Genomic DNA, 113708 nt, shown 5'->3' on the forward strand with positions numbered 1-113708 from the left:
ATGCAAAACGGAGGCGCTGCCTGCCTTGATCTGCATCAACACGAGTGAGGCAATTCTGTGACACTCATCAGTCTTGCGGGCGACTACAGCCCGTGAGACCCAAGACATGCCAATACTCAAGAGGTCCAAATGGCTTACAAATCTCTGCTCACCGTGCTGACCGATCCCAAGATCGCCGATGCCGCGTTGCGGCAGGTCATCGCCCTGGCGGAAGCGCAGGATGCCCATGCGGATGCCTTGTGCCTCGGCGTGGATCGGACCCAGACGGGCTACTACTACGCCGGCGCCAACGCGATGATCCTGCAGGAGACCCTGACCCGCGCGAATGCCGAGGCGGCCGAAATCCTGGCCCATGCCAATGACGTTCTGGGAAAATCCGGCATCCGGTTTTCGGCTGAAGACGGAGTCGCGCAGATTGCGGATCTCGGTCGTCATGTCGCGCATCACGCGCGCTTCACCGACTTGGTCATCATGCCACGCCCCTATGGCGAGGATCGCGGTGCCGAGGTGGAAGCCGTGGTCGAATCCGCCCTGTTCGAGGGCCGCGCACCGGTGCTGGTCGTCCCCGACAGGGGCGAGCCGCTCAAACATCCCAAGACCATCCTCGTCGCCTGGAACGAAAGCGTCGAAGCAATGGCCGCGATCCGGCGTGCCCTGCCCTTCCTCAAGGCGGCAGACCTCGTGCGGATCGTTGTCATCGATCCGCCCGCACACGGGCCGGAACGATCCGATCCCGGCGGGATGCTGTCGCAGTTGCTGGCGCGTCATGGCGTGAATTGCGAAATCGACGTTCTCAGCAAGACGATGAACCGCGTATCGGATGTACTGAACCGCCACGCCACGGACACCGAGGCCGACCTGATGGTCATGGGCGCCTACGGTCACTCGCGGTTCCGCGAGGCGATCCTTGGCGGGGCCACGCGCAACATGCTCGAGAAATCGGCGATCCCGGTTCTGATGGCGCACTGAGCGCCGGAACCCTGACCCGGCGCGTCGCGCGCCGGGTCAACTTCGATTGACGAGCCCGATCAGGAACAACAGGATCACAGCACCTATGGTTGCGTGAAAGATCGACGCGAGCGTTCCGCCACCCACGGTGAAGCCAAGCGCGGGGAATATCAGGCCCGCCAGGAACGCGCCCACGATCCCCACGATGATGTTGCCGAAGATGCCGAAGCCCCGGCCCTTCATCAGCTTGCCCGCAATCCAACCCGCGATCGCGCCAATCAGCACCATCGCCAGAACACTGTTGAATTCCATCTCGCGCCTCTTTCGTGATGTCGGCGTTCATGCTGGCACCAGCCCCGCTGTTGCGCAAGCCCCGGTTTCAGCCGCGGATGTAGTGCAGCCCCTGAAACTGCGCGCGCAACGCGCGTGTGCGCTGCGCGACCGCGTCAGGATCGTTGCCACGCAGCCCCTCCGCTATCAGCGCGGCGAGACTCGGAGCGTCATCGGGCGTCACGCCCCGACGGACCAGTTCCGGCGTCCCGATCCGCAGCCCGTTCATGTCTCCGTCGACCGGATCGATCGGCAGACCGATCCCGCAGGCGAGAAACCCGGCCCGTCGCAGCGTTTTCGAAGCCGCCTGGCCGCCCCCGAGAAGGCCGGCTTTCAGCGCGAACTGGTGCGAGAGCGTCGCGCCCTGTGCCGTCTTGAAAACCGGCAAACCCCGCTGTTCGAGCTCGGACGCAAGCGCCTGCGCCAGGTCGATCATTGCCTGCGCGTAGGCGGGTCCGTATTCGACCCAGTCCAACAGCGAGAAGGCCAGCGCCGCTGATTTCGCCGCATCGAAATTTGCCGTCATGCCCGGAAAGGCAATGGAGTCGAGCCGCTCGGCGATCTGAGCATCATTGGTAAGGATGAGACCGGATGCGGGTCCACCGAGGCTCTTGTAGGTGCTCATCGTCATCAGGTGCGCCCCCTCCTCCAACGGATTGGGCCAGACCCCGCCGGCGATCATCCCGCATTGATGGGCCGCGTCGAACAGCACCTTGGCACCCACCTCATCGGCGATCGCGCGGATCTCGCGCACCGGATGGGGCAAAAGGTTCAGGCTGCCGCCGATGGTGATGAGCACGGGCCGCACCCGCAACGCGAGGTCGCGCAACGCATCGAGATCGACGGAATAACCGTCGGAGTCGACCGGGGCGGGATGGGTCTTCAACCCGTAGAGACCGGCGCACCCGTCATGATGATGCGTGACATGCCCGCCGACGGCGGGCGGCGGCGCGATGATGACATCTCCGGGCCGCGCAAGGGCCATGAAGCCATACAGGTTGGCCATGACGCCCGATGCCACCCTGATTTCGGCATAATCGGCACAAAACACTCTGGCGGCGAGTTCGGCGGCCACGACCTCGATTTCCTCGATCGCCTCAAGGCCCATCTCGTACTTGTCACCGGGATAGCCGAGCGACGGCCGGCTGCCGAGCCCGACCGCGAGTGCGGCCTCGGCGCGCGGGTTCATGACGTTTGTCGCCGGGTTCAGGTTGAAGCACTCGTCATCGTGAATCGCCTTGTTCAGCGCGATCAGGTCATCGAGCCTGTGTTCGATTGCTCCGATTTCCAGCCCCGCGATCGAGCTGGCGATATCCTGGACCCGTGTTTCGCATGGTTCGGGAACCCAGGGGCGTGGGACAAGGTGAGGCATGGGACAACTCCGTTCTGGACAGCCGCACTGGAACAGGGATTTCGCTTTTGCGCAAACCGGTCTTTCGGGACAAACTCACGAGAACCGTGCTGCAGTTTCCTGCAATGCGTTCCCAACGGCCCCGGGGCAGCGAGGCGCAGAGAGACTGAAGCCAGCCGACCAAGCCTCAGGCGAAGACGCCACCGTCGCTGTCGTCGCCCGCCTCTTCCATCAACCGTCCCATGTCGGGCACGGTGACATGGCGCTTGCCCTCGAGATGGATCACACCGTCTTTCTTGAGCGCCGAAATCTGCCGACTCACTGTTTCCAGCGTCAGACCGAGGTAATCTGCCATGGCTTCGCGCGTCAGCGGCAGGTCAAAGACCATCGGACGCACACCGCCGTCACCGGTCAGCGATGCGTCCCGACGCGCGATGATGCTGAGCAGGCTGGCGATCTTCTCGCGTGCTGTCTTGCGGCCAAGGACCAGCATCCACTCGCGCGCGGCGTCGAGCTCGTCGAGGGTCATTTCAAGCAGGCGATGAGCGATGTGCGGCGTTTCGCTCATCAGCTTCTCGAAGGGCTTCTTGCGGAAGCAGCACATCAGGATATCCGTCGTCGCGACAACGTCATAAGCGGCCCCTTCGCGCCCGGGGCGACCGACGAAATCCGACGGCAGAAGAAGGCCGACCATCTGCGTGCGCCCGTCCTCCATCGTCTGGGTCAGCGTCGCGATGCCGGACACAACCGAGCCAACGAAATCCATCTTGTCGCCGGACCAGATGATCGTCTGGCCCGCCTCGAAGCTGCGGTAATACTTGATTTCCTCCAGCCGCTCGAGTTCGTCCATCTCGCATCGCGCGCACACCGCCCGATGCCGGATCGGGCAGTCGGAACAACTGGGGGAAATCGTCTGGATTGTCGCCGTCATTTCCATCTCACTTGATCTGGGTCAAGGATTTTTCCCACGCCCGAGCCTTAAGCGTATACCCATGATAACGGAATCTCAATTGGCCAAGCTGGGACTCTTTGACGCCAAAGTGCCCCGGTACACGAGCTACCCGACCGCGCCCCATTTCAGCAACGATGTGGGGCCTGATCTTTTTGCCGATTGGATTTCGCAAATCCCGGCAGGTGGGACCATCTCTCTCTATGTCCATGTCCCGTTCTGCCGCCGGCTGTGCTGGTTCTGTGCCTGTCGCACGCAGGGCACACAGAGCGATGCACCTGTCCGCGCCTATCTTGAAACCCTGAAAGCCGAACTCGCCCTTTTGGCCGCGCGTCTACCCGAGGGCGTGACCCTGTCGCGCCTGCACTGGGGGGGCGGCACCCCGACTCTGCTTGCGCCCGACATGATGACCGAGTTGAGCGAGGCGATCTACGCAGTCGCACCCTTGGGCGAGGATGCGGAATTTTCGGTCGAGATCGATCCGAACGAGATTGACGCTGCCCGACTCGATGCGCTGGCTGCCGCCGGGATGAACCGCGCCTCGATCGGCGTTCAGGACTTCGATGACGAGATCCAGAAGACGATCGGTCGTATCCAGGGCTACGACATCACGCGCGAGGCGGTCGACATGATCCGGGCGCGCGGGATCCGCAGCCTGAATGCCGACATCCTCTTCGGACTGCCGCACCAGACCCAGGAGCGGATGACAGAAAGCGTCCAGAAACTCCTGTCTCTCAACCCGGACCGCGTGGCGCTCTATGGATATGCCCACGTGCCGTGGATGGCCAAGCGCCAGCAATTGATCCCGTCCGACGCATTGCCCACGCCGCAGGAGCGGCTGCGCCTGTTCGAAACCGCCCGCAAGCTGTTTCTCTGGGACAACTATGCCGAGATCGGCATCGATCATTTCGCCACACGCGACGACGGCCTGACCCGCGCGCTGGTGTCAGGCAAGCTCCGGCGGAACTTCCAAGGATACACCGACGACACTTCCGATGTCCTGATCGGTGTCGGCGCGTCTTCGATCTCGCGTTTTCCGAAAGGGTTCGCCCAAAATGCCTCTGGCACGTCGGCACATACTGCCGCAGTGCGCGATGGCCGGTTCTCAACTGCCCGGGGCCACCAGTTCCGCGGGGAGGACAAGCTGCGCTCGCGTCTGATCGAAGCCCTGATGTGCGACTTCCGTATCGATGCAGAGGAAATCACGTCGCGGTTCGCGATCAGCCGGGCCGCGCTCAACGATATGTTCGCAGAAGCCGACCGCGCCTTCCCGGGCGTGCTGACCCTGACGTCCGACGGGCTGTTCATCCCGCCCGAGGCACGCCCCCTGACCCGCATCATCGCGCGCAGCTTTGACGCCTACGATCTCAGCAAAGCCGGTCACAGCTCGGCAATCTGAGCCCGCGCCCGATCAGCCGGCGGCGGCGATCAGGGTTCGCGTATAGTCGGTTTTCGGGTCCTCGAAGACCTGCTCGACCGGCCCGTATTCCACCACGTCGCCCTGTTTCATCACCATCACCTTGTGGCTCATGGCGCGTACCACCTTCAGATCGTGCGAGATGAACAGGTAGGCGAGGCCATACTTTCGCTGCAGGTTGCGCAAGAGATCGACGATCTGCACCTGCACCGTCATGTCCAGCGCGCTTGTGGGTTCGTCCAGAAGCAGCAACTTGGGCCGCAGCACCATCGCGCGCGCGATCGCGATACGCTGGCGCTGACCACCGGAAAACTCGTGCGGATAGCGGTCCATCGTCGCCGGGTTCAGACCGGTTTCCTCCATCGCCTCGGCCACGAGTTCGCGCTTGTCGCGTGTCGGGTCGACCTTGTGGATTGCCAGTCCCTCGCTGATGATCTGCTGACACGTCATGCGCGGGCTGAGACTGCCGAACGGATCCTGGAACACGATCTGCATGTCCGCCCGCAGGCGGCGCAGTTCGCGTGTCGACCAGCCGCGCACATCTTGGCCGCGAAACGTCAGCCCGCCCTCCGAGGCGATCAGGCGCATCAGCGCCAGCGCCAGCGTGGTCTTGCCCGATCCCGATTCACCCACGATCCCGACGGTCTCGCCTGCGCGTACCGACAGGCTGGCGTCGTTCACGGCCTTCACATATCCGACCGTGCGCTTGAAGAACCCCCGTTGGATCGGGAACCACACCTTCAGATGCTCGGTGCTCGCGATGGTGTCGGCGTCTTCCGGCACCGGATCCGGTTCGCCGGAAGGTTCGGCGGCAAGCAGCTTTTGTGTATAGGGATGTTGCGGCGCGTCGAAGATGCGCGCGGTCGGCCCGCTTTCAACGATCTCGCCATCCTTCATCACACAGACCTTGTCGGCGACGCGGCGCACGATGCCCAGGTCATGCGTGATGAACAGCAAACCCATGTTCTCGTCGCGCTTGAGATCGGCCAACAGGTCGAGGATCTGCGCCTGGATCGTCACATCGAGCGCCGTGGTCGGCTCATCCGCGATCAGGATGTCGGGTTTGTTTGCCAGGGCCATGGCGATCATCACGCGTTGCCGCTGCCCGCCCGACAACTGGTGCGGATAGGCATCGAGACGCGTTTCGGGATCGCGAATACCGACCTTGGTCAACAGTTCGATGATCCGCGCCCGGGCCGCGTCGCCGGTCAGCCCCTGGTGCAGAGCCAGCGACTCGGTGAGCTGTTTTTCGATCGTGTGCAGCGGGTTGAGCGAGGTCATCGGCTCCTGGAAGATGAAACTGATGTCATTGCCCCGCACGTCGCGCAACAGCTTGTCCGAGGCTCCGATCATCTGCTGCCCGGCATAAGTCACCGACCCTTCGACCCTCGCGCTGTCGCCCAGCAACGACACGGTCGACAGGGCTGTCACAGACTTGCCAGAACCCGATTCCCCGACAAGAGCCAGGGTCTCGCCCCGGTCCAGCGTAAAGGAAACGCCCCTGACGGCGAGGGTGGTTACCCCGTCCTGCCGGAACGACACCTTGAGGTCGCGCACATCGAGCAGGCTCATGAAAAGGTCTTTCTGGGGTCGAAGGCATCACGCACGCCTTCGAAGATGAAGACGAGCAGCGACAGCATGATGGCGAAGGTGAAGAACGCGGTGAAGGCCAGCCACGGCGCCTGAAGGTTCTGCTTGGCCTGCAGGGTCAGCTCGCCCAACGACGGGGCCGAGGACGGCAGACCGAAACCGAGGAAGTCGAGCGAGGCCAGCGCGGCGATCGTACCGGTCACGATGAACGGCAGCATCGTCAGCGTCGCCACCATCGCGTTGGGCAGCATGTGGCGGAACATAATCGTCATGTTGCCCACGCCCAATGCCTTGGCCGCGCGCACGTATTCCAGGTTGCGGGCGCGCAGGAACTCGGCCCGCACCACGCCGACGAGGCCGGTCCAACTGAACAGCACCATGAGAAATACGAGAAGCCAGAAACTTCGCCCGAGAATGGCAAACATGATGATGATGACGTAAAGCGACGGGGTGGCCGACCAGATTTCGATGATTCGCTGGAAAATCAGGTCGAGCCAGCCCCCGAAATAGCCCTGCACGGCGCCTGCCGCGATGCCGATCAGGCTGGCCGCGCCAGTGACCATCAGCGTGAAGAGGATCGACAGGCGGAACCCGTAGATGACCCGGGCCAGAACGTCGCGCTTTGTATCGTCCGTGCCCAGAAGGTTCTCGCCGTTGGGCGGCAGCGGAGCCGCGCCGGGTCGATCCACGGTGGTGTCGAACGAGTAGGGGATCGGGGGCCAGATCGCCCAGCCCTGTTCGATCGGCTCGCCCGCGACCATGCCGGTCTCGGCCTCTTCCATAACGCCTTCGGGATCGTCGAAACAGACGTCGAGTCCCCCCGACTTGATCAGGCATTGCACCTCGGGATCGCGATAGATGGCCTCGGTCTGGAAGTCGCCGCCAAAGGCGGTCTCGGGATAGAAGTTGAAGATCGGTGTGTAGTAAGCGCCGCGATATTGCACGAGGATCGGCTTGTCGTTCGCGATGAACTCGGCAAAAAGCGACAGCCCGAACAGCACGGCGAAGATCCAGAGCGACCAGTAGGCGCGCCCATTGCGACGGAAATTGCGCCAGCGTCGCGCGTTCAGCGGAGACAGACGACCACGCGGCGAGACAGGGGCATCGCTTGGCGTGCCCGTCGGGGCTGGGCGCTGGTCGGGGGCGAGCGGGGGGGCGGGATCGGTCATTGCGTTACCCCTCCCGCTTCTCGAAGTCGATCCGGGGATCGACGAGCACGTACATGATATCGCTCAGGATGCCGACCACGAGGCTCATCAGACCGAAGATGAACAGGGTTCCGAAAATCACCGGATAATCCCGCGCGACCGCCGCTTCAAAGCCCAGCCGGCCCAGCCCGTCGAGCGAAAAGATCGTTTCGATAATCAGGCTGCCGGAGAAGAACACCCCGATGAACACCGCCGGAAAGCCCGCGATCACGATCAGCATCGCGTTGCGGAACACATGCCCATAGAGCACCTTGCTCTCGCTCAGCCCCTTGGCGCGCGCGGTCATCACATATTGTTTCTTGATCTCGTCCAGAAAGCTGTTCTTGGTCAGCAAGGTCAGGGTGGCAAAGGCCGATATGGTGCTGGCGATGACCGGCAGGGCGATGTGCCAGAAATAGTCGGCGATCTTGCCCGGCAGGGACAGGTCGCTCCAGTTGTCGCTGGTCAGGCCGCGCAGCGGGAAGATCTGCCAGTAGGAACCGCCGGCGAACAGCACCAGCAGCAGGATCGCGAACAGGAAGCCGGGAATCGCGTAGGCGACGATAATCGCGCCACTGGTCCAGGTGTCGAATGTGCTGCCGTCCTTCACCGCCTTGCGGATACCCAGCGGGATCGACACGAGGTACGCGATCAGCGTTGACCAAAGCCCCAGCGAAATCGACACGGGCATCTTTTCCAGAACAAGGTCGATCACGCTGATCGACCGGAAGTAGCTTTCGCCGAAATCGAGCCGCATGTAGTTCCAGAGCATGTTCAGGAAGCGTTCCAATGGCGGCTTGTCGAAACCGAATTCGCGTTCCAGCTCGGCAATGAACTCGGGCGGCAGGCCTCGCGCGCCGACATAGCGGTCGCTCGCCCCGGTGGCCTGCATTTCGACATCCGCGCCACCGCCCGAAAACGCCTCGAACACGTCGCCGCCGCCTTCCATCTGCGCGATGATCTGTTCGACGGGGCCGCCGGGCACGAATTGCACCAAGGTGAAGTTGATTATCATGATGCCCAGCAGCGTCGGGATCACCAACAGCAGACGTCTTGCGATATAGGCGCCCATGTTATCGCAGAGCGCCCGATGCCTTCAGCTCGGCAGCTTTCTCGGCATTGATCCACCACAGATCCTCGACACCCAATGCATAGGGGGGCAGGTTCTTGGGGTACTCGTACATGTTCCAGAAAGCCACCCAATGCTTGCCCAGATACCAGGTCGGCACCATGAAGCGCTTGGAGCGCAGCACCCGGTCAAGTGCCCGCGTGTTCGCCTCGAGCTCTTCGGCTTCGGTCGCGGCGACGATATTGTCGATCAGTGCCTCGATGTCCGGGCCGCTGATTCCGGCCGGATTGAACACCGAGAAGGCCGCCGCTTCCTGCCCGTATTGCTGGTAGAGCCCGGTCGATGGCTGGAGTGAAGTGCGATAGGCGCCCGAGATGATATCGAAGTCGCGTTCGCGACGGCGCAGGGTGAACTGGGCGTTGTCGATCCGATTGTAAATCGCGTCGATTCCCATGGTCTTGAGGTTGTCGACGAACGGCACCGCGATCCTGTCGAGCACGGGATCATCGGACAGGAATTCGACCTTGAGCGTCTGACCCTCCGCATTGCGGCGCACCCCGTCGCTGCCCACGCTCCAGCCGGCTTCGTCCAGGAGCTTCATCGCCGCGCGCAGATTGCGGCGATCGTTCTGCCGATCCGCCTGGCTGCTGTGCGCGCGGATCGGCTCCGAGGTCAGGAGCGCCGGGTCAAGGTCATCGCCAAGCGCCTGCAGCACTTCGAGTTCGCGCCCCTCGGGCAAGCCCTTCGCCTCCAGATGCGTGCCCTCCCAGAAGGAATGGCGCTGCTGGAACAGGCCATATTGCAGGCTTTCATTGGTCCATTCGAAATTGAACGCCAATTGCACGGCTTCGCGCACGCGGATGTCTGCGAATTGAGGCCGGTCCATGTTCATGACAAACCCGGCCGCGGTGGGCACGTTGCCGTCCTCGAGTTCCTGCTTCACCACATCCCCCGCGCTCAGGGCCGGGAAATCATAGGACGTGGCCCAGCTCTTGGAGTTGTTCTCCTGCCGGAAGGTGAATTCACCAGCTTTGAACGCCTCCATGGCGGCGATCGAGTCGCTGAAGTACTCGATCCGGATCGTGTCGTAGTTGTTGCGCCCGACATTCACGTTGATCTCGTCGCCCCAATAGTCCGGGTTGCGCTTGTAGACGATCCGGCGATTGACGTCGAAACTCTCCATCACGTAGGGGGCCGATCCGATGCCGGGCACCATCCGCGGCTGGTCCAGCCTTCGGTTTTCCGGGTCGGCCTCGAACCAGGCCTTGGAAAAGATCGGCGTGCCACCGACCTGCGTGATTAGCGCCCGGCGCGGAATGTCCGGCGCGAAATGGAATTTCACGCGATGCGGCCCCAGAACCTCTGCCTTGGGAATACGCTTGCGCACCGCCTCGGCATAGGATTGCAGACCCTGGTCCAGCAACAGGTTATGCGAGAACACCACGTCCTCGGCCGTCACCGGCGTACCGTCCGAAAACCGCGCGTCGGGCCGCATGTTGAAGATCACCCAATCCTGGCTTTCCGGATATTCAAGGCTCTCGGCCACCAGACCGTAGTAGGAGGCCGGTTCGTCATACGAAGGGTATAGCAGCGACTCGTACTGGTCCGCCGACCGGGCCGCGGCCCGACCCTGCCGCGTGAACGGGTTGAGACTGTCGAAAGTCCCCTGGGCGGCATAGCTCAACTCTCCACCCTTCGGCGCATCCGGATTCACATAGTCGAAATGCGCAAAGCCTTCGGGGTACTTCAAATCGCCGAACTCGGCGAACCCGTGGCTCTTGATGATCTTCTCTTCCGCTGATCCGGGCGAGAACGGGACGATCAGCATTGTCAAACCAGCCACGAAGGCGGCCACCGGCACGCGCCAGTTTCCCTTCGCACGCAAGGTCGAAATCTGGATCATCGGCTCTTCCTCCGTCGGCATGGCGTTCAGGCGCCGCGTCTGTTGTCGATGTAGGCTAATTGCCTAAGGGGCCAATGTTCAAGTTGCGAATATGTAACCTTTCGGTCATCTCGTTTCCACCTGAACCTGCGCATCTATTTTCGCGCCTTATTACAGTCGGACTTAGCCACAAGAAAGGGCCGCTGCATTCGGCAGCGGCCCTCGTCAACGTTCTCCTGCCGGACGACGATCAGTCGTCGAGACTGTCCAGATAGGCGATCAGATTGACCCGGTCCTCGATCTTCTTCAGGCCCGAGAAGCTCATCGTGGTTCCGGGCGCGAAATCGCTCGGCTTCTCAAGGAAGCTGCTGAGGGTCTCGGGGGTCCATTCGCCTCCGTGGCCTGCCAGCGCGTCGGAATAGCCAAAGCCCTGGGCTGCGCCGATCTCACGCCCGACAACGCCATACAGATAGGGGCCGGTGCTGTTCTCGCCCGCTTCCAGCTTGTGGCAGGCCGAACACTTCCTGAAGACGCTGGCGCCCTTGTCGATATCGGCGGCAGCCATCTGCTCCTCGAAGCTCACCTCGACGACCTCTTCTTCGGGCTCGTCGCTTTCCATCTCGATCACATAGGATTGCTCGCCATGAGTTCCCGTATGATACAGCACCTCCGCCGCCCAGAGGCCCAGCAGATATACCAGGAAAGCGCCGAGCACGCCAGCCGCTGCTTTTGTAAAGGTCATCGTGTCCATTGGTTGCGTGTCCATTTGATCTGTTTGCGCGGGTGTCTAAGCCTTCCCCTCGGCTGTGGCAAGGTATAGACACCGCGACCAAACGCCCTTCCGAACAGAGTTGCAGGGAAAATGCGCCCATGACGAAACGAATTGCCTTCCAGGGAGAACCCGGCGCGTACAGTCACGAAGCCTGCCGAAACGCGCGCCCCGACATGGAAGCGCTTCCCTGCCGCACCTTCGAGGACACGATCGAGGCGGTCCGCAACGGCGAGGCCGAACTGGCCATGCTGCCGGTCGAAAACTCGACCTACGGCCGGGTGGCGGACATTCACACGCTGCTGCCGCAATCGGGGCTTCACATCATCGAGGAGGCCTTCGTCCGGGTGCATATCAACCTGCTCGGAGTGCCCGGCGCAAACCTGTCGGACGTGACCCGCGCAATGAGCCACACAGTGCTGCTGGGACAGTGCAAGGGCTTCCTTCAGGAGCACGGCATCCACCGCGTCACCGGCGCCGATACCGCCGGGTCGGCCCGCCACGTGTCTGAAAAGGCAGATCCGTCGCTTGCCGCACTCGCCAGTCCGCTGGCGGGCGAAATTTATGGCCTCGACCTGCTCGCCTCGCATATCGAGGACAATTCGAACAACACCACGCGGTTCCTCATCATGTCGCGCGAGGCGGATACACGGCCGCGCGGCAAGCACGGCATGATCACCAGTTTCGTCTTCCAGGTCCGCAACATCCCCGCGGCGCTCTACAAGGCGATGGGCGGCTTCGCGACCAACGGGGTCAACATGACCAAGCTGGAAAGCTACATGGTCGACGGATCTTTCACGGCGACGCAATTCTACGCCGATATCGAGGGCCATCCCGAGGATTCCAACGTCGCGCTGGCGCTGGACGAATTGAACTACTTCACCACTAATATCGAGATTCTCGGGGTGTACCCCGCCGATCCGGGACGCCACTGACCCGCGACTTCAGGCACTGTCGCGATAGCGCCGTTCCAGCGTGCGGGCAAACTCCGCGATTCGCAGCTTGTAGCGTTTCGTCAGGGTCGTCTTGGCCAGCTTCAGAGACTGCAGGAACAGCCGCGCCGCGATCGACTTTGGCGCCATGTTGACCACCAATGCCATCCGGGTGCGATGCGGCGACAGGGCGATCAGGTCGAGCGTGAGCCGACCATCGATTCCCTGCGACACGCCCGAAAACGTCATCGCGTTCGGCGGCTCGCAATCGATTACAACGACTTCGAGGTTGCGGTGCTTGCCACGCATCGGGAATCTGACCCGCCATGTGGAGCCGATGGTGGGCGCGCCCTCGCCGCGCGTGCGCGCCACGTCCGCACCGCGGCGGATCGCGGATCGTTCGAACCGTCGCGCGTCGGACACCATGGCGAACACGGCATCGATCGGGGCGTCGATATCCTCTCGGGTCGAAAACTGCATGTCCGGCCTACCTGAACGTTGCGAACGATTGTCCGGTCAATCCAGCGTATCCGCAAGCCAGTTCCGAAGCAGAAAATGCGCGATCGCGCCCTTGCGCGCGGGCTTCAAAACGGGGTGATCGCCGGCGAAGGCCGTCATCATGTCGTCGCGGCTGACCCACATGGCGTCCTCGATCTCGGTCGGGTCGATGGTGATGTCGCGGGTCAGCGCAACGCCCGCGCAACCGAACATCAGCGAGGCGGGAAACGGCCAAGGCTGGCTGGCAAGATAACTGACCTGCCCAACGGTGATACCGGCCTCTTCCAGAACCTCACGCCGCACGGCCGCTTCGAGCGTTTCCCCCGGTTCGACGAAACCGGCCAACAGCGAAAACATCCCTTCGGGCCACCCCGGGGAACGCCCCATGAGCACCGAGTTTCCATGCGTGATCAGCATGATCACCACGGGATCCGTACGGGGAAAGTGGTGTGCCCGGCAGGCCGGGCAGATCCGCTGCCATCCCGACTGTGCGACGTCGCTGCGTTGCCCACAGCGGGCGCAAAAGCGATGCGTTTCGTGCCAGCCCACGATGGCCTTGGCCGTCGCCGCAAGCTCTGCATCGCGCGGTGTGAGCCGGGTCATTATCCGGCGCAGCTCGGCAAAGACGGTGCCACCGGGCAGATCGGGATGCGCCTGCTCCGATGGATCGAGAAACAGGCCGAGCGCCGCACTGTCGAGGTGTTCAGGCTCCCAGCCCGATATGTCACACGCGAAGACGGGTTTTTCGCCTTGGTCCACCCCCAAGAACACCGGGCTCTCGATTGCGGCGGCGAGACCGGCCTGCAATACCGGATGGGACAGCGAAACCAGTTCCAGGCGATCCTGCGGGCCGATCAGGGGCTTGCCGCGCCACAAGACCACGGCAGAACTGTCGGGATGGGCCAGCGCCGCCGCGCGTTGCGCGTCGTCCAGCCGGACATGCCCGGCACGGTTCAGACCGGACCCGCCGAAAGTTACCTGTTCCGCCAGTTTCATCGCCTACTCCGCCAATTCGATCCCGATTCAGCTACTTCATCCGGCGGGAAGGGGCCAGTACTTGCGCAAACCCGCTTCGAACCTGACGCCAACCAGCGCCAGATTTGACACAAACTCCTTTTTTCCAACGGTTTTTCATCTCCGGGACTCATGCTTTCATGGCAGGGACGCATGATTTGTGCATGTCATGGGAAAGGCTTCTTTCGCGTGCTGATCTCACCGGACACGACCGAAGGCACGTTGGCAGGCACCCGGTGCCTGCCATCCGATGCACGCATCCGCATCCGGATTCTCGCGACGACAGACCTGCACATGAACCTGACCAGCCACAACTATTTCTCGGACCGTCCGGATCCGACTGTCGGATTGACGCGCACCGCGACCCTGATCCGGCAGGCCCGCGTCGAGGCCGAGAAAGATGGTGCCCTTGTGCTGCTGTTCGACAACGGGGACGCCCTGCAAGGCACACCGCTCGGCGACATGGTGGCTGAACAACCCGAACGGCTTCACCCTCTGATGCGGGCCTTTTCGCACCTGCGCTATGACGCCATCGGGCTTGGCAACCACGATTTCAACTTCGGCCTGAAATCGCTCGACACCGCGTTGAGACAGGCGCCCTGCCCTGTGCTCTGCTCCAATCTGAAACGGGTCGGACAGGGTCCGCCGTTCGGTTTCGAGCCTTTCGCGATCCTCGACCGGATGGTGCGGTGCGGCGGCAACGAATGGCCGATCCGGATCGGCGTACTGTCCTTTCTGCCGCCGCAGACGGTGACCTGGGATGCGGGCTTGCTGAAAGGCGAGGTCGAGGCGCGCGCGATCGTCGCCTCGGCGCGGGACTGGCTGCCGGACCTGCGCGCTGCCGGCTGTGACCTGGTCATTGCACTGGCCCATAGCGGTCTTGGCGAGGCCGACGACCATGCCGATCTGGAGAACGCGGTCCTGCCGCTGGCGGCTCTCGATGGAATCGACGCCGTCGTATCCGGTCACACGCATCAGCATTTCCCCGGCCCCGATCATTCGGGGCTGGCCCATGTCGATGCCACGAAAGGAACGGTACACGGCAAGCCCACGGTGATGGCGGGAAACTCGGGATCGCATCTGGGCGTGATAGACCTCGACCTGGTTGCCCGGGACGGCAACCGCTGGACAGCTGACAGGTTCGACTGCGGTCTGCGCCCGATCATCCGTCACGACAAGGACGGCAAGCCGCGCGAACTCGCGGAGGAAGACCCCGAGATGGTGCAGCTTCTGTCCGAGGATCACAGCCAGACGCGTGCTTTGATGGATCAGCCGCTGGGCCACAGCGAGGTGTCGCTGCACAGCTATTTCTCGTTCATCGCACCGGACCGCGCGCTCGCCGTCGTCGCCGCAGCCCAGGCCGAGGCTCTGCGGACGCATATTGCCGGCTCCGAAGCCGCCGGCCTGCCGATCCTGTCCGCAACCGCTCCGGCGAAATTCGGGGCGCGTGCCGGGCCGGGGGCCTACACCGACGTGCCAGCGGGCCCTCTGTCGTTGCGCCACGTGGCCGATCTGCACGTGTTTCCGAACCAACTGCGCGGACTCGTGGTGACCGGCGCCCAGTTGCTCGACTGGCTCGAGATGTCGGCCAGCCGCTTCCACCACATCGAACCCGGCGGCGCAGACCAAGCCCTGGTCGATACCGCGATCCCAGGGCATGATTTCGACGTGATGCACGGGATCAGCTATGAAATCGACTTGTCGTTACCGCGCCGCTTTCTACCAAACGGCAGGCTGGCCGACGCCACCGCACGGCGCGTGCTGCGGGCCACCCATGACGGCACGCAGATCCAGCCAGAGCAGCGGTTCGCTGTGGCGTTGAACAGCTTTCGCGCCAATGGGGGCGGTCCCTTCCCGATGCTCCGGGACTGCCCCGAGATCGCCTTGCCCAAGATCACGCTGCGCGAGGCGATCACGCGATATGTGGCCAGCGGAACAAGCCCCGCGCAGCGGCCGGAATGGTCTGCCCCTTGGCGGTTCAGCCCCCTGCCCGGAACGGTGGTCAGTGTCGAAACCGGGCCCGGTGCCCTCGCCCACATGGAGGAACTGTCCCATCGCGGGATCACCGCCGCCGGGATGACCTCCGAGGGGTTCCTGCGCCTGTCCGTCCCGCTCTGAGCGCGCGAAGTCCGGTTGCAATCCGTGTTGCCGGCGCCTATATCACGCCTCGAGAGGTTGGCGCGGGCAAGCGCCTCGCCAACCTGGTCAGGTCCGGAAGGAAGCAGCCACAACGAGCCACGCTTGGGTCGATGTCCAGCCTCTCACCACACTCCCGCGCCCAGAGCGCGGGAGGGCCAATCCCACAGAAGAGCTAGAGCCGAGTGGCGCCGAACGTGTCGCAGGCTTCGATCCGGCCGGTATCGAACCCCTTCTGGAACCAGCCCGAGCGTTGCTCCGACGTGCCGTGCGTGAATGTGTGCGGGCGCGGGATTCGACCCGCCTGACGCTGCAACCTGTCATCCCCGATCATCCGGGCGGCATTAAGCGCCTCGGCCAAGTCACCGCGATCCATCAGGCCTTGAACGTTGCGGGCCCAGACCCCCGACAAGCAATCGGCCTGCAATTCCAGCCGCACCGTCAGTGCATTCGCCTCGACCTGAGTCGCTTCACGGCGAAGGGTGTCCACCTGCCCCAGTATGCCGACCTCGTTCTGCACGTGATGGGCCACCTCGTGCGCGATCACGTAGGCGGCGGCGAAATCGCCCTGTGCGCCAAGCTCGCGCGACAAGGTCGCGAAGAAAGAGAGATCGAGATAGGCCTTTCGATCCAGCGGGCAGTAGAACGGCCCAGTTGCGCCTGACGCGCCGCCGCAGGGACTCTGCGTCACACCGGAAAACAGCACCAGAACGGGCGGCGTATAGGTCGCGTTGAACTGGTCACGGAAGACTTGGGTCCAGGTTTCCTCGGTCGTCGCGAGAACGCGCGATGCGAATTCCGCCGCACGCTCCTCCTCGGCGGTAGGCGTGTAGGATCGGCTTTGCGTCGCGGGCTGCTGGGTCAGAAGGGGCGTCACGTCGATGCCCACGAAATACCCGATGGCCAGAACCACCAGCAATCCGAAGCCTCCTATGCCGCCGATGCTTCCGGCGCGCCGCATCCCGCGGCGGTCCTCGACATTCCGGCTGCTTCGCACCCCTCGCAAACGCATGGCAGTTTTCCTTGTTTGGCACCTGACCCCATCACGATACCACTCCGCACATCCCGTGCCAAAGGTTTGCCGGGGGGAACAGGCTTTGGACCGGCATGGCCTGTGGACGCCACCGGCCCGGCGTTCTACGCTCGGCCGAGCTTCGAATCCGATTGGACCGCGCATGACCGAGACCACCGCCCCCGCCTACCAGGTTCTGGCCCGCAAGTACCGGCCCGAGACCTTCGCCGACCTGGTCGGGCAAGAGGCCATGGTGCGCACGCTGAAGAACGCGTTCGAAGCCGACCGTATCGCGCAGGCCTTCATCATGACGGGGATTCGCGGCACCGGAAAGACGACGACGGCCCGCATCATCGCCAAGGGCATGAACTGCATCGGCCCCGACGGCACCGGCGGCCCGACAACCGATCCCTGCGGACAATGCGAACACTGCATCGCCATCATGGAAGGCCGCCATGTCGACGTGATGGAGATGGACGCGGCCAGCCGTACCGGCGTGGGCGACATTCGCGAGATCATCGACTCGGTCCGGTATCGCGCCGCCAGCGCGCGCTACAAGATCTACATCATCGACGAAGTCCACATGCTGAGCACCAACGCATTCAACGCGCTGCTCAAGACCCTCGAGGAACCTCCGGCGCATGTGAAATTCATCTTCGCCACGACAGAGATCCGCAAGGTGCCCGTGACGGTCTTGTCGCGCTGCCAGCGGTTCGACCTGCGCCGCATCGAACCCGAGGACATGATCGCGATGTTGCGCAGGATCGCAGAGGCCGAAAGCGCGCAGATCAGCGACGACGCGTTGGCGCTGATCACCCGCGCGGCCGAAGGCTCTGCCCGCGACGCGACCTCGCTGTTGGACCAGGCGATCAGCCACGGCGCCGGAAAAACCACGGCAGAGCAGGTGCGCGCCATGCTGGGTCTGGCCGATCGTGGCCGCGTACTCGACCTCATGGACATGATCCTGAAAGGGGACGCTGCCGGGGCACTGACCGAACTGGGCGCGCAATATGCAGAGGGCGCCGACCCTCTGGCGGTGCTGCGCGACCTCGCCGAGATCACACATTGGGTCTCGGTGGTCAGCATCACGCCGGATGCCGCCGACGATCCGACGATCTCGCCAGACGAGCGCGCGCGCGGCACCGCGATGGCCGAGGCGCTGCCGATGCGGGTGCTGACCCGCATGTGGCAGATGCTGCTCAAGGCGCTCGAAGAGGTTGCGGCGGCGCCGAACGCGATGATGGCCGCCGAGATGGCGGTGATCCGCCTGACCCATGTCGCCGATTTGCCGAGCCCCGAGGAACTGATCCGCAAGCTGCAGGATGGGCCACCTGACTCCGCCTCCGGCTCGACCGCGCCGTCGCAAGGCGGCGGTGGCTTCTCGGCCCGGGCGTCATTGCACAACGCATCCATGACGCACGCACCCTCTGAAGTTTCGACGGTGCGCAGCGGCAACCGGTCGGGCGCGCAATCCGCGCCGGCCCCCGCGCAAATGGATGCCCTGGCCCGGTTCCCGACCTTCGAGCACGCGGTCGAACTCATCCGGGCCAATCGCGACGTGAAACTGCTGGTCGAGGTCGAACACGGCGTGCAACTGGTCAGCTACCAGCCCGGGCGGATCGAGTTCGTGCCCGCCGAGTCCGCCCCCGCCGACCTTGCCCAGCGGCTTGGCGCGCGGCTGCAAACCTGGACCGGCCAGCGGTGGGCGATCAGCGTGGTGTCCGAAGGTGGCGCGCCCTCGATCGCGGCCCGACGCGACGCCGAGGAGAACGCTCTGAAATCCAGTGCCGAGGCGCATCCGCTGGTGCAGGCGGTGATGACCCGTTTCCCCAAGGCGACGATCAGCGGCATCCGCACGCCCGAACAGATCGCCGCCGAGGCGGTGGCCGAAGCGCTGCCCGAGGTCGAAGACGAATGGGATCCGTTCGAGGACGGTTGACGGGGCTCATGTCCGGCCTGCCTCTTGTGGCGCATTGCCGCCATGCGTATCTGTTGCAGCAAGCAAAACAGGAGACTCCACATGCTCAAGGGACTTGGCGGCCTCGGCGACATGGCCAAGATGATGAAGGCCGCGCAGGAAATGCAGACCAAGATGGCGCAGTTGCAGGACGACATGCACAACATGATGGTCACCGGCGAATCCGGCGCGGGCTTGGTCAAGGCAACCTGCACCTGCAAGGGTGAACTGAAGTCGCTGGATATCGACCCGTCGATCTTCAACGGCGACGACAAGGAGGTCGTGGAGGATCTGATCCTGGCCGCCATCAAGGATGCCCAGCAGAAGGCCAGCGACAAGGCGCAGGAAGAGATGTCCAAGCTGACCGAAGGCATGGGCCTGCCCAAGGACATGAAGCTGCCATTCTGAGGCCCGCACACGGCGCTTCAACCACGGGACATGGCGGGTTTTCCAACGCCTGTCCGCGATCCGTCCCGCACCTGATCCCTTGAGTCCCGCCGCCGCATGTCCAGCACCTCTGACATCGACAAGCTGATCGAGCTGATGGCCAAACTGCCGGGCCTCGGCCCGCGGTCGGCGCGGCGTGCGGTTCTGCACATGATCCGCAAGAGGGCGCTTTTGCTTGCACCTCTGGCCGAAAGCATGCGCATCGTTGCCGAAACCGCACGGGAATGCCTGAACTGCGGCAATGTCGGCACCACGGATGTCTGCGACATCTGCACGTCCGAGAAACGCGCGAACGGTGAGATCTGTGTCGTCGAAGACGTCGCCGACCTCTGGGCGATGGAGCGCTCGGGCGTGTTCAAGGGGCGCTATCACGTACTTGGGGGCACACTGTCGGCGCTCGACTCGGTCGGGCCAGAGGATCTGCGGATTCCCCGGTTGCGGGACCGTGTGGAGACCGAGCACATCACAGAGATCATTCTCGCCCTGAATGCGACCGTCGATGGCCAGACCACGGCGCATTACATCGCCGACCAGCTCGAGGGGCGGGTGCGCCTGACCTCACTTGCGCAGGGCGTGCCGATCGGCGGTGAGCTCGACTATCTCGACGACGGCACGATCAGCGCGGCGATGCGCGCCCGCAAGAACATCTAAGCCCACTCGAAACGGAAAACGCTCGCCGAACGGGACGTCAGGCGAGCGTTGCGTTGGTCCGATCAGGACGGCTCAGACGCGAGGCTGGTCGTCCTCGTCATCCTCATCGTCGGAGTCGCCGGGAAGGTTGAAGAAGCTGTCCGCATCGACCAGCTCGCCATCATCCTTGTCATCTTCATCGTCCACGACATCCATCGAGCCGCCGAGCGTGAAGGTCTCGAGCCCTTCGATCGCGGTCGGCATCTTGGGTTCCGTGTCCATGCTGAGCGACTGCTCGGTGCTGACCAGCTTGCGACGTTCGTCATCGCTCATCACTGCCCCCTCGGCAGCCTTCTTGGCAGCGGCTTTCTGAACGGCGGCGTCCAATTCCGACTGTTTGCAGAGGCCCAGGGCCACCGGATCGATCGGCTGGATATTCGAGATGTTCCAGTGCGTGCGCTCGCGAATCGCTTGGATCGTCGGCTTCGTGGTTCCGACCAGCTTGCCGATCTGCCCGTCGCTCAGCTCCGGGTGGAACTTGACCAGCCACAGGATCGAGGCCGGACGGTCCTGGCGCTTGGACAAGGGCGTATAACGAGGGCCACGGCGCTTTTCCTCGCCAACCGCGGCGGCGTTGAACTTGAGCTTCAGCTTGTGCAGCGGATTCGCCTGCGCGGCGTCGATCTCTTCTTGCGTCAGCTGGTTGTTCGCGACGGGGTCGAACCCCTTGACACCTGCGGCCACGTCGCCATCGGCGATGCCCTGCACTTCCAGTTCGTGCATGCCGACGAAATCCGCGATCTGCTTGAAACTGATCGTCGTGTTGTCAACCAGCCAGACGGCGGTCGCCTTGGCCATGATCGGTTTTGCCATGAGCTTGTCTCCTGTTTTCGAACCGACACATGTCTTTCCCGTCGCCTGGCGAAGCAGGCTGCCTTGGGGTCCAAGGCCGGTTACCGTTGTCGGGGAACTTGACGTGTATATAGTCAGGCCGGTCCGATAAGGAAAGACCCGAATGCGCACCTGCCTGATCCTGCTGCTTGGACTGTTTTCCGCCTTGCCCGCGCTGGCCGAGGGACAGAAGGCAGGCAACTTCGACTACTATGTGCTCAGCCTCAGCTGGTCACCGAACTGGTGCACGCTGACCGGCGATGCGCGACGATCGGATCAATGCGACGCGCGGCACGACCATGGCTGGATCCTGCACGGGCTATGGCCACAGTATCATCGCGGATATCCCGAAAGCTGCCAGACGGCACAACGCCCGCCCTCCCGTGCGCTGACCGCAAGCATGGCCGACATCATGGGAACGCAAGGTCTGGCCTGGTATCAATGGAAGAAACACGGCACCTGTTCCGGCCTGTCGGCGCAGGCCTATTTCGACCTCTCGCGCCGGGCCTACCAACAGGTGAATCGCCCCGAGGTCTTTCGCCGGCTCAAGCAGACCGTGCGCCTGCCTGCCGCGGTGATCGAGGAGGCGTTCATGGAGGCCAATCCGGGGCTTGGGCCCGACATGATCACCATCACCTGCAAGGACAGTCACATCCAGGAGGTCCGGCTGTGCCTGTCGCGCGAACTTGCCGCCGTGCCCTGCGGGCAGGACGTCCTGCGCGACTGCAAGCTGACGGACGCCGTGTTCACGCCGATCCGATAGGCTTAGCCCTGCGCGGCCTGACACTTGCGCGCATAGTCCAACGCTTTTGCCGAGCCCTTCAGATCGATGGCCATGACCCGCTGACCCTCGGCGTTGTAGACGGTCAGGCCCTTGCGGGCCGCGATGGCGTGGATGAATTCGCGATCTTCGAAGAACACGCCCGCCCCCGGCACCCGGTCGAGGTAGAAGCCGGTGGCCTTCGCGTTGAACTGCTCTCCGTCCAGATCGAACCGGATGTCATAGGTCTGACCTTCCTTCAGATCGCCCCATGCCTTGTTGAAAACGACGAAGTAGCCTCGGTTGTTCAACGCGTCATACCCGATCCGCACGACCGAGCGGTCCTGGTAGATCGTCTGGATAAGGCAACCATTGCCGAACGCCGGATCGACCATGACATTCCAGCCCGAGACGAAACCCTTGTCGATGAGCGCCTGCGCAGTGGCGGCAGCGCTGCCGAGAACGGTGCCTGCGACGAGGATCAGGGCAAAAAGCGGTTTCATGTCTGCGTTCCTTTACAGCGTGAGGTTTCGGAAAGACCGTTTCGGCGCGCGTCGTCTCAGAGTTCCAGCACGGTCGACCCGGTTGTCTGGCGCGCTTCGAGCGCGCGATGCGCATCGGCGACCTGTTCCAGCGGAAAACGCTGGTCGATCCTGATTTCGACCGCACCCTTGACGACCTTGTCAAACAGGTGGCCTGCCATGGCCTGGCAGGCGTCATGATCCGCGATATGCGTGAACAAGGTCGGCCGCGTCACCTTGAGCGACCCCTTCTGCCCCAGGATCCCGATATTGAACGGCGGCACCGGACCAGACGCGTTCCCGAACGAGATCAGCATCCCGAGCGGCTTCAAGCTGTCGAGAGACCCTTCGAATGTGTCCGCTCCGACCGCGTCCATGACCACATCGACACCCTTGCCGCCAGTCAGCTCGCGCACCTTGGCGACCCAGCCGGCGTCGCGATAGTTGATGCAATGACTTGCCCCATGATCCAGCGCCAACCGGCATTTCTCATCGGTTCCGGCAGTTCCGATCAGGGTGATGCCCTCGCTTCGCGCCCATTGACAGGCGATCAGGCCGACCCCACCGGCGGCGGCGTGAAACAGCACGGTATCTCCAGCCGTCAGCGGCGTAGTGCGGTGAAACAGGTACTCCACCGTCATCCCCTTGAGCATCATCGCAGCCGCCTGGTCAAAGGCGATCTCGTCGGGCAGCGGGCAGACCTGCGCGGCGGGCATCACCCGGGCCTCGGCATAGGCGCCCGGCGGGTTGGCGGCATAGGCCGCGCGATCGCCCGGCTTCAGATGTGTGACCCCATCGCCCACCGCCTCGACAACACCCGCGGCCTCCATGCCCAGCGGATGCGGCAACTGCATCGGGTACAGCCCGGTACGCTGATAGATATCGATGAAGTTCAGTCCGCAGGCGCGATGCGCAATCCGCACCTCGCCGGGGCCGGGCTCGCCCACCGGACGATCCACCACTTCGAGGTTCTCGGGACCGCCGGCTGCGGAGAGGATCACTGTTCTTGCCATGTCATTCCCTTTCGCGGCGCCACAGGTCCGCAGCGCAAATTGTGAGTTTCCACTGTTTCGTGTATCCTGCTCTTATTCAAATAGTTTATTGGAGCCGAATACATGCTCGACACTTTCTCTTTTTCTCGCCGGCTTCCAAGCCCTGCAGTGCTGGTGATGCTGGCAGCACTGCTGCTGGGCGCCTGCGACCCGCTGATCGGAGCGTACTCCGCCGAGGCCTACCGGAACGCCACCTCGCTCAAGGCGCGGTCGCTGGCGATGATCGACCGGTCGGTGCAAAGCTATTCCAGCAATGCCAGCGACGCCACGAACCTGATGACCGATATCAGCGCTGCTTACGAGTATTCCAAAGGGCTTGAAAACAACCGGTTGAGCGCTGCGCAATGGGACGAGATGCGCGACCCCGAAAAGGGTCTGATGGGCGGCTTCGTCGCCGGCTGGAAACGCAACGGCACAACCGGCGCCTTCTTCCGCAGCGAGAAGAAGGCCCAGATCAGCCGCGCCTATGACTACATCATCTGCCTTGAGGTCAACAAACAGCGGGCGACCTCCTGCGCAGACCTGCAAGCAGCCGAGGAGTAGGATCATGGATTTCGATGCAAGATGGGAGCTGTTCCTTGTCGAATTTCGCAACGGGCTCGCGGTTCTGGCGAGGAACACGCTGGACGACCTCTCCGAACAGGCCAAGGGCGATGGCGAGGCCTTCATCGACTCGATGAAGGACGACCTGCCGCGCTGGACCAAGGCGTTGCACGAAGGGCTTCTGACGAAAGACGAGTTCGAACAACTTCTGGAGGGGCAGAAGAGCCTGCTGAAGCTGCACATGCTGACCGCGGTGGGCTTATCCAAGGCAAGGCTCGAACAGTTCCGCCAAGCGCTTATCAGCCTCGCCACAACGTCGGTTTACAGCGCCTTCGGGGTCTGAGACCGCCCACGTTCCAACGGCTCTCGATACCGTGAGAACGCGTGCGTCGGTTTCGTGGTAAGAGTTGGAGGGTAACGTCCGCCGGCCCGGCCTGCGGACACCGCATCCCGGGCCCTGTCACCGCGGCGCCTCTCGCGCCGCAAGAGGAGGGAACGTCATGCCGAATACCATCGGAAACCCACTGTCCTGGACGGCCCGCCAACTGGGCCGCACGGGCGAACATCTGTCGGCCTCCACCAGCGAAGTCGGAGGCAAGACAGGCACCGAACCGGTCGTCTCTGCCCTGACGCTAGGCGATCTGCGCGCTTCGCTGCGTGCGGGCTGGGATGATTTCCTCGCCTGCCGCACCGATGCCATACTCGCGGTTTTGATCTATCCACTGGTCGGACTCGCCCTGATTTCCTACGGATTCCGGATGGAGCACCTGCCCAAGCTGTTCCCGCTACTCGCAGGGTTCGCACTGCTCGGACCGGTCGCCGCGGTCGGGCTCTACGAGATGAGCCGCCGCCGCGAACTGGGCGAGACCGTCACCTGGACGACCGCCTTCAGCGTCGTGCGTGCGCCGTCGTTCGGGGCGATCGTGGTGCTCGGCTTCTATCTGTTGGCGCTGTTCCTGATCTGGATGCTGACCGCGCTCACGCTTTACAACTGGACTCTCGGCCCCGAAGCCCCCGCCTCGGCCAGCGCGTTCCTATCGGAGGTGTTCACCACCGGGGCCGGCTGGACGATGTTGATCCTCGGGATCGTCATTGGTTTCCTGTTCGCGCTGTGCGCGCTGGCGATCAGCGTGGTGTCATTTCCGCTGCTGCTGGAGCGCCATGTCGGCGTGCCTGTGGCCATCGTCACCTCGGTGCGGGTGCTGCGGGCCAGCCCGGTCGTCACCGTGACCTGGGGGGCGATCGTGGCGCTCGGGCTGATCCTCGGATCGTTGCCGTTCCTCGCCGGGTTGATCGTGGTGATCCCGGTTCTGGGTCACGCGACCTGGCACATCTATCGGCGCGCGGTGGCCTGACGGATCAGCCGCCGACGCGCAGCACGATCTTGCCGATGTGGCCGCTGCTTTCCATCCGCGCATGGGCCGCCGACGCGTCAGCCAGATCGAATTCGCTGTCCATCACCGGGGCGAACCGGCCCGACTCGATCAGCGGCCACACCATATCCTGCACATTCCTTGCGATCCGCGCCTTGGCGAGATCGCTTTGCGGGCGCAGGGTGCTGCCCGTCAGCGTGAGGCGCTTGACCATCATGAGAGCAAAGTTCAGCTTGACCTCGGGCCCCTGCAGGAACGCGATCTGCACCAGTCGACCATCGAGATCGAGCGCCTGGACATTGCGCGGTATGTAGTCGCCTCCGACCATGTCGAGGATCAGGTCGGCACCACCGTCAGCCTGCAGAATCGCGACGAAATCCTCGGTCTTGTAGTTGATCGCCCGCTCTGCTCCGAGGTCGCGACACGCCTCGCATTTCTCCTCTGATCCGGCGGTCGCGAAAACCCGCGCGCCGAGCGCCGAGGCCAGCTGAATGGCGGTCGTGCCGATCCCGCTCGAACCGCCATGCACGAGGAATTTCTCCCCGGCCTGCAACCCGCCGCGGGTAAAGACGTTGGAATGGACGGTGAAGCAGGTTTCGGGCAGACAGGCCGCCTGTTTCATGCTCATTCCCTTCGGCACCGGCAGGCAATGCGCTGCGGGCGTGGCGACATAGTCCGCGTATCCGCCGCCCGGCAGCAAGGCGCAAACTTGGTCGCCGATCGCCAAGTCGGTGACCCCGGCGCCCAGAGCGACAACCTCCCCCGATGCCTCCAGTCCCGGCAGATCACTGGCGCCGGGGGGCGGATCATAGGCTCCGGCCCGTTGCAAGGCGTCGGGACGGTTGACCCCGGCATAGGCCACCTTGAGAACCACCTGCCCATGGGCCGGTTCGGGGCGGGGACGTTCAGTGATCTGCAGGACGTCGGGCCCGCCGGGTTTGGTGATTTCGACGGCGCGCATGGTCTGTGTCATGATGTGATCCGCTCCTGTTTTTCGGGCCAACGTATCCGGATCGCGCCCCGGATTGGAACCCCGAAAGCCGTGCCCCGTCAGCGACGGTTCATCATTCCCGGAAGGTCGACATCCGGCATCCGTGTCGGAGCCTTGACCCGTCCAAGCAACCAGTTCGGACCCGCCATGAAGGGCTTGAGCAGCGGGTTGTTGTTCACATGCGCCTTGAGCTTTTCGATCTGCATGACGTTGTCGATACGGCGGTCGAGAAAGGACCAGGTGGACTGATGGCCGGGGCTGTTGTCGCCGAGCCAATAGAGCAGCGTTGAGGAATAGACGCCCGAGAGCGTCGCGCGCTTGGTATACCAGTTTACGTCGTCGGACGTGTCGCCCAGCGTGGTCCAAATCCGGTCGCAGGTCTGCCAGACGGCCTTGGCGCCGTCGGCAGCGTGATTGGGCAGCGCGAACAGTGTCGCGCCGCGGCGGACCAGTTCCTTGTCCTCGACTGCCTCAAGGCGGAACCTGACTGCGGCGGCGATCTTTTCGCGGAACTTCAGCGCGCTGAGATCTTCGGACCTGAGCCGTTCGATCATCGCGCGGTCGCCGCGATCGTGAAAGGCGAGCGCCAGATCGACCGCACCGCGCGGAAACATCGCCCGCGCTGCGGCGAGGTCAACCCCGGCATCGGCGGCAGCGGCCGCGAGCGTCGCGTCTGACCAGCCGTCGAAAGGTACGTGCATCACCGCCGCGTCGAGGATCTTGTCGCGGGTTTCGTCAAAGGGCATGGTCATCGTCGTCTCCGTGGCTGCATGGGACATACTAGACAAGCTAGGTCGGCTTTGCTATACGGCCAACTCCTGCAAATCCTTGCAACCCAACTTAGAAAGGTGGTGAAAACCACATGCAGGTTAGTGTTCGCGACAACAATGTCGATCAGGCGCTTCGTGCCCTGAAGAAAAAGCTGCAGCGTGAAGGCGTCTTCCGCGAAATGAAGCTCAAGCAACATTTCGAGAAGCCGTCCGAGAAGAAAGCGCGCGAGAAGGCCGAAGCGATTCGGCGTGCCCGCAAGCTGGCTCGGAAAAAGGCTCAGCGCGAAGGGATGATGTAAGCCAGCCCCGGCTTGTTCAGACACTGAACGGATGACCCCCGCAGCCTGGCTTCGGGGGTTTCTCTTTTCCCGGTTTTCCCGACTGTGCGGGCCCGGCAACGGGGATCTGCGATGCCCCGCCTTCTCGTGCGTTTACGCGGCAACATGTCGGGTCGGATCAGTTCGGTCGCGGGAAGGTCTGATCGAGCGGGCCACCGCAGGCGCAGGAGATCATGGCCGTCACCCTGACCCGGGTCTTCAACCGGATCAGCCCGTCCGCCTCCGCTTCGTCCTGCGTCTCACCGACGCGCGCGGTCACGTTCGAAAAGCGCGGCTGGCAGGTGCCGTCCGAACAGCGCCCGATGCCGCACCATTCCTTGCCATCCTGCAACAAACGCCCCATCGCCGAGTCTATGGCCGCCTCGGCCGATATCTCGGGCCGGGTGCCGCCTTCGCGATAGGCGCCGGTCAGCACGTCGTAGAAGGTGGACAGCGGAGTGCCGTCCTGACACGGCGGCGGCGTCGGCGGGGCGGGCTTGCAGGTAGTGGCCTCGGCACTGTGAAGCGTGCTCCATTCGGCAAAGACGTGAAACGGCGCGCCGAACCAGAAAGGTGCAATCCACGGGAAGATGATGCGCCAGTCGAAATCGAAAACGTCGTAGACTGTCCAGTCGATACTGTAGCTGACGGCAGCAGTCGAACCACGACCGCCGTCGCATTCGGCCACCGGCACGTCACAACGGCGCGGCCCGACGCTGCCCGATGCTTTCCAATACAGGGAGTAGCGTCCGACGGCCCAAGACATGGCGGAATAGGGCACCGTCGGCATGAGTTCATAGCCGGCGTCGGTGAATGTCGCTCTCCAGTCGCATTGCAACCGGTCGATCAGCGTGGTCGCGCGGGCGCGCATCCGGGCAATGATGCGGTCGCGCGTGGGCGGAAAGTTGCGGTCGGCTTGCAACTCAGTCAGCCACCGGCCGTCGAGTTCGACCGAATCCGTCGCATTGCCACCGGGCCGGTTGTAGTGGCGCAGGAAGCGGTCCTGAAGCGAATAGCCGACGATGCCGGGCGGCAAGTCCGTGCTCTTGACGCTAGCCCCCGGCGGCAGGCGCACGGGCGGACGCGGCGGGCGTGGGTTGAAATCGACATGCATGGGCGTCGCCCTCCCCCGGAGACGGGCAAAGCATACACCATCTGGCGGAAAAAATCACCGCTGCCCGGCGCTCAGCCGCGGTCAGCGAGGATCAGGTCGGCGGCTTTCTCGGCAATCATGATCGTGGGCGCGTTGGTGTTGCCGCTGGTGATAGCGGGCATCGCGCTGGCATCGACCACGCGCAAACCGTCGATTCCACGCAGGCGCAACGCGGCGTCGAGCGGCGCGCCCTCGTCCATCCCCATGCGCACTGTGCAGGTCGGGTGAAAGATCGTCGTGCCAATGTCGCCTGCCGCACTTTTCAGATCGGCGTCGCTGTCGATGCCGGCGCCGGGGCGGAGTTCCTGCGGCGCATAGCGCTTCATCGGTGTCTGCGCCATGATCGCGCGGGCCTGGCGGATTGCGGTGACGGCGACCTGCCGATCACCCTCGGTCGAGAGGTAGTTCGGCGCGATCACCGGAGCGTCATGGGGATCAGGCGAACCGATCGTGACCGAGCCGCGACTTTCCGGGCGAAGGTTGCAGACGCTGGCGGTGATCGCCGGGAAGTCGTCCAGCGGTTGACCGAAGGCGGACAGCGACAGCGGCTGGACGTGGTATTCCAGATCCGGTGTTGCGAGATCGGGGCGCGAGCGGGAAAACGCGCCGAGTTGGCTGGGTGCCATCGACATCGGCCCGCTGCGTTTCAGAGCGTACTCCAGCCCAATCCGGGCCTTGCCCCAGAACGAGTTGGCCAGGGTGTTGAGCGTTTCCGCTCCCGTCAGCCGCCAGGCGCAGCGCAACTGCAGGTGGTCCTGGAGGTTGGCACCGATGCCGGGCATGTCGCGAAGCACCTCGATGCCGTGAGACTTCAGCAGCGCGCCCGGTCCGAGGCCCGAGAGCTGCAGGATCTGCGGGCTGCCGATGGCCCCGGCGCAAAGGATCACCTCGGCGTCCGCGCGGGCGGTACGGGTCTGCCCGCCCCGATCGTATTCGACACCGACGGCGCGGCCTTCCTCGATCAGGATACGGCGGGCATGGGCGTTGGTTTCGACCTTCAGCCCCGGCCCGGTCGCGGTGCGCAGGAACGCCTTGGCGGTGTTCATCCGCCAGCCGCGGCGCTGGTTGACGCGGAAATAGCCGACGCCCTCGTTGTCGCCGGTGTTGAAATCCTCGGTGCGCGGCAGACCCCAGGTTGCGGCGGCCTCGGCCCAGTGATCAAGCACCTCCCAGTGCAGGCGCTGGTTTTCGACCCGCCACTCGCCACCCGCGCCGTGCAGGTCGGACGGGCCCTCGACGTAGTCTTCGCTGCGTTTGAAATAGGGCAGCACGTCCTCCCAACCCCAGCCGGTCAGCCCGGCCTGTCGCCAGCCGTCGTAATCCGCGGCCTGTCCACGCAGGTAGAGCATGCCGTTGATCGAGCTGCACCCGCCGAGAAGCTTGCCGCGCGGGTAGAGCAGCGACCGTCCGTTCAGACCCGGGTCGGGTGCGGTGGAATACATCCAGTCGGTACGCGGGTTGCCGATGCAGTAGAGATAGCCGATCGGGATATGAACCCAATGATAGGCGTCGCTCCCTCCGGCCTCGAGCAGCAGCACGCGGCGACCCGCCTCGGTCAGACGCTTGGCGAGCACGCAGCCGGCGCTGCCCGCACCGACTATGATGTGGTCCCAACTCATTGGCGCACAGGAGGGGGCCAGCCCCCTCGGCCTGCGGCCTCACCCCCGAAGTATTTCGGCGAAGATGAAGCGGGCGGGCGCGTCATACGGGCAGCGCCGTGGTCTTGAAGACAGTACGCAGGGCGAAGCTGCTCTGCATCTGGGCGACGCCGGGCAGGCGTGTCAGGTGCTGGCGGTGGATGCGGGCGAAATCGTCGGTGTTCTCGGCCACGACCTTGAGGATATAGTCGGCGGTGCCGGCCATCAGGTGACATTCGAGTACGTCGGGGATGAGGGCGACCGCCTTCTCGAAGGCCTCGAGCACCTCGTCGGCCTGGGCCTGGAGCGTGATCTCGACAAAGACCGTCGTCGGAACGCCCATCTTGCGCGCGTCCAGCAGGGCCACGTAGTCGCGGATGTAGCCTTCGGCTTCCAGCCGCTGCACCCGGCGGTGGCAGGCCGAGGGTGACAGGTTGATCTTTTCCGAGAGATCGGAATTGGACATCCTCCCGGAGAGCTGAAGCGCGGCCAGAATGCGGCGGTCTATCGTGTCTAGCGCCATGCGCGCACATCCGTTGCGTGATATCGGGGTTTGATCGCAGTCTATTCGATAATCGATCACCCCGGCGAGCAAAAAATCCGGGAACTTGTTGATCTCTTGCGGCATGCTACCGTCCACATGAACTGGGAGATCACATCATGAAAATCGGTTGCCCGAAAGAGATCAAACCACAGGAATTCCGGGTCGGGATCACTCCGAACGCGGCGCAGGAGGCGGTGGCGCATGGCCACGAGGTGCTGATCGAGACAGGCGCCGGCGTCGGGTCCGGGTTCGACGATGCCGCTTACGAGGCGGCGGGGGCGCATATCATCGGCAGCGCGGAGGAGGTCTTTGCCGCCGCCGACATGATCGTCAAGGTCAAGGAGCCGCAGGCAATCGAACGCAAGATGCTGCGCGAGGGGCAGATTCTCTTCACCTACCTGCATCTGGCACCGGACCCCGAGCAGACCAGGGATCTGATGGAGAGCGGCTGCACCGCCATCGCTTACGAAACCGTGACCGACCGCAGCGGCGGCCTGCCGCTGCTGGCGCCGATGTCCGAAGTCGCCGGGCGACTGGCGCCGCAGGTCGGGGCCTGGACGCTGCAGAAGGCCAATGGTGGCCGCGGCGTTCTGATGGGCGGCGTGCCGGGTGTCGGGCCGGCGCGGGTGATCGTGATCGGCGGCGGCGTGGTCGGTATCAACGCAGCGCGGGTCGCCGCGGGCATGGGCGCGGATGTGACGGTTCTGGACCGCTCCCTGCCCCGACTCAGCCTACTGGACGATCTGTTCATGGGGCGCCTGAAAACCGGCTATTCCACCGCCGGGTTGCTGGACGAATTGCTGCCGCATGCCGACATGGTGGTCGGGGCGGTGCTGATCCCCGGGGCCGCGGCACCCAAGCTGATCAGCCGGGCGCAGCTGTCGGTGATGAAACCCGGCGCGGTGTTGGTCGACGTGGCAATCGACCAGGGCGGCTGTTTCGAAACCTCCAAGGCGACGACGCACAAGGACCCGATCTACGAGGTCGACGGGGTGATGCACTACTGTGTGGCGAACATGCCGGGGGCGGTGGCGCGGACCTCGACCATCGCGTTGGGCAACGCCACTCTGCCCTTCATGCTGGCACTGGCGGACAAGGGTTGGCGCAAAGCCTGCGCCGAGGACGAGCATCTGTTGAACGGGTTGAACGTGCATGCGGGCAAGCTGACCTATTTTGCGGTCGGCAAGGCGCTGGGGATCGACGTGGTCTCGCCCTCGGTGGCGCTGAAGTCCTGACGGAAAAGGGCCGGGGGTGCATCCCCGGCCCTTTCGGTTTCGCTGCAAGAGCGGCGTCAGCCCGCCTTCTGGATTTCGACCGAATGGGGATAGGGGATCGAGATACCGGTCTGGTCGAAGGCTTCCTTGATGGTCTTGGTCAGGTCGAACTTCACATCCCAGTAATCGGCGGCGTTGACCCACGCGCGCAGGGTCAGGTCGACCGAGCTGTCGCCGAGATTGGTAACGCGGACCCAGGGTTCCGGGTCGGCGAGCACGCGGCTGTCGGCGGTGGCCTTGTCGAGGATGGTCTGCATAGCGGCGTTCGCGTCGTCGCCGTAGTCGATGCCGAACACCAGGTCGACGCGCCGTGTCTCGTGATGCGAGAAGTTCTGGATGATCTGGCCCCAGGCCTGTCCGTTGGGCACGATGATCTGCACGTTGTCGGGCGTCGCCAGTTCGGTGACGAACAGGTTCAGGTCCTTCACGGTGCCGGACGTACCGCCAATGTCGACATAGTCACCCAGTTTGTAGGGGCGGAACAGGATCAGCATGAAGCCGGCTGCAAGATCACTGAGCGTGCCCTGCAGCGCGAGGCCGATGGCCAGGGTAGCGGCGCCGAGCATCGCGACGAGGCTCGTCGCCTCGATCCCGAACAGGCCCAGAACAGCGACGAGGACGATCAGCAGGATGATCCACTTCACCATGCTGGCGGCGAAATTGCCGAGTGTCTTGTCAATCTTGGGATGCGAATTGACGCGGCGGCGCACCATTCCCGAGACCGCGCCGGCCACGATCCAGCCGACGATCAGGACGATGATCGCCTTGACCACGTTCCACAACAGTGGGCCGTAGCTGCCCACCTGCTCCATCATTTCTTCCATTCTGTCGGCCTCCAAAACCCCTATGAGAATGCCTTGGTTAAAGAAAATGGGCGCGGGCGTGGCAAGCCCTTTCACCGACCGGTCGGAGATTTTATGCCCATCACGGGTCTGCGGCCATCGCTGGGTGACAATCCGTGTGCGCCACAGGCCAACGACCTGTTGCCGCTGCGCGGTCTTTCACGATAGCCTGATCTGGTTTCGGCCTTGATGCTCGGGAGGGTGTCCAATGACGACAAGACCCGACGTAAGGGCCGCGATCGTGGCCGGTAGCATCGTCGCTTTCGTGGGGTTCGGCTTTGCCGCGACCTTCGGTGTTTTCCTGCGCCCGATGTCGGAGGAACTTGGCTGGGGCCGGGAGGTCTTTTCGTTATCCATGGCCATCCAGGCGCTCTGCTGGGGGGTGACGCAGCCGCTGGCGGGAATGGTCGCGGATCGCTTCGGAACGGCGCGCGTCCTTGCCTTCGGAGCGATCGTGTCCGCGCTGGGGTTCTTCCTGCGGGGCACGGTGATCGATCCGACCGTGTTCGTGGCTTCCGGTGTCATTGTCGGTATCGGAACCGGCGCCTGTTCGTTTCCGGTGGTCATCGTCGCGCTTGGCAAGGTCGTCGAAGCGAAACAGCGCAGTTTCGTGCTTGGTCTGGGAACCGCGGCGGCCTCTACGGGCATGTTCGTCGCCGCACCGCTGTCCTCGTTCCTGTTGAACATGGTCGGTTGGCAGAATTCGATCCTTGTCATCGCCGCAAGCTTCCTGCTGATCCTGCCGACGCTCGTGTTCATCGCACGGGTATCAAAACCCACCGCGTCGGATGCCGGCGGCCACGGCTTTGGGTTCGCAGTGCGCACCGCGTTGTCCGACCGGTCGTATGTCCTGCTTTTCCTGGGCTTTTTCGTTTGCGGGTTTCATGTCGCTTTCATCCAGACCCACCTGCCGGCCTACATCGCGGACAAGGGGCTGGCCCCGATTATCGGGGCCTGGTCCCTGGGTCTTATCGGTCTGTTCAACATCGCGGGATCGTTCCTGTCAGGGTGGTCCGGGCAGCGATACTCGAAGAAAAGCGTCCTGGCGGGCATCTATTTTACCCGCGCCATCGTCATTGCGCTCTTCATACTCCTGCCTCTGACCAACTTCAGCGTTTATCTGTTCTCGGCCGCGATTGGGCTCCTCTGGTTGTCCACGGTCCCTTTGACAACCGGCCTTGTCGCCCAGACCCAGGGTTTGCGGTTCCTGTCGACGCTGGCGGGGCTTGTGTTCTTCAGCCACCAGACCGGCGCCTTCATCGGCGCATGGCTCGGAGGTCGAATCCATGACACGACAGGTGACTACACGATGATGTGGTGGACCGCGATCGCGTTGGCCCTGCTGGCGACGCTTCTGCACATTCCCATCAAGGAAGAACCCGGAAAACTGGCCCGCGCCGAGATCTAGCCAGCTTTGCCAATGGGCACCCGTTTCGGCCACAATCAGAAATCGCGAGCGGCGACACGCACAGACCGACCCCGTGATCCTGCGCAGGTAATGCAGCGCATAAGCGCACAAACCGGGGGCTGGCGGTGGCTCATTCGCGCGGTAGGCTGGGGCATCTGAGCCGCTGGAGGCCCTGTCATGACCGATTTGTCCGATTTCGCCATCACCCGGAAGTGGCCGCCCAAGGACGCGGGGGTGATCCAGCTCTATTCCTTTCCAACGCCCAACGGGGTCAAGGCCAGCATCGCGCTGGAGGAACTGGGGCTTTCCTACGAGGCACACAAGGTCACGCTGTCGGATGCCGATGTGAAGAGCGACGCCTTTCTGTCCCTGAACCCGAACAACAAGATCCCGGCGATCATCGATCCCGATGGACCTGGCGGCAAGCCCATCGGCTTGTTCGAGAGCGGCGCAATCCTGATCTACCTCGGCGAAAAGACCGGGCGGCTGATCGGCGCGGATGCGACCGACAAGGCGCATGTGATCCAGTGGCTGATGTGGCAGATGGGCGGGCTGGGGCCGATGTTCGGGCAGCTGGGCTATTTCTACAAGTTCGCCGGCAGCGAGATCGATGACCCACGCCCGCGCGCGCGGTATATCGGCGAGGCGCGCCGTCTGCTGGGGGTTCTGGACGGGCACATGCAGGGACGCAACTGGGTGGCCGGCGACTTTTCCATCGCCGATATCGCCATCGCGCCCTGGCTGCGGTCACTCGATTTCTATGGCGCGCGCGAGGTGGTCGGTTGGGCGGATCATGCCAACCTCGTGGCCTATCTCGACCGGTTCCTCGACCGTCCGGCGGTACAGACGGGCTTGGCGATCCCGCCGCGCGACTGACACAGGTTCCGACGGTCAGTAGGGCAGGCCGACGTAGTTCTCGGCCATCGCCTTCTGTGCCGCCGCGTTGCTGCGCAGGAAATCCAGATCTGCGATCTGCATCTTGAGGTCGAACTCGGACTGGTCGGGATAGCGGTGCATGAGCGACGAGAACCACCAGGAGAAACGCTCGGCTTTCCAGATCCGGCGCAGGGCTTTCTCGGAATAGCTGTCGAGCCCCTCCTGCGCGCCGGTTTTGTAAAAGGCGCCGAGGCCCTCGAACAGGTAGTGGATGTCGGACGCGGCCGTGTTCAACCCCTTGGCGCCGGTCGGGGGCACGATATGGGCGGCGTCCCCGCAGAGGAACAGCCGACCCCAGCGCATCGGTTCGGTCACGAAGCTGCGCAGGGGGGCGATGGATTTCTCGATCGACGGTCCGGTGACCAGCTGCGCGGCCATGTCGGCGGGAATGCGGCGCTTGAGCTCATCCCAGAAGGCCTCGTCGGTCCAGTCGTCCGGGCTGTCGCTGAGCGAGCACTGGATGTAGTAGCGGCTGAGACGGTCGTTACGCATCGAGCAGAGCGCGAAGCCGCGCGGCGAGTTGGCATAGATCAGTTCGTGATGCACCGGCGGCGTTTCGCTGAGGATGCCGAGCCAGCCGAAGGGATAGACTTTTTCGTATTCGCGCCGCACGGTCAGCGGAATGGTCTGGCGGCTGACGCCGTGAAAGCCGTCGCAGCCGGCGACGAAATCGCAGTCGATGCGCTGCGTCTCGCCCTCTATATCAAAGGTGACATGGGGCGCGTCGGTGTCGGCGCCGTGGATCACCACGTTGTCGACATTGAAGACGATGGCGCCGCCCGCCGCTTCGCGCGCGGCGTAGAGGTCGCGGGTCAACTCGGTCTGGCCATAGACCATGACCGGGGTGCCGGTATGTTCGCGGAAATCGACGCGGAACATCTCGTCGCCGAAAGACAGCAGCGTGCCATCATGGGTGAAGCCCTCGGCATGCATCCGCTCGGCACAGCCGGCGTGTTCCATCAGATGGACGAAGCCCTGTTCCAGCACGCCCGCGCGGATTCGGGACAGAACATGCGCCTTGGTGCGCCGTTCCAACACGACGCTGTCGATGCCCTGCGTGTGCAGCAACTGGGCGAGCAGCAGGCCCGAAGGCCCGCCGCCGATGATGGCGACCTGGGTTTTCATCCGTGTTCCTCCCGCGATTGCCACCGAAATTATCGCCACGTTGCCAGCATGTAAAACGACATCTGGTGCCGTCGCGCGCCATGGTTACGCCGAGGCCGCGGGGGCCAGGTCCATCAGCAGGAGATCGGGGTCGATGCCGCGATGACGGGCACTGGCGCGGACGGCGTCCTGCAGCGCGCTGCTGCGCGAGAGCAACGCGCGGAAGCGGGCGACATCCAGCACCAGAAGCATCGATGGCGCGATGGCGCGCACTTCGACACGGCGGGGCTGTTTCATCAGGATGCCCATCTGTCCGCACATGTCGCCACGCCCCAACCGCCATTTCTGCCCCGCGCTTTCCAGTTCCAGCGCGCCCGAGGCGATGAAATAGACGTGACGCGCCGGGGTCCCCTTGCGCACGATGACGGTGTCCGCGTTGACGTATCGGGTCCGCAACACGCGGCCGAGCCGCCGAAGCGCCGCGTCGTCAAGATCGGCGAAGGGCGGAAACTGCCGCACCAGATCGGCGCGGCGCACCGCGATGTCGAGATGCGGGCGGGCCTCCTCGGAGGTACGGCGGGCGGCGAGGTCCTGCATCAAGGCGGTGTGGACCTCGGACCCGATCAGCCCGTCCTCGCGCATGGCGTTGTATTCGCGCTCCTCCAGCCGCAGCGCGGTACGGCGGATGAAACGACGCTCGAGCTCCTCGGCATAGCCGGGATATTGCAGGCGCAGCCCCTCGAGCGCGGTCTCGACGGTCTCAAGCCGCCGGTCGAGCAGCTCGTGCAGAAGCTCGGCCACGCGGCGGCCGTGAATGCGGCGGATGCGCGAGTCGATGAAGGCGTTCACATCGCGCAGGATCAGCCGCTGCGAGAGCAGGCGCTCGAACCGGTCCGCCGTCATCCGCACCAGCGGCGTCGACAGGCCGAGACGGTTGTGCAGCATGACCGCCGTTCGAAAGCCGCGCCCGTAGATTACGGTACGGCGCGCGGCGCGCTGGTAGCCGTTGCGCCCGCCGGCGCGGGCACCTTCTATCAAACGGTCGGCATCCGACAGGATCTGGTCGGCCATGCGGGCCGAAATGGTGCGTTCGCGCACCCGCGCGAGAATGGTATCGCGCTCGAATCCGGCCAGCGCGATCAGGCCCAGAGTGATGCGGTCGCGGTCAAGGATGTCGCGGCTGTCCTCGGCGGTGCGCACCGCCTCGTCGAGCCGCTCGCCGAACACCTTGGCCTCCTTGCGCACGATGTCATGGGTCAGGGCATAGGCCTCGGTGGTGCGCGCCACGTCCTCGCGCACGGTCTGCAGCGCCACCGCGACCACCTGGCGCGACATCGCCTCGTCGAGCGCCGACAGCCGGTCGAGCCCGAGCCAGCCGATCACCGTCCGCAGCGTCGTACCCTGCACCAGAAGGGTGAACAGCGTGTAGCCGGTGGCGAGAATGCCGACCACGCGTTTGACCTCGACCGGCACGCGGAAGCTTTCGGTCACCGCAAGCGCAAGAGCCAGCGTCACGGCCCCGCGCAGTCCGCCCCAAAGGATCGCGGCCCGGTATGGCCGGTCGACGGCAGGCGACAGGCGCAGCGCGGTCAGCAGCGGCAGAAGGCCGAACAGGATCACCGCACGCGCCACGGTCGCCGCGACGATCACGACGCCGATCAGGACGAAATCACCGAGCCGGACCTCCTCGAGCAGCCGCGGGATCAGGAGCGCGGCGAGAATGAAGATCAACGCCCCGGCCCAATGGGCCAGCAGGTCCCAGACTTCGCGCAGGTTGACCCAAGCCGCCGGCGGCAGCCGGCCGGGACCGGCAAGGTTCAGCGTCAGTCCTGCCGCGACCACCGCGATCACGCCCGAGGCTCCGATGCTCTGTTCCGCCACGATATAGGCAAGGTAAGGCAGCGCCACCGAGACCGAGATCAGCGCCCGCTCGTGACGGCCGAACAGGGCCATGACCCAGATCGCGGCTCGCGCCGACAGCCACCCGGTCAGTGCCCCCCCTGCGATCAGCACCGGGAAGCGGGCCAGCGCATCGCCGAGCTCGGGATCGGGAAAGCCCAGCATGACAAAGCCCATGAAGAGCCCGAACAGCGCGATTGCTGCGGCGTCGTTCAGCAGGCTTTCACCCTCGATGATACGCGCCAGCCGCCGCGGCGCGGAGATCGAGCGGAAGATCGAGACCACGGCCGATGGATCGGTCGTCGAGACGATTGCGCCGATCAGAAAGCAGGCCGCCAGAGGCAGAGCGCTGGTCCAGGACAACGCGTAGCCGACGCTGAACGTGGCAACAACGACGGCGACCACCGCCAGCACAAGGATCGGCACCCAGTCGTCGAGCATGCGGCGCAGGTTCATCCCGAGCGTCGCCTGAAACAGCAGGGTCGGCAAGAATACATACAGAAAGACATTCGAGCGGATCGGCAGGCCGATGATCGCTTCGGCCACCGGGTTGAGCGCATCGGTCAAGTCGGTGCGCAGAAAGAAGATCGCGGCTGTGCCGATGAAGCTGCCAAGAATGGCGAGGATCACGCTGTAGGGCAGGCGCAGACGCGCGGCCAGCGGCTCTGCCACGCCGATGACCAGAAATAGTGACGCGATGACCGCGGTGATCAGAACGATGTCCATGACACGTGATTATCGGCCCGGTTCCGCAAGGTCACGGGCGAATCGACGCGTCGTGGCACGCACCGCATCAAAGCCGATACGCCAAGGCGAGGATTTCATCAAAGGCGACGTCGTAGCCCATTCCGGAGGCGACGGCTTCGGACACGATTGCGAGACGGGCGATGCCCCGCCAGACCGTCGGATCAGAAGGCGGAGCTGCCCGCGAAGCGCCTCAGGCCGCTTTCGAGGCCGGGGAAGTGACGGCGGCTCTCAAAGCCGCGCGGCGCTTTTCGGTGGCCGCAGCGTGGCGTTCGCGCACATGGCCATAGCCGCGGATATGCTCGGGCAGGTCCAGAAGTTCGGTCAGGTCCACCGCGCGCTCGTCACTCCAGTTGGCCAGAGCGAAATCGATATCGGCCTCGTACTCGGCCAGGAGGCGGCGGGCGAGCCGCGCCTCGTCGCTGTTGCGGAACGGGTCGAGCACGGTGCCGCGCAAGCGGCGCAGGCGGTTCATCCAGCGGAAAAAGCGCAGCGCCTTCCGACCCTCGACCGGACCCTTGACATGCTTGCCGGTCTTCTCGTCGATGCCGCCATAGGGCCAGGCCCCGAAATGGAAGGTGAGGTCGAGATCACCATCGAACGTGTCGGCAAGCGATTTTGCGAAGGACGGCTTGGAATAGAGCCGCGCGACCTCCCACTCGTCCTTGACCGCCATAAGTTTGTAGAGACCGCGCGCCACCGCGGACACTGCCGCTTCGTCGGGGATCGCGCCGCGCACCTGTGCCACACGATCGGCATAGCGGCGGGCGAATTCCGCGTCCTTGTACGCGGTCAGCTCGGACACCCGGCGCGACAGGATGTCGTCGAGGGAGGGCGGACGCCGTTCGGCCAGCTCGACCGGGTCAGAGCCGCCGGCCAGCCGAGTCGCGGCCTCGGGATCGGCGAAGGCGAGCCGTCCGAGATCGAAGGCCTGCATGTTCTTGGCCACCGCGACCCCGTTCAGTTCGATCGCGCGGTGGATGGCCGCAAGCGACAGCGGCACCCCGCCCTGCTGCCAGGCCGCGCCCATCAGCAGCATGTTCGCAAAGACCCGGTCGCCCATCACCTTCTCGGCCAGGTTCTGCGCATCAAGAGCGCGGGCGCGCGTGGCCAGCAGGCCTGCCAGGCGGCTGACCTGCTCGGCCCCGGAAAGCTGCCAGTCCGGATTCCTGGAAAACTCGGAGGTCGGCACGACGGTCGTGTCCACCACGGCGACGGACTTGCCGGCGGTCAGTTTGGACAGCGCCTCGTCTCCCGCGGCCACGACAAGGTCGCAGCCGATCAGGGCGTCGGCCTCGCCCGTGGCGATCCGGGTGGCGCGCATCTGATCGGTGTTGGCGGCGAACTTGATGTGGGAATGCACCGCACCGTATTTTTGCGCCAACCCGGTGATGTCAAGGTTGGAGGCGAAATAGCCATCCGCATGGGCGGCGACGGCAAGAGTCTGGCCGATCGTCACCACGCCTGCACCGCCGATGCCAGAGACCAGCACCGACCACGATCCATCGATCTGGGCCAGCTCGGGCATCGGCAAGTGCGAGATATCGATCGCGACATCCTCGCGCCGGGTCTTGCGCGGCGTGGCACCGCTGACCGTCACGAAGGACGGGCAGAAGCCCTCGACACAGGAGAAATCCTTGTTGCATGAGGACTGGTTGATCTTGCGCTTGCGCCCGAACTCGGTCTCGAGCGGTTCGATCGCCATGCAGGAAGACACCGCCGAACAATCGCCGCAGCCTTCGCAGACCTCGGAGTTGATGAAGACGCGCTTGTCGGGATCGGCCCATTTGCCGCGCTTGCGCAGGCGGCGGCGCTCGGTTGCGCAGGGCTGGTCATAGAGGATCACGGTGACGCCGGGGACCTCGCGCATTGTCGTCTGGACCAGCTCCATCTCGGTACGCGGGTGCAGCGTGACGCCGGTGCCCAGATCCTTGCCTTCGTACTTTTCGGGTTCGTCCGCGACCAACGCGATCCGGGCCACGCCCTCGGCGCGCAGCTGCCGGATCATCTGCAGCGGGCTGAGATCGCCATCATGGGGCTGGCCACCGGTCATCGACACGAAACCGTTATGCAGCAGCTTGTAGGTCAGCGTCGCCTTGGCCGCGACGGCAGCGCGGATCGCCATCAGGCCCGAGTGGAAATAAGTGCCGTCGCCCATGTTCGCAAAAACGTGCTTTTCGTCCGTGAAGGGGAATTGGCCTAGCCACATCACCCCCTCGCCGCCCATGTGGCTGACCGAGTTGGTCTTGGCGGGATCGCGCAGCATCGCCATGGTGTGACAGCCGATCCCGGCCAGCGCCCGGCTGCCATCGATGACTTGGGTCGATCGCCCGTGCGGACAGCCCGCACAGAAAGCGGGCATCCGCACCGCGCCGCCGCCGAGCGCAGGAGGCGCCTCGGACCAGTTCGGAGCCGACAGGCCGCAGTCGGGGTCGGTTTCCCGCGCCACGCGCACCAGCACCCGTGTGATGAGACCGGGATCGATCTCGCCGAAATTGGGAAAGGCGCAGGCTTCGGCCCCGACAGCCAACGCCTGGCCCTCGAAGGTCTTGCCGACGATGCGCGGCGATAGGCCCGATCCGTAAAGGATCGCACGGATCTGGTCCTCGAGCAGGGGGCGCTTCTCTTCGACAACGAGGATCGTGTCGAGACCTTGGGCGAAATCCCGGATTACCTCGGGATCAAGCGGCCAGACCATGCCCGTCTTCAGCAGGCGCACCGACATGTCATCGATGCGACCGTCGCGATACCGCAGCCCGGCCAGCGCCTGGTTCAGGTCTTGCCACGCCTTGCCCGCCGCGACGATGCCGATCCTGGCATGCGGGTCGCCCTCGATGCGGTTCAGCCGGTTGGCACGGGCATAGGCCAGAACCTTGCGCAACTTCACGTCCCACAGCAGGCGCTCCTGTTCGGGGATCGGGGTATAGGGCTTGATCGTCGTATCGGCGCCGTCCGCGTCGGGCCGCACGATGGCGGGGCTGTCAGGTGCCACATGCACGGACCCGCCGCCCTCGACCACGTCGGTGACCAGCTTCATGCCGACCAGCGTGCCGCTGTAGCGGCTCATCGCGATGCCGTGCAGGCCCATGTCCAGTACGTCCTGCGCATTGGCCGGGGCGAGCAGCGGCGCGCCGAGAGAGGCGAAATTGAGATCCGAGTAGCAGGCCAAGGTCGAGGATTTCGCGCCGTGATCGTCGCCGACCAGAAGCAGCGTACCGCCCTTGGCATTGGTGCCGGCGAGATTGGCATGGCGCAGCGGGTCCATCGACCGGTCCATGCCGGGCGCCTTGCCGTACCAGATCGAGAAGACGCCATCGACCCGCGCTCCGGGGAACAGCCCAACCTGCTGCGCGCCCCATGTGGCGGTCGCGGCGAGATCCTCGTTGACGCCGGGCTGGAAATGGACGTTGTGGGCCTTGAGCTCGGCTTCGGCCTGCCAGAGCGCCATGTCATAGGTGCCAACCGGCGAGCCGCGATAGCCCGAGATGTAGCCGCCTGTGTTGAGACCCGCCGCCACGTCGCGTTTTCGCTGTTGGATCGGCAGCCGCACCAGTGCCTGCATCCCGGTCATGTAGACCCAACCCTCGTCCTGCGTCAGGCGGTCTTCGAGCGTCATTTCGAGACGCTTCGTCGGCACATGCTGGGTCATCGGGTCACTCCTTGGTCGTTCAGGGCGCAATCGGGGCGGGCAGAAACGCCGGAAGCGGGGAGGTCATTCGGTATCCTCCCGGTCCCGCTGGCGGCAGCCGCGTGCCAAGTGTTGTCGGTTTCCTCGCGGCATCTCAACCATTTGCGCACAGCACGAGCGAACGTGACGTAGGGTCATGACGGAGTTCCAAGGCGACCCGACCTCAGGATGCAGGATTGCGCGCGGCGCGTCCGGGCAAAAGGCCATCGACCTTTTCCACGATCGAACGCGCATCCATTCCGTAATGTGCATAGAGGCTGCCGATCGTCCCGGTCTGGCCGAAATGCTCGACCCCGAGCGGGATCGTGCGATGTCCAGCCACGGCGCCCAGCCAGCCGAGCGTCGCCGGATGACCGTCGATCACCGTCACCAGGCGGCAGTGGGGTGGCAGTTCGTTCAGAAGGCATTCGATATGCGACTGCGCAGCCTTGTTGCCGCGCGCTCGTGCGCGCTGCGCCGCGGTCCAGCCGGCGTTCAGCCGGTCGGCCGAGGTCACGGCGAGCACGCCGATGTCACGCCGCGTTTCGGCCAACGCACCGGCCGCGCTGATCACCTCGGGCGCGACCGCGCCCTGGTAGGCGATCACGACCTCGGCGTTGGCGCCGGGCTTGCGCAACCAGTAGGCGCCATCGACCGAACCGCGCCGGAACGCCTCGTCGGCACGCTTGCCGGGCTGCTCGATCGGGTTGGTCGACAACCGCAGATAGACGCTACCGCCGGTTTCGTCGCGGAGCCAGGTGCGCTCGTCGGGATCGTCCCTACCGTCGCGCTGCAGGTAGTCGAAAGCCCATTCCATGATGACGGCAAGTTCGTCGGCAAAGGCGGGTTCGAAAGCCGCCAGCCCATCCTGGCTCATCCCGATGAGAGGCGTGCCGATGGATTGATGCGCGCCGCCCTCGGGCGCCAGAGTGACACCCGAGGGCGTGCCCACCAGCAGGAAGCGGGCATCCTGGTAGCAGGCATAGTTCAGCGCATCCAACCCGCGCGCGACGAAGGGGTCATAGACCGTGCCGACGGGGATCAGCCGCTTGCCGAACAGCGAGTGCGACAAGCCTGCCGCGCCGAGCAGCAGCATCAGGTTCATCTCGGCGATGCCCAGTTCGATATGCTGGCCTTCCGGCGTGAACTCCCATTTTGCGGTTGAAGGAATCTTGTTCTCGATGAAGGCATCTGCCTGGTCCCTCCGGGCGAACAGCTTCCGCCGGTTCACCCACGGGCCGAGATTGGTCGTGCCGGTCACGTCGGGCGAGGTGGTGACGATGCGCGCGGCAAGCTCGCTGTCCGTCTTGGACAGGTCGTCGAGGATCTTGCCAAAGGCCGCTTGGGTCGAGATCTCGCGTTCGGCCGCGAACGCGATGTCCGGCACGGGGACCCGCCGGTCGGAAAAACGGCGGCGGCCCTTGGCGAAGAACGGTACCCGCCGCAGGAAAGCGCGCAGGTTTTCTGGATCTTCGACCGTGGCGAAGGGCTCCCATTCCTCGCCTTCGGGCACACCCATATGGGTCTGCCACGCTGCCATCTGGGTCTTGTTCATCAGCCCGCCGTGGTTGTCCTTGTGGCCCGCGATCGGCGTGCCCCAGCCCTTGACGGTGTAGGCGAGGAAACAGACGGGGCGGTCATGGTCGATGGCCGCGAAGGTGTCGGCCATGGTCGACACGCAATTGCCGCCGAGGTTCTCCATCAACTCGGCCAGTTCCGCGTCGCTGCGTCGCTCGAGCAACGCGCTGACGTCGCCCTGGTCGCCCAGGTCATCCATCAACCGCTTGCGCCAGACCGCGCCGCCCATGAAGGTCAGCGCCGAGTATTCCTGGTTCGGGCAGGCATCGATCCAGTCGCGCAGCTTGTCGCCGCCAGGCTCGGCGAAGGCCGCTCGCTGCAGCGCGCCGTACTTGACCCGGACCACGTCCCAGCCGAAGGCGTCAAAGATCTTCTCGACCCGCCCGAACAGTCCCTCGCGCACGATGCCGTCGAGCGACTGGCGGTTGTAGTCGATGATCCACCAGCAATTGCGCAGATCGTTCTTCCACCCCTCCTGCAGGGTCTCGTAGATATTGCCCTCGTCGAGTTCGGCATCGCCCACCAGAGCGACCATTCGGCCCATCGGCAGGTCGTCGCCCCAGCTCTTGGCCGCGATGTAATCCTGCACCAGAGAGGCGAAGGCGGTGATCGCCACGCCCAGGCCGACCGAGCCGGTGGAGAAATCCACGTCGTCCACGTCCTTTGTGCGGCTGGGATAGCTCTGCACGCCGCCAAAGCCACGGAAGTTCTCCATCCTGTCGCGGTCGAGATTGCCCATCAGGTACTGGATGGCATGAAAGACCGGGCTGGCATGGGGTTTGACGGCGACCCGATCCTCCGGCCGCAGGGCGGAAAAGTAGAGCGCCGTCATGATCGACACCATCGACGCGGAACTGGCCTGATGGCCGCCGATCTTGATGCCGTCGACCTTGGGCCTAACGTGGTTGGCGTGGTGGATCATCCAGTGCGACAGCCAGAGCAGGCGCTGTTCGATGATCTTGAGCTCCTTGGTCATATCCGCTGTCTCCTGCATCTGTAAGTCATGGCGTCAACCGGGGCTATCGGCCCTGCCGCAACGATAACTTCGACCCGCATGCGCCCCTCTGCCCGGTCCGCAACGCGCTGTGATTCGTCGCGCCCGGCAATTCAAAATCAACAGAAGTCTTTGATTTGGATCAAGTTTCACAAAGCCTACCAAATAGTTTGACCAATTGCTATGATTTTGGAAAGCTTCACGTCGAGGGAGAACCGGGATGGCGTATCCGACAGGGCCGGAACAGGCGACCAAGACCATGGACTTGCGCGGATGAAGCGATACTGGGCCGACCACACGCGCGTCGAATTTGCCGCGCTCGACCATGGCCGCGTGATCGCCGTGCTCCCCATCGGCGCTATCGAACAGCATGGCCCACACCTGCCCATGAAGGTCGATGCCTGCACCGTTGACAGCGTCGCCCGACGCTGCGCCGACGCCCTGCCCGAGGACGCACCCGTGCTGTTCCTTCCGACACAGGCAGTCTGCACCAGCACCGAACACATCGACTATCCCGGCACGCTGACCCTGACGCCGGACACCCTGATCCGGGTGATCTGCGATATCGGGGACAGCGTCGCGCGGTCGGGTGTCCGCAAGTTGGTGCTGCTGAACGGGCATGGCGGAAACATCCCGTGCATGGATCTCGCCGCGCGCAAGTTGCGGGTCGAAAAGGATATGCTGGTCTTTTCGCTCAACTGGTTCGCGCTGGGGATGCCCGAGGGGCTTTATTCGGACACCGAACGCGCCCATGGCATACACGCCGGCGACATGGAGACCTCGGTGATGCTGGCGCTGGATGCCGGCAACGTCGACATGGGCACAGCGCAGAATTTCCGCTCTCGCGGGCAGGACCTTTTCGAAACTACCCGCCACGTCGGATTGGGACGCGCGGCGAAACCCGCCTGGAAGACGCAGGACCTGAACCCGGCCGGCGCCTGCGGCGAAGCGCACCTGGCGACTGCCGACAAAGGTGAAGCGACCCTGGCGCATGCGGTGGCGCGGCTTGTGGAAGCGCTGGAAGAGATCGATACCATGCCGCCTGACTGGCTTGACCGAACGCCCGAGGAGTGAGCGATGACCAACTTTTCCCGGCTTGAAGAGGCACCGGTCCTTATCGACATGAAGGACGTGGACAAGCAGTTCGGCAACGGCACGGTCGCGGTCAAGGACATGTCGCTGACGATCCGTGACGGCGAGTTCGTGAGTTTTCTCGGCCCCTCGGGCTGCGGCAAGAGCACGGCGCTCAAGATGATCTCGGGGCTTCTGTCTGTCAGCCGCGGGGCGATCACCGTGAACGGACACATGGCCGGTCAAAGCCCGGACGGCAACGACATCGGGTTCGTTTTCCAGGAAGCCACGCTGATGCCCTGGGCGACGGTGTTCGAGAACGTCTTCCTTCCGCTCAAGCTGCACGGGCTGACCCGGCGGGACGCGCGCGAGCGAGTCGAGGAGGCGCTGGCCATGGTCGGCCTGTCGAACTTCGCCAAGTCCTATCCGCGCGAACTGTCCGGCGGCATGAAGATGCGAGTCTCGATCGCGCGGGCGATGGTGACCAAGCCCAAGATGCTGCTGATGGACGAACCCTTCGCGGCTCTGGACGAAATGACCCGCGCGAACCTGAACGATCAGGTGCTGTCGCTCTGGGAACGGCATGGGCTGACGGTCATCTTCGTGACCCATTCGGTGTTCGAATCCGTCTATCTGTCGAGTCGGGTGGTCGTGATGGCGGCGCGCCCGGGCCGGGTGGTGCACGACATCCCGCAGGTGACGGGCTATCCGCGCACCTCCGACTACCGCCTGACCCCCGAATATGTCGAAAGTTGCCGCCGTGTCAGCGCCGCGCTGGAAGGGACCATGGATCATGTCGATATCAATCACTGAAACCACCGAAACCGGACCCAAGGCCTTGGCTGCACAGGACATGGTGGATCCGCGCATCCTGGCCGAACGCCGCGACCGGCGGCTGAGGATCGTGTTGCCGATCACGGCGCTGGTGGCGGCGCTGCTGCTGTGGGAGTTCCTCGTCTGGTACAATGAGGTGCCGCACTACCTGATCCCTGCCCCCAGCCTGATCGCCAAAACGCTGGTCACCGACTGGTCCACCCTGATGCAGAGCGCGGCCTTCACGGTCAAACTGACATTGCTGTCGCTGGCGCTTGCCATCGTCGGAGGCGTCCTATTGGGAATGGTCTTTGCCCTCTCGCGCCCGGTCGAGATGAGCCTGTTTCCCTTCGCGGTGATATTGCAGGTGACGCCGGTGGTGGCGATCGCGCCGCTGATTCTGATCTATGTCAGCAACACCTTCTATGCCCTGCTCATCTGCGCCTGGATCGTGGCTTTCTTCCCGATCCTGTCGAACACGGTGATCGGTCTGCGCAGCGCCGACCACAACCTGCGCGACCTGTTCACGCTTTACCAGGCGACGCCGATGCAACGGTTGCGCTACCTGCTGGTGCCCAGCGCCCTGCCCTATTTCATGGCGGCGCTCAAGATCGCGGGCGGGCTGGCGCTGATCGGCGCGGTGGTGGCCGAGTTCGTCGCCGGCACTGCCGGGCAGAACACCGGCCTGGCCTCGCGCATCCTTGAATCGAGCTTTCGCAACGAGATCCCGCGGATGTTCGCGGCGCTGTTCCTGGTCTCGCTGTTGGGCATCCTGATCTTTCTCATCACGTCCTGGCTGTCGCGCGCCGTTCTCGGCCATTGGCACGAGAGCGAAATCCGGCGGGAGCATTGAGCAGGATGCAGGACGATCCCGGCATGGTTACCACCCTGGCCGGCCTCGTGATCGCGGGGCGCGAAGGGGCATGGGACATGCATGTCGCCGGCGGCCGAATCACCGGGTCGCGCCCCTCGCAGCAGCGCGGCGGAGGTGTCGTCTTGCCGCTGGCCGCTGACATCCACACCCACCTCGACAAGACGTTCACGGCGGCTCGGATGCCTTGCCGGGCAAGTTCGCTGTTTCAGGCGATCGACATGATGGCCGAGGATGCCGCGCGTTGGACCGCCGAGGACCTGCGCACCCGCGCCGAGACGGCGCTGGATCGCGCCTGGCGCCAAGGAACTGCCGTGATGCGCAGCCATGTCGACTGGTCATTTGCCGCGCCACCCAAGGCATGGCCCGTGCTGACCGAATTGGCGGAAGAATGGCGCGGACGCGTCGAGTTGCAGCTGGCCAGCCTGACGCGGCTGGACGATCTGGCGGTCATCGGCCCCGAGATCGCACCACATTTACGCCATTCAGGCGGCGTTCTCGGGGCGTTCATCTATCGCAACGACGACCTGGAAAATCACGTGCGCGCGGTGTTCGACCTGGCCGAGCGGCATGATCTCGATCTCGACTTCCACGTCGACGAAGGGCTCGACCCCGAGGCATGCGGCATTGACGTTGTGATCGAGGAGACCGCGCGGCGTGGTCTAGGCGGACGAGTGCTCTGCGGTCATGGGTGTTCGCTGTCGGTGCGCGATCCGGGTGAGGTCTCGCGCCTGCTCGACCGGGCGGCGGAAGCCGGAATCGGCCTGACGGTGCTGCCCGGTGCCAACAGTTATTTGCAGGACGCGGTACCCGGGCGAACACCGCGCCTGCGCGGCCTCGCCCCGCTGCAGGAAGCGCACGAGGCGGGTGTCGAGGTGATGCTTGGCTCGGACAACGTGCGGGACGGCTTCTTTCCCTATGGTGATTACGACATGGTCGATGTGCTGCGCCTCGCCGTCCTGATGGGCCATCTTGCGCCCGACGACTGGCTGGACGCGATCAGCGCACGCCCGGCGGGCTGGATGGGCCACGGGCTTGCCCTGACGGTTGGCGGACCGGCCGACTTCATCCTTTTCGACGCCACCGACCTGCATGACGTGATCTGCCGCCCGCGCGCGCGCCGCCAGGTGTGGCGCGGCGGCGCGATCCTGCTCGAGTTCAAGGAGTGACACGATGAGCGAAGCCTACGATCTGGATGCCTTCAAGGCGGCATTGAACGGCATCCGCGTCCACGACGACGCCAAGTACCGAGAGGCCCGCTCACGCGACTACTTCTGGTACAGCCCGATCCTGAACGAACAGCTCAAGGACAAGCTGGGCGACCTGATCGTGGTACCTGACAGCGTCGAGGAGGTCATGCAGGTGGCCTCGCTGATCGCGCGGCACCGCATCCCGCTGACCCTGCGCGGCGGCGGCACGGGCAATTACGGGCAATGCGTGCCATTGGAAGGCGGCGTCATCATGGACCTGACCCGCCTGAACCGGGTGATCGAGGTCACCGAGGGACATGTGCGCGTCGAAGCCGGCGCGCGGATTTCGCGACTGGACGATGCGGCGCGCGAAACCGGGCAGGAATTGCTGATGTACCCGTCCACGCGGCAGATGGCGACGATCGGCGGCTTCATCGCGGGCGGCTCGGGCGGGATCGGATCGCTGCGCCATGGGATGCTGCGCGATCCGGGCAACGTGACCTATGCCAAGGTCATCACGGTGGAGTCCGAGCCCAAGGTCATCGAGTTGCGCGACGGCGATATCCAGAAGGTGCAGCACGCCTATGGCACCAACGGTATCGTCGTCGAATTGGGGCTCGCGCTGACCCCGGCAACGGACTGGATCCACACGGCCGCACTGTTCGATGGCTATGACACCGCGCTGCGCTTTGCGATCGACGCGCAGGAAGGCGGTCTTGACTGCTATCTGCTGACCGCCGTCGAACGCCGCTTCGCACCCTACTACAAGAAGTTCGGCGACCTTTTCCCGGCAGACCGCGACGCCATCTTCGCGATGGTCGCGCCCGACGAGATGGACCGCTTTACCCGCGAGGCCGGGGCGCGTGGCGGGAAGGTCTCGTTCGCGATGACGAAGTCCGGGATCAGCGACGCGGGGCTGCAACCGGCCTATGAATGCGGCTGGAATCACACCACGCTGCAGGCGCTGAAGGCCGACAAGAGCTGGACGTATCTGCAGGTCGCCTATCCGCGCCCCTTCGATTCCAAGCTGGTGATACAGCAGATGCAGCGCTACGGCGACGAGATCTACTGGCACCACGAGATGGCCCGGATGGATGGAGAGATCCAGGTCTTCGCGCTGCCGCTGGTGACGTACCGCGGCAAGACGGCGATGTACGAGCTGATCGCCGAGCTCGAGGCCATCGATGGCTGCACGATCTACGACCCGCATGTGGTCACCATCGAAGATGGCGGCATGAAGGAAATCGACGACTCGCAGATCGCGTTCAAGAAGCGGGCCGATCCCTACGGCCTGATGAACCCCGGGAAAACCCGCGGCTGGAGCGCCGACATGGCGCGCCGGGATGACACGACATTCCAACAAGGAGAGAAAGCATGAGGTATACACGGATCATGGGGGCCCTGACCGTGGCCGGCGCGATGCTCGCGTCCGGCGCGGCCTGGGCCAACGACAAGATCGTCATGGGCACCAACTGGCTGGCCCAGGGCGGGCATGGCGGCTTTTACCAGGCGCTGGCTGACGGCACCTACGAGAAATACGGGCTGGAGGTCGAGATCCGGCCCGGCGGTCCGCAGGTCAACAACCGCCCGATGCTGGCGGCGGGCCGGCTCGATTTCCTGATGGCGGGCAACCTGCTGCTGTCGTTCGACAACGTCAGGAACGGCATTCCCACGACGGTGGTGGCCGCCTTCTTCCAGCGCGACCCGCAGGCGCTGATGGCACACAAGGGCAAATACGCCGATTTCGCCGACCTGACAAACGCGCCTACGGTGCTGGTGTCCAAGGACGGGCAGTTCAGCTTCTGGCAGTGGCTGGTCGATGCGCATAGTTTCCGCAATGAGCAACTGCGCCCCTATGGCTTCAACCTCGCGCAGTTCCTCGGCGACGAGGCACTGGTACAGCAGGCCTATGGCACGGCCGAGCCGATCTATGCCAAGAACGAGGGGGCCGAGGTCGATACCTTCCTGCTGGCCGACCAGGGCTGGAACACCTACTCCACGACGATCGAGACCCGCCGCGAACTGGTCGAGGAAAACCCTGACCTAGTGCAGCGCTTCGTCAACGCCTCGATCGAGGGCTGGTACACCTATCTCTACGGCGACCGGACCGCGGCCTACGAGGCGATCATGGCGGCGAACCCGGAGATGACCGTCGAGAAGCTCGACAAGGAAATGGCCCAGTTCGACGCGCTCGGGATCATCGACGTGGGTGACGCGCTGGAGATGGGAATCGGCGCCATGACCGAAGAGCGGATCGACGCCTTCCACGACCTCGCCGTATCGAGCGGAATCATCGACGAGGGGGCCGTCGACCTGTCGCTGGTGGCCGTGACCGACTTCGTCAACAAGGGGCATGGTCTTGACATCAAGGCCCGCCTGACCGGCGAATAGGCCGAACCCTGAGGAGCGCGGCCCATGCGGACGCTTGTGATCTTTGCCCATCCCAGCACCGAAAGCTACGGGGCCGCGCTCCTTGACACGGCCTGCCGCGCACTCGAAGCGGCCGGACACGACCTGCGGGTGATTGACCTTTATCGAGAAGACTTCGATCCGGTCCTGCGCGAGCCGGACTGGACGCTCTACAAGACGGCGCCGCAGGAGCTGATCCCGGATGTGCGCGCGCATGTAGAGGCGATGGAATGGGCCGACAGCCTCGTGCTGGTCTATCCGACCTGGATGTACGGGCCGCCTGCGATTCTCAAGGGCTGGCTCGAACGGGTCTGGCTGCCGGGCGTCGCCTTCGAGGTGCCGTCGGGGATGAAGAAGCGGGCGCAAGGCAAGCTGGACAACATCCGCCGGTTTACCGTCATCACCACGTCGGGTTCGCCCTGGTGGTGGCTGCGCTTGATCCGCGATCCCGGCCGGTCGATGATGTTGCGCGGCTTTCGTGTCCTGTTCAGCCGGCAGTGCCGGGTGAAGTGGCTTCAACTGCATGACATGAACCATCGCACCGATCACGACCGGCGGGCTTTCCTCGACAGGGTGCAGCAGACATTGGCCGGAGCATGAGATGAACGAACCGGGCAAGCGCACAATGACGGCATCGGCGCAGAAACGCCGCAAGATCCGCGACACGATTAGCGGGGCGGCGATCCGCGAGTTCGCGCGCAACGGCCTGTCCGGCACGTCGACGCAGGCGATCGCGCAAAGTGCCGGGATCACCAAGGCGCAACTTCACTACTATATCTCGTCCAAGGAGGAACTCTACCGGCAGGTCCTGGGTGACATCGTCAAGGAATGGCGCGAGATCTTCTTCATTGCGCCGTTCCAGCACGATCCGGCGCTGGCGATCTCCACCTATATCGACCGCAAGATCCGGCACGCGCTGAAGTATCCAGACATCTCACGGCTCTTCGCCAACGAAATCGGACGCGGAGCGCCGGAAATGCGAGAGCATTGGGGGGTTCTGAAGAATTCGACCGAAATGGCGAACGGCGTGATCCGCGATTGGATCGCCAAGGGAATGATCCAGCCCGTCGACCCGCTGCTGTTCCAGATGAACATGTGGGCGGTCACCCAGAGCTATGCGGAATACGAGGCCCAGGCCCGTGTGTTGATGGATCTGGACGACGACACACCCATGAATGCAGACCGTATCATAGCCGAAGCGACGCAACTGTTCCTGTTGCGCTGCGGCCTTTCTGGCGAACGGGTGTTCCGATGAAAGCACTGAATCCCGGCGCGATGCCCGCGCCTTTCGGCGATTATTCGCACGGCATCGCGGCGGGCGGTGTGGTCGCGACATCAGGACAATTAGGCCTCGCGGCGGACGGTACGATCCCCGAAAGCGTCGCGCAGCAGGCCGAGATCTGTTTCGAGAACATCCGCGCCATCCTGAACGAGGCCGGTACGGACATCGAGAATGTCCTGCGCTTCAGCGCCTTCGTTACCCGGCGAGAGCACATGGCGGCATACATGCAGGTGCGCGACCGGTGGGTCGCGCGGCTTGCGGTCAAGCCTGCCTCGACGCTGGTGATCGTCAGCGGCTTCACCCGGCCCGAGTTCCTCGTGGAGGTCGAAGCACTGGCCCTTCTTCCCGACGCCGCTTCTGCGGGTGAGTGACTGGCACGGGTGACCGGAGGGCGACAGGTCAACATGGCGGGCCTGCTTGAGCCCTCAGGAGGCAGCACGAAGGGTCGACCTTCCGACCGGCGCGATGCCTCTACCTCAACTCGTCGCTGATCTCGGCCTGCATCTTTTCGACCGCGCTCTGAAGGTCCAAGATGAAGGCGCGACCCGCCATGGATTGCGTTGCATATCCGGGCGTCAGGATCGAAACGCTGTTGGAAATCCGCGGCCGGAACCGCCTGATCGCAAGGCGCGCGGACTCCGGCGCCTGCAGGAGGTGGCTGTAGGCGGTGATCATGTCGCAAACCATCACGCAAACACCCGCCGCGACAAACTGCAACCCCGGCAGAAAGGTGCGCAATTCCAAACGCTTGTTGAACCAGCATCCCGCGGCGCGGAACGCCGCTTCGGTCTGGAGCGCGGTTCTGTGTTCCTCGAACAGCACGGCCATCGGTCGACCATCCAGATGGTTCGGGGTTATGACCTCGGCACTGGCGAGCGGATCATCGGCGGGCAGCACGCAGACGCATTCGAGATCGTAGTCGGTCTGCTGGATCGACGCACGGGGCAGCGGGGTTTCCGAGAAACCGATATCGAACTGCTGGGAGGCGATCATGTCTTCGATCATGTCCGATGACCGCATGATGAGCGACACGTCCAGACCGTCGCGGCCCTGCAGGAATTCCGTCATGAGCCTTGGCAGGAACACGCTGGAACCGGCTGGGTGACAGGCGATCCTCAGTTTTCCGGATTGCAGCGAACTGATCCGTTGCAGCGTACGCTCTGTGCGTTCGACCCGACCGAGGATCTCCTCGCACTCTTCGAGAAAGAAATGTGCCTCGGGCGTCGGCGTCAGCTTTCCCTGCGCGCGGGCGAACAGGGCAAAGCCGAGTTGGCCCTCGAGCGTCCGGATCATCGTCGAGACCGCCGGCTGGGTCCGCCCGACACTGCGTGCCGCCTGGCTGATGGAACCAGACCGCATCACTTCGCGAAAGGTCGACAGCTGCCTGAGGGAAAGATGCATTGATTATAAATTCTGTTGATGGACTCAAAGATATTTTAAAATTGAAATTATATGCCGTGTCCAGTGTGATGTCCGAAACAGTCACGAGTCGATGTCGTGACGCGGGGGACACATGGATACATTCGCAAAATATCTGCTGACGGCGCTGATCTGCATCGTGGCCCTGGGTCAATTCGTGCAGGTCATCACGCGCTACGTGTTGCAGGTCCCGGTGATGGGGTTGGAAGAGACGATGCTCTATCCGACACTGTGGCTCTACATCCTCGGGTCGGTCAACGCGTCGCGCGAGAACACGCATATCCGGGCCAACGTCCTGGAAATTTTCATCAAGACGGATCGGGGTCACACGATCCTGGCGATCATCGGCGAGATCATCAGCCTGATCGTCGGGCTCTGGCTGCTGTCCTGGGCATGGGACTACACCCGGTATGCCTGGCGCGTCTGGCGCGAAAGCCCGACCCTCTACATCCCCACCTTCTATTCCGACGTTGCGCTGTTCGTCGGCCTCGCCCTGATGATGGCCTATACCGCCTGGCACCTGTGGCGCCACATCCGCAGCCTTCGCACGGGAGAGCCGGCATGATCGAGATCGCACTCCTTGCCATCGCCATACTGGTGATCACGCTGACACTGGGCGTGCCGCTGCCCTACTGTTTCGGCGCCGCCCTGATGGTGATGTATTTCATCGGCGACGTGACCATGAAGGGGATGATGCTCTGGGGGTTCCAGCAACTCGGAAACCCCGTTCTGCTGGCCATCCCACTGTTCGTCCTTGCCGGAACAATCATGTCCGAGAGCGGCATCGCCGCCTCGCTCCTGCGTTTCGTCAACGCGTTCATCGGCCATGTGCGCGGCGGTCTCGGTGTGGTCGCGGCAGTGTCCTGCGCGGTGATCGGGGCCATCTCCGGTTCCGGCCTGACCGGTATCGCCGCCATCGGTCCGCTTCTGATCCCCGAGATGGAGAAGCGCGGCTACCCCCGCGAGTACGCCACCGCGCTGATCGCCAACTCGTCCATTCTCGGTCTGCTGATCCCACCTTCGGTGACGATGATCGTCTATGGCTGGGTGACGGATACCTCGATCCTGGCCTGTTTCCTCGCGACGCTTGGCCCGGGCCTTCTGATCATGGTCGCGTTCTCGATCATCAACCTGGTCATGGCGCGCAAGTTCAACCTGGTGCTGGACGACAAGCCGACCTTCACGGAACTGACTGGCGAAGTCGCCCGGCGTGGCTTTCATGCCTTCCCGGCGCTGTTGATGCCGGTGATCATCCTTGGCGGCATCTATGGCGGCGTGATGACACCGACCGAGGCGGCCGCGGTCGCGGTGATCTATGCGGTGCCGGTGGGTTTTCTGATCTACAAGGGTCTGAAGCTCGAAAACTTCCTGTCCGCGGGCAAGGAAGCGGCCACCGCGGTCGGCGCGATCATGATGATGATCCTGTTTTCCATGATCCTCAGCCAGATGTTCGTCTATGAAAGCATCCCGCAGCAACTGGTGCAGGGCATCTTCTCGATCACCGAGAACAAGGTCCTGCTGCTGATCATGATCAACATCCTGCTGTTCCTGGTCGGCATGGTGGTCAATGACGTGACGGCGATCATCCTGATCGCTCCGCTGCTGCTGCCGCTGATGAACGCGATCGGGGTCAGCCCGGTGCAATTTGCGGCAATCATGGGGGTCAATACGGCGATGGGCGGGGTGACGCCGCCTTATGCCTCGATCCTCTACCTGGGCGCGCGGATCGGCAAGGTGAAGGTCACCAAGGTCATCCCGCCCGCGATGAAGCTCATCCTGTTCGGCTACGTTCCGGTGGTGTTCCTCACCTCGCTCTGGCCCGACCTGTCGCTCTTCCTGCCGCGCTTCTTCGGCTATGACGTAGCGCCCTGATCACCCCGAACCCGAAATCCAACACAGAGGACAATCCAATGAAACATGCATTCATGACCACGGCCGTCGCGGCAATGATGGCGTTTGGCGGGCACACCCAGGCGCAGGATCTCAAGATGAGCCACGTGCGCCCGCAGGACGCCACGATCGACGTCGAACTGCGCGCCTTTTCGGCCGCCGTGGACGAGGCGACGGGCGGTGACGTCAAGATCAACATCTTTCCCGCCTCCGCTCTCGGCGACTACACCACCGTGCAGGAACGCATCAGCGTCGGCGCCATCGACATGGCCACCCAACCCGCCGCGACCGCAGCCGATCGCCGGATGCAGATCAGCTCGTTCCCCTATCTGGCCGGAAACTGGGACGAAGCCCGCGCCGTCTATGGCCCCGGCGGCGTGGTGCGCGACGTTATGGCCGAGCTCTATGCCGAGCAGGACATCACGATGCTCGCAGCCTATCCGGTCTATTTCGGGGGGATCTCTCTGAACATCGAGAACCCCAATGCCGGTTCGGTCGAGTCCAACGGCATCAAGGTTCGCGTTCCCGGCATCAAGAGTTTCCAGCTGACCGGCGAAGCCCTTGGTTACATCCCGTCGCCGATCCCGTTCTCCGAAGCCTTCACCGCCGTGCAGACCGGCGTGGTCGATGGCGTCATCGGGTCGGGCGCCGAAGGCTACTATGCCTCGTTCCGCGACGTGACGAAGACCTACATCCCAGCCAATACCCATTTCGAAGTCTGGTACATGATCATCTCCAACGAGAGCCTCGCCAGCCTGTCCGAAGAAAACCAGGCAGCACTGAAGGAACAGGCCGCGGCGTTCGAGGCGACCCGGTGGGACGTGGCCGAGGCTGACCAGGAGCGCAACGAACAGCGCCTGGTCGACGAACTGGGCGCGACCGTCGCGGAGCTCAGCGACGAGGACCTCGCCGCCATGGCCGAAAAGGTGCGCGTCGACGTATGGCCGCAGGTGCTGGAAGATGTCGGCGCGGACTGGGGCCAGTCGATCCTCGACAAGGTCGCTGCCGCAACCAACTGAACCCTGCGGGACAGGGCGGCCCTGCGGCCCTGTCCCGATCCATCAACAGCGAGACGGAACAATGGAAACCGAGTATGCCATCATCGGCGGCGGGGTTGTCGGCCTTTCGGTTGCCTGGGGCCTTCTAAAGCGCGGCCTGACGGTGACCGTTCTGGATGGCGACGACGGATCGTTCCGGGCCAGCCGGGGCAATTTCGGACTTGTCTGGGTTCAGTCCAAGGGCATGAACCAACCCCGCTATGCCCGCTGGTCGCAGCAATCCGCCGCGATCTGGGCAGAATTCGCCGAAGAGCTGGGCCACAACACCGGCCAACCCGTGCCGCTGGAACAGAAGGGCGGCTATGACCTGCACTTCTCCGAGGCGACGCTGGAGGCCACGGTCGCGAAGTACAACGACCTGAAGACCAAGCTCGACGGCGATTACCCGTTCGAGGTTCTGGGCCATAACGCCCTGCGCAAGGAAGAGCCCCAAATCGGCCCCAAGGTCGTCGGGGCGATCCTGCACCACCAGGACGGCCACGCCAATCCGCTCAAGCTTTTGAAATCCCTGGCCGCGGACGTGCGCCGCATGGGCGGGCGCGTTCTGACCGGCAAGACCGTGACGGACGTGACGAAACCCGATGGGTTTCGCCTCGCCTGTGCCGACGGTACCACCGTCGGTGCCGGCAAGGTGGTCCTGTCAGCCGGGCTTGGGGCCGCGGCCCTCGGTCCGAAACTCGCCTTCCGGGCCCCGGTGCGACCACAGCGCGGGCAGGTCCTGATCACCGAGAAACTTCCGAAACTGATCAATCGCCCGTCCCTGATTGCGCGCCAGGTGGATGAGGGCGGCATACAGATCGGGGCCACCAATGAAGAAGTCGGCACCGACGACCGAGTCACGCAACCGGGCCTGTCGGGCCTCGCCGCCGAGGCGATCGCCGCCTATCCCGCCCTCGCCCGCGCCCAACTCGTGCGCTCATGGGGCGCGTTGCGGGTGCTGTCGCCCGACGGCCTGCCGATCTACCAGGAAAGCGCGGAGTTCCCCGGCGCCTACCTCGTGACCTGCCACAGCGGCATCACCCTTGCCGCGGCCCATGCCCGCCTGCTGCCGGACTGGCTTGAGGCGACCAAGGCCGCGCCCGACCTGGAGGTGTTCAGTGAAACCCGATTCGCCGTTTCTTGACTTGGAGACCGCACCGCGGGTGGCCGTGTCCATCGACGGTGCACCCCTCGAACTGCCCGAAGGCGCGAACCTCGCCGCGGCGCTGCTGGCCGCCGGCGTCACGGTGTTCCGTCATACGCCCGTATCGGGCGCTCCGCGCGGACCCTTTTGCATGATGGGCGCATGTTTCGATTGCCTCGTGGACATCGACGGCTTCACCCGCCAAGCCTGCATGATCGAAGTCTCGCAAGGCTTGCGGATCATCCGGCCGCGCGACTTGGGGGCGGACGATGTCGACGCATGACCTGATCGTGATCGGGGCCGGTCCCGCCGGGATGGCGACTGCGTCCAAGGCGGCCGATCTGGGCCTCACCGTCGCCGTGCTGGATGAACAACCCCGCGCCGGGGGCCAGGTTTATCGCGACGTGGATCGGGTTGCCGCCCTGCGCGGCGACATCCTCGGCGCGGACTATACACAGGGCGCGACGCTTACCGCCGGGCTGCATCACCAGGCGATCGAACATGTCCCGGGTGCGACCGTCTGGGCCATCGAGGACGGGTTCCGGGTGTCCTACACCCGCGCCGGGCGCGGCGCGCAGATCGCGGCGGACCGGATCCTTCTGGCGACCGGCGCGCTGGAACGACCGATGCCGCTGCCGGGCTGGACCCTCCCCGGTGTCATGACCGCAGGCGCGGGCCAGATCCTGCTCAAACAATCGGGGGTGCTGGCCAAAAGTGCGGCTCTGGTGGGTTGCGGGCCGCTGCTCTACCTCATCGCGGCGCAGATGGTTCGCGCAGGCACCCCGCCCGTCGCGATGATCGAAACCCAGACCCGAAGCGACTTGATCGAGGCGGCGCGCCATGTCGGCGGGGCCTTGCGTGGCTGGCCCTACATGCTGAAGGGATTGAAGATGCTGGCCGAGATCACCCGTGCAAAGGTGCCGCGCTACCCCGGCGCGACCGAGATCCGGATCGAGGGAACCGATACGGCCGAGGCCGTGAGCTTTGTCCACCGCGGACGCGCGCACCGCATCGCCTGCCGGACGGTTTTCCTGCATCATGGCGTTGTGCCGAACACCCAAGCGGCACGTTCGCTGGGTGTCAGCCATCGCTGGCATGCCGGGCAGTCCTGTTTCGCGCCACGGCTCGACGTTTGGGGGCAAAGCGACGTCACAGGCGTTTTCATCGCCGGGGACGGGGCCGGGATCGGCGGCGCGAAAGCGGCCGAACTCGCCGGGCGACTTGCGGCGTTGAAAGTGGCGGAGGAGTCGGGCCGTCTCTCGACCGACGAACGCGACCGCCAGGCCGCGCCCTTGCGATCGGCCCACGCACGGGAACTTGCCGCGCGCCCGTTTCTGGACCGCGCCTATCCGCCTTTTGCCGGCGCCCTTGCACCCGAAGATGCGACGGTGATCTGCCGGTGCGAGGAAGTGACAGCAGGTGACATTCGCGGTCACGCCCGCCTGGGATGCCTCGGCCCGAACCAGGCCAAAGCCTTCAGTCGCGCGGGCATGGGGCCATGCCAGGGTCGATATTGCGGCCTCACGGTCACAAGCCTGCTTGCGGCGGCGAACGGAACGTCGCATGACGAGACGGGCTACTATCGTATTCGCCCGCCGCTGAAACCCGTGACGCTGGGCGAGTTGGCGACACTGGAACACTCCGCCCCCGACACGGCGGAATAGGAGACTGACATGATCGAACGGATCGACACCGGTCAACGGATGAGCAAGATCGTCAAGCACAACGGAGTCGCCTACCTTTGCGGCCAGGTCGGAGACGGCGCCACGGTGTCCGACCAGACCCGCGACTGTCTGTCCCGGGTCGAAGCCCTGTTGAACAAGGCCGGATCCGCGCCGGACCGAATTCTGCAGGCGGTGATCTGGCTTTCGGACATGGCGGATTTCGCCGAGATGAACGAGGTCTGGGACGCCTGGGTGCCCGAGGGACATGCTCCCGCCCGCGCTTGCGGAGAAGCCAGACTTGCCCGACCGGAGTTGAAGGTCGAGATCATCGTCACAGCGGCCTGCTAGGCCCTCCGCGGAGACAGAACCCATGAAAGTGATCGTGCTCGGCGCCGGCGTCATCGGCGTCACGACCGCCTACTACCTCGCCAAACAGGGCGCCGACGTCACAGTCATCGATCGGCAGCGCGAACCCGGCATGGAAACAAGCTACGCCAATGCAGGCGAGTTGAGTTATGGCATGACTTCTCCCTGGGCGGCGCCGGGCGTGCCGAAGAAGGCGCTGAAATGGCTGTTCATGCGGCATCGCCCGCTGACGATCTGGCCGCTGATCAGCCCGACCATGTGGGCCTGGGGGCTTCGGATGCTGGCGAATTGCAACGAGGACGCCTACCGCACCAACAAGGCCCGCATGGTGCGTGTCTCGAATTTCAGCCGCGATGCCCTCACCGAACTGATGAACGACGTCTCGTTCGACTTCGACCTGCGCGAACGGGGCACACTGCAGCTGTTCCGCACCCAGAAACAGGTTGATGGGTCCAAGGCGGATCAGGAGGTGCTCGCCGAATTCGACTCGCCCTTCGAACTGCTGGATCGCGACGGCTGCATCCGGGCCGAGCCGGGGCTGGCGCATGTGGCGGACAAGTTCGTTGGGGGGTTGCGACTGACATCGGACCGCACCGGCGACTGCCGCCGGTTCACGCAGGCCCTTGCCAAGACGGCAGAGACCCTTGGTGTCAGCTTCCGCTATGGCGAGACGATCCACGGGATGACCGTGTCCGACGGCCGTATCAGGGCGGTCCGCACGGACCGGGGCGCCGAAGTGGCCGATGCCTTCGTCTGCTGCCTCGGCCCCTACGCCGCGACCCTGCTGCAGCAGGTCGACATCCGGGTTCCGATCTATCCGATCAAGGGATATTCGATCACGCTCCCGGTTGCCGATGACGAGGCCGCGCCGCAATCGACGATCATGGACGAGACGCACAAGGTGGCCATCACGCGGCTCGGCGATCGCATCCGTGTCGCCGGGCAGGCTGAAATCATCGGTTACAACAAAAGGCTCGGTGCACACGCGACGGACACCGTGCGCCACGTGGTCGACGATCTCTTCCCCAAGGGCGGCGACCTTTCGAAGGCCGAGGGCTGGACCGGACTTCGCCCAATGACCCCCGATGGCACCCCGGTGATCGGACCGACACGGTATCCAAACCTGTTCCTGAACACGGGGCATGGCACGCTCGGCTGGACCATGGCCTGCGGATCGTCGCGGGTTGTCGCCGACATCGTGACGGGACGTCCGCCCGAGATCGACATGGACGGATTGACGGTGGCCCGATACCGGACCTAACCGACGGGCGCTTTGCCCACGGCGATGGTGTGCGGTCCTTTGGAACGATCGATCTTCTTCCCATGGATCCAGCGGATTCGTCACGCGTTAAGACACCTTGGGCTATTGGGGCGCGGATCTTTTGCCTGCAGGAAGTCGGGTTCGATCGGCCCGCTCAATAGACGCCGATGGCAGCGCGGATCCGCGCCGCCATCGGTCATTCGGACCTACAGTTCGGCCATCACTTCATCGGCCGCGCGCTGGCCGGCCTGCAAGGCGCCTTCGACATAGCCGTTCCAGACGGCTGACGTGTCGCTTCCGGCCCAGTGAATACGGTCGACCGGACGGTTCCAGGCTTCACCGGCCACGGTCCACGCACCCGGCGTCGGTTGCGTACCATAACCACCGCGGCGCCAGGGGTCCGCGGACCAGGCCTTGTCCGTGTAGTCGACCGGATTGGCGCCCGCGTCGCCGAAGATGCGGACGATCTCGCTGACGACGAAGTCGCGGCGTTCCTCCTGCGTCCGGTCGGCCCAGCGCAGCACGGCCTCTCCATCCATGAAGGCGACGAGCGCGAACTTGCCGCTATCGTTGAGGCTATGTTCGAAGAACACATTCGCATCACCTTCGAAAAACGCCTGCCCGGTATAGCCCATGTCGCGCCAGAACGGCGTATCATATGCGACATAGCACTTGATGACGGCCCCCATCGGCGCACGCTGCATGTAAACGTCGCGCATGGCGGGCAAGGCCGGGTCATAATGGATACGCTGCGCCATGGCCGGAGGAACGGCGACGATCACGCGCTTTGCGCGCCAGGTTCCGGTAGCGGCAGTCACGGTCACGCCGTCCTCGTCCTGTTCGATGCTGCGCACGGGGCTGCTCAGGTGGACCTTGTCGCCCAGCGCTTCGGCCATCAGTTGCGGCACCTGGAACAATCCGCCCTTGACGACCTCCTGCTGCGCGCCGCCGTCGGTCGAGATGAGCGCGGTGAGTCCTTGCCCCGAACGGCAGTAGAACAGGAATTGCAGCATCGAGATCTGCGAGGGATCGACGACGCAGACGCCCTTGACCGCGAACTTGAAAAAGGCGGTGATGAAGGCGGTACCGAGATTCTGATCCATCCAGGTGGTGCAGGTGATCGAATCCCATTCCTTGGCGCGCGGGTGCGACCAGGGCGCTTCCGGGTCGATCTCCGCGGCCCAGGTCTCGATAGTCTCGACGCCTTCGACAAAGGCGGCCATTTCGGCATCGGGCAGCATCGGCACTTCGCCTTCGTACTCGAACTTCAGACCGGCGAGGTCGATTATGCTGCGTCCGGTGATGTTCTGTTTGAGCCGCGTGAGGCCGAATTCCTGGGTAATCTCGTCGAGAAGGGTTTGGCCGGGGCCCCACCACTGACCACCCAGATCGATGGGCTCGCCATTCACCTCGCCGCGGCGCAGCCGGCCACCGGCACGGTCGTCGGCCTCGAGCAGGGCGACGCTGTGGCCGGCTGCGCTCAGTTGGCGCGCGGCATAGCAACCGGATGCCCCAGCGCCGACCACGACGACGTCGACGTTCTGCACGTCGCTGCCCTGTGCCTTGGCGGCGCCCCCAAGCGCGAGTGCCGCGCCGGAGGTCAGCGCGCCGCCCAGAACGTGGCGGCGCGACGGACCCTGCATGCGGGCGGCGGAAGTCTTTGTTTCGGATGTCATGTGATGGTCTCCTTTCCAAAAATTGCGTTCAACAACCCCGGCTCGACTCGCCTGACGCTGCGTTGTCAGTCGAGGTATTCAAAAATTCTGGACATTTGTCTAGTTTTTTTGTTTTGTATATCTGTGTCGACATCGACAACAATAGAATCGCTCAAAGCGCCACGACGCCACGGCTAGGAAATGTGGGCCGTCGTTAGCACTGTGAGCGGGAAACACGGGTGGAGGAAAATCGTGAACACTAACTTTTTTGCCGGGGTCATCGCGACCGTGATGGCGACTTCGGTGGCAGTGCCGGCCCTGAGTGACGCTTTGCCCTCTTGGTCTGAAGGCGACAATCGCGACGCCATCATCGCGTTCGTCGAGTCCGTCACCCAGGAGGGAACGGAAACCTACCTTGACCCGGAGGATCGCATCGCCGTCTTTGACAATGACGGCACGCTCTGGACCGAAAAACCGACCTATACGGAGGTCATCTTCGCGTTCGAACAGGTCAAGGCCCTGGCGCCGAACCACCCCGAGTGGCAAGAGCAGGAGCCATTCGCGCAAATCCTCGAAAACGGGCTCGGCGCGCTCAAGGAGATCGGGCTGAAAGGCGCGATTACCGCTCTGACGGCCGTCTATGCTGAGCTGGACGATGCCGAATTCGCGCAGCGGGCGGCCGATTTCCTGGATGATCCGCACCTCAGCGCGGGCCGCGCCTACCAGGACACGACCTATGCGCCGATGGTCGAGATGGTCGAATACCTGCGCGACAACGGCTTTGAAATCTTCATCGTGTCCGGTGGTACCAATGATTTCCTGCGCAGTTTCGCGGAAACCGCGTATGGCGTTCCGCCGCAGCGCATCATCGGCTCCGCTCTCGAGACTGAGGTGATCGTCGATGATAGCGGTGTGTCGCTGAAGCAGTTGCCGAACCTGGCTTACTTCAACGATGGCCCGACCAAGGTGCTGAACATCGTGAACCGCCTCGGCATCCATCCGACCATCGTGGTCGGAAATTCGGACGGCGACCTCCCGATGATCCAGTATGCGCTTGCCGGCGCGGGTCCGAAACTGGCCGTTCTGGTCAATCATGACGATGACGCGCGCGAAGCCGCCTATGACCGGGGGGCCGAAGCGGCGATCGCGGCAGCCGCGCCGGACGGCGACAACTTTCTTCTCGTCTCGATGAAGAACGACTTCGCCGCGGTGTGGAACCAGTAGCGTATCAGCGGCCGGGCCAAGCCGCCCGGCCGATCACCCGGACGTGTCCGGGCAGCTTGGACAAGGGAGGAACCACGAAATGTCCTATGATTACGTCATTGTCGGCGGCGGATCGGCAGGGGCCACGCTGGCTGCACGGCTGAGCGAGACTCCGAATACCAGCGTCTGCCTGCTGGAAGCCGGCGGCAAGGGTGACGGCATTCTGGTGCGCGCACCGGCCGGCGTGGTGGCAATGCTGCCGGGGCACGGAAAGATTAACAACTGGGCCTTCAACACGGTCCCGCAACCGGGCTTGAACGGGCGCACGGGCTATCAGCCGCGCGGGCGCGCCCTCGGTGGCTCGAGCGCGATCAACGCGATGCTCTATGTGCGCGGACACCGCGACGATTACGACCAATGGGCCGATCTGGGCTGCGATGGCTGGGATTGGGACAGCGTCCTGCCCTATTTCAAGCGCGCCGAGAACAACGAGACAGGTGAGAACGACCATCACGGGGCGGACGGCCCGTTGCATGTCAGCCGTCAGAAAAGCCCCCGGCCGATCACCGAGGCATTCGTCGAGGCCGCGACACGCCTGCAGTATCGCCGCAGCGACGACTTCAATTCCGGCGACAACGAAGGCTTCGGCCCTTATGCCGTGACGCAGTTCCACGACAAGAAACGCAATGGCGAACGTTGTTCGGCCGCGGCAGCCTATCTGCATCCGGTGATGGACAAGCGCCCGAACCTCACGGTTCTGACGAACGTGCGCGCCGAGCGGGTCCTGTTCGAAGGCAAACGCGCGACGGGCGTCGCCTACCGGCAGAAAGGCGAAAGCAAGCAGGTCCATGCGAAGCGCGAAGTGATCCTGTGCGGGGGGGCGTTCGGATCGCCCCAGCTCCTGCAGCTGTCTGGCGTGGGCCGCAGCGAAGACATCACGCGCCACGGCATCGAGATGGTGCATGAGTTGCCGGGCGTGGGCCAGAACCTTCAGGATCACCTCGATTTCATTCTCGCCTGGAAATCGAAGGATACCGACAATTTCGGCATCGGCGCGACGGGCACGTTCAACCTGCTGAAGCACATCTTCGCCTGGCGCAAGAACGGCACCGGTATGATCGCCACGCCGTTCGCCGAGGGCGCGGGGTTCCTCAAGACCGATCCGTCGCTGAGCAAGCCGGACGTTCAGCTGCATTTCGTCATCTCCATCGTCGACGACCACGCGCGCAAACTGCATCCCGGCTACGGGTTTTCCTGCCATGTCTGCGCCCTGCGCCCATATTCGCGCGGCGAGGTCTTCCTGCAATCGGGCGACCCGATGGCCGACCCCGGGATCGACCCGAACTTCCTGTCGGATGATCGCGACCTGAAAACGATGATCGCCGGCGCGAAGATCACCCGTGAGATCCTGATGCAGGAACCGATGAACAAGTACCGCCACAAGGAGCTTTTCGGCGTGACCGACGGCATGAGCGATGCCGAGTGGGAGAAGCACATCCGCGCGCGCGCCGACACGATCTATCACCCGGTCGGCACCTGCAAGATGGGCACCGACGACATGGCCGTGGTCGACCCGGAACTGCGGGTGCGCGGGCTGGAGGGGCTGCGCGTGGTCGATGCCTCGATCATGCCACGACTGATCGGTGGAAACACCAACGCGCCCACGATCATGATCGCGGAAAAGGCCGCTGCGATGATTGGCGGTTTAACGGAAGCGGCTGTTGCGGCCGAATAGGAGGAAGAAGATGCTTGGAAAGATGATGGACCAGCCGTTGCTGGTGTCGAACCTGATTGCCCATGCGGCGCGCTATCATGGTGCGACCGAGGTTGTGTCGGTCGAGACCACGGGCGGGATCGAGCGCTCGGACTGGAAGACGCTGGAGGCCAACGCGCGCCGGCTGGCGTCGGCTCTCACCAGGATGGGGCTCGCCGCCGAGGACCGTTGCGCGACGATCGCCTGGAACAACCGCCGGCACATGGAGATCTATTTCGGCGTCGCCGGCGCCGGGCTGGTCTGTCACACGATCAATCCGCGCCTGCATCCCGAGCAGCTGATCTACATCGTCAACCATGCCGAGGATCAGGTCCTGTTCTTCGACCGGACCTTCCTGCCCGCGGTGGCGAAGCTGCGCGAACATTTCAAGACGGTCAAACAGTTCGTCCTGATGGGTCCCCGCGACGAGGACGCGGCCAGGATGCTGGACGGGCTGGTCTTCTATGACGAGCTGCTCGAGCAGGGCGATGCCGATTTCGACTGGCCGCAATTCGAGGAAACCCGCGCCTCCTCGCTCTGCTACACGTCGGGGACCACGGGCAATCCCAAGGGCGTGCTCTACACGCATCGCTCCTGCATGCTGCACTCGCTGGCGGGCAACCAGCCCGACGGGATCGCGCTGTCGGCCAAGGACACGGTGATGCCCGTGGTGCCGATGTTCCACGTCAACGCCTGGGGCATTCCCTATATCGCGCCGGGCGTCGGGGCCAAGCTGGTCCTGCCGGGGCCGGGGCTCGACGGCGAGAGCCTGGTCAAGCTGATCGACGGCGAAGCCGTGACCCTGGCGCTCGGTGTGCCGACGATCTGGATGGGCCTTCTGGGCGCCCTGGAAAAGACCGGCAGCAAGGCCGCGAGCCTGACCCGCACGGTGGTCGGCGGTTCCGCCCTGCCGCCGTCGATGATCCCGGCGTTCCGCGACAAGTACGGGGTCGAGCTGATCCACGCCTGGGGCATGACCGAAACCAGCCCGCTGGGCACGCTGAACCAGCTGCTGCAGAAGCACGGATCCCTGGACGCGGCCGCGCAAGCCGAAATCCGGCTGGGCCAGGGGCGTCCGCCCTACGGTGTCGAGCTGCGCATCGTCGACGAGAGCGGCCATGTCCTGCCGCATGACGGCAAGACCCAGGGCGAATTGCAGATCCGGGGCCACTGGATCGTCGACACCTACTTCAAGGCCGACAAGAGCGCGCTGACGATGGACGGCTGGTTCGACACCGGCGACGTGGCGACGATCGACGCCGACGGCTACATGATCATCCGCGACCGCGCCAAGGACATCATCAAGTCGGGCGGCGAGTGGATCTCGACCGTGGAGCTGGAGAACATAGCCATCGGCCACCCCGCCGTCGCCAACGCCGCCGCCATCGCCGCGCGTCACCCGAAATGGGACGAGCGCCCGGTGCTGGTGGTGCTGAAGGCCGAAGGCGCCGAGGCGAGCGAGGACGAACTGCTCGCCTTCTACGACGGCAAGGTCGCCAGCTGGCAGGTGCCCGACAAGGTCGTCTTCGTCGACGCCCTGCCCGTCGGCGGCACAGGAAAAGTCGTCAAGGCCAAACTGCGCGAACAGTTCGGAGATGTCCTGATGCAGGAAGAGGACGCGTAAGATGAAACACCAAAGTGATTTCACGCCCGATCTGCAGGCGACATACGACTCGGATCTGGACGCGCTGGAAACAGCCAAGCACGATTGGGCACGCTGCTCGGTCGCGGACCGGATCGCGCTGCTGCAGGCCGTCAAGGATGCCCTGATGCCGGTCGCCGAAGGCTGGGCCACGACCGCCGCGCGCAAGAAGCGCCTTGCCGCGGACTCTCCGCTTGCGGGCGAGGAGTGGACCAGCGGCCCCTATGCGTTGATGGGCATGTGCAACGGTTTGATGCACACGCTGTCGCAGATCGACGGCAAGGCTTATCTCAAGCATCTGCCCACCCGCGAATTGCCCAACGGGCAGACGGCGGTGCGCGTCATGCCGCACTCGATCTGGGACAGGCTCCTGTTGTCGGGGGTCAAGGCCGACATCTGGATGCAGCGCGGCGTGACACCCGCCAACCTGAAAAACCACGCCGCGACCGCCTATGACATCCGGCCGGAAAAACGCGTGGGCAAGGTGGCGCTGGTGCTTGGCGCGGGCAACATCGCCGCGATCTCGCCGCTCGATGCGTTCCAGAAGCTGTTTCTGGAAAACCAGGTGGTGATGCTGAAGATGAACCCGGTCAATGACTACCTGACCGACTATCTGCGCGCCGCGCTGAAGCCGTTGATCGACCGCGACGCGCTGCGCATCGTGAAAGGCGACGGGGAAGCCGGAGCTTACCTGACCACCCATCCGCTGGTCGAGGAAATCCACATCACCGGTGCGCGGGCCACCCACGACGCCATCGTCTGGGGAACGGGCGAAGAGGGCGCGCGCAACAAGGCGGCCGGTACGCCGAAGAACCCCCGCCAAATCACGTCCGAGCTGGGTGCAGTCTGCCCGACGATCGTCGTGCCGGGGCCGTGGTCGACTGCCGATATCCGGTTTCAGGCCGAACATATCGCCACGCAGAAGCTGCACAATTCCGGCTTCAACTGCGTGGCGGTTCAGTCGCTGATCCTGCCGCGCGGCTGGGACAGGACCGAGCGGTTGATGAAAGAAGTCGGCCGCGTGATGGCGGAACATGCCCGGCGCGAAGCCTACTATCCGGGGGCCGAGGCCCGCATGGCCGAATTCGCGGAACATGCCGAAGGCGAACAGAAAATTGCCCGCGGTCCCGGCGTTCCGCCCTGTTACGTTGCCGACATGGAGCGCGGCGATACCGAATGGCTCAGGGAGCAGGAAGTCTTCGCTCCTGCGCTCGGCGTCAAGCACCTCGACGCTGAAAACGCGGAAAGCTACCTGCGCGACGCCATCGCCTGGGCCAATGACAACCTCTATGGGACCTTGGGCGGCAACATCCTGATCCACCCCACCACGATCCGGCAGATCGGGCGCAAGCGGTTCGAGGAGATTCTCGCCGACTTCCGTTACGGCACCATCGCGATCAACGCCTGGACCGGCTTGGGTTTCCTGCTGGCGCCGGTCCCATGGGGCGGGTTCGCCGGCGCAACGCTTGAAAACGTGGAGTCGGGCATCGGCACCGTGCACAACTGCTTCATGCTGGACAGCACGGAACGTACCGTGATCGAGGCGCCCTGGAGTCCCTTCCCGCGCAACCTCCTGTCGGGGCGGTTCACGCTGTTGCCGCGCCCGCCCTGGTTCGTGACCAATCGCCGCCAGCACAAGGTCGGCCGTTTGCTGACCCGATTCCAGTACAAGCCAGGCTGGTTGAAACTGCCACGGATCTTCGTAAACGCGTTGCTGGGTTGAAGGAAAGAAGGTATTGGCGCGGCCATGACCGATCAAAAGCCGATGGGAAAGCTCGCCGCGCGCGCCGCCACCAAGGGGGCAAAGCGTGAAGCGAAGAAACGCGAGCTGGCCGCAAGCGCCATCGAGGCGCTGAAACGCTATGGCTACGCCAATACCACCCTGCGCGACATCGCGGCGCAATCCGAGCTCTCGCTCGGGATGCTGCACTACTATTTCGAGAACAAGGAGCAGCTGCTGATCTATTGCGTACGGCTCTACAAGGAAGCGTTCGCCGCAGATATCGGTGCGAGAATTGCCGGGCTCGAAACGCGCGAAAGCCTGTTCCAGGCCTTCGCGGAAGGGCTTGCGGCCTCGATCGTCGAGGACGCGGAAACGCACCGGCTTTGGTATGACATCCGAAATCAGGCACTGTTCGACCCGGTCTTTCAACCCGTTGTGGCAGAGATCGAAGCATCGCTCATGGAGCTGGTCGCGCGGATCGCGGGAGACGGCACGGATACGCTGCCTGTTCCCGTGCTCTATGGGGCCGTGGACGGCGTCTTCCGGCATCTGCTCGAACGCCAACTCGTGGACGAGCCGCGCTCGGTACAGGATCTGAGCGAAGAGTTCCGCTCACTGCTGGCGCTGACGTCCAAAGCCTGAAGGCTCTCGAAAACTAAGCCTCAGCGTTGAACTGTTCGCCAGCCAGCCAGCAGTTGTCCATCCGGTTCACACGAGGCGAGCAGTCATTCCTTCGGGGTCGATGATCTTGATCAACCTACAGCTGATAGCGATCCGACGCCCTAACTGACGGCGTTTTACAGTGCCCATCATCAGGTTTTTTCAGACTTTTCGGGTCGTTTTTGTATCGGAGGCTCAGGCTCGCGTGGTAGCGATGATTGTTGTACTGGTCGGCGAGGATGCCATTCTGTCGTTCCAGGTCGCCGGGCAGGTCGTAGTTTTCCAGCAGCACCTGGGTCTTCATCGTCTGGTGCCACCCTTGCGAACACATCTTGCCGACTTCATCGCAGCCTACAACTTCGCCCGCAGGCTCAAGACCCTCAGCGGACTTACGCCTTACGAATACACCTGCAGGACCTGGACTTCAGAACCAGATCGATTCATCCTAAATCCGATCCACCAAATGCCGGGACTGAACACTGTGCGCGAGCCCGGCTCATCTTGGACACATCACGCCCTCCACATCGGCAGCTCGGGGCATGGGTGCGACCGCCCCGAAGCCTTGTGTCGATAGGGCTGCGGCGACGTTGGCGTAGTGGGCCGCCTCGAACGGGTCATTTCCCGCGAGAAGACGCGCCAGAAAGGCGCCGTCGAACGTATCACCGGCGCCCGTGGCATCCACAGCGTCCACCTTCCGGCCCGGAATGCGGTGGCGGGTGTCCGGCGTCGCCACCAGCGCGCCATCCGAGCCCAGCGTCAGAGCGACGATCCCGGTGCCGAGCGAGAGGTAGAAATCGACGATCCGGTCCGGATCGTTGAGCCCGGTCAACTGCATCGCATCATCGATGCCCGGCAGAGCGATGTCGCATCGCGCCATCGCTCCGTGTATCACGGCACGCGCCCGGTCGAGCGGCCAGAGCGCGAGCCTGAGATTGGGATCGTAGGAGACCCGGCCACCGGCCTCGCGCACCACGTCGATCGCGGCAAAGACGGTATCGGCAGCCGACTGCGAAATCGCCTGGCTGATCCCCGACACATGCAGGATCTTGGTAGCCCGGAGCGCATCCACTGGCAGGTCATCTGGCGTCATCAGGCTGCTGGCGGATCCGGCGCGATAGTAGCTGAACACGTGGCCCTCCGCTCCATGGGTCACGAAATAGATGCCGGTCCGCGCCTTTTTATCGCGCCGGACGGTCGTTGTATCGACACCCTCCACACTCCAAAGATCCATGAAGCCGTCGCCGAACACATCTGCACCCAGGCGCGTCAGATACCCGACGCGCGCGCCCTGCCTGGCAGCCGCAATGGCGCAGTTCGAGGTGTCGCCGCCGTGGCCCGGCCGATAGCTGCCGTCGGGCTGCTGGTTGAATTCCATGAGGGGCTCGCCGAGGCACATCAATTCGGGGGTCATCATTGCTCCTTTCGCCACACCGCTCGATTGCAGCGGACTGGACGGCCAAGAGTAGGTAGCGGCTGATGATTTGCCAACGCTGATCTCGGATAAGCCCGCGCTTGAAAAATGATGACCTGATGTCACAATGACAGCGAGTATTCTCGACCGTGCCAAAGTTAGCGGTCGCGACATTGCTCCGACATCGTCGCAATCGGGGCGTCGGGGGACAGAGGGGTTTCGGCAGGAATAATGACCCGGATGGACGAGCCAGATGTATGAATCGTTTTTCGGTCTGACGAAGCTGCCCTTCAAGATCACGCCGGATCCCGAGTTCATCTACTGGAACAAGGACCATCGCCGCGCCGCAAGCATCATCGCCTTCGGCATCGAACAGACCGTGCCGATCACGGTCGTGACCGGGGACATCGGCACGGGCAAGACGACGCTGATCCAGCAGTTTCTCGAAGATGCGCCAACCGATACGACGGTCGGGCTGATCTCAAATTTCTGGAGCGGCATGGGCGGGCTCTACCAGTGGATCCTGAATGCCTACGATGTCGACTCAGGCGGCAGCGAGGTCGAGCAATTCCGCCGCTTTCAGGATTTCGTGATCGACGAATACGCCGCCGGTCGGCGCTGCGTGCTGATCGTGGACGAGGCACAGAACGTCTCGGATCCCGATCTGGAACAGCTTCGGATGCTGACCAATATCAACTCGGGCAAGGATTCTCTCCTGATGCTGTTCCTGGTCGGACAGCAGCAATTGCGCGACCGCCTGATGGAACCGCAGAATCGGCAGATCGCCCAGCGGGTCGGCGCGGCCTTTCACCTCGGCCCGATGTCGCTGGAGGACACCGCGCGCTATGTGCGCCACCGGATCAAGGTCGCCGGAGGGACACGTGAAATCTTCAACGACGCCGCGCTGGCGCGCATCCACGAGATTTCTGGCGGCGTGCCCCGGATGATCAACGTGGTCTGCGAACTGGCGCTGGTCACGGCCTTCGGGGACGGGGTCGACACGATCGATGCTCCCTATGTCGACGAGTTCCTCGCCGAGGCGCAGGCCAACGGCATGATCGCGCATCTGCCGCTGCAGCCCGAGGCCGAAACGCCCCCGGCACTGACTCCGACGGAAACACCGCCACCGCCGCCAGTGCCACTGCGCAGCGCGCCCAGGGCGCAGAAGGGCAGTCAGCGAATTCGCCTCGTTTCCAAGCTGGAGGAAACCACAGAGGACGCGAGCCTCGACCCGGTGGCCTCTCCCGCGGCCGAGAAAACCGAAACGGAGCCGGACCGGGCGAGGATCATGGAAGACGCCATGTCCGCCACACGTGCCCGCCCGGAGGAAGCCGCTGAACCCGTTGCCTTGGCAGAGCAGGCGGAGCCCGAAGCGCCCGAGGTGGAAGACACCATGGTCGACCTGGTTGCTGATGAGGTCGAACCTGACTTCCCGGAAGAATCGAGCGAGGCGCCCCTCGAACCGGAACCCGTCGATCGCGAAAGCCACGACCCGACCCGATGGGTCGGTCGCGCGGCCGCACTGGTCGATCACACTCTCGACGCGGCGCTGGTCTTGGTGGCCGTGGGCGCGGCCTTTGCCCTGATGCTCCAGAACAGCCCCGGCGATACTTCGCGCTCAAATGCAACGGACCCGGCGGCGCCGGTCGAACTGGCCGCTGCAGCGCCGATCACGCCGCCGCCCGTGGCTTTGCCTGACCCCGTCGAAATCGTTCCACTGGACGATCCGAGCGGGGCTGAACTGTTGGACAGCGCCCTGGTCTCGGGCGTGGCCGATCCCGGACAGGCGGCGATCGACTATGCGCGTGCGGCGTTGCGCGGTGAAGCCCGCGCCGCCTATTACCTCGGGCAGCTGTTCGAAACCGGAGACGGCGTCAATCGAGACATCTCGCTGGCGCGGGCATGGTATGCCGTTGCGGCGGAGGATGTGCGCAGCGCGAGGCGGCGCATGGCCGATCTTCCCGAAGCGGACCAGGGGATCGTTCTGTCCGCACCGGTCCCGCTGCTCGGCGGTCCGTTGGAAACGGGTGGAGCAGAATTTGTCTGGGTCAGCGGCAAAGGGGCCGACGCATCCCACTACATCGTCGAACTCGCCACTTCTGACCTGTCAAAGGTGAGACGCCTGCCGGCGGAGACACTCTCGGCAAGCCGTGCCGGGCTTATCGGCGACGCCACAAGATGGCGCGTGATCGCAGCCGATCCCGCTCTCGGCCTCTACGCGGTGTCGCCCTGGCACGATCTCGGCGCATCCGCCGTCGCGCCCACAGGTCCGGCGAGAGGCATCTTGGACCTGATCCCGCACATCACCCTGCACATGTCAGGCAGCGACGCGGAAACCTATACCAACAGCCTGCGCACGGCCTTTCCCGCAGCAGAAATCGCCCTTGCGGAACACACAACCCCTGCCGCATTGCCGGGTGTCGAATACGCCTATGAGGCAGATGCTGGCCTTGCGACCGTGTTGGCCGAGGCAATCGGTGGCGATCTGCCGGTTCGCCGTGCAATGCCGCGAGGCGTGGATGACGCGCATCCGCTTCCGGGCGAGATCGCGGTGATCCTGCCCGGAAGTTGACCGCGCGTAGTCGCGGGGTCAGCAGCCGATGGTCGCGCAGATCTGCCTACGATAAGCCGAATTGGCCGCACTTTCCGGGCTCGCCTGGGGCGCGGCGGCAGGCACGTCGCCCTCGCAGGTCAGGTCATAGGCCGGATCGATCCCCGCGTTGACACAGGAACTTACGTTCCAACCCGGTGGCAGATCGTTCAGGTCGACCTGTTGCCATTTCGGATGGCCATTGGTGCGCAGATCGTCGAACCGGCTGGTGATCACATGGGCGATGTCGGACACCGCGCGGCAGCTTTCGCGGTGATAAGCATTGCGCGCGGGGCTGTATTCATAGGTCATGAGAACGGCTTTCACGGCCACCACGTCTACCGGATCGGGTTGGAACGGGTAGGCCCCGGCCGGGATCTGCCCGGATTGATAGACCGCCTGAAGCGTCGGGTCATCGATCGGCAAAAGATGGAACCGTGCGCCATCGATCGCATCATTCTGGAAGATCTTCGTCGGAGCGCCGGCTACATAGAAGAACGCGTCGATCTGCCCGTCGAGCAGGGCCGCGAGGGACTCCTCGGCATTGATCTTCAGGCGTTCGGCCGGTGCCACCTGCGCCAAATCGAGCACCAGCGACGCCGTCAGGAAAGTACCGCTGTCCTCGACTCCGATGGCGACTTTCTTGCCGGTCAGATCAGCCAGAGTGGCGATGTCCCGTCGCGCCAGGATGTGCACCTCTTCATTGTAGAGCGGGAACGCGATGCGCACGCCCAGAATCGCCCGCGCAATGGCCGGATCGTCCGAGGCGAAGGTGTTGAGATACTCAAGCACGTCCGACTGAACGATCCCAAGCTGGGTGAACCTTTTCTTGCGGACACCGAGGAAGTTCTCGAGCGAGCCGGCGCTTTCCTGCACATTCAACGTGACGTTGCACTTGGCCGCCGCCTCGCTGATGTTGCGGCCGAACTGGATGTAGGTGCCGCTCGGACCGCCGGTCAGGATGTTCTTCTCGAACTCCTGCGCGTTCGCCGGCACGGCAAGGCCGGCCAGGCCCAGCGTGGCCACGAGGAGCCAAATAACCATTCCAATACTGGGTTTCATGAGTTTCTCTCCCCTTGGGTTCCCGAAAACCTGTTCAGCATGCGCCCAACGACCGCACCAGCGATACCAGAGTCTGCCGGTTGATCACGCCGAACGTGGCCTGCAGGGCGTCGATCGGGCAATCACCGTCCACAAGCCGGCCGCGCAGGGCCTGCCAACTGGCGCTGCCCGGATCCGGCAGCCCCGGTGCGAGACGCAGCGCGGCGTCAACCTGCGCGGCCAGACGCGGCACGCGGTCGGCCGCAGGCACGGGCGCCACGACGGCGGCGGGCTGGGCCGCTGCCGTCGGCTCCGAAGCGCGGGCCGCCTCGATCTGCCGATCCAGTGCAGCAAGCTGATCCTCACGCTGAGCGCGCGCCTGCTCGAGCGCGGCGATTGCTGCCTCGGCCACGGAGCGGCGGCTCTCCAGTTCCTCCAGGGCAGCGCGATCGGCGTCGATCTGCTGGGAAAGATCGGCCGCAGCGTCGCGTGAGTCTGCAAGACTCTGCTCCTGTGCTTGCGTCTCGGATTTCAGAGTTTCAAGCGAGGCGGTCAGCTGTTCGGTTTCGTCGCGCAGAGCGGCAAGCTGCTCCTGTCCCTTGGCGGCCTGCGCCTCGACCTCTGCGCGCCGGGTGTCTGATTGGCGCTGCAGCTCGATCAGGTCCGCCTCAAGATCCGCCTTCCGCTCCTCGGCGACTTGGATCGCGGTTTGAAGATCGGACTGCCGGGTCTCCGTTGCCGCGATCCGCTCGGCGCGGTCTGCTTCGGCCGCATTAATGTCGGCCCGCGCTTTTTCGAGCTGATCGGTCAGAGCGCTCAACTCCGCAGTGCGCGCAGCCAGCGTACTCTCGATTTCTTCGGCTTCGGCCTTGGCAGTCTCGATCCGGTCCGCCTGCGCCTCAGCCTCTGACGTTTGCTGATTGACCCGTTCGCTCAAAGCGTCTTCTTCCGCCGCCAAGCGTTCCAATGCGGCTTCGCGCTCGGCCAGCTGCGTTTCGGCGTCATCTATGGCAGATTCCATCTCCTCCCGTCGGGTGGCAAGATCGGCCAGATCCGCCTCGGCACGCACGACCTCCTGTCTCTTGCTTTCGGATTGCTCGGTCAACTGGGCGAGATTGGTTTGCAGGGTGTCGGCTTCCGCCTGAAGCCGCATCACCGTGGCCTGCGCCTCCTCCGCCGCGTTTTGTGCCCTCTGCAGCGCGGTTTCGGCCTCGCCCCGCCGGTCGGCGAACTCGGCGAGTTCCGCCTGCACCGACGCGAGGCTTTCCCGTGCGGTGCTCAGCTCTTCCTGGACCGCGGCCAAATCGGTTTCCGCAGTTTGACGCGCTTCCTGTGCCTCGGCAACTGCGGCACGCGTGGTTTCCAGTTCGGCTGTCGCAGCGGCGACCTCCGCCCTCGCGGTTTCGAGCGCTTCGGCTGTCACCGCCTGATCCTCCTCCGATTCTGCGCTGCTTTCGCCAGCTGCGCGCGCGGCCTCGGCGCGTTCCGTCAAGCTGTCGAGCTCGGTCTGCGCCGTCTCGATTTCGGCTTGCAATTCGGACTTGCGGGCTTGCAGATCGGCCAGGTCCGCTTCGATCGCCACCTTCTCCGCTTCGGCTTGCTCCAGCACGGCGGCCCGGGTATCGGCCTGCTCGTCCTGTACCGCCGTGGACTCGGCCAAAGCCTGCCGCGTGGCTTCGAGCTGTTTCTCAGCCTCGGCCGCCTGCTCGCGTAGCTGGGTCAGCCTTTGCTGCTCGACATCGCGTTCAGCCCGAACCGCAGCGATGTCGCCTTCCAAAGCGGCGATGTCGTCCTCGAGAACCGCGATGATTCGGCGAAACGAGGCCGCTTGTTCCGACAGGGCGGCGGGATCCTGAACCTGCGCAGGGTCTTGTTGCTGTGCATCCACGTTTGGCGCGGCGAAAAGCACCAAGCCCGCGAGTGCTGCGGTCGGAAAGGTCTTGAAAGAACGCTTCATCGGCAATGTCCTCATTTCCCGAAATTTGAACGAGGGGATTCTGCCTTATTAATGCGGTTTCGACCGGTTTGTGCAACCAAGCGTTGATTTTCTCACGGTTTTTATTCGAGCTTCTCGCTTCTCAGACAGTCGGGAAGCCCGTCACGACGGTCCCGGGAGGGTCGCATGCGCGCATTGATTGCTTAACACATATGCGACATGCTGGCTTCATGGGCGAAATGAAAACTCTTCCATGCTTGGCCCTTTTGATTGCGTCCGTCGCCGGACCTGCGTGGTCGGGCGAGACTTGGGCGGACCGATTTGCCGCCTGTACCGGCCGTCTGTCCGCCCAGATGGAACACCAGTGGCTTCTCAGCGACCCGCGCGCCGACCAAACCAAGGCCCTGCGTGCGCGGATGATCGAGGTTCTTGACGCAGTCACGACCGAAGACAGCGACGTTCAGTTGATGGCTCTGCGCCTTGAGGCAAAATACGCACATGCCGCGTTGCTGAACCACGCGACCTTTGGCAGGGATGAACGGCATGCCGCCGCGGCTCAGGCACTGGCAGAACAGAGAATTGCGCTCTGCATCGACCTGGTGATCGGCAACCCGGCCGGAGAGCGGCATGCATCGCAGAACGTCCGGCCCGAGAGACCAGAGTCGGTGAAACCGGCCCAGCACCGATAATCCACGCCGGACTTCTGCCTGATTTCAGGGCAGCACGGCACTTTTCGCTAAAAAAATAGTCGTTTGATCCCGGTCAGCGCGATGAACTCGCCCAAGTCGGTTTCTCTGGCACATGAGGTCGGCGCAGATGAGCGGGCCGACCACAGCGGTCGGCGCAAAGCGTGCGATGGTGCTGGCCGTTCACTCCAATCACCACCGCACTCCGCAATTTGATTGCGTGGGGGACATCTGGGCAAATGCGTCGCCTGAGGCAAGTCCTTCCATGCGACACGCACGAAGGAAACCTGCGATGTCCAAGAAACTTTCCCTGATGTCCACCGTGGCCGCGTTCTGCACCGTGGCCGCCCTCCCTGCCGTTGCGCAGGATGCGGTATGCCCGATCAAGGTCGGCATCCTGCACTCTCTGTCGGGTACGATGGCGATCTCTGAAACCACACTCAAGGATACGATGGAGATGCTGGTCGAGCAGCAGAACGCCGCCGGCGGCGTCTTGGGCTGCGAACTCGAGGCCGTTGTCGTCGACCCGGCCTCGGACTGGCCGCTCTTCGCCGAAAAGGCGCGCGAACTGCTGACCGTGCACGACGTCGATGTGATCTTCGGCAACTGGACCAGCGTCAGCCGCAAGTCGGTGCTGCCAGTGATCGAGGAACTTAACGGGCTGCTGTTCTACCCGGTTCAGTACGAGGGCGAGGAAAGCTCCAAGAACGTGTTCTACACCGGCGCCGCGCCAAACCAGCAGGCGATCCCAGCGACGGATTACTTCCTCGAGGAACTTGGCGTCGAGAAATTCGCCCTGCTGGGCACCGACTATGTATATCCGCGCACCACGAACAACATCCTCGAAAGCTATCTGCAGCAAAAGGGCATCCCGGCCGAGGATATTTTCGTGAACTACACGCCCTTCGGACATTCCGACTGGTCCAAGATCGTGGCGGACGTTGTGGCCCTTGGTGCCGACGGCAAGAAGGTCGGCGTGATCTCGACGATCAATGGCGATGCGAACGTGGGGTTCTACAAGGAACTTGCCGCCGCCGGAATCTCCGCCGACGACATTCCGGTGGTCGCCTTCTCCGTCGGGGAAGAAGAGCTGTCCGGTCTCGACACCTCGAACCTCGTCGGGCACCTGGCCGCGTGGAACTACTTCCAATCCGCCGACACCGAAGCCAACGAGGCTTGGGTCAGCGCATGGAAGGCTCGGATGGGCGACGACCGTGTAACCAACGACCCGATGGAAGCGCATTACATCGGCTTCAACATGTGGGTGAACGCCGTCGGCGATGCCGGGACCACCGATGTCGATGCGGTGAGGAGCGCGATGTATGGACAGGAGTTCCCGAACCTGACCGGCGGCACCGCCGTCATGCTGCCGAACCATCACCTGGCGAAACCGGTCCTGATCGGCGAGATCCAGGACGACGGGCAGTTCGACATCATCAGCCAGACCGAGGAAGTCCCGGGCGACGCCTGGACCGACTTCTTGCCAGAGTCCGCGGTTCTGACCTCGGATTGGAAAGACCTCGGCTGCGGGATGTACAACACCCAGACCGAGACCTGCGTGCAGATCAAGTCGAACTACTGATCACCTGTAATTACGAGCAGAAGAACGGCGGAGGGCGGATCGCGCCCTCCGCAGACCGCAAGGGATCTGTCCATGACCGCCGCGATCAGACTATTCTTGACCGCCCTGTTTTGCCTCGCCACGCTACCGGGCTTGACGCAGGATGCCGACGCACCGATTCAGCGCCTGCTGCAGGAGCACCGAGAGGTCATATCCGAAAGTTCCCGCCGCACGATCGGACCCGCCATCGATGCGCTGGCCGCAAGCGGCTTGCCCGAGGTGCGCGACGTGCTGAACCGCTGGCAGGCCAAGGAGATGTGGCTGAACCAAGGTAGCGGCCTCTTCGTCTTCGCCGAAGAGATCGACCGCGACACGATCCGGATCTTCGATGTCGCGGATGGGTCCGAGATCGGCACCGTGGCAGACAACGGCTATGAGCAGCTCAAACCGAACTCTGGCATCAGGGGCCTGATTGGGGCAGCGCTTGTCCAATTCCAGTTGAGCGACCCTGACCCGGTGAACCGCGCCCGTGGTCTCGACGCGATAGAGCGCGATCCCGAGGCCTCCCATCTGGAAGCCCTGCGCCGCAGTCTCGACGGGGAGGCGGACCAAACCATTCTTGCCCGCAAGATGCGCCTTGAACGCCTGCTGACCATCCGTTTCGGACAGACCGACGCCGAGCGAATCGCCGCCATCGAGAGCTTTGACGGTGATCTGGGGGTCGATGTGCGGGCCGCGCTCAACCCGCTGGTGGCCACGCGGCTCGATGCCGCTGAAGCCCTGCCCGACGCTCCGGATATAGCCCGCGTTCTGAAACCGGGCGATGACGACCTGCCGCGCGATCTCGCCTACGCGCACCTGGTAGAGGTCGGTCTGGCCAAGCCGAAGATCGACCGCGCCGCCAAACGCGCCGCACTTGTGGCAAATATCGACGCCGGCGCCGTGGCCGGCGTGCAGGTCGCCAGTCTCGACGACGAGGCTGCCCGCGACATGGCCTATGCAGCCTTGGCCGATCAGGGCGTGGTCGAACCTGTCGCGACCGAGGCGGAAACCAATGCGGCGCTCGCGACCCATGTCTTTTTCGAACGTTTCGTCGGGGCGCCGCCCGCCGTCGCGCTCGCCGCGCAGGACGTGCTGTCGGGCATCGAGGCCAAGGTCGGGTTGAACCAGGCGTTGGACCTCGGACTGGACGCGATATCTCTTGGTTCGATCTATTTCCTCGCCGCCATAGGCCTTGCCATCACCTTCGGCGTCATGGGCGTCATCAACATGGCGCATGGCGAATTCATCATGATGGGCGCTTATACTGGGTTCCTCGTTCAACAGATCGTACCCGACTATACGCTCTCGATCCTGTTGGCCCTGCCGCTCGCCTTCGCCGTGACCTTCACCGCCGGCGTCGCGATGGAGCGGTTGGTGATCCGACATCTCTACCACCGCCCGCTCGAGACCCTTCTGGCCACGTTCGGTATCTCGATCGCGCTCCAGCAGATCGCCAAGAACATCTTCGGCACCCAGGCGCGTCCGCTGACCTCGCCCGCTTGGCTCGACGGATCACTGGTCATCAACGACATCGTGTCGATCAGTTACATCCGCATCGCAATATTCGTCCTGGCGCTTCTGTTCCTGGCGTTGTTCCTGTTGGTGATGAACCGCACCCGGTTAGGACTGGAGGTGCGCGCCGTGACCCAGAACCCGCGCATGGCGGCGTCGATGGGGATCAACCCCGACAAGATCAACATGCTGACCTTCGGCTTCGGGTCGGGGATCGCCGGGATCGCCGGAGTCGCCATCGGGCTCTACGCCAAGGTGACCTCGGAAATGGGCGCCGACTACATCGTTCAATCCTTCATGACCGTGGTCGTCGGCGGCGTCGGGAATATCTGGGGCACCCTGCTGGGCGCAACCCTCGTCGGCACGCTGCAGAAAGGCATCGAATGGCTGAACCCCTCCAACACGCTGGCCGCGCAGACCTACATGATCCTCTTCATCATCCTGTTCATCCAGTTCCGGCCGCGGGGCATCATCGCCCTCAAGGGCCGCGCGGCGGAGGCCTGATCGTATGAGCGACGCAACCCTCGCCACCCCGCGCCGTCCCCCGCTCGCGTTGCGCTACCCCTCTGTCCTCGTGTTCCTGACGCTGCTCGCGCTGTTCACGCTCGGCGTCACGATCCTGTCCGAAGCCTTCGGCATCGGTCTCATCTCGACCAGCTTCGTGAAGACACTCGGCAAGACGTTGTGTCTGTGTCTCGTCGCGCTGGCGATGGACCTGGTATGGGGTTACTGCGGAATCCTGTCTTTGGGACACATGGCCTTCTTCGGCATCGGCGGCTATGCGATCGGCATGTGGCTGATGTACGAGCGCACGCGCCTGATCGTGGTCGACAGCCTCGCCGCAGCCCCCCTGCCCGCCACGCCGCAGGAGATCTCGGACGGGGTCGCAGCCCAGATCTTCGGCGTCGTCGGCGCCTCGGAACTGCCTCCGATCTGGGCTTTCGCTCACTCGCTGCCGATACAATTGGCCTTCGTGGTGCTGGTGCCGGGACTGCTGGCACTGGTTTTCGGCTGGCTCGCCTTCCGCAGCCGGGTGACGGGCGTTTACCTGTCGATCCTCACCCAGGCGATGACCCTGGCGTTGTCGCTGCACCTGTTCCAGAACGACAGCGGGTTGCGCGGGAACAACGGGTTGTCAGGGTTGCAGAACCTGCCCGGGCTTGACGCGGTGCCGCAATCCACCGTGTCGATGTGGTTCTTCTGGGGTTCCGCGGCGGCGCTCGCGGCGGCCTATATTCTCTGCGCGTGGATCGTGTCGGGCAAGTTCGGCTCGGTCATCCGGGCGATTCGGGATGATGAGGCACGGGTGCGCTTCCTCGGGTACCCGGTCGAAACCTTCAAGCTGTTCATCTTCACGCTGACGGCGGTGCTCGCCGGCATCGCGGGCGCGCTTTACTACCCACAGGCCGGAATCGTGAACCCGGCCGAGATCGCGCCAATCGCGTCAATCTACCTGGCCGTCTGGGTCGCCATCGGTGGGCGCGGGCGGCTTTACGGCGCAGTGATCGGGGCGGCATTCGTTTCGCTGCTATCGACCTGGTTCACCGGTGGCCAAGCGCCCGACATCGACCTTGGCTTTTATACCATCCAGTGGGTCGACTGGTGGATCGTACTGCTTGGACTGTCCTTCGTCGCGGTCACGCTGTTCGCGCCCAAGGGCATCGGCGGTCTGGTCGATATCTTCTTCATCGACCGCAGATCACCGGACCGGCACGGCGCCGACCTCGGACCGGACGCGGGCGCATTACGCGAACAGGAGGCAGAGAAATGAGCACTCTTCTCGAAGTATCCGGCGTGTCCGTGTCGTTCGACGGATTCAAGGCGATCAACAACCTGTCGTTCCAGATTGCGGAGCGCGAGCTGCGCGCCGTGATCGGCCCGAACGGCGCAGGCAAGACCACCTTCATGGATATCATCACCGGCAAGACCCGGCCGGACGAAGGCCGGGTGATCTATGGTGACAAGGGGGCCTCGCTGCTGAAGTTGTCCGAAAGCCGGATCGCGCAGGCCGGGATCGGGCGCAAGTTTCAACGCCCCACGGTGTTCGAAGATCAGAGCGTCCGTGACAACCTGATGATAGCGCTGAAGAAGAAGCGTGGTCCTTTTGCAGTGTTGGCGTTCCGCCCGTCTGCCGAGGATCACGCCCGCGTCCGAGAGATCGCTGGCGAAATCGGGCTGAACACCGCCCTCGCCCGCAAAGCCGGAGAGCTGAGCCATGGCCAGAAACAATGGCTCGAGATCGGGATGTTGCTGGTACAGGAACCCAAGCTGCTTCTGGTGGACGAGCCCGCCGCGGGGATGACGCCTGCCGAACGTCAGCAGACCACCGACATCCTGCGAGAGGCCGCCCGCACCCGCGCAGTCGTGGTGGTGGAACATGACATGGAATTCGTGCGCAGGCTCGACTGCAAGGTGACGGTGCTGCACGAAGGCTCCGTGCTGGCCGAAGGCTCGCTCGATCACGTCACGCAGAACGAAAAGGTCATCGAGGTCTATCTTGGAAGATGAAGTCCTGAAAATTGACGGGCTGACGCTGCACTATGGCGGCAGCCAGATCCTGAACGGTATCGACATGCGTGCTCGACGTGGCGAGATCACCTGCGTCATGGGCACGAACGGGGTCGGCAAGACCAGCCTTCTGAAGGCGGTATCGGGTTCCCATCGCTATTCGGGCGGGGCGATCACGTTGTCGGGGCGCGATGTCGCGCACGCGCCCGCGCATGTTCTGGCGCAGTGTGGCGTCGGCTACGTGCCGCAGGGACGCGACATCTTTCCGTTCCTCACCGTGCGGGAAAACCTTGAAACCGGGTTCGCCTGCCTGCCGCGCGACGAGCGTTACATCCCCGACGAAGTGTTCGACCTCTTCCCGATCCTCAAGGAATTCCTCGGCCGGCGCGGTGGAGACCTTTCGGGCGGGCAGCAGCAGCAACTGGCCATCGCCCGCGCCCTGATCGCGCGGCCGTCGCTGCTGTTGCTGGACGAGCCGACGGAAGGCATTCAGCCCAACATCATCCAGCAGATCGGCCGGGTCATCGAACATCTGCGCGAAAAGGCCGAGATGGCGATCGTGCTGGTCGAGCAATATTTCAGCTTTGCCTATGACCTCGGCGACAGCTTCTACGTCCTGGAACGCGGCACCGTCACGCTGAGCGGACGCAAGGGTGAAATCGACCGCGACGAACTGCTTCGCAACGTGTCCGTGTGATCGCCGCGTCGGCATCCAGTCATTTCGGGGCCGCCTTGGGCGAGAATTCGCAGCGGTCGGGCTTGATGTCGATCAGCGGCGTGCCGTCGAGGCAGTCGAGCCCCCGCACGACAAGCGACGCGCCATCGATCCGCACCAGCCGCACCTTCGATGTGCCGATCGGGTTCGGCCGTTGCGGTGACCGCAGCGCGAACGTTCCATGGAAGGCCTGCCCATCACCATGAGGATTCTGCAGCACGAGATCCCGGCGGGATCGGTCGAGCCAATAGAGGATTTCCAGATGGTCGAAGTCGTCGAGCCCCTGCAGTGCGGCATCCCAGGGCGCGAAGATCTCGATCCGGCATTCCGGACCGTCGAGGCTGCCCTGGCGCGGACAGTCCTTGCGGTCGCGCCACGGTGTATGGATGCGCCCGATGAAATAGACGCCCTCGTCGGTCTTTTCAGGCAGGGTCACGAGGCGCTCTCCGGCGCGGAATTCTGACTGCATCTGTCGGTGTGTCCGTCGTTGCTGTGCCCCCGATCCTAGCCGGTCATGGCCGCTGGTCCAGAGCCAATGGCCCGCCATTGACAATCTGCGCAACGGGCCGACACTGCGATCGACTGGAATTCGAACGGAGCATGACCCATGACCACGCAGCCGCCCGCGGACGCCACCGCCCTTGCAGACCTGGTCGCGACCGGCGCGGCCTCTCCGGAAGAGCTTCTGGACGAGGCGCTCGCACGCGTGGCGGCCGTCAACCCGAAGCTGAACGCGGTGGTTAACCTGCAGGAGGACGTGGCGCGCAAGGCGATCAGCGACGGCCTGCCCGAAGGGCCATTCAGGGGTGTGCCGTTCCTGCTCAAGGATCTCGGCGCCGAAGCGATCGACTTTCCATCGCACAACGGCTCACGGCTGCACAAGAACACCCGCTATACTTGTGACAGCGAGATTTACGCCCGGATGCGTGCCACCGGGGTCGTGACCTTCGGACGGACCACATCGCCCGAGGGCGGCATCGGTCCGGTGACCGAAGCGGCGGTCTATGGCGGCCCCACCCGCAACCCTTGGGACCTGTCCCGAACGTCGGGCGGGTCCTCGGGAGGGGCGGGCGCAGCCGTTGCGGCCGGCATCGTGCCCTTGGCACATGGTTCGGACGGGGGCGGTTCGGTGCGCATCCCGGCTTCGAGCAGCGGGCTCTTCGGCTTCAAGGCGACCCGCGCCCGGTTCCCCGACGGACCGGCGGCCGGCGAGGGCTGGGCCGGGATGGCGATCGACGGCTTCCTGTCGCGCAGTGTCCGGGACAATGCGCGGATGATGGACGCCTGTGCCGGCCCCGAGAGCGGCGCGCCCTATGCGGCACCGGAGATGCCCACCAGCTATGCCGACGCGATCAAACTCCCGCCCCCGCGACTCCGCATCCTGGTCTGCGACACGACCTTCGGCGGCGAGGTCATCGATCCGGAGTGCCGTGCCGCCGTCGAGACCGCCGCCAAGCTGCTGGAGAGCCTTGGCCATTCGGTGACGCCCGGCCGGCCCAAGGCCGATCACGCGGGGATGATGCAAGCCTGGACCCGCATCGTGGCCTGCGGCACCGCACTCGGGATCAAGAGCGCACTCGCGGCGAAGAACCGTGAGCTGCGCGAGGACGACGTGGAGGGCATCTCGCGCGGGGCGATGGAGTTCGCCGCGGGGATCAGCGGTGCCGATTATCTTGCCGCCGTGGGCCGGATCCACGCTTATGGGCGCGAGATGGCCGCAGCCTTTTCGGAATGCGACATCATTCTGTCAGCGACATTGGCCGAACCACCGGCAAAGATCGGGCGGTTCACTCATGATCGGACGGATTTCGAACCCTACCGTGTCGGCCCGGACGGCGTTTTCGCCTATTCGCCCTTCTGCGCCACCTTCAACGCAAGTGGTCAGCCGGCGGCCTCGGTTCCGCTGCACTGGACTTCGGACAATCTGCCCGTCGGCGTGCACCTGGCCGCCCCCTTCGGCGACGATGCAACGCTGATCGCGCTCTGCGCGGAGATCGAACAGGCCGCACCCTGGGCGCATCGTACGCCGCCGCTTTTCGCCGGGTAGGAGAGCGGACTCGAATGAGTGACAGCGCATCCTTCTGGGACCGACATGCCGCGCGCTATGCGAAGCGGCAGATCCGGAACCAGGCCGCCTATGAAGAAACCCTGGCCCATGCGCGGCGCTATCTGTCGCCCACTGACAGGGCGATAGAGCTGGGCTGTGGCACCGGCACTACAGCGTTGCTGCTGGCCGACAGCGTGTCTCATCTGACCGGCATCGACCTCTCTGGCAAGATGATCGAGATCGCCCGAGACAAGGCCGCGGCAGACGGGGTTGCGAATGTCGAATTCGCCATCTCCGATGCGCGGGCGGATCAGTTCGAGGAAAGCGCATTCGACGTAGTCTTGGCCTTCAACCTGATCCACCTGCTGTCCGACGCGGAGGAGGCGGCGCGCGACGTCCGGCGGCTGTTGAAGCCCGGTGGTGTCTTCGTATCAAAGACGCCGTGCCTTGCGCAGGAAACGGTGTTTCTGCGCCCGCTGGTGTGGGTGCTCCGCAGGATTGGCATTGCGCCCCCGGTCGCCTTTCTGAGTTTCGAGACGCTCGAACAGGCGATCAGTTCGGCAGGGTTGGACATCATCGAAACCGCGCTTTATCCCGCGACGTCGAGCAGCCGGTTCATCGTGGCCCGGCGGCCCGAGGATCACTGAAAGGTTTCGGGCGCGCCCCAGTGGTCCGTGAGATGGCCAATGATCTGGTCGCGGGCCTGCCGATAGCTGGCAAGCTTGGCCTTGCGTGTTTCACCGAGCCCGGTCGGATCAAGGATCGGCCAGTATTCGACCGTCAGGTGGTAGTAGCGCGTCAGTTCCAGTGCCCGGCGCTGGCTCGCAGGAGAGAGCGCAACGATCAGGTCGAACGAGGACAGATCATCGCCCCATTGCTCCATTTCGTCGAAGCTGCGGGAGCGGTGACGGGACAACTCGACGCCGATCTCCTTGCAGACCGCGATGGAGAAGCCGTCGATCTCCATGTCATTGGTGACGCCGACCGATTGCACATACGTCCCGGTGCCATAGAATTTCTTCATGATGCCTTCGGCCATCGGCGAGCGCACCGCGTTGTGATCGCAGCAGAACAGGATGGATTGGGGCAGTTGGCGCACCCTCAGCCCCCGAAATGCAGCACGCAGATCAGGGTGAACAGGCGGCGGGCGGTGTCGGCGTCGATTTCGGCCTTGCCTTCGAGCCGCTCCTGCAAGACGCGGCTGCCCTCGTTGTGGATGCCGCGCCGGGCCATGTCGATGGTCTCGATCTGACTGGGCGGCATGGTCTTGACCGCGTCAAAGTAGCTTTCGCAGATCTGGTAGTAATCCTTGACCACCTGGCGGAAGGGCGACAGCGACAAATGGAATTCGGCCGCCTTGTCGCCCGCCGTCGTCTGTACGTCAAAGACCAGCCGCTTGTCCCGGATCGACAGGTTCACGTTGTAAGGGCCTTCGGGCACGACGCGATCGTCGCGCTTGGGCAGCACGAAAGTGTTCTCCTCCAGCAGATCGAACATCGCGACCTTGCGTTCCTGTTCGATCTCGGGCGTCGGCGCGGGAAGGCCGGCATCATCCAGGACGATATCAACGATATGGGACATGGCGTCGTTACCTGTTCAATTTGTCGAGGCGTGCGCGCACCGACAGCCCATGCGCCTCGAGGCTTTCGGACTGCGCGAGACGCTCTGCCGCGGGGCCAATAGCACGCAGCGCATCGGGTGTCATCCGCGCCAGCGTCGTACGCTTTAGGAAATCCATCACCGACAGCCCGGACGAAAACCGCGCCGAGCGCGCCGTGGGCAGCACGTGGTTCGGCCCCCCGACATAGTCCCCGATCGCTTCGGGCGTCCAGGGACCAAGGAAGATCGCCCCGGCATGGATGGTCTTTTCGGCCAGGGCCTCGGGGTCGGCAACGCAGAGTTCGAGGTGTTCCGGCGCGATCCGGTTCGACAGGTCCGCTGCCTCGTCCATGTCGCGCACCGTGATGACCGCGCCGAAATCGCGCCAGCTGGCCCCGGCGATGGCCGCACGCTCGAGCGTTTCCAGCCGCACGTCGACCGCCGCCGCGACCGCCTGCCCGAAACCGGCATCGTCGGTGATCAGCAGCGATTGCGCACTTTCGTCATGCTCGGCCTGGCTCAGCAGGTCGAGCGCGATCCAGTCCGGATCGTTGTCGCTGTCCGCGATGACGAGGATCTCGCTCGGTCCGGCGATCATGTCGATGCCGACCTTGCCGAAGACCCGCCGTTTCGCGGCGGCCACAAAGGCGTTTCCCGGCCCGGTGATCTTGTCGACCGGCGCGATGGTCTCGGTCCCGTAGGCGAGCGCCGCAATGGCCTGCGCGCCGCCGATTCGATAGATCTCGTCGACACCCGCGATCTCGGCTGCCGCCAGAACCAGCGGGTTCACCAGCCCGTCAGGAGTCGGCACCACGATGGCGAGGCGCGCCACGCCCGCGACCTTGGCGGGGATCGCGTTCATCAGGACCGAGGACGGATAGGAAGCGAGCCCGCCGGGTACGTAGAGCCCCGCAGCCGATACCGGTGACCAACGCCAGCCAAGCGTCGCGCCTTCAGGGTCGCACCATTGCGCGTCGTCGGGCATCTGGCGGACGTGATAGGCGCGGATGCGCTCTGCGGCGAGTTCCAGCGCGGCGCGATCCTCTGCCGAGACCTGCGCTACCGCCTTTGCGATTTCCTCTGGCGTGAAGCGCAGACTGTCCTGCGTCAGGTCCAGCCGGTCGAACCGCGCGGTCAGTTCGATCACCGCCGCATCGCCGCGGTTTCTCACGTCGTTGATGATCGCGGCGACCGTCGCATCGACATCCGGGCTATCCTCGCGCTTGGCGTTCATCAGGGTCACGAAGCCCTCCTCGAACGCGGGATCCGTGGTGGCGAGAAAGACGGGCATGGATGTCTCCTGTCGCTTGCGTCCGGGCGATCGCCCGATCACGGGGCGATACCGGGCGTATTCAATATCACTTGGTCATCGTTCGCCCGGCGTGGGCAGGTTGGCAGGTCATTCAGAGTGGTTCGGCACCTTGCGCGACGGCGCGAGGTAGGGGCGCGTCACGTCGCGCAAGGCAACCTCCAGCGCCTCGACCGCAAGGCGGATACCGCCGTCGCCTGCCAGGGTCAGCACGACATGGCCGCTTCCATCCTCACCGGGTTCGAATGTCACGGACAACAGCGACAGGATCACGTCCGGGTCGTCGCGGTCGATACCCTGAGATTGCACCTTGAGCACGTTGTCCACCACGAGAAGCGCCTGCACCCGTTCGGCACCATGTCGGTCGCGGGCACGATCCTCCCAGCGGAACCGGTTCAACAGCAGGCCGAAACGCCGTTGCGCCGGTTTCCAACGCATCTCGGTGATCGGGAACACGGCGTCCTGCGCCAACGCCGAAATCACCTGCAGGTCGTCGCTGTCCAGCGCGGCGAGATTGAGCGGTGTCTCGCGGCCCTCCTCGAATGTTGCGTCGCGTGTCACTTGTTCCGAATCCGTTCGATTTTCGCGCCAACCCCTTCGAGCTTGCGCACCACATGTTCATAGCCGCGGTCCAGATGATAGACCCGACTGACCGTCGTTTCACCGTCGGCGGCAAGTCCGGCCAGGATCAGCGACACGGAGGCCCGAAGATCGGTCGCCATGACGGGGGCGCCCTTCAGTTGCTTGACACCGGTCACCGTTGCCGTGCCTCCATGTACGTCGATCTTGGCACCCATGCGCAACAGCTCGGGCGCGTGCATGAAGCGGTTTTCAAAGATCTTTTCCTCCAGCACCGACACGCCATCAGCGGTGCACAGCAATGCCATCATCTGCGCCTGCAGGTCGGTCGGAAAGCCGGGGAAGGGTTCAGTCGTCACGTCCACCGCCTTGACGTGATCGCCCCGACGCCGCACCGCGAGCCCGGCGTCGGTCTCCCGCACCTCCACGCCGGCCTCGTCGAGCTTGTCGCAAAAGGCACCGACGAGGTCACGGCGCCCTCCGAGCAATTCGACCTCGCCGCCACAGATCGCGGGTGCCAGCATATAGGTTCCGAGCTCGATGCGGTCGGTCACCACCGGATGCGTCGCCCCGTGCAACCGGTCGACGCCCTCGATGGTGATCGTGTCGGTACCGGCGCCCTCGATCCGCGCGCCCATCTTCGTCAGGCAAAGCGCGAGATCGACGATTTCGGGTTCACGCGCAGCATTGGTGATGATGGTCGTGCCGCGTGCCAGCGTCGCCGCCATCAGCGCGTTTTCCGTCGCGCCGACAGAGACCAGTGGAAAGTCGATCCGCCCGCCATGCAGACCGCCGGTGGGCGCCTTGGCATGGACGTAGCCGTCTTTCAGTTCCAGGTCGGCCCCCAGCGCCTCGAGCGCCCTCAGGTGCAGATCGACGGGGCGTGCGCCAATAGCGCAACCGCCGGGTAACGACACGACGGCATGCCCATCACGCGCCAGCATCGGCCCCAGCACAAGGATCGACGCGCGCATCTTGCGCACGATGTCATAGTCGGCGCGGTGGTTGTTCAGATCGTGGCTCGACATCGCCAGCACCTGCCCGTCCTGCAGGCGGCTGACCTCCGCCCCCAACGATTCCAGCAAGTCGGTCATCGTGCGGATGTCGCTCAGCCGAGGCGCGTTGGTCAGGGTCAAAGGTTCGTCGCTGAGCAGCGTCGCGGGCATCAACGTCAAACAGGCGTTCTTGGCCCCCGCAATGGGGATCTGGCCGGCAAGTTCACCGTTGCCGGTCACCACTATCGAATCCATTCGCTCTAGTCCTCGTTCTTGCCGGTTTCGCCGGTTTTTCCTCTGATACCGGCCGCGCCTGCTCGGCCCGTGCTCTGGCTTGCGCCTTGCGACGCGCCAGATTTGCCTTCAACGCCGCTTTGAGCCGATCCTCCCTGTCCGACCCGCGCGACGTATCCGAACCGGAGGTGGTCCCGTCTGCCATGCCCCTCTCTAGCGCACGCGTCAAATAGGGTCCAGATTGCCCTTGCACGATATCTGGATTGAGTCTAATAGCCCGCCCACGGCGCTGCTGTAGCTCAGAGGTAGAGCACTCCCTTGGTAAGGGAGAGGTCGAGAGTTCAATTCTCTCCAGCAGCACCATGAAACACCCCTAAAATTCAGAGTATTGTGCCACTTTACGGCTGGCGCTTTCCGATTGCGTTACCGACGTCCCGGAGAGCATTGCCGATCAATCCTCGGTCGGGAAGAGATCAAAGACGCGGAACGTGCCAAACCGACGCGTTGTCCAGCCGACCTTTTGACAATGACCGGTCGGCTGGAGGGTTATTGATCCAATGGAACACAGAGCAAACGGCGGCAGCCTGACATTGGACGCCACCGCGGGAGGCAGCGGACCCCGCTGCCTCCGCGCCACTACACATGGTCGTCGTGAGCAATCGAGCCGCGGCCGTGGCCGGCCATGCCACCGGAGACTTCTTCTGTCGCTTCGTCCGACAGGGCCTCGGGCAGGACCAGGTTGAGCACGATCGCGATGAGCGCGGCGGGCAGGATGCCCGAGGTCGCGAGGACCTTCACCGTTCCCGGCAGGTGTTGCAGCGCGTCGGGCTCGAGCTGCAGGCCGAGGCCGAGGCTCAACGCGATCGCGAAGATGACCATGTTGCGGCGGTTCCAGTTCACGTCCGACAACATCGAGACACCCGCGGCCACGACCATGCCGAACATCACGATCACACCTCCGCCCAGCACCTCGATCGGGATCGAAGAGATGATGGCGCCGATCTTGGGCACGAGCCCGCAGACGATCAGGAAGAGCGCGCCAATGGTGACGACCGCACGGCTCATCACGCCGGTCATGGCGATCAGGCCAACGTTCTGGCTGAAAGACGTGTTCGGCAGGGCGCCGAAGAGCCCCGAGATCGCGGTGCCGATCCCGTCAGCGTAGGTTGCTCCCTGGATCTCCTTGTCGGTGGCCTCGCGGCCCGCGCCACCCTTGGTGATCCCCGATACGTCGCCGACGGTTTCAACCGCCGACACAAAGGACATGGCACAGAAGCCGATGATCGCCGCCGCGGAAAACTCGAGCCCGAAATGCAGCGGGTTCGGCAGGGCGAAGGGCGCGGCACGACCGACGTTCGCGAGACTGACCTGACCCAAGGCGAAGGCAACCGCGTAGCCGACCAACAGGCCGATCAGGACCGCGGACACCGACAACATGCCACGGGCGAAGAACTTCAATCCCAGCGTCACCACAATCACCGTCACTGCCATGAACCAGTTGAGCGCCGAGCCGTATTCCTCTGTTCCGATGGCCGGGACTCCTCCAGCGGCATACTGGACGCCGACCTTGACCAGCGCGAGGCCGATCATCGTCACGACAAGCCCGGTCACCAGCGGCGGCAATGCAAAGCGCAGCTTGCCGATGAAGAGCCCGAGGAAGGTATGGAAGAGACCGCCCACAAGGATGCCGCCCATGAGAACGGCGATCGCGTCCACCCCTTTGCCGGCCACCAGCGGGATCATGATCGGGATGAAGGCGAAGCTTGTGCCCTGCACGATCGGCAGTCGTGCACCCACCGGGCCGAAACCGATCGACTGGAACAGGGTGGCGATGCCGGCAAAGAACATCGACATCTGGATCATGTAGATCATCTGGGGAGAGTCGGGACTGTTCGAGCCAAAGCCGAAGCCGGCGGCGCCGCAGACGATGATGGCCGGTGTGACGTTCGAGACGAACATCGCCAAGACGTGCTGGATACCAAGGGGAATCGCCTTGGCGATCGGCGGCGTATAGTTCGGATCGCGGAGCTGCTCCGGCGTTCCGATGGATGAATCGGTCATGTGTTTCTCCCCGGTGTTGAAGAATGAGGCGATTTGGGTTGAAGAAGCCCCGTTTCGTTGAGTATCCGGCCCGCCCGTCGAATGAGAACCGGACCGCACGTGACGCATCGATGTTTTGCGCCTGTATGCCGGATGCTTGTGCAAAGTGGCATCACCATGCGAGGCAGCGCCAATTCAAATGGCAAACTCGGTATTTCATCTTGGGACCGTCACAGTGGTCGCTACAAGAGTCCAAAACATCCGCAGCCTCCATGTCGAAAAGTCCAACTGCCGGGAGTGTGGCACAGTCCTCACTGCGTGGGAGCGCGGATTCTGCCTGAAGGTCTTTCAAACAATTTCTGAGAGTGGTGTTTATTTTCAGAAAAACCGGCACAGTCCTTATGGATATGACTGTCCTGCTGCCGGTCTTGGCAATACATCAGTCCTGAACGAGAAAGGGCGTTTCGAACCAGTGCTCTTCCAGGTTCGCCCCTTCGCCGATGCGGTCGATCACGGCAAAAAGGCCGGGACTCGACAGCGGGGCGAGTACGCCGTGCCAGATGCCACGGTGATAGTTCACCCCCTGCCCCGGCTCGGTCCGGAAGGCGACGGGACGGCCCGGTTTCCCGGTCTCGTCGGGTGCGACCACGACCAGGAACGGCTCGAGGCTCATCGGCAGAAACGCCTGACTGCCGTCAGGGTGACGCTCGACCATGTCGAGCGCGAGCGGCAGATTGCGTGGTTCTGCACTGAACACGCTGATCCCCGCCCGCCCGTCGCCGAAGTCGAGCTTTGCGCGGTCATGGTAGCGGCCGCAGAGCCCGGCATTGATTATCCTGTCGGGATCGCCCGTGGCGTCGAGCACGTCTCCATAGGGGGCAAAGGCTTCGGCTGTCAGGGGCCGGATCGTGATGATCTCGCTCATTCTGCGAACTTCTCCTGCAGGCGCAGCTCGGCGATACGTTCGACCTGCCGGCAGGCTTCCGCGAACTCCGTCTCGCGGTCGTTCTCGATCCGCCGCTTGAACGCCGCCATGATCGAAGCTTTCGTATTGTCCCGCACCGCGATGATGAAGGGAAATCCGAACTTGCCGGTGTACGTCTCGTTCAGCTTTGTGAAGGTCGCGCGTTCCTCGTCAGTCAGCATGTCGAGCCCGGCGCCGGCCTGCTCGGCAGTGCTTTCGCGCGTCAATCGTCCGGCAGCAGCCAATTTGCCGGCGAGATCCGGATGCGCAGTCAGGACGCCCAGACGCTTGTCTTCGGGCGCCGACCGGAACATCCGCGCCAGAGCATTGTGAACGCCCGCAGCGGAGTCGTGGGTCGGCCCCAGGTCTAGGTCGAAGGCGGCTTCGGCAATCCAGGGGCTGTGTTCGAAGATGCCGCCGAACTCTGCAACGAAGGACTGCTTGTCCATGCTGGACGGGGTGAGGCCGCGTTTGGGGGGATGCGTCTTTGCCCAGTGATCGGCGATCTGTTCGCGCGTCGCGAACCACACCCCTTCGTGCTGCCGGAAATGATCCAGCGCGCGCTTGAGCGCCATGGCCCTGCCCGGGCGTCCGATCAGGCGGCAATGAAGCCCGATCGAAAGTACCTTTGGTGCGCCCGCTTGCCCTTCGTCGTAGAGCATGTCGAAGCTGTCCTTGAGATAGCTTTCAAACTGGTGGCCATTGGTATAGCCGGCCTGAATTGCGAAGCGCATGTCGTTGCAATCCATCGTATACGGCACGATCAGCTGGTCTTTGCCCCCCGCCTTGATCCAATAGGGCAGATCGTCGGCGTAGCTGTCGGCGATGTAGGCCAGATCACACTCTTCCGCAGCGAGCTCGATGGTGTTTATCGAACAGCGGCCGGTGTACCAGCCGCGCGGGGGCGCCCCGACCACTTCGGTGTGAAGGCGGATCGCCTCGCGGATCTGGGCGCGTTCCTCCTCGACACTCATGTCCTTGTGCTCGATCCATTTCAGGCCATGGCTGGCGATTTCCCAGCCGGCACGCTTCATGGCGGCAAGTTGCTGGGGGGCCCGTGCCAGCGCGGTCGCAACCCCGTAGACGGTGATCGGCAAGTCTTTCAGCAGGCGATGCACTCGCCAGAACCCGGCACGGCTGCCATACTCGTAGATCGATTCCATGTTCCAATGCCGCTGGCCCGGCCAGGGCGCGGCGCCGGTGATCTCGGAGAGGAAGGCCTCGGAGGCAGCATCCCCGTGCAGGATGTTGTTCTCGCCGCCCTCCTCGTAATTCAGAACGATCTGGACGGCGATCTTCGCTCCGTTCGGCCAGTTCGCCGCCGGCACATTTTCACCGTAGCCGGTCATGTCTCTCGGATAGCGCATTGCGTCATGGTCCTCCTGCTTCGGCCCTGCATAAACCATAAAATCACCTCTGGTTTTCAAAAAAACCGGAAAGCAGCTTCTGATAGAGCGGCTTTGTCTGCTGTGCTGCGTCGGCGTAAGAATGATCAATAACAGAGAAGGTTTGCAAAATGACTGGCTATCTTACGACACATGTTCTCGACACTGCACGCGGCTGCCCAGCCGAGGGCTTGAAGATCGAGCTGTTCCGGATCGACGGCAGCGATCGCACCCTGCTCAAGACGCTGGTCACGAATGATGACGGCCGCACCGACGAACAGATCCTTCCGGCCAAGGAATTCGCGATTGGAGACTACGAGCTGGTGTTTCACGCTGGCGCGTATCTCGATGCAAGCGGCACTCCGCCCGAAACGCCACGGTTCCTGAACGTGATTCCAATCCGTTTCGGCATGTCCGAGCAATCGCATTACCACGTGCCGCTGCTGCTCTCACCGTTCGGGTACTCGACCTATCGCGGCAGTTGAGCCGTTCGGCCCGCCTCGCCCGTAGTCCTTATGGTCGATGCAATGCGTTCAATCATGAATTCCATGAACAGGCGGGTTTTCGGGTCCTGCCTGCGGCGATGCGTGAACAGGCAGGCCATCTGGATCGGTTCGGGCGGCGTTTCTCGGGCCACCGGAACAAGTTCGCCGCGCGTCAACTGATCCGCGATTTCGAACACCGGCTTCATCGCGACGCCATGCCCAGCCAGCGCCCAATCCGTCAGGACATCGCCATCGTCGGACTCATACCGCCCGGAAACCCGGAAGCGTTTTGGCCCTTCGGCGGTGGTCAGCAGCCACTGAAACTCCGTCGCGCCCGGAAAGCGCAGGTTGAGACATTCATGCCCGTCCGCGACCAGCTCGATACCGCTCTTCGGCATCCCTCGCCGTTCGATATAGGCCGGTGAGGCGCAAAGAATTCGATCGACGTCTGCGATCTTGCGAATACGAAGGTTGCTGTCCTCCGGCTGGCCGAGGAAAAACGCGAGATCCAGACCCTCGGTAGTGAGATCAACCTTGCGGTCCGTAAGTCTGAGCCGGACGTTGACCTCCGGATAGTCCGCGAGGAAGTCCGGCACCTGCGGCGCGATCAGCCTCCGCCCCACCCCGAGCGGCGCCGCCACATAGAGCGATCCTCGGGGATTCTCGGTTATGTCGACGATCTGCGCCTCGGCGCTCTCCACCGCCTCGAGGATGTCATTGGCCCCGCGATAGAAGGACTTGCCCTGTTCGGTGGGCGTCAGGCTGCGCGTGGTACGCTGAAACAGGCGCACGCCCAGATGCTCCTCAAGTTGCGAGATTCGCGACGACGTGACCGCCGGCGAGATTCGCAGATCACGCCCCGCGGCGGACATGCTGCCCAACTCGTATACGCGAACGAAGGTGCGGATGTTGTCGAGATAGGACATTATTCCGAAATTTTTGATGCTGCTTGGCGTTTGCCAGCAATACCAGAATAAACCAGTCTCGCCTAGACTGGTCGAAACGTCGAATCTTTGGAGGGCAACCATGTATGATCTGGCAATTCTATGGGACTGGATCGCCTTTTCGGTGCGTTGGCTTCACGTGATCACCGCAATGGCCTGGATCGGAGCCTCGTTCTATTTCATCGCACTGGACCTGATGCTGAAACCCAACCCGGCCCTGCCCGAGGGTGCTTATGGCGAGGAATGGGAGGTCCATGGCGGCGGCTTTTATCACACGGTCAAGTATCTCGTCGCGCCCGCGCGGATGCCGGAACACCTGACGTGGCACAAATGGCAGAGCTATTCGACCTGGCTCTCTGGTGCGGCGCTATTGATGATCATCTATTGGGTGGGCGGCGAACTTTACCTGATCGACCCGACCAAGGCCGATCTGGCGTTGTGGCAGGGCATCCTGATTTCCGCTGGATCGCTGACAATCGGCTGGCTGGCCTATGATGCCATGTGCAAGTCGCGGCTGAGCGATCACCCGACCGCCCTGATGCTGCTGTTGTTCATCATCCTGGTGGTGATGTCCTGGGGCTACAACCAGATCTTCACCGGCCGGGCCGCGCTGCTGCATCTGGGTGCGTTCACCGCGACGATCATGACAGCGAACGTGTTCTTCCAGATCATGCCGAACCAGCGCATCGTGGTCGCGGACCTCAAGGCCGGACGGACGCCGGATGCGAAATACGGCAAGATCGCCAAGGTGCGTTCGACCCACAACAACTATCTGACCCTGCCGGTCGTCTTCCTGATGCTGTCCAACCATTACCCTTTGGCGTTCGCCACTGCATATTCCTGGATCATCGCCAGCCTGATCTTCCTGACCGGGGTCACGATCCGGCACTATTTCAACACCATGCACAAGACAGGAAAAGGGCCGCATTGGACCTGGGCCGTCACCGTGCTGCTGATGATCGTGATCGCCTGGCTGTCGACCGTTCCGGGGGGCGACAGCTACGAGGAAGCCGAGGCGCGTCCACTTACTTCCTATGAGGAAAGATATGCGTCCGCCGAAAGTTTCGAGGATGCCTATTACGCGGTGGTGGGGAATTGTTCGATGTGCCACGCGCGCGAACCTTCATGGGAGGGTTTGCACTGGGCGCCCAAGAACGTGGTGCTCGAGACGGAAAGCGATGTCGCGCGCCACGCCGACCAGATCTATCTGCAGGCCGGGCTGAGCCATGCGATGCCGCCCCCCAACGCAATCCAGATGGACCAGGAAGCCCGCGCGTCGATCGTTGCTTGGGTCCGCGAGGTTCGCGACTCCGATTGATCGGATCCGAACAGATGGACTGAGCCATCGAGAGGCTCCGCGCGGCCGAGAGATCGCCGCAACCGACCACCTAAAGACTATCCGCACCTCATTCCGGCTTACTCCGCATTTGTTGCGAGGTCATGGGCATCGTCGCCGGTTCGCGGAGCATCCCCTAGCCGCGCGGTTTGCCGCTGGAGGTCACGAAATCATAGGCGACCATCGCGATCGTCAAGGTCGCGACCACGATCAGATCCGGGCTTGGCACTTCGATGACCAGTACCAGCACAAAGGCAGCAAGCGCGAGAAAGGCGATCAGGGCGAGCAAGCGATTCATATCAGGTTCCCCGTTTCATGTCAGTCATCGGCCCAGTTATGGAGCCATTGCGCCGTGCGCAGCAATCGGGCGTCCTCACCGCGAGCGGCTACCAGTTGCACACCCATCGGCAGGCCATTTTGGGCAGCCAGTATCGGGACTGTGACCGCAGGCGTTCCGCAAAGAGTCCACAAGCCGTTGAAGATGGCGCTGCCGGTCGATCCGATCCCTTCGGGCGCGGGCCCCGGCGCAGCGGAGCAGAGGATCGCATCGCACCGCTCAAAGATCGCGTCGAGGCCGGCATTTAGAACCCTCGGCCAATCCAACGCTGCGAGATAGTCGCGGGCCAGAAGCGCGTTTCCACGTTCAAGCGCGTCGCGAGTCTCTTCACCCAATTGGTCTGCACCGTCGCGCGCATAGCGATAATAGCAACGCGACATCTCGGCGAAGTTGATGCATTCCCGCTGCGCGGCGGCTTCTCCGAAAACCTCCGGCAACTCCACCTCGAAGACTTGGTCTCCCAACGCGTCGGCGAGTTCCGCAAAGGCATCGCGGAGCTGCAAGTCAGCCGTATCCCAACCCGGTGGGCGCACGAGGGCGAAGACCGGTGCCAGCGGCGGCTTCGCACTCGCCGTTTCGAGCAGCCGCGGGAACGGGGCGAGGCGTGTGGCGCTGTCCGTTTCGTCGTGGCCGTACAGAACCTCGGCGAGCATCGCCGCCCCGCGCGGGTCGCTGGCGAAAACGCCGATCGTGTCCAGCGACGGCGACTGCATCAGGACGCCGCGGCGCGGGATCGCTCCGAAGCTGGGCTTGAAACCGGTCACACCACAAAAAGACGCCGGACGGATGACCGATCCGCCGGTCTGCGTGCCGATGGCGAGCGGCACCATGCCGTCCGCCACCGCCGCGGCCGAGCCCGAGGACGAACCGCCAGGCGTGTGATCGGGATCGTGCGGGTTCCGGGTCTTGCCCGGGTGCATGAAGGCCAGTTCGGTGGTGACGGTCTTGCCCATGATCACCGCACCGGCCTGGCGCAGGCGTTCGATCACGAAGGCATCTCGCGGCGGAACCCGTCCAGCGTCCAGCGCACAGCCGTTCTCAGTTGGGATCTTCGCCGTGTCGATGATGTCCTTCACCCCCACTGGCAAGCCGTGCAGCGGACCGATGGCGCGCCCCGACGCCCGGTGCGCATCCAGTTGCCGCGCCTGAGCGCGCGCGAAATCGAAATCGATCCAGGCCCAAGCGCCCACGGTCTCCTCGCGCGCTTCGATCCGGGCGATGCAGATTTCGACCAGTTCTACCGCGCTGAGCGCACCGGACGCGATGCGATCCCGCAGATCGACCGCGCCGATGCCCGCCACGCCGGCATGCGGCTGCGGTCGTTTGCGTGCGGACAGGTCACTTACCATAGAACAGCTCTGGCAGATAGAACACGATCTGCGGGAAGACGTACATCAACACCATAGACAGGATCACGCAGAACAGGAACGGCATCACCCCCGCGAAGATCTGCGTCAGCCGCACTTCCGGTGGCGCGATCCCCTTCAGGTAGTAGGCCGACATTGCCATCGGTGGAGTCAGGAAGCTGGTCTGCAGGTTCAAGGCCACGAGGATGCCGAAGAACAGCGGGTCGATTTCAAAGAACTTCAGCAACGGCAAAAAGATCGGCACGAAGATGATGATGATCTCGGACCATTCCAGCGGCCAGCCGAGCAGGAAGATGATGATCTGCGCCATGATCAGGAACTGGATCGGGGTCAGGTTCAGACCTTGCACGAATTCCGAGATGACGTGCTCGCCCCCGAGATAGGAGAAGACCGCCGAGAACGTGTAAGATCCGACGAAAAGCCAACAGACCATCGCAGTCGTGCGCACCGTCAGATAGACGCTTTCCCGCAGCCTCTGCCATGTCATCGCACGATAGACCACGGCCAGCAGCATACCACCCAAAGCACCGATCGACGCGGCCTCGGTCGGGGTCGCGAGACCGAACAGGATCGAGCCAAGCACGGCGAGGATCAGGAAGGCGAGTGGCAGGAATGAGGTCACCACCATAAGGAACAGCTTGCCCTTCGGGATGTCGGGCACTTCCTCGTCCGTGGGGCGCGGTGCCGAGGAGGGCTGCAGGATCGACCGCCCGATCACATAGATCAGGTACAGCCCGACGAGAGTCAGCCCCGGAAGCAACGCGCCGGCATACAGACGCACGATCGACACGTTGGACGCAGCCGCGTAGACGATCAGCATGATCGAGGGCGGGATCAGGATCCCGAGCGTGCCCCCGGCGCAAATGATGCCGCTGGCGAAGGAGGGATCATATCGCGCCTTCAGCATCGCCGGCAGGGCCAACAGCCCCATCAAGGTCACGACCGCACCGACGATGCCGGTGGCGGTGGCGAAGAGCGCGCAGGTGATCAGGGCCGCGACCCCCATTGACCCGGGGATGTTCTTTGACGCGATATTCAGCGTCGTGAACAGGCGATCGACGATATTGGCGCGCTCGACGATATAGCCCATGAACAGGAACAGCGGCACGGCCGTCAGAACCTCGTTCGACATCACCGTGAAGGTCTGGTTCACGAACAGGTCGAATATTCGGTTGTTGAAGAACCCCTCTATCCAGGTGGTCCATTGCTCCCATGTGCCGGCCGTCTCCTCGAGCCGGTCAAACGACCGCCACATGCGGCGCGCGTCGAAATAGGCGTAGTAGCCAAAGCCGATGCCCATGGCCATCAGCGTGAAAGCGATCGGGAAGCCGAGAAACACGAAGACGATGAACAGCCCCAGCATCATCAGGGCAATCTGTGGATCCGTCATGACCGATCACCCTTGCTGGCCTGCTCCATCAGCAGGTGCTCTGTTTCGAGCACGTCCTCTTCGGCGACAAGCCAGTGGTTCGTTTGGATCGCGATGATGCAGCGCATGACCTGTGCGATCCCCTGAATGAACAGCAGGATGCCGGCCGCAACGATCACCGCCTTGAACTGGTAGATCGGCACACCGGCGGGGCTGTTGACCGACACCTCACCGTATTGCCAGGAACGGGCAGCGTATTTCCAGCCTGCGAAAATTAGAGCCGTGACGCCCGGAAAGAAGAAGAGAATGTAAAGCACCAGGTCGACAGCGCCCTGGGTGCGCGGTTTCCACAGGCGGTAGATGAAATCACCGCGCACATGCCCGCCGCGCGACAGCGTGTAGGCGCCACCCATCATGAAGAGCGTCCCGTACATGATAAAGGAAACGTCCAGCGCCCAGGCTGTCGGGCTGTTCAACACGTAGCGCACGAACACCTCGTAGCCGGTTCCAACGGACATGAGGATGATGAGCCAGGCGAACGCCTTGCCGAACCACGCGGACAGATTGTCCGCGAAGCGGATGAAACCGACCATGGTCTTCCCTTCGGTTGTCAATGAAACCCCGGCGCCAAGGCGCCGGGGTGCGATTCAGATTGCGGCGGATCAGAGCTTCAGCTTGCCGGGGAAGTAGTGCTCGTAGGCAAGCGTGTAGTCCGGTGCGTTCATGATCTCGTAGAAGGTCACCTGTTCCACCCAGGCGCGCTGGCTATCCAACGTCTTCTTCATGAACGGGTCCTGTTCCAGTTCTGGGATCAGTTGGTCCCAGGCTTTGACCTGCGCGTCGAGTATGTCCTTGGACGTACGGTGCACGGTCACACCGGCCTCGTCCTGAAGCCATTGCAGGTCTGCCGAATAGCGCCGCATCGCCTTGGCCGTGTTTGCCGTCGATGCCGCTTCGACACCGTGCACGAGGATCGCGCGCAGATCGGGGTCTAGATCCTCCATGGTCAGCTTGTTGAACAGGAATTCGAAGCTCTCGGAGGCCTGGTGGTAAGAGGACAGGTAATAGTTCTTGGCGACGTCATGCGCGCCGAAGTCCTTGTCCGACGACGGGTTGTTGAATTCGAACGCGTCGATCACACCACGCTCCATCGCCGGGACGATCTCGCCGCCGGGCAATTGTGCCACCGACATGCCCATCAGCTGCAGAAGGTCCGCCGCGAGGCCGACCGTGCGGTACTTGAAGCCATTAAGGTCGGCGGCGGTGTTGACCTCCCCCTTGAACCAGCCGAACGGCTGCGCGAACATCGGGAAGCCCATGTAGCCTTCGACGTCCAGCCCCATGATGTCCTGGGTCAGTTCGCGATAGAGCTCGGCGCCACCGCCCTCGTAGAACCAGCTCAGCATCGTCGTGGCCGAACCGCCGAAAACCGGCCCGGTGCCGAAAAGCGACGCCGCCTTGTTCTTGCCGTACCAATAGACCGGAACCGAATGGGCCGCGTCGAGCAGGCCGTCATTGACCGCGTCCAGCACCTGGAAGGCCGCAACGACGGCGCCTGCGGGCAACAGGTCGATCTTCAACCGCCCCCCGGACATCGCTTCGACCCGGTTCACGTAGTCCTGCGCGAACTCCTGCCAGATGTTGGAAGCGGACCACGAGGTCTGCATTTTCAGAACGATCGGGGATTGCGCCAGAACGGCCGGGGCTGCAAGCGAACTGCCAGCAACGGCTCCGCCCGCCAGAACCGACTTCTTCAGAAACGATCGGCGGCCTATTGCCTTGTCTTTGGTCATCATTATTCCTCCCTAGATGACAATTCCTGTAGTGCTCCCCACGGGCCCGATGCCTTTCGGGTGCGTCACACCGTCGAAATGGTGCGTTCGTGCCCGGCGCTTTAATCGCGCCGATCTCTGCGAGATAACGCAAGTTGACTCACCGTTGCGGTGTGCCAGCACGCGCGTCGCCCTTTCCCCTGATAGTCGCAAGGATTTCGTGACTTTCCGATCTCAAGGCTGGACTGCCCCGGGCATTGTCCAACAGAGCCATCTTTGCACAGCATCTGCTGAAATGCTGGTGTCACTCGATTTCAGCTTCTGGAAATCCCCCCGGCTTTCGCTCCTTGAACTCAAAATGTCCGAACTCCTGTCCTTTGGTCAAGCCCCCGTCTGCCAAACAGGAATGTAAACATGTTCCGGACCTCGCTCGCGAACTGCGGCAGCGAATCAACGTGCTCGAACCAAGGTTCAAATTCTTCTCGCATTGAGTTGCGGCGTTAGGCTCTACGCAAACGAAGCTCACAGAACGGCCTTTTCGGCCTGCTCGATTGGCCATCTGCCTTCGTCAACTCGGGTCTCTTCCCAACCAAGCCAGCCTTCGCATCGACGAAATCAGTGTTTTCTCGTGGCACACAAGACGAATTGATCGGCACAGACCTGCCTGACACTCAACTCAGGAAATCCGCTTCTTCGGAGCTGTTAGGCTGCGGCCACCCAAGAATTCCGGTGCCGTTGGTGGGATTTTTCACAAAGCCTCACTGTTCGGCGCACAGCCTCGTTTCCAATAGTTCCCTAGTATCGCGAGCCATCGGTTCAGGTATCGACGCAATCCGATCGAAGCCTGTTTGTCGCTTCCCGAGTTTACCCAATGCCACGGCAAGAAAGGCGGATCGCCTGCGTCCCGGTTCGATCCTCAGGGATTCCGGAGCGCAGACACGGCATTGGCCGGGACCGTCACGCCACCCTGCATGACGAGAACGACGGAGTTACCTTGCGTCTGGGCTTCGGTGATGCGCCCGTAGACCTCGGTCGCTCCGGATGGAACCGGCTGTCCATCGCTCAGGCTTTCCACTTCGAAGCTGTAGATGCCGTTTGCGAACGGCGCGCCACCGTCGTCGACGCCGGCCCATTGAACCGAATCGTTGGCAATCGAAATCGCTTGCCGCTGGACTTCCTGTCCGTCCGAATTCTTGACCACGAGGAAGGCCTGGTCCGCGGTCTTGGCCGGGTTGGGAGATATCGTGATCGGCGTTCCATCGAAGTACATTGGAGACTCGGCACGCGCCTCCATGCCGACCCAACCGGCCAAGGATGCCATGTTCGATGTCGCCATTTGATCGAGTAGCGCCGTCAAGGTGTCGTTGCTCTGGACTTGTTGTTCGACCATAGAGAACTGCGCGAGCTGCGCGGCGTATTCCGTTGAATCAATGGGTTCCAGCGGATCTTGATGTCTTGCTTGGGCCGTCAGCATTTTCAGGAAGGTCTCGAAGTCCGATGCGAGCCCCTTGGTGTTTTGTTGGGTGGACGTCGCAGTCGCATTGGATTGGCCAGGCGATGAAGCGCTTGCGGCCACGGGATTGATCGTGTTCATTGATTACAACCTCAGATCGAGCCCGGTCGAGGCCAGGCGATAAGCTTTCGGCGTGCGTGCCGATTCTACAGCGTCGTGATCGGGACGAGTGTCCGAAGGGGACGAGTCGGACGCGCCGTCCCGACCAGCGGACTCACCCTGGAATTCGAACGACATGTTTTCGTACCCGAGGCTTTGGAATTCCTGTGCGAGCTGATCGATATTGCGTCGCATCAATTCCTGTGTTTCGGGTCGCTCCGCCGTGATGACGACTGTCATGCCGGTTTCCGAAGTCGAGAGCGCCATTCGGACACGTCCCAGTTCCTTCGGATCGAGCGAGATATCGACGGATTGACCTGGCTGCCGGACCAGAACCTCGACTGCGTTCGCCGCGGCATTTCGCACAACCTCCGGCCGAATCGCAGAAAAATCGATTTGCGGCGCAGCCGGCTGCATCATCGTCATATCCGAACGCGGCAGGACGTGCAGGATGGACTCCCCATCCAGCGTTTGGACCTGCAGTCCGAGCCCGCCCGCTTCCCCTGTCGCCAGCGCTTGCCGAGCGGTCATGTCCGCGAGTGACGATATTCGGTCCCGTTCGATCGTTACCGGCTGGATCGAAGTGAGAGCGCTCGAATTCGAGACAGCCGTCAGATTGACAGGGCTCGCCAAGTCCAATGAGGGAATTTCTTTCCGTGCATGGCCCTTGGGATTCTCCCTGTCGACACCCGGCACCAAGAGCATCGGCTCGGTCACACCGGCTGAGGCGACGCGTGGCGAATTCGCAGAAGACGTCTTTATTCCGATATCCGCTTCGAAAACCGATTTCGACGGACGAAACTCACTGTGGGTTTTATCATTTTCGGGCGCCTCCAACGGACTGCTTGCAACCGCGACGACGGGCGTCTGGAGACCATTGTGATTTCTCATTTCACTGGCCGAACGAGCTGCATTTTCCTTACTCTCAGTCGGCGACACAAAGTGACCCTCTGTTTCCCGTTGCGGTTCGGGCAACGAAACATTCGCACTGACAATTTCGACGCTCGGTTCGAACCCGGGCTGGAGAGAAACGTCCGTCATGGCGACGGTTTGATGCTGCGATATTGCGCCGCTCTTTTCAGTGCGCGCGACGTCCGGGCTTCGTGTGGACTCTACTTTGTCGGTTCGAACCTGTGACGCAACGCGTTCTATAGCTTGTTGCGGCCCCTTTTCCGGCTGACGCGTGGCGGAAGAGTTTACATCTGTTCTTCCCTCTTGCGGCACCCCAGTGTCCGGAAGGGGCCATTCGATCAGATCGTCTGTTTCCTCCGGGTCGGTCTTTCTCTCCAACCGCAGCGAATCATCGCTTTCCTCTTCGGCATCTTCGGAGACATCCGGCTCGGCTTCCGCAACTTGAGGGTCACCGATCGTAGTCGGCATCTCCACCGCTTCGCCCGACGTTGAAACTTGTGCAAACACGCTGCCGAAGGTCGCCGCCGCTTTGGGCGCCGACTTGTCCGAACCGCTTACCCAGCCATGACCCGTCTTAAGACTACCTGTTGAGGCAGCAGGCTGGCCCTTGACCGACATGAGCGGATGTATCGATTCTGTCTGCATGATGCCCCGGATGTTCTATCTCGATAGGCCAACCCTCGGTCACAGCGGTTACGTTTATTTTAACCGGATTGCCTTCAGGATCAGAAAATTGACGCAATTTGAGGCAAGTGATGACGAGTTCGATTTCCACGATTTCGCAGAGCAAGGTTCCAGCGACGCAAGCTCTGGACGCTCCTCTGCGCAAGGCCGCGATGGATCTTGAAGCCGCGTTTCTCGCGGAAATGCTCAAATCCGCCGGACTTGGAAAAAGCCGTGACTCGATGGGTGGAGGTGTCGGTGAGGACCAGTTCTCTTCACTGCTCATACGTGCCCAAGCAGATCAAATGGCGCAGTCCGGAGGTATCGGACTTGCGGAATCCCTATTCGAAGCCCTGAAGGAGGCAAACCATGAAAGATGAAACGTCGCACGGCCTGATCGAAGCACTCGACCAACTTCTCGATCGGGAAAGAAAGGCCCTGCTCTCAGGTGATCTGGAAGAGATCGGTCACCTGATGCCCGCCAAGGAGGACCTGGTGCATCGATTGAACGATCTGAACACGCATCAGGGCGAACACCTCGCTCTGGTGCATGAGAAAGTGACACGGAATCAGGCGTTGCTTGGCAGCGCGCTGGACGGAATTCGGGCAGTTGCGAACCGCATGGCCGACTTACGGAAGGTTCGTGCGGGTCTCGAAGTGTACGATCGGACCGGTCACAAGACAAACTTCTCCACTTCGACGCTTCCCAGTGTCGAGAAGCGCGCTTGAAGCAGGTTTTGAGTCAAATCGGAACTAAGCCACTTGGCAGGTTTAGGACTCCATTAGCAACTCTGCATGCATCGTGATCAGGCACTTCAATGATGAGGTGGCGCGTTGCCGATCAGGTCGGTGATCGCACAGGTCAGAAAGACGTTTGGTCCGCCTTTAAAGGCGGAATGTACTGGGGTGAAACAGCCCCGAGGCTAAAGGAAAAGTGCTATGTCCAGCATTCTGACAAACAACAGCGCAATGGTCGCATTGCAAACCCTCAAGGGGATCAACTCCAACCTGGCAAAGACGCAGGACCAGATCGCGACCGGCAAGGACGTATCCAGCGCCAAGGACGGATCTGCCATCTGGGCAATCTCGAAAGTGATGGAATCCGACGTCGCCGGCTTCAACGCGGTTTCGGACAGCCTGTCCATCGGCGAGTCGACCGTCGCGGTGGCTTCGGCCGGTGCCGAACAGATCGTCAAGGTTTTGGAAGACATGAAAGAACTGGCGATTTCCGGTAACACGGAAACCGCGGATTTCGCCAAGATCGAAGCCGAAATGGCCGAGAAGGAGGCTCAGATCCTCTCGATCATCGAGGCGTCGCAGTTCAACGGTGTCAATCTTCTGAAAACCGACGTTGACGGCAACGGTGGCACACAGCTTACCGTCGTTTCGTCTCTCGATCGGGCCCCCGGCAGTACCGCTGCTGCACCGACGGCCCCGACCGTTGCGACGATCGATGTGGCGACGGCGGACTTCGAGGCTGATCTGGATGTCGCGGGTCGGACCGGAATTACCGACGCGGCCACTGCAGCAACGGCCCTGGGTGAACTGGAAGGGTTTCTTCAGACCGCAATCGAAGGAGCTGCAAGCCTTGGTGCATCCAGCAAGCGGATTTCGGATCAGAACGAGTTCGTCGGCAAACTGACGGACGCCATGAAATCCGGTATCGGCACACTGGTCGATGCCGACATGGAAGAGGCGTCCGCGCGGCTTCAAGCGCTGCAGACACAGCAGCAGCTCGGTGTGCAAGCGCTTTCGATTGCGAACCAGGCACCACAGACCATCTTGTCGCTGTTCCGCTAATGCAAATGGCCGGGGCGACATTCGCCCCGGCCACACGTTGTTCCCTTTCAGAATGTGAGGACATGACTTGAACGCTCTTTCCCAAGCAAGGCGAGCTTACTCGGCGGCATCCGCGCCCACCAGAACCAGCCGCGGAACGGAATACGAAGCCGTGGCGCGAATTACCGCGCGGATGCGGACAGCCCACTCTCAAGGCGCGTCAGGTTTTGCGGCCCTTGCCGAAGCGCTTCACGAGAACCGGAAGCTCTGGAAGATTTTCGCGACCGACGTCGCAGATCCCGGCAACAGATTGCCGCAGGACTTGCGCGCAAGGCTTTTCTACCTCGCAGAATTCACGACACATCATACCAGCAAGGTGCTTGCCCGCCGAGCGACCGTCGAACCACTACTGGAAATCAATACCGCCATCTTGCGCGGTCTGCGCAGCGGGGCGAAGTGACATGGGCGGTCTTGTTCTCAAGCTATCTCCAAAGGAACGGGTCCTGATCAATGGGGCAGTGATCGAAAATGGCGACCGCAGGAGTCGGCTGTCGATCGTTTCCCCCGACGCGAACATCTTGCGCTTGAGGGACGCCATCCATCCGAATGAGGCAAACACGCCCGTTCGACGCGTCTGCTATGCCGCGCAACTGATCCTGACCGGCGATGCCGATCCTGACGCCGCGCGGTTCTCCTTGCTGCGAAGCATCGAGGAACTCAGCCAGGTGTTCAGAGATTCTGACAGTCGAAGGTGCCTCGCGGAAGCGACCTCGTCACTGATCAACGATGAGCACTACAAGTGCCTCAAATCACTGCGCAGCCTTCTTCCAAGAGAAGAAAGACTGCTTGCGGCGAGACCGTCATGACCTTCCAACCTGTCATACCTGCAGTCGGTTTGTCAGGTTGGCGCTTCCTCCAACGCACCTATGACGACCAGCTATCGGCCTTTTCCAAGTCTCCTAAACTCGAACGCGATTCCGACTACTTCAAGGAAAAGATCGCAACGATTCAATCCGCCGAGGATCTCGTTCGCGACCGAAGACTGTTGGGAGTTGCGTTGGGTGCTTTTGGGCTGCAGGCGGATATCGACAATCGCTACTTCATCCAGAAAATTCTCCAGGATGGCACCGAGAGCGACGATGCGTTGGCCAACCGCTTGACTGACAAGAGGTACAAGGAAATGAGTGAAGCATTCGGGTTTGGCCCGGGCGCAACTTCCAAGACGACGAACGCCCTTGCAATGGCCGAGATCGCGGCGCGCAACAAAGTGCAAGAATTCGAGATTTCCGTTGGCAATCAGGACGACTCGATGCGTATTGCGCTCTATGCGCAACGAGAACTGGCGGAATTGGCAGGATCAGACAAAAGCGAAGATGCCAAGTGGTTTACTCTGATGGGTCTCCCCCCCTTGAGAACCATGTTCGAAACAGCGCTGGGACTTCCCAAGTCGTTCGGACAGATAGACATCGACCAACAACTAGACGTGTTTCGTGACAAGATACGCGGTGTCATCGGCGAGGACACCGTCACTCAATTCAACGACGCGGAAGCCTTGGAACGCATAACGACACTGTATCTTGCAAGATCCCAGATCGAGAATCTGAACGCATCGACTTCCGCGGGGGCGAATGCGTTGACGTTATTGCGGGCGGCTGGCAAGTAGGAGATCGAAATTCCGGTCGGGAACCCGCGCCTCATCGTGCTGAACTTGTACCGTTTTTTTTACTAGGTAATTTGGTAGCGGAGGAGGGACTTGAACCCCCGACACGCGGATTATGATTCCGCTGCTCTAACCAGCTGAGCTACTCCGCCACAAGCGCCTCGGCAATTAGGCCAGCCATTCACGGGCGTCAAGAGGCCAATTTCAGATTTCTTGAGGACGCGTCATCGGCTCTCGCGCACGGTGTCGATCATGAGTTGCACGTTGTCCGGATCGGCGTCCGGGGTGATCCCGTGTCCAAGATTGAACACATGCGGCCCGCCAGAGAACGCGCGCACGATCGCTCGGGTTTCATCGATCAGCGCCTGGCCGCCGGTCACCATATGCGCGGACGCGAGGTTTCCCTGCACACAGCCGTCGATCTGAACATTGGCCGCTGCCCAATCCGGGTCGACCGAGTTGTCGAGTGCCACGCAATCGACTCCGGTCGCCTTTGCGAATCCGACATACTTCTCACCCGCCTCGCGCGGGAACCCGATCACCGGCACATCCGGGTGCCGCGTCTTCAGCGCCGCGGTGATTTCCCGGCATGGTGCCAGAGCGTATCTGTCGAACGCCTCTCCCTTGAGCGAGCCCGCCCAACTGTCGAAAATCTTTACGGTCTCAGCCCCGGCTTCGATCTGCATCGAAAGGTAATCAATCGTCGCTTCGGTGATGCGTGAAAGAAGCGCCTCGAACAGCGCCGTGTTCTCGTCACGCAAGGCATGCGCCGGCGCCTGATCCGGTGTTCCGCGCCCGGCGATCATGTAGGTCGCGACGGTCCACGGCGCGCCAGCGAAGCCGATGAGCGCGGTTTCGGACGGGAGGGCCTCCGACAGGTTCCGCACGGTTTGATAGATCGGGGCCAGCGTGTCATGGATGGCATCCGCCGGTTTCAACGCATCGAAATCAGCCTGTGTCGTCACGGTCGACAGGCGCGGCCCCTCGCCTGTGACGAACCAGAGATCGGCGCCAAGCGCCTGCGGTACCAGAAGGATGTCCGCAAACAGAATCGCCGCGTCGAACCCGTAGCGGCGGATCGGCTGCAGCGTGACCTCTGTCGCGAGATCGCTGTTGTAGCAAAGCGACAGGAAATCCCCGGCCTGTTCGCGGGTCGCGCGGTACTCGGGCAGATAGCGGCCAGCCTGGCGCATCATCCAGATCGGCGGCACCACCTGGGTTTCCCCGGCCAGCGCCCGCATCAGTTTCTTGGTTCCGGACATCTTCGCCCCCCGCATGCCGTGTGCGACATGGGTCCGGGTTGGACCGGAAATTGTCAACCCCGAGTGGTTGTAAGGGCAATATGACGCGACTAAAGAGATGACATGAGTATCGCCCTCCCCTCCCCCGCCTCGCCGCTGAAGATCGGCACCCGTGGTTCGCCGCTCGCGCTGGCGCAGGCGCATGAAACCCGCGACCGGCTGGCGCGGGCCTTCGATCTGCCGCCCGAAGCGTTCGAGATCGTGGTCATCAAGACCACGGGCGACAACCGGGCAATGATCGATGCTGACCGCCCGCTGAAAGAGATCGGCAACAAGGGCCTGTTCACAAAGGAGATCGAGGAGGCACTGCTCTCGGGCGGAATCGACATCGCCGTGCATTCGATGAAGGATATGCCCGTGGCGCAGCCCGCGGGCTTGTTGCTGGATACCTACCTGCCCCGCGAGGACACACGGGACGCTTTTGTCTCGCCGCGTGCGACCGCGCTGACGGACTTGGCAGAAGGCGCGGTGGTCGGCACGTCCAGCCTGCGGCGCAAGGCCCAGCTTTTGAACCGGCGGCCCGACCTGCGGGTGGTGGAATTCCGCGGCAACGTGCAGACTCGGCTCAAGAAGCTGGCGGATGGCGTCGCCGAATGCACCTTCCTGGCGATGGCGGGGCTGAACCGACTGGGGCGCGACGATGTCCCCGCCACCCCGATCGCCGATACCGACATGCTGCCGGCGGTCGCGCAGGGCGCGATCGGCATCGAACGGCGCGGCGACGACAGCCGCGCGGCAGACATGCTGGCGGCCATCCACGACCGGCAGACCGGAGAGCGGCTGGCCGCCGAGCGTGCTTTCCTGGCCGCACTCGACGGATCCTGCGAGACCCCGATCGCCGGATTGGCGACTCTGGATGAAGGCCGCCTGTATCTGCGCGGCGAAGTCCTGCGGCCTGACGGATCGGAATCGATCACGGACAGTGGCGAGTGCGCGATCGAGGATGGCGCGGCCTTGGGCGCGGAGATGGCCAGACGCCTGCTGGCGCAGGCAGGGCCCGGGTTCTTCGACTGGCACGGCTCCAAGTGACGCTGCGCTTCGGTTGACACCGTGTGGAGCGTTTTGCCACCTTCGTGACGCATGAGGGAGTAGGGCATGACACCGGGGAAGGAATACCTGAGTTCGGACGAAATCCGTCCTTTGGCCGAACGGTCCGACCTGATGGGTGCATGGCTGGTCCTGCATTGCTGGGGCACGATCGCAGCCGCCGTGGCGCTCTTTGGCTTCTGGCCCAACCTGCTGACCTTTGCGCTGGCGGTCATGGTGATCGGGTCGCGCCAGCTGGGGCTCGCCATCCTCATGCACGAGGCCGCACACAACGCATTGTTCCGCAACCGCAAGGCCAATGACATCGTCGGAGAATGGCTGTGCGGACGCCCGATCCTCGCCGAGCTGTCCGCCTATCGCCACTATCACCTGACGCACCACCGGTTCACCCAGACCGAGAAAGACCCCGACCTTGTCCTGTCGTCGAAATTCCCGACATCGCGCGCCTCGCTGAAGCGCAAGTTTACCCGTGACCTGACCGGCCAGACCGGGGTCAGGCAATTGGCAGCGCAGATCATGATGTCGGTGCGCCTTGCCGGGGATCATGATGCGGTCGACGCAGCGGCCAGTGACTTCGCACAGGCCTTCAAGGCGCGCGACCTGTTCAAATCGCTCCCTGTCTTCCTCGGGATAATCGCGCTCATGGGGCTGATCGGAGATTGGTGGTGGGGGCTCGCATTCTGGTTGCTGCCTTACCTGACGTGGTTCCAGTTCGTCCTGCGGGTGCGCAACATCGCCGAGCACGGCGCGACGGAACAGTCCGAAGACCCGCTCAGAAACGTACGCACCACCCTCGCCGGTCCTGTGGCGCGGCTTCTGGTGGCGCCCTATTGGGTGAATTATCACCTCGAACATCACATGGTGATGCACGTGCCCTGCTGGCGTCTCAAGGAAATGCACAGGCGCCTGCTGGACAAGGGGCTCGCGAACAGGATGCGGATCGCCCCATCCTACTGGCATGCCTTGGGCGAAGCGGGTTGGCGAAAGGCCTGATCCACGCGGAATCGGCGGATATCCGCCTATTGCCACTTTCGGATTATTTTCCAACGCGAGCTTCCCGCTGAACGTGTGAGCGACGTAGCGGAGTCGTTTCCGATGTGATTAGCTGCGTTGGCCGGCCTCGTCGGAATTCCCGAAGACAGGGATACGCCGAGCACGGGCCTGCACATCGATTGGGAGGATACCATGAAAGCATTTACGACGGCGGCGGCCTTCTGCGCGCTGCTCACCGCGCCCGCCTTGGCGCAGAGCAACCTCGAGAAACTCGGAGCGTTCAAGGTCACCGGGACCAAGGAACACACGATCATCGACCAGAACAGCAGCGCTGCCGAGTCGATCCGCGAGGTTCTGCAGGGAATCACGCTACCGGAAGGGTTCAAGATCGAACTCTACGCTCTTGTGCCTGACGCACGGCACATGGCAATGGCGCCGCAGGGCACCGTTCTATTCGTCGGAACCAAGAAATCCAAGGTATGGGCGGTGCTAGACCGCGACCGCGACCGGGTGGCCGACGAAGTAAAGGACTTCGCCCCGTCGCTTGAAATGGACGTGCCCAACGGCGTCGCGTTCTCCAAGGACGGTTTCCTGTTCATCGCCGAACGCAACCGCGTGATGATGTATCCGGCGGCGGAGTTCTTCCATGAAAGCCCCGACGTGGTGGCGGTTCCGATCGTGCCTCAGGGCGAACTGATCCCACCGGAAGAGGAAAGCTACAACCACACCGCACGAGTCATAAAGATCGGGCCGGACGACAAGCTCTACATCTCTCTGGGGCAGCCGTTCAACGTGGCCCCACCCGAAA

General features: G+C 63.4%; 105 protein-coding genes, 2 tRNA genes, 1 other RNA gene and 2 pseudogenes (1 of these 110 cut by a window edge). 59 read left to right on the plus strand and 51 right to left on the minus strand.

Annotation, left to right across the window (positions count from 1 at the left end; genetic code table 11):
- The first annotated feature begins 129 nt into the window (after positions 1-129).
- On the plus strand, positions 130-969 hold the full coding sequence (locus tag JF290_RS12580; RefSeq protein ID WP_199025243.1) for a universal stress protein: 840 nt from the start codon (positions 130-132) through the stop codon (positions 967-969).
- A gap of 36 nt (positions 970-1005) precedes the next feature.
- Here the strand turns inward: JF290_RS12580 and JF290_RS12585 are convergent, their stop codons facing one another.
- The 3 genes from JF290_RS12585 to fnrL form a co-directional block, all read right to left on the minus strand.
- Positions 1006-1260, minus strand: a complete 255-nt coding sequence (locus JF290_RS12585) for a GlsB/YeaQ/YmgE family stress response membrane protein (RefSeq protein WP_199025244.1) — start codon at positions 1258-1260, stop codon at positions 1006-1008.
- Between the two features lie 67 nt (positions 1261-1327).
- Complete coding sequence (locus JF290_RS12590) at positions 1328-2650, minus strand: serine hydroxymethyltransferase (protein WP_199025245.1); 1323 nt, start codon at positions 2648-2650, stop codon at positions 1328-1330.
- Positions 2651-2816: 166 nt separating this feature from the next.
- Complete coding sequence (gene fnrL, locus JF290_RS12595) at positions 2817-3560, minus strand: transcriptional regulator FnrL (protein WP_199025363.1); 744 nt, start codon at positions 3558-3560, stop codon at positions 2817-2819.
- 61 nt (positions 3561-3621) lie between these two features.
- On the opposite strand from fnrL, the gene hemN reads away from it, so the two are divergent.
- The gene (gene hemN / locus JF290_RS12600) at positions 3622-4977 is read left to right on the plus strand and encodes an oxygen-independent coproporphyrinogen III oxidase (protein ID WP_199025246.1); all 1356 of its coding nucleotides are present in this window, start codon (positions 3622-3624) and stop codon (positions 4975-4977) included.
- Positions 4978-4989: 12 nt separating this feature from the next.
- On the opposite strand, the gene JF290_RS12605 is transcribed toward hemN, so the two are convergent.
- The 5 genes from JF290_RS12605 to JF290_RS12625 form a co-directional block, all read right to left on the minus strand.
- The gene (locus JF290_RS12605; RefSeq protein ID WP_199025247.1) at positions 4990-6567 is read right to left on the minus strand and encodes an ABC transporter ATP-binding protein; all 1578 of its coding nucleotides are present in this window, start codon (positions 6565-6567) and stop codon (positions 4990-4992) included.
- Positions 6564-7754, minus strand: a complete 1191-nt coding sequence (locus JF290_RS12610) for an ABC transporter permease (RefSeq protein ID WP_199025248.1) — start codon at positions 7752-7754, stop codon at positions 6564-6566. Before JF290_RS12610 ends, JF290_RS12605 begins: the two co-directional genes overlap by 4 nt.
- Positions 7755-7758: 4 nt before the next feature.
- Positions 7759-8844, minus strand: a complete 1086-nt coding sequence (locus JF290_RS12615) for a microcin C ABC transporter permease YejB (protein WP_199025249.1) — start codon at positions 8842-8844, stop codon at positions 7759-7761.
- A 1-nt stretch (position 8845) separates the two neighbouring features.
- Positions 8846-10744 carry an extracellular solute-binding protein gene (locus tag JF290_RS12620; protein ID WP_227362209.1) on the minus strand — a complete coding sequence of 633 codons (1899 nt, stop codon included), beginning with the start codon at positions 10742-10744 and terminating at the stop codon, positions 8846-8848.
- A 229-nt stretch (positions 10745-10973) separates the two neighbouring features.
- Positions 10974-11474 (minus strand): c-type cytochrome, encoded by a 501-nt coding sequence (locus JF290_RS12625; RefSeq protein ID WP_199025251.1) that lies wholly within the window; start codon positions 11472-11474, stop codon positions 10974-10976.
- Positions 11475-11593: 119 nt separating this feature from the next.
- Between JF290_RS12625 and JF290_RS12630 the strand changes: the two genes are divergently transcribed.
- The gene (locus JF290_RS12630) at positions 11594-12427 is read left to right on the plus strand and encodes a prephenate dehydratase (RefSeq protein WP_199025252.1); all 834 of its coding nucleotides are present in this window, start codon (positions 11594-11596) and stop codon (positions 12425-12427) included.
- 9 nt (positions 12428-12436) lie between these two features.
- On the opposite strand, the gene JF290_RS12635 is transcribed toward JF290_RS12630, so the two are convergent.
- Together JF290_RS12635 and nudC are read right to left on the minus strand one after the other, a co-directional pair.
- Entirely contained in the window at positions 12437-12904 is a 468-nt protein-coding gene (locus JF290_RS12635; protein WP_199025253.1) for an SRPBCC family protein, read from the minus strand.
- Between the two features lie 36 nt (positions 12905-12940).
- Complete coding sequence (nudC, locus tag JF290_RS12640) at positions 12941-13918, minus strand: NAD(+) diphosphatase (RefSeq protein ID WP_199025254.1); 978 nt, start codon at positions 13916-13918, stop codon at positions 12941-12943.
- A gap of 207 nt (positions 13919-14125) precedes the next feature.
- On the opposite strand from nudC, the gene JF290_RS12645 reads away from it, so the two are divergent.
- Both JF290_RS12645 and ffs read left to right on the plus strand, forming a co-directional pair.
- Positions 14126-16054, plus strand: coding sequence for a bifunctional 2',3'-cyclic-nucleotide 2'-phosphodiesterase/3'-nucleotidase (locus tag JF290_RS12645; RefSeq protein ID WP_199025255.1), 1929 nt, complete (start codon positions 14126-14128; stop codon positions 16052-16054).
- Between the two features lie 50 nt (positions 16055-16104).
- An RNA gene (gene ffs / locus JF290_RS12650) (signal recognition particle sRNA small type) lies at positions 16105-16203 on the plus strand.
- Between the two features lie 44 nt (positions 16204-16247).
- Here ffs and ypfJ read toward each other — a convergent pair.
- Entirely contained in the window at positions 16248-17084 is an 837-nt protein-coding gene (ypfJ, locus tag JF290_RS12655; protein ID WP_199025256.1) for a KPN_02809 family neutral zinc metallopeptidase, read from the minus strand.
- A gap of 163 nt (positions 17085-17247) precedes the next feature.
- Between ypfJ and JF290_RS12660 the strand changes: the two genes are divergently transcribed.
- The 3 genes from JF290_RS12660 to recR all read left to right on the plus strand — a co-directional run bounded on the left by JF290_RS12660 (position 17248) and on the right by recR (position 20139).
- Positions 17248-19023 carry a DNA polymerase III subunit gamma/tau gene (locus tag JF290_RS12660; protein ID WP_199025257.1) on the plus strand — a complete coding sequence of 592 codons (1776 nt, stop codon included), beginning with the start codon at positions 17248-17250 and terminating at the stop codon, positions 19021-19023.
- Positions 19024-19104: 81 nt separating this feature from the next.
- The gene (locus tag JF290_RS12665; RefSeq protein WP_199025258.1) at positions 19105-19449 is read left to right on the plus strand and encodes a YbaB/EbfC family nucleoid-associated protein; all 345 of its coding nucleotides are present in this window, start codon (positions 19105-19107) and stop codon (positions 19447-19449) included.
- A 96-nt stretch (positions 19450-19545) separates the two neighbouring features.
- Positions 19546-20139 (plus strand): recombination mediator RecR, encoded by a 594-nt coding sequence (gene recR, locus JF290_RS12670; protein ID WP_199025259.1) that lies wholly within the window; start codon positions 19546-19548, stop codon positions 20137-20139.
- 72 nt (positions 20140-20211) lie between these two features.
- Here recR and JF290_RS12675 read toward each other — a convergent pair whose 3' ends face one another.
- Complete coding sequence (locus JF290_RS12675; protein WP_199025260.1) at positions 20212-20991, minus strand: DUF1013 domain-containing protein; 780 nt, start codon at positions 20989-20991, stop codon at positions 20212-20214.
- A gap of 142 nt (positions 20992-21133) precedes the next feature.
- Here JF290_RS12675 and JF290_RS12680 point away from each other — a divergent pair, with 142 nt between their 5' ends.
- A complete protein-coding gene (locus tag JF290_RS12680) occupies positions 21134-21772 on the plus strand; it encodes a ribonuclease T2 family protein (RefSeq protein ID WP_199025261.1) in 639 nt (212 codons plus the stop codon).
- 2 nt (positions 21773-21774) lie between these two features.
- Here JF290_RS12680 and JF290_RS12685 read toward each other — a convergent pair whose 3' ends face one another.
- A complete protein-coding gene (locus tag JF290_RS12685) occupies positions 21775-22272 on the minus strand; it encodes a hypothetical protein (protein WP_199025262.1) in 498 nt (165 codons plus the stop codon).
- Between the two features lie 56 nt (positions 22273-22328).
- A complete protein-coding gene (locus JF290_RS12690) occupies positions 22329-23303 on the minus strand; it encodes a quinone oxidoreductase family protein (protein ID WP_199025263.1) in 975 nt (324 codons plus the stop codon).
- 156 nt (positions 23304-23459) lie between these two features.
- Between JF290_RS12690 and JF290_RS12695 the strand changes: the two genes are divergently transcribed.
- The 3 genes from JF290_RS12695 (at position 23460) to JF290_RS12705 (ending at position 25240) form a co-directional block, all read left to right on the plus strand.
- A complete protein-coding gene (locus JF290_RS12695) occupies positions 23460-23885 on the plus strand; it encodes a hypothetical protein (RefSeq protein ID WP_199025264.1) in 426 nt (141 codons plus the stop codon).
- 4 nt (positions 23886-23889) lie between these two features.
- A complete protein-coding gene (locus tag JF290_RS12700) occupies positions 23890-24228 on the plus strand; it encodes a hypothetical protein (protein ID WP_199025265.1) in 339 nt (112 codons plus the stop codon).
- A 157-nt stretch (positions 24229-24385) separates the two neighbouring features.
- Positions 24386-25240, plus strand: a complete 855-nt coding sequence (locus JF290_RS12705; protein ID WP_199025266.1) for a DUF2189 domain-containing protein — start codon at positions 24386-24388, stop codon at positions 25238-25240.
- A gap of 4 nt (positions 25241-25244) precedes the next feature.
- Here the strand turns inward: JF290_RS12705 and JF290_RS12710 are convergent, their stop codons facing one another.
- Together JF290_RS12710 and JF290_RS12715 are read right to left on the minus strand one after the other, a co-directional pair.
- Positions 25245-26231 carry an NAD(P)H-quinone oxidoreductase gene (locus JF290_RS12710; protein ID WP_199025267.1) on the minus strand — a complete coding sequence of 329 codons (987 nt, stop codon included), beginning with the start codon at positions 26229-26231 and terminating at the stop codon, positions 25245-25247.
- Positions 26232-26308: 77 nt separating this feature from the next.
- Entirely contained in the window at positions 26309-27001 is a 693-nt protein-coding gene (locus tag JF290_RS12715) for a COQ9 family protein (protein WP_199025268.1), read from the minus strand.
- Between the two features lie 110 nt (positions 27002-27111).
- On the opposite strand from JF290_RS12715, the gene rpsU reads away from it, so the two are divergent.
- Positions 27112-27318, plus strand: a complete 207-nt coding sequence (gene rpsU, locus JF290_RS12720; protein ID WP_007118112.1) for a 30S ribosomal protein S21 — start codon at positions 27112-27114, stop codon at positions 27316-27318.
- A 157-nt stretch (positions 27319-27475) separates the two neighbouring features.
- Here rpsU and JF290_RS12725 read toward each other — a convergent pair whose 3' ends face one another.
- From JF290_RS12725 to JF290_RS12735, 3 genes are all read right to left on the minus strand, one after another.
- Positions 27476-28450, minus strand: a complete 975-nt coding sequence (locus JF290_RS12725; protein WP_199025269.1) for a hypothetical protein — start codon at positions 28448-28450, stop codon at positions 27476-27478.
- Positions 28451-28521: 71 nt separating this feature from the next.
- Entirely contained in the window at positions 28522-30108 is a 1587-nt protein-coding gene (locus JF290_RS12730; protein ID WP_199025270.1) for a GMC family oxidoreductase, read from the minus strand.
- A gap of 82 nt (positions 30109-30190) precedes the next feature.
- The gene (locus tag JF290_RS12735; RefSeq protein ID WP_199025271.1) at positions 30191-30649 is read right to left on the minus strand and encodes an Lrp/AsnC family transcriptional regulator; all 459 of its coding nucleotides are present in this window, start codon (positions 30647-30649) and stop codon (positions 30191-30193) included.
- Between the two features lie 137 nt (positions 30650-30786).
- Here JF290_RS12735 and ald point away from each other — a divergent pair, with 137 nt between their 5' ends.
- Entirely contained in the window at positions 30787-31905 is a 1119-nt protein-coding gene (gene ald / locus JF290_RS12740) for an alanine dehydrogenase (RefSeq protein ID WP_199025272.1), read from the plus strand.
- A gap of 56 nt (positions 31906-31961) precedes the next feature.
- On the opposite strand, the gene JF290_RS12745 is transcribed toward ald, so the two are convergent.
- On the minus strand, positions 31962-32768 hold the full coding sequence (locus tag JF290_RS12745; protein ID WP_199025273.1) for a mechanosensitive ion channel family protein: 807 nt from the start codon (positions 32766-32768) through the stop codon (positions 31962-31964).
- Positions 32769-32994: 226 nt separating this feature from the next.
- On the opposite strand from JF290_RS12745, the gene JF290_RS12750 reads away from it, so the two are divergent.
- Both JF290_RS12750 and JF290_RS12755 read left to right on the plus strand, forming a co-directional pair.
- A complete protein-coding gene (locus tag JF290_RS12750) occupies positions 32995-34194 on the plus strand; it encodes an MFS transporter (RefSeq protein WP_199025274.1) in 1200 nt (399 codons plus the stop codon).
- Positions 34195-34371: 177 nt separating this feature from the next.
- Positions 34372-35070 (plus strand): glutathione S-transferase family protein, encoded by a 699-nt coding sequence (locus JF290_RS12755; protein WP_199025275.1) that lies wholly within the window; start codon positions 34372-34374, stop codon positions 35068-35070.
- Between the two features lie 15 nt (positions 35071-35085).
- On the opposite strand, the gene pobA is transcribed toward JF290_RS12755, so the two are convergent.
- The 4 genes from pobA to JF290_RS12775 form a co-directional block, all read right to left on the minus strand.
- A complete protein-coding gene (gene pobA / locus JF290_RS12760) occupies positions 35086-36255 on the minus strand; it encodes a 4-hydroxybenzoate 3-monooxygenase (RefSeq protein ID WP_199025276.1) in 1170 nt (389 codons plus the stop codon).
- Positions 36256-36339: 84 nt separating this feature from the next.
- Positions 36340-38859 (minus strand): cation:proton antiporter, encoded by a 2520-nt coding sequence (locus JF290_RS12765; RefSeq protein ID WP_199025277.1) that lies wholly within the window; start codon positions 38857-38859, stop codon positions 36340-36342.
- 211 nt (positions 38860-39070) lie between these two features.
- Positions 39071-42526 carry an indolepyruvate ferredoxin oxidoreductase family protein gene (locus JF290_RS12770; protein WP_199025278.1) on the minus strand — a complete coding sequence of 1152 codons (3456 nt, stop codon included), beginning with the start codon at positions 42524-42526 and terminating at the stop codon, positions 39071-39073.
- 202 nt (positions 42527-42728) lie between these two features.
- Positions 42729-45098 (minus strand): transketolase, encoded by a 2370-nt coding sequence (locus JF290_RS12775; RefSeq protein ID WP_233155313.1) that lies wholly within the window; start codon positions 45096-45098, stop codon positions 42729-42731.
- A 291-nt stretch (positions 45099-45389) separates the two neighbouring features.
- On the opposite strand from JF290_RS12775, the gene JF290_RS12780 reads away from it, so the two are divergent.
- From JF290_RS12780 to JF290_RS12820, 9 genes are read left to right on the plus strand one after another with little or no spacing between them, the layout of a single operon-like run.
- Complete coding sequence (locus JF290_RS12780; protein ID WP_199025280.1) at positions 45390-46190, plus strand: creatininase family protein; 801 nt, start codon at positions 45390-45392, stop codon at positions 46188-46190.
- A 3-nt stretch (positions 46191-46193) separates the two neighbouring features.
- A complete protein-coding gene (locus JF290_RS12785; protein ID WP_199025281.1) occupies positions 46194-47000 on the plus strand; it encodes an ABC transporter ATP-binding protein in 807 nt (268 codons plus the stop codon).
- Entirely contained in the window at positions 46981-47853 is an 873-nt protein-coding gene (locus tag JF290_RS12790) for an ABC transporter permease (protein ID WP_227362234.1), read from the plus strand. The genes JF290_RS12785 and JF290_RS12790 overlap by 20 nt, the downstream gene beginning before the upstream one ends.
- Before the next feature lie 5 nt (positions 47854-47858).
- Positions 47859-49040 (plus strand): amidohydrolase family protein, encoded by a 1182-nt coding sequence (locus JF290_RS12795; RefSeq protein WP_199025282.1) that lies wholly within the window; start codon positions 47859-47861, stop codon positions 49038-49040.
- 4 nt (positions 49041-49044) lie between these two features.
- Positions 49045-50439, plus strand: coding sequence for an FAD-binding oxidoreductase (locus JF290_RS12800; protein ID WP_199025283.1), 1395 nt, complete (start codon positions 49045-49047; stop codon positions 50437-50439).
- Positions 50436-51452, plus strand: a complete 1017-nt coding sequence (locus JF290_RS12805) for an ABC transporter substrate-binding protein (RefSeq protein ID WP_199025284.1) — start codon at positions 50436-50438, stop codon at positions 51450-51452. Before JF290_RS12800 ends, JF290_RS12805 begins: the two co-directional genes overlap by 4 nt.
- Before the next feature lie 24 nt (positions 51453-51476).
- On the plus strand, positions 51477-52070 hold the full coding sequence (locus tag JF290_RS12810) for an NAD(P)H-dependent oxidoreductase (RefSeq protein ID WP_199025285.1): 594 nt from the start codon (positions 51477-51479) through the stop codon (positions 52068-52070).
- Between the two features lies 1 nt (position 52071).
- Positions 52072-52725 (plus strand): TetR family transcriptional regulator C-terminal domain-containing protein, encoded by a 654-nt coding sequence (locus tag JF290_RS12815; RefSeq protein ID WP_199025286.1) that lies wholly within the window; start codon positions 52072-52074, stop codon positions 52723-52725.
- Positions 52722-53123, plus strand: coding sequence for a RidA family protein (locus tag JF290_RS12820; RefSeq protein WP_199025287.1), 402 nt, complete (start codon positions 52722-52724; stop codon positions 53121-53123). Before JF290_RS12815 ends, JF290_RS12820 begins: the two co-directional genes overlap by 4 nt.
- 100 nt (positions 53124-53223) lie before the next feature.
- On the opposite strand, the gene JF290_RS12825 is transcribed toward JF290_RS12820, so the two are convergent.
- The gene (locus JF290_RS12825) at positions 53224-54153 is read right to left on the minus strand and encodes a LysR family transcriptional regulator (protein WP_199025288.1); all 930 of its coding nucleotides are present in this window, start codon (positions 54151-54153) and stop codon (positions 53224-53226) included.
- Positions 54154-54265: 112 nt separating this feature from the next.
- Here JF290_RS12825 and JF290_RS12830 point away from each other — a divergent pair, with 112 nt between their 5' ends.
- The 8 genes and pseudogenes from JF290_RS12830 to JF290_RS12865 form a co-directional block, all read left to right on the plus strand.
- A complete protein-coding gene (locus JF290_RS12830; RefSeq protein ID WP_199025289.1) occupies positions 54266-54736 on the plus strand; it encodes a TRAP transporter small permease in 471 nt (156 codons plus the stop codon).
- Positions 54733-56043, plus strand: a complete 1311-nt coding sequence (locus JF290_RS12835) for a TRAP transporter large permease (protein WP_199025290.1) — start codon at positions 54733-54735, stop codon at positions 56041-56043. The genes JF290_RS12830 and JF290_RS12835 overlap by 4 nt, the downstream gene beginning before the upstream one ends.
- 38 nt (positions 56044-56081) lie before the next feature.
- Positions 56082-57080 (plus strand): TRAP transporter substrate-binding protein DctP, encoded by a 999-nt coding sequence (gene dctP / locus JF290_RS12840; RefSeq protein WP_199025291.1) that lies wholly within the window; start codon positions 56082-56084, stop codon positions 57078-57080.
- Positions 57081-57141: 61 nt separating this feature from the next.
- The gene (locus tag JF290_RS12845) at positions 57142-58242 is read left to right on the plus strand and encodes an NAD(P)/FAD-dependent oxidoreductase (protein ID WP_199025292.1); all 1101 of its coding nucleotides are present in this window, start codon (positions 57142-57144) and stop codon (positions 58240-58242) included.
- Positions 58217-58525, plus strand: coding sequence for a (2Fe-2S)-binding protein (locus JF290_RS12850; RefSeq protein ID WP_199025293.1), 309 nt, complete (start codon positions 58217-58219; stop codon positions 58523-58525). Before JF290_RS12845 ends, JF290_RS12850 begins: the two co-directional genes overlap by 26 nt.
- On the plus strand, positions 58512-59906 hold the full coding sequence (locus tag JF290_RS12855) for an NAD(P)/FAD-dependent oxidoreductase (protein ID WP_199025294.1): 1395 nt from the start codon (positions 58512-58514) through the stop codon (positions 59904-59906). Before JF290_RS12850 ends, JF290_RS12855 begins: the two co-directional genes overlap by 14 nt.
- Positions 59907-59915: 9 nt before the next feature.
- Positions 59916-60254: a RidA family protein gene (locus JF290_RS12860; RefSeq protein ID WP_199025295.1), complete on the plus strand. Its 339-nt coding sequence runs from the start codon at positions 59916-59918 to the stop codon at positions 60252-60254.
- Between the two features lie 16 nt (positions 60255-60270).
- Positions 60271-61533: pseudogene (locus JF290_RS12865) on the plus strand (D-amino acid dehydrogenase); the annotation flags it as partial.
- Positions 61534-61739: 206 nt separating this feature from the next.
- On the opposite strand, the gene JF290_RS12870 reads toward JF290_RS12865, so the two are convergent.
- The gene (locus tag JF290_RS12870; RefSeq protein WP_199025297.1) at positions 61740-63209 is read right to left on the minus strand and encodes a flavin monoamine oxidase family protein; all 1470 of its coding nucleotides are present in this window, start codon (positions 63207-63209) and stop codon (positions 61740-61742) included.
- A gap of 231 nt (positions 63210-63440) precedes the next feature.
- Here JF290_RS12870 and JF290_RS12875 point away from each other — a divergent pair, with 231 nt between their 5' ends.
- From JF290_RS12875 to JF290_RS12895, 5 genes are all read left to right on the plus strand, one after another.
- The gene (locus tag JF290_RS12875) at positions 63441-64412 is read left to right on the plus strand and encodes an HAD family hydrolase (RefSeq protein WP_199025298.1); all 972 of its coding nucleotides are present in this window, start codon (positions 63441-63443) and stop codon (positions 64410-64412) included.
- Positions 64413-64491: 79 nt separating this feature from the next.
- A complete protein-coding gene (locus JF290_RS12880; protein ID WP_199025299.1) occupies positions 64492-66126 on the plus strand; it encodes a GMC family oxidoreductase in 1635 nt (544 codons plus the stop codon).
- A 10-nt stretch (positions 66127-66136) separates the two neighbouring features.
- Positions 66137-67768, plus strand: a complete 1632-nt coding sequence (locus tag JF290_RS12885) for a long-chain-fatty-acid--CoA ligase (RefSeq protein WP_199025300.1) — start codon at positions 66137-66139, stop codon at positions 67766-67768.
- A gap of 1 nt (position 67769) precedes the next feature.
- The gene (locus tag JF290_RS12890; RefSeq protein WP_199025301.1) at positions 67770-69509 is read left to right on the plus strand and encodes an aldehyde dehydrogenase family protein; all 1740 of its coding nucleotides are present in this window, start codon (positions 67770-67772) and stop codon (positions 69507-69509) included.
- Between the two features lie 24 nt (positions 69510-69533).
- Positions 69534-70151, plus strand: coding sequence for a TetR/AcrR family transcriptional regulator (locus JF290_RS12895; RefSeq protein ID WP_199025302.1), 618 nt, complete (start codon positions 69534-69536; stop codon positions 70149-70151).
- 115 nt (positions 70152-70266) lie between these two features.
- Here JF290_RS12895 and JF290_RS12900 read toward each other — a convergent pair whose 3' ends face one another.
- Positions 70267-70473 (minus strand): hypothetical protein, encoded by a 207-nt coding sequence (locus JF290_RS12900; protein ID WP_199025369.1) that lies wholly within the window; start codon positions 70471-70473, stop codon positions 70267-70269.
- Between the two features lie 15 nt (positions 70474-70488).
- Between JF290_RS12900 and JF290_RS19555 the strand changes: the two are divergent.
- Positions 70489-70743: pseudogene (locus tag JF290_RS19555) on the plus strand (hypothetical protein); the annotation flags it as partial.
- Here JF290_RS19555 and JF290_RS12910 read toward each other — a convergent pair.
- Complete coding sequence (locus JF290_RS12910; protein ID WP_328701249.1) at positions 70666-71580, minus strand: sugar kinase; 915 nt, start codon at positions 71578-71580, stop codon at positions 70666-70668. The pseudogene JF290_RS19555 and the gene JF290_RS12910 sit on opposite strands and share 78 nt — an antisense overlap.
- A 253-nt stretch (positions 71581-71833) precedes the next feature.
- Here JF290_RS12910 and JF290_RS12915 point away from each other — a divergent pair, with 253 nt between their 5' ends.
- Positions 71834-74152 (plus strand): AAA family ATPase, encoded by a 2319-nt coding sequence (locus JF290_RS12915; RefSeq protein ID WP_199025304.1) that lies wholly within the window; start codon positions 71834-71836, stop codon positions 74150-74152.
- 18 nt (positions 74153-74170) lie between these two features.
- On the opposite strand, the gene JF290_RS12920 is transcribed toward JF290_RS12915, so the two are convergent.
- The 3 genes from JF290_RS12920 to JF290_RS12930 all read right to left on the minus strand — a co-directional run bounded on the left by JF290_RS12920 (position 74171) and on the right by JF290_RS12930 (position 77776).
- A complete protein-coding gene (locus JF290_RS12920; protein ID WP_199025305.1) occupies positions 74171-75214 on the minus strand; it encodes a TAXI family TRAP transporter solute-binding subunit in 1044 nt (347 codons plus the stop codon).
- A 52-nt stretch (positions 75215-75266) separates the two neighbouring features.
- Positions 75267-77168 (minus strand): coiled-coil domain-containing protein, encoded by a 1902-nt coding sequence (locus tag JF290_RS12925; RefSeq protein WP_199025306.1) that lies wholly within the window; start codon positions 77166-77168, stop codon positions 75267-75269.
- Between the two features lie 182 nt (positions 77169-77350).
- Entirely contained in the window at positions 77351-77776 is a 426-nt protein-coding gene (locus JF290_RS12930; RefSeq protein ID WP_199025307.1) for a hypothetical protein, read from the minus strand.
- Between the two features lie 349 nt (positions 77777-78125).
- Between JF290_RS12930 and urtA the strand changes: the two genes are divergently transcribed.
- The 5 genes from urtA (at position 78126) to urtE (ending at position 84153) form a co-directional block, all read left to right on the plus strand.
- A complete protein-coding gene (urtA, locus tag JF290_RS12935) occupies positions 78126-79415 on the plus strand; it encodes an urea ABC transporter substrate-binding protein (RefSeq protein ID WP_199025308.1) in 1290 nt (429 codons plus the stop codon).
- 72 nt (positions 79416-79487) lie between these two features.
- Complete coding sequence (gene urtB, locus JF290_RS12940) at positions 79488-81452, plus strand: urea ABC transporter permease subunit UrtB (RefSeq protein WP_199025309.1); 1965 nt, start codon at positions 79488-79490, stop codon at positions 81450-81452.
- Between the two features lie 4 nt (positions 81453-81456).
- Positions 81457-82719: an urea ABC transporter permease subunit UrtC gene (gene urtC / locus JF290_RS12945; RefSeq protein WP_199025310.1), complete on the plus strand. Its 1263-nt coding sequence runs from the start codon at positions 81457-81459 to the stop codon at positions 82717-82719.
- On the plus strand, positions 82716-83456 hold the full coding sequence (gene urtD / locus JF290_RS12950) for an urea ABC transporter ATP-binding protein UrtD (RefSeq protein ID WP_199025311.1): 741 nt from the start codon (positions 82716-82718) through the stop codon (positions 83454-83456). Before urtC ends, urtD begins: the two co-directional genes overlap by 4 nt.
- Positions 83446-84153 (plus strand): urea ABC transporter ATP-binding subunit UrtE, encoded by a 708-nt coding sequence (gene urtE / locus JF290_RS12955; RefSeq protein ID WP_199025312.1) that lies wholly within the window; start codon positions 83446-83448, stop codon positions 84151-84153. Before urtD ends, urtE begins: the two co-directional genes overlap by 11 nt.
- A gap of 19 nt (positions 84154-84172) precedes the next feature.
- On the opposite strand, the gene tsaA is transcribed toward urtE, so the two are convergent.
- On the minus strand, positions 84173-84640 hold the full coding sequence (gene tsaA / locus JF290_RS12960; RefSeq protein WP_199025313.1) for a tRNA (N6-threonylcarbamoyladenosine(37)-N6)-methyltransferase TrmO: 468 nt from the start codon (positions 84638-84640) through the stop codon (positions 84173-84175).
- 138 nt (positions 84641-84778) lie between these two features.
- On the opposite strand from tsaA, the gene JF290_RS12965 reads away from it, so the two are divergent.
- Together JF290_RS12965 and JF290_RS12970 are read left to right on the plus strand one after the other, a co-directional pair.
- Positions 84779-86218 (plus strand): amidase, encoded by a 1440-nt coding sequence (locus JF290_RS12965; protein ID WP_199025314.1) that lies wholly within the window; start codon positions 84779-84781, stop codon positions 86216-86218.
- A 14-nt stretch (positions 86219-86232) separates the two neighbouring features.
- Positions 86233-86865, plus strand: a complete 633-nt coding sequence (locus JF290_RS12970; RefSeq protein ID WP_199025315.1) for a class I SAM-dependent methyltransferase — start codon at positions 86233-86235, stop codon at positions 86863-86865.
- Here the strand turns inward: JF290_RS12970 and JF290_RS12975 are convergent.
- The 6 genes from JF290_RS12975 to JF290_RS19560 form a co-directional block, all read right to left on the minus strand.
- A complete protein-coding gene (locus JF290_RS12975) occupies positions 86859-87317 on the minus strand; it encodes an arsenate-mycothiol transferase ArsC (RefSeq protein WP_199025316.1) in 459 nt (152 codons plus the stop codon). The genes JF290_RS12970 and JF290_RS12975 overlap by 7 nt on opposite strands.
- 2 nt (positions 87318-87319) lie before the next feature.
- Complete coding sequence (locus JF290_RS12980) at positions 87320-87799, minus strand: UPF0262 family protein (RefSeq protein ID WP_199025317.1); 480 nt, start codon at positions 87797-87799, stop codon at positions 87320-87322.
- Between the two features lie 7 nt (positions 87800-87806).
- Positions 87807-89108 carry a histidinol dehydrogenase gene (gene hisD, locus JF290_RS12985; protein WP_199025318.1) on the minus strand — a complete coding sequence of 434 codons (1302 nt, stop codon included), beginning with the start codon at positions 89106-89108 and terminating at the stop codon, positions 87807-87809.
- Positions 89109-89216: 108 nt separating this feature from the next.
- Positions 89217-89687: a DUF2948 family protein gene (locus JF290_RS12990; protein WP_199025319.1), complete on the minus strand. Its 471-nt coding sequence runs from the start codon at positions 89685-89687 to the stop codon at positions 89217-89219.
- Complete coding sequence (murA, locus tag JF290_RS12995; protein ID WP_199025320.1) at positions 89684-90955, minus strand: UDP-N-acetylglucosamine 1-carboxyvinyltransferase; 1272 nt, start codon at positions 90953-90955, stop codon at positions 89684-89686. The genes JF290_RS12990 and murA overlap by 4 nt, the downstream gene beginning before the upstream one ends.
- Entirely contained in the window at positions 90924-91139 is a 216-nt protein-coding gene (locus tag JF290_RS19560) for a hypothetical protein (protein ID WP_233155324.1), read from the minus strand. The genes murA and JF290_RS19560 overlap by 32 nt, the downstream gene beginning before the upstream one ends.
- 83 nt (positions 91140-91222) lie before the next feature.
- On the opposite strand from JF290_RS19560, the gene JF290_RS13000 reads away from it, so the two are divergent.
- A tRNA-Thr gene (locus tag JF290_RS13000) sits at positions 91223-91297 on the plus strand.
- Between the two features lie 273 nt (positions 91298-91570).
- Here the strand turns inward: JF290_RS13000 and JF290_RS13005 are convergent.
- From JF290_RS13005 to puuE, 3 genes are all read right to left on the minus strand, one after another.
- Positions 91571-92995 (minus strand): uracil-xanthine permease family protein, encoded by a 1425-nt coding sequence (locus JF290_RS13005; protein ID WP_199025321.1) that lies wholly within the window; start codon positions 92993-92995, stop codon positions 91571-91573.
- Between the two features lie 418 nt (positions 92996-93413).
- Positions 93414-93899: an ureidoglycolate lyase gene (locus JF290_RS13010; RefSeq protein ID WP_199025322.1), complete on the minus strand. Its 486-nt coding sequence runs from the start codon at positions 93897-93899 to the stop codon at positions 93414-93416.
- Positions 93896-95305, minus strand: coding sequence for an allantoinase PuuE (gene puuE, locus JF290_RS13015; RefSeq protein ID WP_233155328.1), 1410 nt, complete (start codon positions 95303-95305; stop codon positions 93896-93898). Before puuE ends, JF290_RS13010 begins: the two co-directional genes overlap by 4 nt.
- Positions 95306-95454: 149 nt before the next feature.
- Between puuE and uraH the strand changes: the two genes are divergently transcribed.
- Positions 95455-95808, plus strand: a complete 354-nt coding sequence (gene uraH, locus JF290_RS13020) for a hydroxyisourate hydrolase (RefSeq protein ID WP_199025323.1) — start codon at positions 95455-95457, stop codon at positions 95806-95808.
- On the opposite strand, the gene JF290_RS13025 is transcribed toward uraH, so the two are convergent.
- The gene (locus tag JF290_RS13025) at positions 95793-96734 is read right to left on the minus strand and encodes a LysR family transcriptional regulator (protein ID WP_199025324.1); all 942 of its coding nucleotides are present in this window, start codon (positions 96732-96734) and stop codon (positions 95793-95795) included. The two genes, uraH and JF290_RS13025, sit on opposite strands and share 16 nt — an antisense overlap.
- Positions 96735-96834: 100 nt before the next feature.
- Between JF290_RS13025 and JF290_RS13030 the strand changes: the two genes are divergently transcribed.
- Entirely contained in the window at positions 96835-98070 is a 1236-nt protein-coding gene (locus JF290_RS13030) for a urate hydroxylase PuuD (protein WP_199025325.1), read from the plus strand.
- Between the two features lie 154 nt (positions 98071-98224).
- Here the strand turns inward: JF290_RS13030 and JF290_RS13035 are convergent, their stop codons facing one another.
- From JF290_RS13035 to JF290_RS13065, 7 genes are all read right to left on the minus strand, one after another.
- The gene (locus JF290_RS13035; protein ID WP_199025326.1) at positions 98225-98386 is read right to left on the minus strand and encodes a hypothetical protein; all 162 of its coding nucleotides are present in this window, start codon (positions 98384-98386) and stop codon (positions 98225-98227) included.
- 20 nt (positions 98387-98406) lie between these two features.
- Positions 98407-99774 carry an amidase gene (locus JF290_RS13040; protein WP_199025327.1) on the minus strand — a complete coding sequence of 456 codons (1368 nt, stop codon included), beginning with the start codon at positions 99772-99774 and terminating at the stop codon, positions 98407-98409.
- Complete coding sequence (locus tag JF290_RS13045) at positions 99764-101182, minus strand: TRAP transporter large permease (RefSeq protein ID WP_199025328.1); 1419 nt, start codon at positions 101180-101182, stop codon at positions 99764-99766. The genes JF290_RS13040 and JF290_RS13045 overlap by 11 nt, the downstream gene beginning before the upstream one ends.
- Entirely contained in the window at positions 101179-101754 is a 576-nt protein-coding gene (locus JF290_RS13050) for a TRAP transporter small permease subunit (RefSeq protein WP_199025329.1), read from the minus strand. Before JF290_RS13050 ends, JF290_RS13045 begins: the two co-directional genes overlap by 4 nt.
- A 69-nt stretch (positions 101755-101823) precedes the next feature.
- Positions 101824-102954, minus strand: coding sequence for a TRAP transporter substrate-binding protein (locus JF290_RS13055; RefSeq protein WP_199025330.1), 1131 nt, complete (start codon positions 102952-102954; stop codon positions 101824-101826).
- An 895-nt stretch (positions 102955-103849) separates the two neighbouring features.
- Entirely contained in the window at positions 103850-104527 is a 678-nt protein-coding gene (locus tag JF290_RS13060; protein ID WP_199025331.1) for a flagellar hook capping FlgD N-terminal domain-containing protein, read from the minus strand.
- Between the two features lie 3 nt (positions 104528-104530).
- Positions 104531-106102, minus strand: coding sequence for a flagellar hook-length control protein FliK (locus tag JF290_RS13065; RefSeq protein WP_199025332.1), 1572 nt, complete (start codon positions 106100-106102; stop codon positions 104531-104533).
- 110 nt (positions 106103-106212) lie between these two features.
- Between JF290_RS13065 and JF290_RS13070 the strand changes: the two genes are divergently transcribed.
- The 6 genes from JF290_RS13070 to JF290_RS13095 all read left to right on the plus strand — a co-directional run bounded on the left by JF290_RS13070 (position 106213) and on the right by JF290_RS13095 (position 109562).
- Positions 106213-106500 (plus strand): rod-binding protein, encoded by a 288-nt coding sequence (locus JF290_RS13070; RefSeq protein WP_199025333.1) that lies wholly within the window; start codon positions 106213-106215, stop codon positions 106498-106500.
- Positions 106490-106849: a flagellar biosynthesis protein FlgN gene (locus JF290_RS13075; protein WP_199025334.1), complete on the plus strand. Its 360-nt coding sequence runs from the start codon at positions 106490-106492 to the stop codon at positions 106847-106849. The genes JF290_RS13070 and JF290_RS13075 overlap by 11 nt, the downstream gene beginning before the upstream one ends.
- A gap of 210 nt (positions 106850-107059) precedes the next feature.
- Positions 107060-107920 carry a flagellin N-terminal helical domain-containing protein gene (locus JF290_RS13080; RefSeq protein WP_199025335.1) on the plus strand — a complete coding sequence of 287 codons (861 nt, stop codon included), beginning with the start codon at positions 107060-107062 and terminating at the stop codon, positions 107918-107920.
- A gap of 67 nt (positions 107921-107987) precedes the next feature.
- On the plus strand, positions 107988-108359 hold the full coding sequence (gene flaF, locus JF290_RS13085) for a flagellar biosynthesis regulator FlaF (RefSeq protein WP_199025336.1): 372 nt from the start codon (positions 107988-107990) through the stop codon (positions 108357-108359).
- A 1-nt stretch (position 108360) separates the two neighbouring features.
- Positions 108361-108765, plus strand: coding sequence for a flagellar biosynthesis repressor FlbT (gene flbT, locus JF290_RS13090; protein ID WP_199025337.1), 405 nt, complete (start codon positions 108361-108363; stop codon positions 108763-108765).
- Positions 108762-109562, plus strand: coding sequence for a DUF1217 domain-containing protein (locus JF290_RS13095; RefSeq protein WP_199025338.1), 801 nt, complete (start codon positions 108762-108764; stop codon positions 109560-109562). Before flbT ends, JF290_RS13095 begins: the two co-directional genes overlap by 4 nt.
- 72 nt (positions 109563-109634) lie before the next feature.
- On the opposite strand, the gene JF290_RS13100 is transcribed toward JF290_RS13095, so the two are convergent.
- Together JF290_RS13100 and hemE are read right to left on the minus strand one after the other, a co-directional pair.
- Positions 109635-109711: transfer RNA gene (locus tag JF290_RS13100), tRNA-Met, on the minus strand.
- 72 nt (positions 109712-109783) lie between these two features.
- Positions 109784-110821 (minus strand): uroporphyrinogen decarboxylase, encoded by a 1038-nt coding sequence (gene hemE, locus JF290_RS13105; protein ID WP_199025339.1) that lies wholly within the window; start codon positions 110819-110821, stop codon positions 109784-109786.
- Positions 110822-110923: 102 nt separating this feature from the next.
- Between hemE and hemC the strand changes: the two genes are divergently transcribed.
- The 3 genes from hemC to JF290_RS13120 form a co-directional block, all read left to right on the plus strand.
- The gene (gene hemC, locus JF290_RS13110) at positions 110924-111889 is read left to right on the plus strand and encodes a hydroxymethylbilane synthase (RefSeq protein ID WP_199025340.1); all 966 of its coding nucleotides are present in this window, start codon (positions 110924-110926) and stop codon (positions 111887-111889) included.
- A 66-nt stretch (positions 111890-111955) separates the two neighbouring features.
- Positions 111956-112900: a fatty acid desaturase family protein gene (locus JF290_RS13115; protein ID WP_199025341.1), complete on the plus strand. Its 945-nt coding sequence runs from the start codon at positions 111956-111958 to the stop codon at positions 112898-112900.
- Positions 112901-113092: 192 nt separating this feature from the next.
- Positions 113093-113708: the 5' end (the start) of a PQQ-dependent sugar dehydrogenase gene (locus JF290_RS13120; protein WP_199025342.1), read on the plus strand. Its footprint extends 623 nt past the window's final position; the window shows 616 of its 1239 coding nt (coding positions 1-616); it begins with the start codon at positions 113093-113095; its stop codon lies beyond the right edge, outside the window.

Origin of the sequence: Sedimentitalea arenosa (assembly GCF_016428585.1) — a bacterium.
Classification (GTDB): Bacteria; Pseudomonadota; Alphaproteobacteria; order Rhodobacterales; family Rhodobacteraceae; genus Sedimentitalea; species Sedimentitalea arenosa.

Coding starts and splice junctions, on each gene's coding strand:
- JF290_RS12680 (WP_199025261.1), top strand. CDS start 21,134: ATGCGCACCTGCCTGATCCTGCTGCTTGGACTGTTTTCCGCCTTGCCC.
- JF290_RS12610 (WP_199025248.1), bottom strand. CDS start 7,754: ATGACCGATCCCGCCCCCCCGCTCGCCCCCGACCAGCGCCCAGCCCCG.
- JF290_RS12615 (WP_199025249.1), bottom strand. CDS start 8,844: ATGGGCGCCTATATCGCAAGACGTCTGCTGTTGGTGATCCCGACGCTG.
- JF290_RS13045 (WP_199025328.1), bottom strand. CDS start 101,182: ATGACGGATCCACAGATTGCCCTGATGATGCTGGGGCTGTTCATCGTC.
- JF290_RS12620 (WP_227362209.1), bottom strand. CDS start 10,744: ATGATCCAGATTTCGACCTTGCGTGCGAAGGGAAACTGGCGCGTGCCG.
- nudC (WP_199025254.1), bottom strand. CDS start 13,918: ATGAAACTGGCGGAACAGGTAACTTTCGGCGGGTCCGGTCTGAACCGT.
- JF290_RS12770 (WP_199025278.1), bottom strand. CDS start 42,526: ATGACCCAGCATGTGCCGACGAAGCGTCTCGAAATGACGCTCGAAGAC.
- JF290_RS12805 (WP_199025284.1), top strand. CDS start 50,436: ATGAGGTATACACGGATCATGGGGGCCCTGACCGTGGCCGGCGCGATG.
- JF290_RS12775 (WP_233155313.1), bottom strand. CDS start 45,098: ATGACCAAGGAGCTCAAGATCATCGAACAGCGCCTGCTCTGGCTGTCG.
- JF290_RS13075 (WP_199025334.1), top strand. CDS start 106,490: ATGAAAGATGAAACGTCGCACGGCCTGATCGAAGCACTCGACCAACTT.
- JF290_RS12695 (WP_199025264.1), top strand. CDS start 23,460: ATGCTGGCAGCACTGCTGCTGGGCGCCTGCGACCCGCTGATCGGAGCG.
- JF290_RS12735 (WP_199025271.1), bottom strand. CDS start 30,649: ATGGCGCTAGACACGATAGACCGCCGCATTCTGGCCGCGCTTCAGCTC.
- JF290_RS12630 (WP_199025252.1), top strand. CDS start 11,594: ATGACGAAACGAATTGCCTTCCAGGGAGAACCCGGCGCGTACAGTCAC.
- JF290_RS13065 (WP_199025332.1), bottom strand. CDS start 106,102: ATGCAGACAGAATCGATACATCCGCTCATGTCGGTCAAGGGCCAGCCT.
- JF290_RS12890 (WP_199025301.1), top strand. CDS start 67,770: ATGAAACACCAAAGTGATTTCACGCCCGATCTGCAGGCGACATACGAC.
- JF290_RS12830 (WP_199025289.1), top strand. CDS start 54,266: ATGGATACATTCGCAAAATATCTGCTGACGGCGCTGATCTGCATCGTG.
- fnrL (WP_199025363.1), bottom strand. CDS start 3,560: ATGACGGCGACAATCCAGACGATTTCCCCCAGTTGTTCCGACTGCCCG.
- JF290_RS12625 (WP_199025251.1), bottom strand. CDS start 11,474: ATGGACACGATGACCTTTACAAAAGCAGCGGCTGGCGTGCTCGGCGCT.
- murA (WP_199025320.1), bottom strand. CDS start 90,955: ATGGATTCGATAGTGGTGACCGGCAACGGTGAACTTGCCGGCCAGATC.
- JF290_RS19560 (WP_233155324.1), bottom strand. CDS start 91,139: ATGGCAGACGGGACCACCTCCGGTTCGGATACGTCGCGCGGGTCGGAC.
- uraH (WP_199025323.1), top strand. CDS start 95,455: ATGACTGGCTATCTTACGACACATGTTCTCGACACTGCACGCGGCTGC.
- JF290_RS12800 (WP_199025283.1), top strand. CDS start 49,045: ATGAGCGAAGCCTACGATCTGGATGCCTTCAAGGCGGCATTGAACGGC.
- JF290_RS12710 (WP_199025267.1), bottom strand. CDS start 26,231: ATGACACAGACCATGCGCGCCGTCGAAATCACCAAACCCGGCGGGCCC.
- urtA (WP_199025308.1), top strand. CDS start 78,126: ATGTCCAAGAAACTTTCCCTGATGTCCACCGTGGCCGCGTTCTGCACC.
- JF290_RS12705 (WP_199025266.1), top strand. CDS start 24,386: ATGCCGAATACCATCGGAAACCCACTGTCCTGGACGGCCCGCCAACTG.
- JF290_RS12590 (WP_199025245.1), bottom strand. CDS start 2,650: ATGCCTCACCTTGTCCCACGCCCCTGGGTTCCCGAACCATGCGAAACA.
- JF290_RS12790 (WP_227362234.1), top strand. CDS start 46,981: ATGTCGATATCAATCACTGAAACCACCGAAACCGGACCCAAGGCCTTG.
- JF290_RS13055 (WP_199025330.1), bottom strand. CDS start 102,954: ATGACCAAAGACAAGGCAATAGGCCGCCGATCGTTTCTGAAGAAGTCG.
- puuE (WP_233155328.1), bottom strand. CDS start 95,305: ATGCGCTATCCGAGAGACATGACCGGCTACGGTGAAAATGTGCCGGCG.
- rpsU (WP_007118112.1), top strand. CDS start 27,112: ATGCAGGTTAGTGTTCGCGACAACAATGTCGATCAGGCGCTTCGTGCC.
- JF290_RS12725 (WP_199025269.1), bottom strand. CDS start 28,450: ATGCATGTCGATTTCAACCCACGCCCGCCGCGTCCGCCCGTGCGCCTG.
- JF290_RS12970 (WP_199025315.1), top strand. CDS start 86,233: ATGAGTGACAGCGCATCCTTCTGGGACCGACATGCCGCGCGCTATGCG.
- pobA (WP_199025276.1), bottom strand. CDS start 36,255: ATGAAAACCCAGGTCGCCATCATCGGCGGCGGGCCTTCGGGCCTGCTG.
- JF290_RS12835 (WP_199025290.1), top strand. CDS start 54,733: ATGATCGAGATCGCACTCCTTGCCATCGCCATACTGGTGATCACGCTG.
- JF290_RS13030 (WP_199025325.1), top strand. CDS start 96,835: ATGTATGATCTGGCAATTCTATGGGACTGGATCGCCTTTTCGGTGCGT.
- JF290_RS12870 (WP_199025297.1), bottom strand. CDS start 63,209: ATGACATCCGAAACAAAGACTTCCGCCGCCCGCATGCAGGGTCCGTCG.
- JF290_RS13040 (WP_199025327.1), bottom strand. CDS start 99,774: ATGGTAAGTGACCTGTCCGCACGCAAACGACCGCAGCCGCATGCCGGC.
- JF290_RS12675 (WP_199025260.1), bottom strand. CDS start 20,991: ATGGCAAAACCGATCATGGCCAAGGCGACCGCCGTCTGGCTGGTTGAC.
- JF290_RS12635 (WP_199025253.1), bottom strand. CDS start 12,904: ATGCAGTTTTCGACCCGAGAGGATATCGACGCCCCGATCGATGCCGTG.
- JF290_RS12860 (WP_199025295.1), top strand. CDS start 59,916: ATGATCGAACGGATCGACACCGGTCAACGGATGAGCAAGATCGTCAAG.
- JF290_RS12700 (WP_199025265.1), top strand. CDS start 23,890: ATGGATTTCGATGCAAGATGGGAGCTGTTCCTTGTCGAATTTCGCAAC.
- urtB (WP_199025309.1), top strand. CDS start 79,488: ATGACCGCCGCGATCAGACTATTCTTGACCGCCCTGTTTTGCCTCGCC.
- JF290_RS12715 (WP_199025268.1), bottom strand. CDS start 27,001: ATGACCATGCCCTTTGACGAAACCCGCGACAAGATCCTCGACGCGGCG.
- JF290_RS12885 (WP_199025300.1), top strand. CDS start 66,137: ATGCTTGGAAAGATGATGGACCAGCCGTTGCTGGTGTCGAACCTGATT.
- JF290_RS13060 (WP_199025331.1), bottom strand. CDS start 104,527: ATGAACACGATCAATCCCGTGGCCGCAAGCGCTTCATCGCCTGGCCAA.
- JF290_RS13080 (WP_199025335.1), top strand. CDS start 107,060: ATGTCCAGCATTCTGACAAACAACAGCGCAATGGTCGCATTGCAAACC.
- JF290_RS13115 (WP_199025341.1), top strand. CDS start 111,956: ATGACACCGGGGAAGGAATACCTGAGTTCGGACGAAATCCGTCCTTTG.
- JF290_RS12765 (WP_199025277.1), bottom strand. CDS start 38,859: ATGGACATCGTTCTGATCACCGCGGTCATCGCGTCACTATTTCTGGTC.
- JF290_RS12915 (WP_199025304.1), top strand. CDS start 71,834: ATGTATGAATCGTTTTTCGGTCTGACGAAGCTGCCCTTCAAGATCACG.
- JF290_RS12880 (WP_199025299.1), top strand. CDS start 64,492: ATGTCCTATGATTACGTCATTGTCGGCGGCGGATCGGCAGGGGCCACG.
- JF290_RS13070 (WP_199025333.1), top strand. CDS start 106,213: ATGACGAGTTCGATTTCCACGATTTCGCAGAGCAAGGTTCCAGCGACG.
- JF290_RS12900 (WP_199025369.1), bottom strand. CDS start 70,473: ATGAAGACCCAGGTGCTGCTGGAAAACTACGACCTGCCCGGCGACCTG.
- JF290_RS13025 (WP_199025324.1), bottom strand. CDS start 96,734: ATGTCCTATCTCGACAACATCCGCACCTTCGTTCGCGTATACGAGTTG.
- JF290_RS12585 (WP_199025244.1), bottom strand. CDS start 1,260: ATGGAATTCAACAGTGTTCTGGCGATGGTGCTGATTGGCGCGATCGCG.
- JF290_RS12965 (WP_199025314.1), top strand. CDS start 84,779: ATGACCACGCAGCCGCCCGCGGACGCCACCGCCCTTGCAGACCTGGTC.
- hemE (WP_199025339.1), bottom strand. CDS start 110,821: ATGTCCGGAACCAAGAAACTGATGCGGGCGCTGGCCGGGGAAACCCAG.
- urtD (WP_199025311.1), top strand. CDS start 82,716: ATGAGCACTCTTCTCGAAGTATCCGGCGTGTCCGTGTCGTTCGACGGA.
- JF290_RS12750 (WP_199025274.1), top strand. CDS start 32,995: ATGACGACAAGACCCGACGTAAGGGCCGCGATCGTGGCCGGTAGCATC.
- hisD (WP_199025318.1), bottom strand. CDS start 89,108: ATGCCCGTCTTTCTCGCCACCACGGATCCCGCGTTCGAGGAGGGCTTC.
- JF290_RS12910 (WP_328701249.1), bottom strand. CDS start 71,580: ATGACCCCCGAATTGATGTGCCTCGGCGAGCCCCTCATGGAATTCAAC.
- JF290_RS12685 (WP_199025262.1), bottom strand. CDS start 22,272: ATGAAACCGCTTTTTGCCCTGATCCTCGTCGCAGGCACCGTTCTCGGC.
- JF290_RS12895 (WP_199025302.1), top strand. CDS start 69,534: ATGACCGATCAAAAGCCGATGGGAAAGCTCGCCGCGCGCGCCGCCACC.
- JF290_RS12745 (WP_199025273.1), bottom strand. CDS start 32,768: ATGGAAGAAATGATGGAGCAGGTGGGCAGCTACGGCCCACTGTTGTGG.
- JF290_RS12815 (WP_199025286.1), top strand. CDS start 52,072: ATGAACGAACCGGGCAAGCGCACAATGACGGCATCGGCGCAGAAACGC.
- JF290_RS13005 (WP_199025321.1), bottom strand. CDS start 92,995: ATGACCGATTCATCCATCGGAACGCCGGAGCAGCTCCGCGATCCGAAC.
- hemN (WP_199025246.1), top strand. CDS start 3,622: ATGATAACGGAATCTCAATTGGCCAAGCTGGGACTCTTTGACGCCAAA.
- JF290_RS12580 (WP_199025243.1), top strand. CDS start 130: ATGGCTTACAAATCTCTGCTCACCGTGCTGACCGATCCCAAGATCGCC.
- JF290_RS12755 (WP_199025275.1), top strand. CDS start 34,372: ATGACCGATTTGTCCGATTTCGCCATCACCCGGAAGTGGCCGCCCAAG.
- JF290_RS12930 (WP_199025307.1), bottom strand. CDS start 77,776: ATGCCGCTCTCCGGCCGGGTTGCCGATCACCAGGTCGATGCAGAGCGC.
- JF290_RS13010 (WP_199025322.1), bottom strand. CDS start 93,899: ATGAGCGAGATCATCACGATCCGGCCCCTGACAGCCGAAGCCTTTGCC.
- urtC (WP_199025310.1), top strand. CDS start 81,457: ATGAGCGACGCAACCCTCGCCACCCCGCGCCGTCCCCCGCTCGCGTTG.
- JF290_RS12785 (WP_199025281.1), top strand. CDS start 46,194: ATGACCAACTTTTCCCGGCTTGAAGAGGCACCGGTCCTTATCGACATG.
- JF290_RS12980 (WP_199025317.1), bottom strand. CDS start 87,799: ATGTCCCATATCGTTGATATCGTCCTGGATGATGCCGGCCTTCCCGCG.
- tsaA (WP_199025313.1), bottom strand. CDS start 84,640: ATGCAGTCAGAATTCCGCGCCGGAGAGCGCCTCGTGACCCTGCCTGAA.
- JF290_RS12925 (WP_199025306.1), bottom strand. CDS start 77,168: ATGAAGCGTTCTTTCAAGACCTTTCCGACCGCAGCACTCGCGGGCTTG.
- ald (WP_199025272.1), top strand. CDS start 30,787: ATGAAAATCGGTTGCCCGAAAGAGATCAAACCACAGGAATTCCGGGTC.
- JF290_RS13095 (WP_199025338.1), top strand. CDS start 108,762: ATGACCTTCCAACCTGTCATACCTGCAGTCGGTTTGTCAGGTTGGCGC.
- recR (WP_199025259.1), top strand. CDS start 19,546: ATGTCCAGCACCTCTGACATCGACAAGCTGATCGAGCTGATGGCCAAA.
- JF290_RS12825 (WP_199025288.1), bottom strand. CDS start 54,153: ATGCATCTTTCCCTCAGGCAGCTGTCGACCTTTCGCGAAGTGATGCGG.
- JF290_RS12665 (WP_199025258.1), top strand. CDS start 19,105: ATGCTCAAGGGACTTGGCGGCCTCGGCGACATGGCCAAGATGATGAAG.
- JF290_RS12605 (WP_199025247.1), bottom strand. CDS start 6,567: ATGAGCCTGCTCGATGTGCGCGACCTCAAGGTGTCGTTCCGGCAGGAC.
- JF290_RS12660 (WP_199025257.1), top strand. CDS start 17,248: ATGACCGAGACCACCGCCCCCGCCTACCAGGTTCTGGCCCGCAAGTAC.
- ypfJ (WP_199025256.1), bottom strand. CDS start 17,084: ATGCGTTTGCGAGGGGTGCGAAGCAGCCGGAATGTCGAGGACCGCCGC.
- flbT (WP_199025337.1), top strand. CDS start 108,361: ATGGGCGGTCTTGTTCTCAAGCTATCTCCAAAGGAACGGGTCCTGATC.
- JF290_RS12810 (WP_199025285.1), top strand. CDS start 51,477: ATGCGGACGCTTGTGATCTTTGCCCATCCCAGCACCGAAAGCTACGGG.
- JF290_RS13050 (WP_199025329.1), bottom strand. CDS start 101,754: ATGGTCGGTTTCATCCGCTTCGCGGACAATCTGTCCGCGTGGTTCGGC.
- JF290_RS12855 (WP_199025294.1), top strand. CDS start 58,512: ATGTCGACGCATGACCTGATCGTGATCGGGGCCGGTCCCGCCGGGATG.
- JF290_RS12820 (WP_199025287.1), top strand. CDS start 52,722: ATGAAAGCACTGAATCCCGGCGCGATGCCCGCGCCTTTCGGCGATTAT.
- hemC (WP_199025340.1), top strand. CDS start 110,924: ATGAGTATCGCCCTCCCCTCCCCCGCCTCGCCGCTGAAGATCGGCACC.
- JF290_RS12845 (WP_199025292.1), top strand. CDS start 57,142: ATGGAAACCGAGTATGCCATCATCGGCGGCGGGGTTGTCGGCCTTTCG.
- dctP (WP_199025291.1), top strand. CDS start 56,082: ATGAAACATGCATTCATGACCACGGCCGTCGCGGCAATGATGGCGTTT.
- JF290_RS12795 (WP_199025282.1), top strand. CDS start 47,859: ATGCAGGACGATCCCGGCATGGTTACCACCCTGGCCGGCCTCGTGATC.
- JF290_RS12920 (WP_199025305.1), bottom strand. CDS start 75,214: ATGGTTATTTGGCTCCTCGTGGCCACGCTGGGCCTGGCCGGCCTTGCC.
- JF290_RS13035 (WP_199025326.1), bottom strand. CDS start 98,386: ATGAATCGCTTGCTCGCCCTGATCGCCTTTCTCGCGCTTGCTGCCTTT.
- JF290_RS12690 (WP_199025263.1), bottom strand. CDS start 23,303: ATGGCAAGAACAGTGATCCTCTCCGCAGCCGGCGGTCCCGAGAACCTC.
- JF290_RS12780 (WP_199025280.1), top strand. CDS start 45,390: ATGAAGCGATACTGGGCCGACCACACGCGCGTCGAATTTGCCGCGCTC.
- JF290_RS12730 (WP_199025270.1), bottom strand. CDS start 30,108: ATGAGTTGGGACCACATCATAGTCGGTGCGGGCAGCGCCGGCTGCGTG.